Origin of the sequence: Cohnella sp. GCM10012308 (assembly GCF_042649185.1) — a bacterium.
In the GTDB taxonomy this organism is placed as follows: domain Bacteria; phylum Bacillota; class Bacilli; order Paenibacillales; family Paenibacillaceae; genus Cohnella.
In genome coordinates this window covers 346,028-432,282 of record NZ_JBHRYU010000002.1, presented here as the reverse complement: position 1 = coordinate 432,282, position 86,255 = coordinate 346,028, and the positions used below count along the sequence as shown (strand labels likewise).

Sequence of the window (86,255 nt, the reverse complement as noted above, 5' to 3'; positions counted from 1 at the left end):
CTTCGGCCGGCGTTGCGTACGAGGCGCCTGGGTGTTCCCGATTAGGAACAAGTCCGGCAGCCTTATGCATGATGCGCCTCGGTGTTCCTACTCAGGAACAAGTCCGGCAGGCGTTGCGTACGAGGCGCCTGGGTGTTCCTAAGTAGGAACAAGTCCGGCAGGCGTTGCGTACGAGGCGCCTCGATGTTCCTACTCAGGAACAACTTTGGCCGGTTTTCCCTCAGACTTCAAAAACGCCAAAAAGCCGGCCCCGCATCTGCGGGAACCGGCTTCTTGCACATCTGATCAAGCTTCCTGAGCTTTGACTTCCGTCCGCGCCGAGAGATCCTTGACCTCGTGCGGGTGATCCTTGCGCTTGATGAAGAACGAGAGCAGCAGGCCCGCGACGCCGATCGCGACGATAACGAGGTACGCGTCGTTGATGCCCTGGATCATCGCTTCCATCGACATATGCGCCTGGTTTGTGCCGCCGGCGGCAGCCATCTCCGTGTAGTGCGTCTTGGTGCGGTCCGTCATGACGGTGACCAGCAGCGACGTGCCGATTGCGCCGGCAACCTGCTTAATCGTATTGGAGATCGCCGTGCCATGGGCGCCAAGCCGCGGCGGCAGCTGGTTGAGACCCGCCGTCGTGATCGGCATCAGGAACATCGCCATACCGATACGGCGGCCTGTCGACATGAGCACCAGATACGTATAGCTGGTCGAGTCGGTCAAGTTCATGAAGCCGATTGTCGTGCCGATCGTGATGGCCATGCCGATGACCGACAGCCACTTCGCGCCGAACCGGTCGAACAGCTTGCCGGTGATCGGCATCATGAAGCCCATCAGGAGCGAGCCGGGGAGCATCAGCAGACCGGACTCCAGCGCGGTATAGCCCCGTGCGTTCTGCAGATACAACGGCAGCAGCATCATGTCCGCGTACATCATCATCGTGACTGCAATATTGATGATCGTCGTCAGCGTGAACATATCGTACCTGAAAGCGCGAAGATCGAGCAGCGGGTTGCTGGACGCCAGTTGACGCCAGGTAAAGAGACCGAGCGAGACGACGCCCGCGATCAGATACGTAATGACCTCCGTGCTCGACCAACCCAGGCTGCCTGCCCGGCTAAAGCCGAACAGTACGGCGCCGAAGCCGATCGTGGACAGGAGCACGCTGACGATATCGATTTTCGGGAACGACCGCTCCGACACATTGCGAAGATAAACGAAGCCCAAAATGATGACGAGTACGACAAAAGGCAGCATGCCGTAGAACATCGTTTCCCAAGGGAAATTCTCGAGGACGTATCCGGCAAGCGTCGGACCGATCGCCGGCGCGAAAATGATGGCGAAGCCGACCATGCCCATCGCCGCGCCGCGCTTGTTGGGCGGGAACAGCGTCAGGATGACGTTCATCAGCAGCGGCATAATAATACCGGCGCCGGCCGCTTGAATGAGGCGTCCCGCCAACAATACGGGGAAGCCGGTGGCGACAGCCGACACGATCGTGCCTGCCAGGAAAATCACCATGGAAGCCTGGAACAGCTCCCGGGTCGTGAACCGCTGCATCAAAAATGCGGTAATCGGAATCAGCACGCCGTTGACCAGCATGTATCCGGTCGTCAGCCACTGTGCCGTCGTCGCCGAGATCCCGAAGTCGTTCATCAGCTCCGGCGTAGCGACGCTCATGATCGTCTGATTCAAGGTCGCAAGGAAGGCTCCCAGAATCATGATGAACAGGATCGGCCCCTTTTTAATCGAACCGCCTTCACCAGCCAAGGTTTTACTCAACTGCCCCATCCTCTCAAGTCCGCGATGGACTAAATTTACAAAGTGTAATATAATTAACACGGCATAAATTAGATTTTAACCGGATCTGCGAGCTTTGCAATCGACAGTAATCGATGGATTGTAAATTAACTCGCATGGAAACGGAATCTCGTCGTTTAGGTCCGATATGATAGACAAAACGAAGAGAAACTGTCGTCCAGTCAGCGGATCCTGATAAGGAGGCTTCATATGAGCCATGTTACGCCGCGCACCGACCCCCGCATCGTTCGCACGCGGCGCATGCTGCGGGATGCGTTAGTCGAGCTGCTGGAGGAGATGGACGTCGAGAAAATCTCGGTGAACCGCCTGGCCGAGCGCGCCACGATCAACCGGGTGACGTTTTACCTGCATTACCGGGACATTCCGGACATGATGGAAAAAATGGCGGACGAGATGATCGAGGACCTGCGCGCGATCCTGCAAGCGCCCGCATCCCGGCAAAGACCCGCTCAGGCAGAGGGATGGCCGCTGATGGTCAATCTGCTGGAGCATATCGCCGAGCACTTCCGGTTTTACAAGGTTATCCTCACCACGAGGCGTACGACGGTATTTACGGAGCAATTTTTGAAGCTGCTGACCGATATGGTCGTGGAGCGGATCGACAGCCCGGAAGGGGAGGCGAATCTCGCCGCTCTCGGGATCCAGCGAGATATCGTCGTCTGGTACGGCTCGTCGGCCCTGATCGGTACGATCATCTCCTGGCTGCGCAATGATATGCCCTATACGCCGCTATATTTGGCCAAGCAGTTCATGCTGATGAGGCGCCAGCACGAGAAGCCTACAGCATCGCCTAAGGCGACCGATTAATAGACGAATCTTCGCTGCCACCAGAAGCTGAACAGGAACAGCATGCCCTCAGTCAGCAGCTTGGAGGCGAAAAGCGGGATGCCGATCGTCTCGTGGAACGAATACAGCAGCACGTAATTAAAAATAAGAATCGTGACCGCCAGCGCATAGTAACGGGGAAGCGAGCGTCTCGTATTGGTATGCTTGCCGCTGAATACGTATTTACGGTTCATCGCATAGTTGAAGGCGGAGCTGACAACACGGGCGCCGACGACGGCGACGAGCAGATTTGACGTCATCCACTGCAGCAGGAACAGCAGAACGAAGTCGAGCACGGCAGACAGCACGGACGATGCGCCGAACTTGAGAAACGGAAAGTAAATGCGTGCCGAGTCGGCGAGCGGGCGGAAATGCGAGGATTTATTGTCGTCGAGGTAAACGGTATCGATCGGCACCTCGACGGTGGCATAACCCGCAGGCTTGGAGGCGAGCAGCATGTTCATCTCGTATTCGAACCGCTCGCCGGGAACGCGGCAGAGCCAGTCGAGCATGTCGGTCGAATACCCCCGCAGCCCGGTCTGCGTGTCCTGGATCGGGGCGCCCGTCGCGTATGCGAACACCATCCGGGTGGCAGAGTTGCCGAAGCGGCTGCGCAGGGGCACTTTGCCGGTGAACCGCCGGCTGCCGAGCACGATATGGCGCCGGTGCGTGCGGACCGTTTGCGCGATCCGCATAATATCGTGGGGCAGATGCTGTCCGTCGCTGTCCGCGCAAACGACGCCGTCCGTGTCGCCCGTGCGCTTGATATAGTCGAAGCCGGTTTTTAGCGCGGTACCCTTGCCTTTGTTGCCGTCATGAGAGAGGACGGTGCATCCGGCAGCTCTCGCCGATTGGAAAATGCCGTTGTACTTGTCTCCGCTGCCGTCGTCCACGATCAGGATCGGCGTATCCGTAACCTCCTGCAGATCGTGAATCAACCCCAGCAACCGCTCGTCCGGTTCGTAGGACGGAATTAAAATCGTCATATTCGTGCCTCCTCGGCGAGATTGTCGTCAGCCCTTATTTATTCGGGCAGATAGATGATGTCGCTTACGCCTCGTTCTTTTTCCTTGCCTTGCGGATCGTTCACGACCTTGCCGTTGAAATACATCGTAGAGGAGCCGCCGCCGTCCAGGTTGTAAGCCTCGGTCGCGCCGAGCTCGGCGAACAGGTCCGCGAATTCATTCAGCGTCATGCCTCTGCTGTCCGACGAGCGTCCGTCCACGACGACGAATACATAGTGGTTGGGGGCGATCATGCCGATGCCCGTCCGCGGATTGGCCCCGTCGATCGTGCGGTTGCCGAAGTTGGTGTCGATCTTGACGTTGTCGAAGTTGTCTACGGCGACGCCGTTCTGGACGAGCGTCGGGCCGAACGAGAAGGTGTTGGTCACGCCCTCGGCCAGCAGGGAAGCCGAAGTTTCCTCCTCCTCGTCGTAGGACTTCATCGATCCGTCCGAGAGCAGGGCCAACCCTTCGCGCGCCGGTTCGTCCCGGTAGAGCGTGCCGTTGCGAATGACGACGCCGTCGTTGCGGAAGCCGTAGTAATCGCCGTTAATGGCGAACACGGCGCCGTGGTTGGCGGCGATGGTGGACGTGTTCTGCGTAATATTCGTGCCGAAGGCGTCTTTGGCGAACGCCGTCTGGATGCTCGTGCCGTTTTTGAGGATTACGTCCGCGACATAGTAGGTGATCAGGTCGTCGCCCGAGCCTTTCTGCAGCTTCTGGATGCTGATCTTTTCATTGTCGCTCTCGTAGTTCCAGTCGTCGGACTGAACGCTGCCGGTCGAGGCTGCCGTCGAGTCGGACGCTGAGCCGGACGTTGATGACGAGGCTGTCGCCGAACCTTCTGTTGAGTCGTCCGAGGTCGTCCCCGCGTTAGATCCGGCCGACATGTTTGATACGTCCGCCGAAGTCTGCGCGCTCGCTACCCGGACCTCCACGTGCTCGATCAAATATCGGTCGGCTAGCTTATACGTGACGGTTCCGAGCGTCGCGAGGACCAAGACGACGGATACAATGATTTTGGTTTTTCGTTTCATGCGTTTAATGGCGACCACTCCCTGTCGGTATGAAGAGGATGTATGCTGTACGGGATTCATTATCGCGGAGCCAACTGAATCGAGCTTGAACGCTGGCTGAAGGGAGGGTGAGCCGAAGCTGACCGATTGCTGAAAGTATGCGACTTTTCGTAGAGTCGGCGCATGCGGCAGGCTGGCGGATAGGTAGCGTATGGCACAGGAAGTCGGGGGAAAGCTAGGCGGACCGTGGTTCCGTTATTTGAGGTAAATCGGAGCTCGCTCTGGTGTCCGTGGTGGATTGCGTTCTGGTCCGTTAAACGTCTATTCGACGCATCTCCGACGTTCCAGGCAAGCATCGCCTTTACAGCCGCGCCGAAAAAAAAAGCCCCCTCGGCCGATTGCCGAGAAGGGGCATATGAATGCTCAAGTATTCGGAAGGCTCGCGCGCCTCTGCTGCTCCTCCCGGTATTGGCGGGGGGACAGTCCGTACCGCATGCGGAATTGCCGATGAAAGTAGGTGTAGCTGTTGAAGCCGCAGGACGCCGCGACGGCATCGAGCGACATGGAAGTGTGCCGGATGCGCTCGCAGGCAGTCGCGAGCCGGACTTCGATCGCGTAGCTCATGATCGATTGGTTAAAGCAGCGCTTGAACAGCGACACGGTGCGGGATACGCTGACCCCGGCGTGTCTTGCGATCTGCTCGAGCGTCAGCGCCTCGGCCGCGTGTTGGTCGATGAAACGTTTGATGCTGTAAGCGACATAAGCGGGAGTAGAGGCCTTTTCCGTACCGGCCGTCTCGTACAGCCGCTGCAGCGACAGGCAGAAGGCGCGCAGCAGGTAGTCGTTCAGCTCGCCCGGCGCGCTGCCCGACCGCAGCGTTTCCCGCTCAAGTCGGCTCCATAAGCTCAGCAGCTCGTCGTCGAGCGGAACGGCCGTTTTTTTCGGCGGACTGAAGCGCTCCCACCACCAATCCATCCATGAACCCGTGCAGATCGCGTAATAATCGATGCTGTTGTCGCTCAGGATCAGCTCGTACGGATCCCCCGGCCTGAACAGAAGCAGGTCGCCGGGCACAATTTCGGTGAAAACGCCGTCGATCAGCGCCTCGCAGCTGCCGCTCGTCTGAAGCCGGATTACGTACGTGTCCAGCTGCTGGCAAGGATGACGGGAGCGTCTCTTATGATGCGCCATGCCGACGTACAACGGATCGGCGCGGAGCTGCTGATCGTTCGACATGGCGGATCTCCTCTCTTAAATGGTGTATCGCGGCGTGAAAAACGCCCGCGGCCGGCAGCCTATTTTTGTTAATATCCGCGCTCGCGAAGCCACTCCCTGCTGATGCGTACGCTCTCGAGCGCCGGACCGGCGCAATCGTCCTGCTCCACGATGAGCCATTCGGTGCCGGCTGTCTCGGCCGCCGCGAGCAAGGCCGGCAGATCCATGCCGCCGCGTCCGAGCTCGACCGTCTCCACATCGCCGCTCGGGGCTTTGCGCATATCCTTCACATGGATCAGGGGAACGCGACCCGCGTATTTCCGAATATATGCGACCGGATCGCAGCCGCCGTGCGCGACCCAGCATACGTCGAGCTCGCTCTTTAAGAAGTCGGGGGAGGTGCGGCCGAACAACGCGTCGAACCAGCGCTCGTCCTCATAGGCGTCCGTAAATTCGATCCAATGGTTGTGAAAGCCGAACGAGATCCCTTGCTCCGCGAAGCGTTCGCCGCAAGCTTCGAAAAAGGCGGCAGCCTCCGGCAGGGGCATGCGTTCCGATGCGGCGATCCCGGGACAGACGGCGTACCGGTTGCCGAGAACCTCGCTCATGACAAGCTCCTCGTCCAGATGATGGCGCAGCCGGTTTACGTTCACGTGCGTGCTGACCGCCTGCAGCGACAGCCGATCGAGCAGCTCGCGCAGCTGCTCGGGGCAGTAGCCGTAATAGCCCGCGAATTCGACGCCCGCGTAGCCGATCTCGGCGACCCGCCGCAGCGTCGCCTCGAAATCCCGCTCAAGCTCGTCCCTTAGCGTATACAATTGCAATCCGACCTTCATTTTTGTCATCGTCCGCATCCTCCGGTTTCGCTGCTCGCTTAAGCTTCGTTTCTATTATAGAAGCGGCAGATCGGCGCGAATATAAAGGATGTCACTAAAACATGAACGATCTGACTGCCGCAGGCGGCCGGAATCAGGCTTGATGCTTGCGGTAATCGCCCGGCGTGAGCCCCGTATGCTTTTTAAAGGTTCGGTTGAAATGACTGATATGATTGTAGCCCGCGCGCGTCGCGATCTCGGTCACGCTGAGATCCGTACCCAACAAGAGCTCCATGGCCGCCTGAATGCGCAGCGCGGACAGCAGCTCGATGTACGATTTGCCTTTGACAAGCTTGAGCAGATTGCTGAAGTACGACGGCGCCATGAGCGCCCTGGCTGCCATGTCCTCCAGATGAAGATCCTCGTCGTAATGCGACTCCATATAGGCAATCGTCTCGAAAAAAGCTTTGCGGTGGTAGACGACCTGCTGCCGCTCGCGCGAGCCGTCGGCGCTCGAGTAGCGTTTGTACTGCCGGCAGGTCAACACGAGCAGCTTCAGCAACTCGGCACGGATCGCCAGCCGGTAGCCTTCCTCTTTTTCTTCCCACTCGGCCGCAATGACATCGAGCAAGCTCTCGACGACGGCCTGCGCGGGCAGCGTGAGCGTCATCTTGGGCAGCAGGTCGGCCTCGGCGAGGAGCGGACGGATAAAGGCGAAGTCGACGAACGTCTCGATGCTCGCCAGGTCCCGCAGGCTCTCGTGGATCGCATGGGGCATAAAGTCGACCTGGAACATGACGAAGTCCATCCCTTCGCGCCGCTCCAGCCGGTGCTCCTGAAAAGGAGGGATCGAGAAGAGATCGCCTTTGGCAAGCACGTGACGCTGTCCGCCCGCCCAGTGGATACAGCTGCCGGAACGCATATAGCACAGCTGAAGGTGCTCGTGGGCGTGCAAGACGTCGTTCATCGTCTGCGGCCGCCGGATCTCGATCTTGAAGGGAAACGCGTCGTCCAGCATTTCTTTGGAGCCGTAAATCGGATAATCGGGCATAAAACCTCCGCTGCGTCTCGTTCTCTTCTTTTTATCGTACACGGATTCTCGGAAATGTTCAAAAGAAGCGCGGAAAATGGAAGGCGTACGCCCTTCTGGCCCTGCCATAATCTACATGACCGATCGCAAGCGACGGAAACGAAAGAGAGGTGCGGCATGAATCGATTGGCATTCAGCACGCTCCCCTGCGAAGGACGGACTTTGGACGATATGCTGGAAATGGCCGTCCGCTGGGACTTCGGCGGTCTCGAGCTAAGGGAAGGCGCGCCCTGGGGAGTATCTGCGGAGATGAAGGCGGAGACGCGCAGGTCGGCGCTTCGCAGTTTCCGGCGGGCAGGCGTTCGGGCGATAGATATCGCATCGGGCGTTTGTCTCACCGGACTTCCTGGAGACGCGGCCCAGCTCGAAAACTTGCGGCGCTCCGTGCGGCTAGCGCACGACCTGGAGGCCGGGGGCGTACGCGTTTTCCTCGGTTATTTCGCCGAACGCAGGGACCAGGACATGCCGGCCATTCCATACGAGGCGCTAGTCGCGCATATTGCGTCCGCTTGCGACGACGCGGCTCCGCTTGGCGTGCCGATCTGGATCGAGACGCACAATGAGTTCGCCACCGGCCGCTCGCTCCGCAAGCTGTTGGACGACGTCCGGCGCGACAACTGCGCCGTTATCTACGATATCATCCATCCGCTAGAGGAAGGCGAGCAGCCGGAGGAGACGGTGGCGCTGCTGGGGGCGCAGTGCGTCCATGTCCATGTCAAGGACGGCGTCCCGTTCGAAGATCCGCTGCGCAGCAGCTGGAAGTATACGCGGATCGGAGAAGGACAGGTTCCGATCGCCTCCATCGTGGCAACGCTGGAGCGCGCGGGCTATGCGGGCAGCTACTCGCTGGAGTGGGAAACCAAGTGGCGTCCGGAGCTGCAGGCGCCGGGCATGGAGCCCGAGACGGTTTTTCCCGACTATGCAGCGAAGATGAGCGGGTTATTAGAAAAATTGAAGAATTGAGGGGTGCAAAAATGAAAACGTTAGTAACGATTGCGGATCCGGGGCTGCTCGAGCTGTTCTGGCGGCCTGAGGTCCGCGACAAGCTGGCGAGCTTCTCGGAGGCCGACTTCGTCGCGCCGGGGCAGCCGTTCGACGGCGCTGCGCTCGCCGAGCGGATCGGCGATTACGATGCCTGCATCACGTCGTGGGGCTCGCCGTTTTTCTCGCCGGACGCGCTCGCGCGCGCGAGCAAGTTGAAGTTCATCGGCCATGGCGCCGGCAGCGTCGCTTCGATCGTCGGCGAGGACGTTTTCGATATGCCGATCGTCGTAACAAGCGCCAACTCGGTACTCGGGCGCTCGACCGCCGAGCTTGCCGTATCGCTCATTTTAGCAGGAGCATGGGATCATGCCGGCTACGCCGCCAGAATGAAGCGGGGACAGTGGAGTAACAACAACCGCGAATCGGTGCTCGGCGTGACCCGCAGAACCGTCGGGATCGTCGGCTACGGCGAGATCTCGAAGCACGTCATCGCCATGCTGAAGCCGTTTGGCGTCCGGCTGCTCATCCATTCCGGGTATTGTCCGCCGGAGGAGGCGGCCGCGCTGGGCGCGGAGCTCGTCGGCCTAAACGAGCTGTTCGAGCGCAGCGACATCGTCTCGCTGCACAATACGTGGACGCCGCGGACCGAAGGCATGATCGGCGCGGAGCAGCTCTCGCGCCTGCGCGACGGGTCCTTGTTCGTCAACACGGCGCGCGGACCGATCGTGCAGGAGCAAGCGCTTGCGGACGAGCTGCAAGGCGGGCGCATTTTCGCGGCGCTCGACGTGTACGCGACGGAGCCGCTGCCGCGGGAGCATGAGTGGCTGACCATGGACAACGTGTTGTGCCTGCCGCATATCGGCGGCTTCCACGGCCTTCTGAAACGCGACCTGTGCGATTTTATCGTCGACGAGCTGCATCGGTTTTCGAAGGGAGAGGCGCCGGTCGGCACCGTCACCCGTGAGCATTTTCGCCGGTTGACGCCGAGATAACGATCCCGGAGGCAGGGCGCGTCCGAATAACCAAGACCCAACATCATAAGCGGGATGCCGCGGCTTAGATTCCAGAAGCCGCGGCATCCCGCTTTTTGGCGCTCTTTTCAAAATATCAGAATTGACTGCTTGCATAACAAATTTGACCGTCCTTTTTGGCGGAGATCTTTAAAATATAGAAACGAGAGGAGGAGGATGGAAGAGATGAACATCGGTTTAATCGGGTGCGGCGCAATGGGAAGCGTTTATGCCGATCGTTTGGTAAGGATGAATGGGGTACGGGTGACCGCAGTCTGCCATCCCGAGCGGGCTAAGGCAGCCGGGTTAGCTGAGTTGCTACAAGCTAGCGTCCACGAGTCCTACGGCGAGATGATCGCGCGCCCGGATCTGGATATCGTCTGCGTGACTTTGCCGACTTATTTGCATAAGGAATACGTGCTGCAGGCGCTGAACGCCGGAAAACACGTGATTTGCGAAAAACCGCTTGCGCTTACAGAAGCCGATTGTTTGGAACTCATAGAGGCAAGCCGAAACAATAAGGTCAGGTTGTGCGTCGCGCATGTGGTCCGATTTTTTCCGGAATATAGAGATGCCCGAACGCTCATCCACGCAGGGAAGGCGGGATCGGTCGAGTATGTGCGTGCGTCAAGAGCTAGCCTAATGCCGACGGAGAACAGTTGGTTTTTGGATAAGCGAAAAAGCGGCGGCATTGTGTTCGATCTGATGATTCACGATATTGATTATGTGCTGTGGCTGCTAGGAGACCAAATTGCGCATATAAGCGCGGAAATGATCACTCGCGAGGGAATGGAGCAAGCATGGGCACGGCTCTATTACGCGAACGGAACTGAAATTAGCCTCAAGGCCGTTTGGGGCTCGTCCGCATTTCATGCCGAATTCGTTATTAGGGGCGATCAGGGAGAGCTTTATTACGACAGCGCGCGAGAAAACATTGCGATCGATAAAAAGGCAATTCTTGCGCATTCGTCGGATCGGGGCGTCGTTATACCCGAGGCGTCGTCGCTCGAAGATCCTTATTATTGCCAGTTGCTGAGCTTTATCCGGGCCATCGAGACGAACGGTCCGCTCCCTATAACGGCGGAAGAAGCTTGTTCGGCGGTCAGAATAGCGAATCGAATACTTGCGTGCATCGAATCCTAATTCCTAGTAGCGTCAGGCATAGAAGGCAAGGTTGTCGCACCTCGGGCATTTTTTAAACGGTATTCGCGAGGCGATAGCCCTTCGAACTTTACGAATACCCGGGAAAAGGTACGGAAGGATTGAAAGCCGGTCTCAACGGAGATATCCAGAACGGACATGCTCGTGTTTAGAAGCAGGCCGGTCGCTCTCCTGATCCGAAGGCTGTGCAAATAATGGAGGAAATTCGTTCCCATGACTTCCTTGAACGAAAGACTGATAGCCGATACGCTGGCATCGAATTGGCTGGAGAGCGTTTCTAGGGATAGGTCGTCCATATAATGGGTGTTTACGAATTGAATGACATTCCATATCAGCTTTTTCGTACGATAATTGGAACTAGGCGAAGGGAGGTTATTGCTCTTTTGATGCGCGCGGAAATAGATAATCAAGGCCTCGATCAGCTTGCTGCGAATATACGAGTTTTTAGCCAGTTTATCGTCCAGGTATTCTAGCCGCATTTTTTCAAGACAGCTGCGCATTTCGGCGTAGGGCTGAGGCTCAAGATCCACATAGGATGTCGATCCGTCATTTGTCCCCAGGATGATCGTTCCGAAATCCGCCTCCATGGTCGAACCGAACAGCAGGCTGATATCGAACATGCAGCAGATCACTTCCACGCCCGCATCGTCGCAGAATATTTCATGCATATCGTGGGGCCGTAAAAAAGTGACTGTTCCTGGTTGAAGTTTATGCGGACTTCCATTAATGAACTCGGTCCCGGTTCCGTTCACGACGAGGGCAAGTTCGAGCACGTCGTGGTGATGCAAGGCGTAATGCTTTTGAAGCGTATGCGTTGTAACCACGCAAGAAAACTTGCGGCTCACGGCTCCGGATAAAGATAGAACATCTTCATATTCCGGAAACTTCACCATGTTGTTTTCCCCCGTTTTCTTCTTCATTTTCTATTCGTTTTCTTTCTATTGACCGGGAAAATATAAAAAATGACCGATTCCTGAATGAAATGTATTATACCATAGAAATCGAAAGGAGTGATTCTGTGGCGCTTCCATTGCTTGTCGGTACGGCCAAAATCGACATCACCCCGCCATTCCCATTGCCGCTTGCGGGATTTGCCGTCCGGGAAAATCAAAAGTTCGAGACCGTTGACAGCCGCTTGTACGTTCGGGCGTTTTATTTCCGGCAGCACGCGGCGGATCGCTCGAAGCTGCAGGCGCTGCTCGTGTCGGCCGATATTTTGTTCTGGTCGGATGAGCTGGCCGAGCGGCTGCGCAGATGCATCGAGCGGCAGTGGGGAATTCCTGCAGATGCCATTATTTTAAACGCTACCCATACACATTCCGGTCCGGCCGTTTCAGCGCGAACGGTCGGGTTAGGAGAGCCCGCTCCGGATTACCTCTCTTTTTTGGAGCAAGCGGTCATCCGGAGCGTGGAACAGGCAATAGGCGATGCCGAGCCCGTGAGTATACATAGAGGCGAAGGCAGCTCCGGAATCAGCGTGAATCGCAGGAAGAAAGAGAGGGACAGGATCGTGCTGGCTCCGAATGCGGAAGGCCTGACCGATCCCGAACTGAGAGTTTTCGTTTTTACGACTTCCGCAGGCAGGAAAAAGGGAGTGCTGACCCATTATGCTTGCCATCCAACGCTATCCGCCCGCAATGCCGTGTCCGCTGAATTTTGCGGGTACGCCATGGAGAGGTTGGAGAGCCGGCACGATTCCTCGACGGTATGCGCTTATTTACAAGGATGCTGCGGCGATATTAATCCCGTTAGGCCGGCAGCTGCCGAAAACGATCGGGATGCCATTTCCATCGTTGGAAAAAATTGGCCGACGATGTGGAGGCGATTCTAGCCGGACAACTTGAACGGCTGGAACCCGCAGCTTTGGCAGGCAGACGGTCAGTGACCGGACTCCCTTTTGCGGAGATATCGACACCGCCCCGCAAGCCGAGCGAGCAAGCCTTATTTGAAATAACGAAGCTAAAGATAGCCGACGGATTAACGTTCATCGCGATGAACGGCGAGATGGTCGCGGATTACGGCTTGTTTGTGAAGAGCCGCTCCCCCGATCTGGTTCCCCTGGCTTACAGCAATGGAATGATCGGCTATGTAACAACCGCCGAACAGCTGCTGGAGGGCGGATACGAGCCGATCGAATCCGTCCCTTATTTCGGCCTTCCGGGTCCATTCGATCAAACTGTCGAAGCAACGGTGAAAAAACAACTGAAGGCTATTATCAACGAACCTACCTAGGAGGATTAACGGCATGCAGAAGTCAACATTAGCAGTCGATGGCGGGAGCCCGGTAAGAACGCATCCATTTCCCGAGTGGCCGATCTTCGGGGAGCTGGAAGAGAAGCTTCTACTGGAGACCGTCAGATCGGGGAATTGGGGCGGAGTTAGTCCGGATAAAATCAAATCGTTTGAGGAAAAATTTGCCTGTCTGCAGGATGCGAAATACGCTATAACAGTCAACAACGGCACAGTCGCGATAAGCATCGCTCTGCTGGCTGCAGGCGTAGACGCGGGCGATGAGGTCATCATGCCTCCCTATACGTTCATTGCTACGGCTACGGCGGCATTGCTGATCGGCGCGATTCCGGTATTTGCGGATGTGGATGAGTCGATGTTGATCGATCCGGACAAGGTCGAAGCGGCGATCACGCCAGCCACCAAAGCGATTATCGCCGTTCATATCGCAGGCGCGCCGGCCAATATGACCCGGCTGCGGCAAATTGCGGAGACGCACAAGCTGAGTCTGATCGAAGATGCCGCACAGGCGGTAGGCGCCAAATGGGAGGACCAGGGCGTGGGCGCGCTAGGCGATCTGGGTACCTTCAGCCTCCAAGCCAGCAAAAATCTCAATAGCGGCGAGGGCGGCGTCATCGTTAGTAACGACGAGGAGCTAGCCGAGCATGTCTGGTCGATTCATAACTGCGGTCGCGTTCGCAACGGCAGATGGTATCAGCACGAGCGTATTGGCTGGAACTTCAGGTTCACCGAGGTGCAGGCCGCCCTGGCGCTTGCGCAGTTGAGCCGAGTAGAGGAACAGATGGAGATTCGCCAGCGCAGGGCGAACGATCTGGATGAACGATTGCACCTCATTGAGGGCATTCATCCCGTGAAGTACGACAGTAGAATTACCAAACATGCGAACCACCTTTATATGTTCAAACTGGATAGAGCCGTTACGGACAAGGTCGTAAAAGAAGACTTTATCCGCAAATTGATTGCGGAGGGGATACCGGTTACGGCCGGCTACGTTCCTCTAAACCGGAACGCTGCCGTAATCGATCGAATTCGCGAGCTGGTCGGGGAAGCGAAGACGAATAGCTGCCCCGTGGCGGAAAGAGCGTCCGGACATGAACTGCTGTGGCTGCACCAAAACGTTCTTCTAGGATCCGAGAAGGATATGGAAGACATTGCAAGCGGCATCGACAAAGTCATGCAATCTTATTTCTGAAAACGTCGGTTTCATAGGATTGGCCAAATGCCCTGCAGGATCGCGACCTCAGGCAGATGGCCGCCTTGCAAACATAAATCATGAACGACACTAGACGAGAGGGGTATCACGAATGAAAAAAATCTGGGTCTCCGTCATCGCGCTCGCGCTCATGCTGTCGGCGTGTTCCGGCCAGGAGAACAAAGGAAGCGGGAGCAGTCCTAATCGTGAAGGAAAATCAAGTGCCGAAGGTAAAAATGAAAGCGGATCCAAAAATGCGGATTCCGGCAATAAATCGATTAAAGTACTTCTTTCCCATGCAGAAGCGGAGTATGCCAAAACGGTAAAAGCAGACGATCCCTATATTAAAGAATTAAATAAGCTGTCGGGTTATAATCTCAGCTTCGATTTTTTGGGACATTCCGATTACGATCAACAACTCTCCTTGCGTTTCGCTTCCGGCGATCTGGCGGATTTGGTCCGGACGCCCAGCATCGATTCGACCATTCACAAGGATGCGGTTCAGCAGGGAATCTTCAAAGAATTAGGGCCCTTGATCGATCAGTACGGCCCAAACCTTAAAAAACGGATACCCGAAACCGCATGGAACAGCCCGCGCGTTCAAAAGGACGGAAAAATTTACGGCATTCCGGTGCTTGTCGGAACGGCAAACGACAGAATCGGATTTATACGCCAGGATTGGCTCGACAAGCTGGGTCTGAAGCAACCGGAAACGATAGACGATTGGCTCAACTATTTCGAGCAGGTTAAGGTTCAGGACGTGAACGGAAACGGCGATCCGAACGACGAGTACGGCTATACGATGTTCGAAGGCGTAGGCTGGAGCTCGATGTTCTTCGGCACGTTCGGCGTCGATCCCGGAACATGGCACTTGCAGGACGGCAAGCTGGTACCGGATATGATCAGCCCCAAGATGAAGGAAGCCATCGCGTTCTATAAGATGCTTTACGAGAAAGGGTACGTCAATCGCGATTTGTTCACGAAGAAGGAAGCGGACTTCCGCGCGGATATTTATAACGGCAAGTCGGGAAGCTTCGCTGCCGCCGTCTATCAATATACGCCGGACTTCAGCGCTGCCAACGCGCCGAAGAAATTCGTCAACGAGCCTGACAAGGTCAAGATATCGATGATTGCTCCGCCTGCCGGGCATGGAGGCGAAAGAGGCTTGGGGGCCGTGTCCGACGGCATTTATTTCGTATGGGTCATTCCTGAAACGGTTAAAAATCCCGAAGAAATCATCAAGTATCTCGATTGGGCATGGAGCGCGCCGGAAGCCGACAAGTTTTTCGCTTACGGGATCGAGGGCTCCAACTATACCGAAGAAGGCGGAGCAATCAAATATGACGTTTCTTCTCCCGTTAACGCGGACAAAAACGCATTTCAAATGTTCCAGCTGTCCATCAATCCCCGCGAGATCGGATTCAACAACGATCTGGTATTGAAGACGTTGCCGGAATCGGAAAAGATTATCGAGGGCTATAAGCTCTCTGCGGATATCGCGTTCCCGCACGACAGCCTGTATATGCCGCCGCTGGTCACCTTCCAGAACAACCCGGAAATTTCGACATGGGGAACGATGTTCGTCGAGATGTTCTCCAAGATCATGACGGGAAATCAACCGATCGACGCCTTCGACAAATTCGTTGCGGATTGGCATAAACGCGGCGGAGATAAAGCCATCGAAGAAGCGACCCAGTGGTACGATTCGTTCCATAAATAACGTTCATTACGGATTGCGCTGCATGCCTCATGCATGCAGCGCGGTTCGCGGACGACCATCCACAGGAACCGGCAGGTGATGTTATGAAAAGGCGATTGGCGTTACGCGACAAAAGCGTTCTTATTTTGTTCGCTTTGCCCGGATTGCTCTATTTTTTACTGTTCAAATACGTTCCGCTGCTTGGCAATGTCATTGCCTTTCAGGACTATAACATCTTCAAAGGCATTTTACACAGCCCGTGGGTGGGCTTTGCTCAATTCGAGCGGATGTTCGGATTCGAAGATTTTTATGAAGTGTTCCGCAATTCCGTGAAACTCGGCCTCTATTCGCTGCTGTTCGGCTTCCCTGCACCGATCGTTTTAGCGCTGCTGCTGAACGAATTGAGATCGATGGCGTTCAAAAGAGTCGTCCAAACCGTCGTCTACATGCCGCATTTTTTATCCTGGGTGATCGTCGGTTCCATCTTCATCAATCTGCTCTCCTACGAAGGCATTATAAATACGGTAGCCAGTAAAATGGGCTTGGCAAAGGTCGACTACGTGACGCAAGAAAGCACATTTATGGCCGTGCTCATATCCACCGGGATCTGGAAAGAAGTCGGTTGGGGCACCATTCTCTATCTGGCGGCGTTATCCGGCATCAATCCGAATCTCTACGAAGCCGCCATGGTCGACGGCGCCGGCAGGTGGAGGCAGATGCGGAGCATTACGCTGCCCTTCTTGATGCCGACGATGGTTGTCGTGCTGCTTCTCTCGATCGGACATATTTTGGACGCGAACGTAGAGCAGGTGCTGATTTTCCTCAATCCGCTCGTGAGAGACGTGGGAGAGGTGTTCGATACGTATGTTTATACTTTCGGTTTGGTAGGCGGCCAGTACAGCTATACGACGGCGATTGCCTTATTTAAAGCCGTGGTCGGCATCGTACTTGTATTCGGTTTGAATGCGGTCAGTCGTAAAACAACCGGAGAGAGCCTTTACTAACATCGGAGGTGGAGTCGTGCGTAAACCAGCAGCCTTCCAATCGTTTTTGATCGCCATTTTGACCGTGCTAAGCCTGATTATGCTGGCGCCGTTAATACACATTCTTTCGGTTTCCCTCAGTTCCCCGCTTTATGCGCAGGCTAAGCTGGTCTATTTCTGGCCGAAAGGATTGCAGTTTGCCGTTTACAAAAAAATAATTTCGATGGACGAGATGTGGAGGGCGATGGGCGTCAGCGTCTACATCACCGTCATCGGTACGTTGATCACCTTGGCGCTCACGTCCATGATCGCATATTCGTTATCCAGAACGACCATGCCCGGCCGTACATGGATCATGCGGCTCATCGTGCTTACTTTTATTTTGCCCGCGCCGCTTATTCCGGGTTTTCTGCTAGTCAAATCGCTTCATATGCTCGATACGCTTTGGTCATTGATGATACCGGGAGCGACAAGCGCATTTTACGTGATCATCATGCGAACTTTTTTCCGGAACGTTTCCGGCGAATTGTTCGATGCGGCGAAGATGGACGGCTGCGGCGAGGCGGGCATCTATTTCCGTGTCGTGCTGCCCTTGTCGACGGCCGTAATCGCCACCATCGGTCTATTCCATGCCGTCTATCAATGGAACACTTATTTTTCGGCGCTTGTGTTCATCAGGGACAAGACACTCTACCCTTTACAGGTGCTGCTGCAAAACCTGGTCGCCAAGAAAGGGCTGAACAACTTTATGGGGGAGGTTCAGTTCGAACTCAATATGCCCGTGACGCCGGAAATGATGAGCGCAGGCATTATTATTTTCGCCACGGTTCCGATTCTGATCGTCTACCCGTTCCTGCAAAGATATTTTGTCAAAGGCGCCATGCTGGGCTCGCTTAAAGAATAATAGAGGAGGCCGTCTCATGAAACGCTATCTGACGCATCTGCTAAAAATGGTGATTGCGCTAGCTATTGCGGCACCCGGATTTTTTATTGGTCCATCTGAACGCGCCAATGCGACGATCGCGGATATCGATAAGATCGTTCCGACGCCGCAGCAGGTCAGCTATACGGACGAGTTTCTGACGTTGCATGACGGCACCTCCTATAAAGCGGCGATCGTGATCGGCAGGGAAGCTTCGGCGGCGGAACAGGAAGGCGCAAACTTGCTGCAAAGCGTCATTGCCCGCAAAAACGGACAGCAAATCCCGATTCTCTACGACGATCAGTCCAATTCGGCCTATTCGGTGGTCATCGCCATCGGAACGAAAAGTACGAATGCCGTTAACGGCAGCCACGCGATTGACGTTCCCGATCAAAAGGAGGGCTACGCCATCGAGCGGGAGCTGGCCGGCAACCGGCATATCGTGCTGGTCACCGGTTACGAGGCGATCGGCGCCTATTACGGTTCGACGAGCCTCGCCCAGGTGGTAGATTCGAGCGGCGCCTTAACCCGGCTGCGGGTCATATCGGTCCGGGACTATCCGGATTTGGATATGCGGATCTTCAAGGATATCAATACAAAGTTCCATCCGAACAATGAAGGCGAATTTTCTTATTCGGACGCCAGCGACTGGATGCATATGCTTCCTTTGCTCAAGGTCAACGTCTTCAGCTTGTGCTACAGCCATCTGTTGGAGAACGGCTGGAGAAATCCGAACGCCGACTACGTGAATGCGGTCAAGGAATTCAGCAATTATGAAAGGGATAAAGGCATCATCCAGTTCATGCAGGAGGTGAATCCCGGCTATTCGGGCGGGATGCCGACCGATGCAGAGTTCGGCAAGCTGCTTGACCTGTTTAAATTGTCATTGGACGAAGGCGCTTCCAAGATCATGCTGGCTTTTGACGATCAGGGCTCACCGGATCCGGCAAAGCATCGCGATTTGGCCAATAAGATCCAAAAGAGCCTGTCAGGCCAAGAGGGATTCTACTTGTTGACGACACCTGAGAAGTATAATCTGACCGAGTCCGATATCGGCACTTACTTGAATACGTTCACGAACGGACTGATCCCGGAGATCGGGGCGGCTTGGACCGGTTATAATGTTTTCTCGACGGAATTAACGCCGGCTCACGTATCCACTTGGAGAAATTATACGAGCAATCCTTTTAAAATTCCGTTCTATTGGCACAATGACTATGAACTGGCGGATACCAGATTAAATTTTGCCGATCCGGACGTTCCGAAGTGGGAGATCGACAATTATTACTTTACGGATCAAAGAGTGCCGTTCAAGACGAAAACGATGGTTCCTCCGGCGCAATCGCTGACATTGCCGGGCAGCTACGTATGGAACGATATGCCGCGGAACACGTCCGAGGGCGTCCTCGAAAATATTTTCAGGCCGACGACGCCGCACAAAATCTACGCGATCTCGATGGCGAACTGGATGTGGAATCCAGATGCCTACAAGAACGACGCGACAGAATTTGCGCGCGCCAAAAAATACTGGGACACGATCGTGTCCAATCCGGGATTTAAGAAAACCGCTACCGCGTCGTCGCAGTTCAGCGCGGTCTACGCGGCCAATAAAGCCGTGGACGGCATTAACAGCAACGACACTGTAGAGAATGCATGGGCTACCGCCAGCGGCGGCGCTCTGAATTCCTGGTGGAAGCTGGACCTGGGCAAAAAGCAGAAGATGGAGGGCGTGCGCGTCAAGTATCGCGAATTCGAGAAGAAAGCATACATGGTTCCGAACGCGGTAACGGTGCAAATAAGCAACGATAACGTCAACTGGACGACGGTCGTGAATCAGTCTACGAATGTCCCGCCGGAAAATTCGGCGTACGCTTCCGAAGTGTATCTCTATCCGTTCCAGGCGGAAGCCAGATACGTGCAGCTGAAATTTCCGACTGGCGGGCAAAACTCGCTGATCGAGCTGTCGGAGGTAGAGATCGCTCAGGAAAAAGCGGCGCCGGCAGCCGTTAATCTGGCGATCGGAAAGACGGCTTCCGCCACCTCGGTATTTGACGCAACCTATGCTGCCGGCAAGGCGAATGACGGTCTGAACAGTCACGGAACCGCCAGTCCGAACAATGCGTGGTCCACCGCCTCGGGTACGAATCTGAACAGTTGGTGGAAGATCGATCTGGGACAGCAGGAAAAGTTCAAAACCATCGAGGTGAAATTCCGGGAATTTACCGCGAATACGGCCTATATGGCGCCAAAGACGATTACGATCCAGACCAGCGACGACAATACGAATTGGACGACGCTGCTGGCCAGATCCGCTAACGTTCCTGTGAACGGGCAGTCCTACGGGTCCGTTACGTATTCCTATTCCGTAAACGGGCTAGGCAGGTATGTCCGCTTGCTGTTCGAGGACGGCGGCCAGAGTACGCTGGTGCAATTGTCGGAGGTCGGCATCTATAACCGCAAGCTGCCTCAGCATGAGCGGCAGACGCAGAATGCCGCATTCAAGAGAAAAGCGACGGCTTCGTCGGAATATTCGGCGATGTACCCGGCCGCGAAGGCGAACGACGGCACGCACTCCCGCAGAACGGCGGAGAACGCATGGGCCTCCACCGCAACGGGGGCGGCAAACGCATTTTGGGAGGTAGATCTGGGAAGACAGACTTCCATACAGGATGTGGCTTTGTACTTCCGGGAACATCCGTATGGCTCTGCATATACCGTGCCGTCCAACATCGTTTTCGAGGTGAGCAACGATAAGACGACCTGGACGAGCGTTCTAAGCGCGACGAACGTACCGGTCGAGGGTCAGAGCTACGATTCATCGAAGTATACTTATACCTTGAACGCCTCGGGAAGGTATTTGCGCTTGAAGTTTCCGGGAGGCGGCCAGAGCAGCCTTGTGGAACTATCGGAAGTAGAGGTGCGTTCGCCGCAGCTTGCCCGATCCGATTTTCATAACGTGATCGCTCAGGATGGCGCCGATGCGTGGATGTACAAACATACCGACGGCTACTATTATTACACCCAGACGACGGGCAACAATGTGACGATCTGGAGATCCAAGGCGCTGTCGGATATCGAAGCCGGCGAGAAAAAGGTCATCTGGACCCCGCCGGCCAACAATCCGAACGCGGCGAACTGCCGGTCGATCTGGGCGCCGGAAATTCATTTTTTGAACAATGCCTGGTATGTCTATTATTCGGCGACGACCTGCGCCGATGACAAGGATCTTAACCATCGTATGTTCGTGCTGGAGAATACGAACGCCGATCCGTTCCAAGGGACGTTTACCGATAAAGGTAAAATAACCGACGCGACGGATTTGTGGGCGATCGACGGCACCGTGCTGAATCTGGCGGGGCAGCTCTATTGGTTCTGGTCGGGATGGGATTCTCCGTATCAGAATCGCCAGAACATCTATGTGGCTTCGATGAGCAATCCTTACACGTTGTCCAGCGCCAAAATATTACTATCGTCGCCCACTTACGGTTGGGAGAAGACTCAGTTTCCTTATGTAAACGAAGCGCCGCAGCCGATCGTCAAAGGGAATAAGGTGAATCTCGTATATTCGGCGGACGGCAGCTGGAGCAACAATTACAACTTGGGGCTGCTGACGGCCAGCACTTCGTCCAATCTGTTGTCCGCGGCATCCTGGACGAAGAGCAGCGTGTCGATCTTTAACAGCGGGAGCGGCGTCATGGGCCCGGGGCACAATAGCTTCACCAAGTCGCCCGACGGCACCGAGGATTGGCTGGTTTATCACGCCGCACGGTGGTCCGGCTCGGGCTGGACGAGAAACGTAAGGGCGCAGCCTTTTACCTGGAACGCGGACAACACGCCTAACCTCGGCGTTCCGTTCTCGCCGAACTTTCCGATCCGGACGCCTTCGGGAGAGCCCGAGAGAATGAGATACGAAGCCGAAGAGGCGGCGCTCGGGAACGGGGCGAAAAGCGTTCAGGACGATACGGCCTCGGGCCGCAAAAAGGTTGCGAATAACGTTAATGCGAACAGCTACGTGGAGTTCGACGTCACCGTCGCCTCGGCCGGTTCCTATATTCTATTGGCAAGAACGGCCAACGGAACGAGCGGCCAACCGATCGCGACCTACAATATGACCGTCAACGGGGGAACGAGTCAGGCGGTCAACATTGTATATTCCGATTGGGGGAACTGGGGGACGACCGCAATCGAGAAAACCTTGACGGCGGGACACAATAAAATCCGGTTTACCAAGGGTGCGAATTCTGCGGAAATCGACTATATGGATGTCATGCTCAAGCCATGAAACGAAAAAGCAGTCCGTCCTCACCTGAGGGCGGGCTGCTTTTTATTGCGCCTTAAAGGGGAAACATTTTTTTAAGCTCACCCCTGCGGAATTATCCTTGGAAGCCTACCGCTTCGTCTTCGAGTTTACCGAACAAATTCTGCGCGCCTGCGGCGTCACCGTTTCCCTGACCGTGCTGTGAACCGCTTTGTCGCTGTTCGTCATTCGTTCACGGGGGGAAGCTTAGCCGACGCTTGAGCCGCCTTCAGCTGGAACGCTGTCATCGGTTATCCGCGGCATTCGCCGTTCCGCCGAGACCGACGATTCGCGCAAGTTGCCTTAACGGGTGGAAAAAAGCGCATAGCGCCTACTCCCGTTGGCCATTCTAACAATTGGCGCAACACCGTCTGATCCAGCATTTCAACCATATCGAATACAAAGGGGAGTCGGGCTTATGTGGCAAAAAGCAACCGCGGCCGCGCTCGTATTGACGGCGTCGTTGACGATGGCGGGATGCGGGAGCAAGCAAGGCGAGGTCGGCAACTCAAATATCAGATCACAGAGCATAGGCGATCGGTTCGCCGACGACGGACGCAACGAGATGAACCGCATGCATGGCACGCAGCGTATGAACAACAATGTGGTCGGCCTTCATGGCAACAGCCATCTGGAGATGGACCAGAAGATCGCGGATAAACTCGCCGCGCGGTCCGACGTGCAATCGGCCTACGTCGTCCGCTCCGATCGCAATGCTTACGTCGCGATCATGTCCGAGGGACACGGAGACCACGAGCTCACGAGCAAGCTGAAGGGCGAGATCGCCGACGAAGTCAAAACGATCTCTCCGGCCACGGACCATGTGTACGTGTCGTCCAATCCAGAATGGGGCGATCGAATGCGCGGCTACGCAGAGCAAGTGCGACAAGGGCATCCGATCCAGGGACTCCTCACGGAGTTCAACGCGGTCGTGAACCGGATCTTCCCGACGGCCGAAGATGGCAACCGGGCGGCCGACAACGGCGCAGCCGCCGGCAATGTAGAAGGCTACGGCGTCCACGGCAACAGCGCAATCGGCGGCGTCAACGGCGGCCCTGCATTCGGCATGAACGCCCGTCACCCGCATATGAACAACGTTTCCCGGCCGTAGTGTAGCATCTAACCGATAAAAGGACATTAAACAGCCTGTCGCGATTGTTGCGACAGGCTGTTTGCATGGACTTAAATCAATCTCAAGTTTTTGCGCCCAATTTACGCACTGACCGCACCAGCCAATGGCGCTCCTCATATGATAGATCGACTGTACCCTTCACCCTGCAAGCATCTGAATCCCGGGCAAGGAGGGGTGACATACGTTGAGAAGCAACGACCACAAGAACAAATTCCTTCTTACCAATCGGGAACGCGAAGTGTTCGAGCTATTGGTACAGGACAAGACGACCCGTGACATTGCCCAACAGCTGTTCATTAGCGAGAAGACGGTTCGAAACCACATTTCGAACGTCATGCAAAAGCTGAACGTCAAGGGTCGTTCACAAGCGGTCGTTGAGCTGATTAAGCTCGGGGAATTGAAAATCTGATCCGGAGCGATCCGGACGCGGACCGGCCTTCTTTTCACCGCTTTCAGGCGGAGGAAAGAAGGTTTTTGGTTTGCCGAGGGCATCGTAATGTATCGCGCTGCGATCAATCGGGAACGCAAAGCGTTCGTACTATTGGTACAGGACAAGACGACCCGCAACATTGCCCGACAGCTGTTCATTGGCGAGAAGACGTTTCGAAACCACATTTCGAATGTAATATGTTTTGAAACACATCCTGCATTTCTCTTGTGTTTAATTGTAACCATGCGTTTTTAAGATTCCTATACCCATTTCGTGCATAGAGCAATTCATACATAGCAAATTTCGCTTGTTCCTCCTACTCCATACATTCGCTTAGCTTTGCCATTGATAAAATCAATGTAAATGCCAATCTGAGCAAGCGCATCGGTATCAAATACCGTTGCTGCACAGCCAGTATCGAATAGGACATTCTGTAAAATAATAGATTGGTTGTTGTGAGTTAGGATCAAAGATACAATCGGCAATCCATGCTGGAGATGTATCTTCATAAGTGGTGACGCACGCCTGAAAAGAACTCTTCAACTACCTCTACATCGTTGCGGCTGGTATGGAATACATAAAGTTCGCGAGTTGGATGCAGCTTGTGAAAATGCTTGTATCCGCTCCATGCTTCTTGCGGATTGTCGTAATCCTGTATAACCGCCATATCCTCCAATTGTCGCAGGCGGTCATTAGAACTGGCTTTTATCGCTTCCACTAAAACAAAACGACTCGGATGCAGGTGGGCAATCTCTCCCCATTTCATCGGCTTCACCTCGTTTTATTCAACATTACACTAATTATATCTCAAGATCATGCTAGAAAGACAGGTCGTAGTTAGCATTAAAACGGTAAAATCAAGGATCGTTTACAAGCGGTAGTTAAGCTGATTAAGCTCGGGAAACTGAAAATCTGATCCGGAGCGATTCAGACGCGGACCGGCCTTCTTTTCACCGCTTTCAGGCGGAGGAAAGAAAGGCCGTCTCTCTTGGTCAAATAATCAACTGCAATAACGATGCGCTCATCGAATCCCATGACGCGCAATTCGTTTAATGTTACGTCAGTGTCTTCGACAACATCATGAAGCACTGCGACGATTCTTTCCTCCTCGCATTGGGCCTTTGCATGACCCTCAACGGATGAAGAATATTCCGCCTTTATCGAATTGTCCTCGATGTTTGTCATCAGCCAGTATAATGGCGTCGTTCAATGTTGCATTCACATGTCACCTTTGATCCGTATTTTACTGATAAGTAAAAGCGAATGGGGGCCTCGCAATAAAGCTTTCTGCGGGCACTACTTTATCTAATATGGCATTTTATAACCTGAGCAAATGTTTTACCTTATCGAAGTTTCCCCGCACCGGTCCATACAATTCTTTCGCGCCCTGAATACGCTAAGACAGAATGGACATTCGCGATCGACGGGGAGGCCGGTGCGCTTGAGGCTTCTATTCGCCTATTATTTGCCGAGCGGCGGCATGGAGACGTTAAATCGCTTGCGGGCCGATTATCTTCGCCGCCATGGCGTCGATTGCCACCTTCTGTATTTTTGGAGAGGCGAGGGGCTGGGCAACAACACGACGGGCATTCCTACAATTATTACGAACGATGACTCCGAGATCAAGCATCTGCTGGTATACGGTGGTTACGACGCGGTATTCGTTTCCACCGACGCGCTGACGTTGGGACGCTTCCGCAGCCTGGGGTTCGCAAAGCCGCTCATTTACGAAACGCAGGGCCTCGGCTCCAAGGAGCAAGCGCGCGAGACGCTGCTAGGAGCCGCGCCGTTTCTTCGCAGCTTCGCGAGCGCCGTCCTGTATCCGCGAACCTCGCATCTGCACGAGCTGTTCCAGGGCATGTTCAGCGACCTTACGCAATTTTCTTTCGACAATTTGCTCGACACGGAGCGGTTCGGCTACCATCAGGTCCCGATTCATCCGAATCCGATCATCGGCTGGATCGGACGGATCGAGCCCAATAAAAACTGGCGAGCGTATTTGCAAATCGGTGCCGAGTTGATCAGGCGGGGACATGACGTGCATCTGTGGATGTTCGAAGATCCGACGCTGAACCAGCCTGAAGAAGAAGCGGCGTTCGCGGATCAGCTGAGCGCGCTCGGACTCGCTGATCGCGTCGTTCGTCATTACAACGTCCCGAACCTCGTCATGTCCGATTATTTGTCTATCATAGGCGATTCGGGCGGCTTTCTCGCCTCGACCTCCATCGCGGAGGGATTCGGCTACGCGGTTGGCGAGGCGATGCTCTGCCGCTGTCCCGTCGTTGCGGCGGATTCTGACGGCGTAAGAGCGTTCATCGAACATAGCCTGACCGGCATGCTGTATCCGCAGCACGGCATCGGCATCGCGGCCGACCTGGGCGAAGCCCTGCTCCGCGACGCGCCGTTCAGAGAGCAGATGAGAACGATCGGCAGGCATTACGTGACGCAGCGGTTCGCGCCTTCATTATACGTCAACAATTTGCTTCTCATGCTGCGGGCGCTCGGAATCGGCTGAGCGCTCTTCTTGTCGATTTTCGAGGGAAATCGCTTCAATTCCGCTTAATCGGATGCAATCATGTACTTATAAGGGCTTCAAGACGTATGAGGACTCCAATTGTACGCTTAGGGCTTGTTTTTATCGGTTTGTCCAGGTTTACATATCGATCCGAATGCTTGAAAATGAGGAAGTTAATAATTCTGTGAACACGCGTTAACAGCTTGTTCAAAGGAGTGTTCGCGATGAATACCGCCGCCGTCCCGAAGTCGGAGCCGACCTCGTACGGACTGGAGCATCTGTTCGAAAACGAAGCGTTGACGGATCGCCGTCCTTCGAGAATACTGTATCTACTATATAAAGACCACTGGGTCAAGCTGCTATGGTCGGCATTCTACTTCCTGATCAAGCACTCTCCGGTCTACGTGCTCCCGATCATCACCGCTAACCTGATCAACATGGCGACCAAACCGGATAAGTACAGCACGAGCTCGCTTTGGTGGAATATCGGCATTCTGTTCGTCGTTATCGTACAAAACGTACCTACTCAGGTGCTTCATATCAGCTATATGAGCAAAGCGATCCGCTATGTCGAAGCCAGTCTGCGGAGCACGCTCGTCCGCAAGCTGCAGCGGCTGTCGATGTCCGCGCACGGCGAGCTGGCCGCGGGCAGGCTGCAGTCGAAGGTGCTTCGCGACGTCGAAGCGATCGAGTTTTTGTCGCGGCAAATGATGCTGTCGGTGCTGCCCGCGATCGTCAGCGTCGTCGTGGCGGTCGTCATCACGGCAGGGAAGAGCTGGACGGTCATGCTGTTTTTCGTGCTGACGATTCCGGCGGGCGTTGCGATGGTGACTTTTTTCCGCAAAAAAATCCAGCGCACGAACAGCGACTTCCGCAAGCAGATCGAGTCGATGTCGGGACAGGTGTCGGAAATGGTCGGCATGATGCCCGTCACGCGTGCGCACGGACTGCAGCAGACGGAGATCAACAAGATCGACAACACGCTCAGCAAGCTGCGTTCCAAAGGGTACAAGCTCGATATCGTGGAAGCTTACTTCGGTTCGGCCGCCTGGGTGACGTTCCAGACGTTTCAGGTGCTCTGTCTGGCGTTTACCGTGCTGCTCGCGTTCCGCGGAGAGATCCAGGTGGGCGACATCGTGCTGTACCAATCGTACTTCGCCATGATTCTCGGCGCGATCACGCAGCTGATCAACATCTATCCGAACATCGCCAAAGGCTTCGAGTCGATCTATTCCGTCACTGAGATTTTGCTCTCGCAGGACACGGAGGAGTATCGCGGACACCGCAAGCTGGAAGAAGTTAAGGGCGATTTCGATTTTAGAAACGTGAACTTCGGCTATCCGAACTCGGATCGGCACGTGCTGAACGGCTTCGATCTGCAGGTGAAGGCCGGCGAATGCATCGCGCTCGTCGGCGCTTCGGGCGCCGGCAAGTCGACCGTGCTTAACCTGGCGATCGGCTTCAGCAAGCCTACTTTCGGCGAAGTCGCGATCGACGGCGTGCCGATGGACGAGCTCGATATGACGTCCTACAGGTCCCGCATCGCGGTCGTCCATCAGAGCACGGTGCTGTTCTCCGGGTCGATCCGCGAAAACATCACGTACGGACTCCCATCGGTCAGCGAGGAACGGCTTGAGGAGGTCATCCGGATGACCTATCTTCAGGACGTTATCGCGCAGCTGCCGGAGGGTCTCGACACGGCGGTCGGCGAGCATGGCGGCAAGCTGTCGGGCGGCCAGCGCCAGCGGATCGCTATCGCGCGCGCGCTCGTACGCGATCCGAAAATCATCCTTTTGGACGAAGCGACCTCGGCGCTCGACAACGAATCCGAGTACTACGTCCAGCAGGCGATGCAAAAGCTGATTCAAAACCGTACGACGTTTATCGTGGCGCACCGGTTGTCCACGATCCGGGACGCCGACCGCATCGTCGTCATGAAGCGCGGACAAGTCGCCGAGATCGGCACCTATGACGAGCTGATGGCGAAAGGCGGCGAGTTCTTCCAGCTGAAGCAGCTGCAGGCATGAGGCGAAGCGGATGCTGGCCCGATCTGCAGCGGCCGCAGGACGAAGCTTGGCAAAGGCGTAGGGAGAGGCTGTCCTGAAATAGCCTTGTCCCGGCTGTAGCGAGGTCATGAGGACTAATGAAGGGGCTCTGCGGAGAGCCTCTTTTTTTGTTGGCGGTTAGCTCGGGCAAGAGGCGCTGCCCAGCGCTTTTTTGCTTCGGATGGTGGGCCGTCCTTGCCATTCCGCAGGCGCTTTGCAAACTCGTAATTGGGTTACTACTTAGGAACACCTAGGAGCACCATGCGCATAACTGGCCGAGGTTGTTCCTACTTAGGGACATCCATGCCTCCATACCGCAAAACCGGCCGGAATTGTTCCTGCTTAGGAACACCGAGGCGCCTCATACGCAACGCCAGCTGGACTTGTTCCTGCTTAGGAACATCCAAGCCTTCTTACGCAAAACCGGCCGAAGTTGTTTCTGCTTAGGAACTCCCAAGCCTCCATAAGCCAGGCCTACCCGATTTGTTTTTACCTGGGAACTTCCAAGCCTCCATAAGCAACGCCAGCCGTAGTTATTCCTAAGTAGGAACTAGATTGGAAGGTATTTGGCGATCGGCGTCGAAAGAGGGGAATAGTACGTTTTTGGAGCGTCGAATGTCGGGGAGGTTGTCGAAAATGAGCCGGGAGCGTTTTTCCGCGAACCCGCGGCTGTTGCTGGCCTTGCTGCGCAATCCGTCGGCTGCGCTCGCGCTGCGCGGCGCAGAGGATCTGCCGCTTGGCTTGATCGGAGCTATGGTGTCCGTCGCGGGATTTTTTGTCTGGGTGCTGGCGGTTCAGAACCGGATCGAGCATGCGATGTCGTTTTTCTCGGTCCTCTTCGTGAGCCGCCTCTTCAGCTCGGGGCTGGCATTCAAGCTGCTGCTGCTCGGATTGCTGTCCTTGCTTGCCGTAACGGCATCCCTGTCCGCCGTAGGGAATCGGCTGGGCCGGCGCAAGCGTTCCTGGATCGAGATCGTCACGTATCAAGGAAGCTCGCAGCTGATGTTCGGGGCGGGCTATCTCGTCTCCGCGCTGGCGGCGTTCCTGTCGGTCAAGTTGTCGCTCGCGCTGACGGGCGGGCTGTTGCTGCTTAGCCTGCTGACCTTGGTCATTCATGCGCTGGAGCTGCACGAGGTGGACCGCAAGGACAACTTCGCCGCGGTGCTCATGTCCGTCGCCAGCTATGTCGTCTTATTCTCCATATGCTGGCTGCTGCTGTTCTAAGACGCATGAGCCATGCGTGCGCGACCGCATATCTGCAAGGATCGAGCCGCTCAGGATAACTGAGCGGTTTTTTGCGGCAGACGGACCTGGAACACGGTACCGCGCTGCTCGTCCGAACGCACCGTTAGCGTCCCTGCGTAATGAGCGACGCGCTCCTGTACGATCGGGAGCCCGAGCCCCCGATTGCCTCCCGGCTTGGTCGAAAAACCTGGCTCGAACAAACGCGCGCGGGCCGCTTCGCTGATCGGCGGGCCGGGATTGGACACGGTCAGCTCCAGATACCCGTCGTAAAGCCCGAAGCTCGCATCGACGCGGCGCTGGCCGGCCGGCATTTTGACGACCTCGTCGAAGGCATTGTCGATCAGATTGCCTGCGATCTTCACGATGTCGATGATCTTGACCGGCGATTGCGGATCCCACCGGCCGGCGAATTCGCTGGAAAAGTCGATCCCGAGGCCGAGTGCGACGGCCGTCTTTGCTTTGAGCAGCGCGGCGACGGCGGGGATATCGTGATGGACGATGTCGCCGACCTCGTGCGTCTCCTTTACGATGTCCGACATAAAAGCTTTTAGCTCGTCGATCTTGCCGAGTTTAAGCATCGTATACATGACCTGGATATGGTTGAGATAGTCGTGGCGCTGCCCTCTGATCGACGTGAACATGCCGCTGATCTGTTCGATATAGTGCTCCTGGGTGGACAGTACCGTGTCCTTGCGCGTGCGATCGATCAGACGAACCACATAATAAATCGTAGGCAAGGTGAGGAGCACAGTGGCATAAAACAGATAATCGAAAACGGCGTATTGCTCGTAGGCGCCCGGCGCGATGCGTGAAAATAACGAGGTGGCGCCGGCAAGCAGCTGCAGGAGCAGGCAGACGAGCACGCGAATCAGCCCGTTGCGTCGAATGTAGCCGCCTGCTGCGCGGAGTCCCGCGAACCACCTGACCGCGCGCGGTCCGATGGCGGCCGCGATCGCCCATTGGACGAGAAGCGCGGGATACAGGCATACGATTAACTCCCAAAAGTTGTCCGCAATGGAAAGCGCGTCTGAATTGCCGTATACGACTCCATGCAGGTAGAACACGGACAAGTCGCAAAGCGCGCTGAAAACATAAGAGAGCAAGAGGAGCAGCAGCTTTTTTTTGACGCCGATATCCTTGAACAGCCCGAAAAGCAGCAAGGTCGTAGCGATCGCGGAATTCAGCAGGTGGACAGGCGTCGGGAGAACGGGGAACAGGAGATCCGTGTAGACGGAATTGATCGCCGCGACAGTGAAAATACGCCTCCAACGGCCCGCGGGCCTTAGTCCGAGCACCGCGAACGAGAGCCACATAAGCGTAAAAGCTTGCGGAATGGAGACGAGCAGGTCTTGCCGGGCAAACGATACGAGATCTTGCATGGATGACGTTCTCCTTTTTAAGCGCGGCTCGACTAGGCTGCATTCGCTATGCTACATTGAGGACGAGGGCAGTGCATGTTTATACTTTAAATCGTTTTCCCGATTTTGCCCACTGCGTTCGATACGAATCGATAAAGAGAGGCGTCGAAAATGGCGGGCAACGATAATGCCGGAGAAGAATTAACCAAGCACGAGCAGCTGCTCGAATACATAAGAGACCTGCCGATCGGCACGCGCATTTCCGTGCGGCAGATGGCAAAGGACAGGGAAGTATCGGAGGGTACGGCTTACAGGGCGCTTAAGGAAGCGGGACTGGCAGGGTATGTCAGCACGAAGGAGCGGATCGGGACGGTCCGGGTCGGCCGGAAGCGGCGCAGCCATCCCGAGCAGCTTACTTTCGCCGAGGTGCTGGAGATCGTGCAGGGCAGCTTGCTCGGCGGCGGCGAGGGTCTCGACAAGACGCTGCACAAGCTGGTCATCGGCGCGATGGAGCTGGACGAGATGACGGGTTATATCGACGCGGGAAGCCTGCTCATCGTAGGCAACCGCGAAGGCGCGCACCGCATCGCGCTGGAGCACGGGTCCGGCGTGCTCGTCACGGGGGGCTTCGGGACGAGCGAAGACGTGAAGGAGCTGGCGGACGACCGCCAGCTCCCGATTCTGACCTGCAAGCATGATACGTTCACGGTCGCGTCGATGATCAACCGGGCGATGTACGACCGGCTCATCAAGCGCAAGATTATGATGATTGCGGATTTGGTCGAGCCGACGGCGAAGGTCGGCTCGCTCAAGCAATCCGCGACGGTGGCCGACTTCCTCAAGACGAGCGCGGAGACGGGCTACTCGCGTTTCCCGGTCGTTGACGAGTGGAACCGCGTCGTCGGCATGGTGACGTCCAAGGACGTCGTCGGCCGGGCCGCGGATCAATCGGTGGACAAGCTCATGACGCGCAGGCCGATGACGGTCACGATGAATACGCCGATCGCGTCGGCGGCGCACCGGATGGTGTCCGAGGGCATCGAGCTGCTGCCCGTCGTCGACCGCCAGCGCAAGCTCGCGGGGGCCGTAAGCCGGGCGGAGCTGCTGCGGGCGATGCAGTTCGCCAACCGGCCCGAGCAGCTGGGCGAGACGTTCGACGCGCTCGTCTGGGCGGGCTTCGCCGAAGTGCGCGACACCGAAGGCCGCCAGGCGTTCACGGGCCTCGTGACGCCCCAGATGTCGGGGGCGCTCGGCACGCTGTCCGAGGGCGTGCTGACCATGCTCATGCAGCAAGCCGTCGCCAGGACGGCGGCGGAGCTCGGCCGGCACGAGCATATCGTCGAGAATATGACGGTGTATTATCTGAGGACGATTTCGATCGACGCGCAGCTCTTGATCCGGCCGCATCTGATCGAGGCGAGCCGGCGCTATCTCAAGCTGGAGGTCACCGCCGCGCTCGCGGACGGGGAGATCATGGCCAAGGCGATGATCACTGCGCAGACGATCGACGCTTCATGAAGAAAGCGTGATTGCGCATGCCGGCGAACAGGTTAAAGATACCGAGCACGAGGAAGACGGCACCGACGATGACGCGGAGCGTCGAGCCGCTGTAAATGAACATCTGCAGCAGCGCCAGCGCGATCAGCATGATGCCGAGGCAGATGTTCATGCGGGCGGCCATCAGGCCGCGCTGCGTCGGATCGGCGCTGCGCCGCGAGCGGAAGCTGAAGCTGACGGACAGAACCAGCGAGACGAGGATGGCGATGCCGAAGATCCAGGACATAAGCGCTTCGAGATTGGACAAAGGGGCAGCTCCTTCAAATAGGCGAATTGTCCCTCATTGTACCATATTCCCTATGTCCTATGCCCAATGAATGGCGCCGGCGCTCAACGTCTGAGCAGCGGCGCGGCTTCCGCCCATATCGTCAGCCGTCCGTCCGCCGCCAGCGCCGTGCGAATATGCACGGCGTAATCTTTTTTTTCGATGTCCGGGTATACGGCGCCGTCAAGCAGGCTGCGGGCAAGCGCGGCGTCGGAGCCGATATCGTAGATTTTCCTCCCCATGAAGCTGCGCTTCAGGCTTGTCATGAGCCTCTCCTTGAGCGCGCTTTCCGTGACGGCGTCGAGCGGCTCCCTGCCGGGCGCCTCGTTTACGTACAGGACTATGTTCGAGATGATCGTTTCGCCGGCTTCCGGCTTTTCCTTTTGCCGCGCCTGCTGCTCGGCCAGCTCCGCCTGCTCCTTGAGCTCGTAATTGTTCAAGACGATCCTGTTCGTCTGATCGAGCACGATCGCGCTGTAGACCGCCGCCCCCACGATCATTCCGCACAGAAAAAAGGCCGCGGCTTGCATCCCTCGCCCGTATTTCGCAAAAACGGGTACTCTCAAACGACTCACCCCGCATTCCTGCACATCCATTGCACCAGTTCCGTCGCCAGATGGGCGCCGAGGAAGGCGCAGACGATATAGCCGATCTGTTGGACGGCCGGCGACAGGTACCCTTCCATTACGTTGGCTTCGATGACGCGGATCGGATCGATCGAGCCCCCGACGGCGACGACGACCGCCCAGATCTTGATTCGGCTCGCGATCTCGAGCACCGTCTCGGCCGGCGGACGCCAGAGGAACAGCGCCGCCATGCCTGCCAGCATCGCTCCGCCGAGCACCACGCCGAAGGCGATACAGAAATCGAGCACCGCATGCGCGTATACGCGGTTCATGTCCATCCCCTCCTATACTTATATGTATGGGACGTGCCCGCGCCGATATGATACAATTCGATTAATGGGAACAAAAACGGGAACACGGGGAGGCATGGCGATGTGCGGATTCGTCCATCTTCATAACCATAGCGAATACAGTCTGCTGGACGGGGCTTCGCGCATCAAGGACATGACGGCGCGGGCGGCGGCGCTCGGCATGAAGGCGCTGGCGCTGACCGATCACGGCGTCATGTACGGAGCGATTCCTTTTTACAAGGCTTGCCGCGAGCGGGGGATCAAGCCGATCATCGGCATGGAGGCGTACGTCGCAGCCGGATCGCGGCTGGAGAAGGCCTCGCGCCGCGACCAGCCGATCTACCATCTGACGCTGCTCGCCAAAAACGCGGCCGGCTACCGCAATCTCATGAAGCTAAGCTCGATCGGCCACCTCGAAGGCTTTCACTACCGTCCGCGCATCGACTTCGAAGCGCTGTCGCGGCACGCCGAGGGGCTTGTCTGCCTGAGCGGCTGCATGAGCAGCGAGCTGTCCCAGCATCTGCTTCAGGGACGGGAAGCCGAGGCGCGGGAGACGGCGCTGCGCTACCGGCAGCTGTTCGGCGAGGACTATTTCCTCGAGATTCAGGACCACGGCCTGACCGACCAGAAGCGCATTACGGCAGGCGTGCTCAAGCTGGCGGACGAGCTGGGCATCCCGCTCGCCGCAACCAACGACTCTCACTATTTGAACGAGGAAGATCACGTCCTGCAGGACGTGCTCATCTGCATCGGCACCGGCAAGACGGTGGACGACCAGGACCGGTTCCGGATCGGGACGTCGCAGCTTTACATGAAGACCGGGGATGAGATGTCCGCCCTGTTCCGCCACAGGCCCGAGGCGGTGACCAACACGTCGGTGATCGCGGAGCGCTGCGAGCTGGAGATCGATCTCGGGACGCATATCCTGCCGAAGTTCTCGCCGATTCCCGAAGGGATGACGGCGGAGACCTACCTGGCGGAGCTGTGTCTTGCAGGTCTGCGAATGCGGTATGACGGCGCGGGAGCTCCCGTCGACGAGGCCGAAGCGCGCTTGCGCTACGAGCTCGACGTCATCGCCCGGATGGGCTTCAGCGATTACTTTCTGATCGTCTGGGACTTTATTCGCTTCGCGCGCGAGCAGGGCATCGCCGTTGGCCCCGGGCGCGGCTCTTCGGCCGGCAGCATCGTCGCTTACAGCTTGCGCATCACGGACGTCGATCCGCTCAAGCACAAGCTGCTGTTCGAGCGCTTCCTGAACCCGGAGCGCGTGAGCATGCCCGATATCGATATCGACTTCAGCGACGAGCGGCGGGACGAGGTCATCCGCTACGTCGCGGCCAAGTACGGCAGCGGCCACGTCGCGCAGATCATTACGTTCGGCACGCTTGCAGCGCGCGCGGCGGTGCGCGACGTAGGCCGCGTCCTCAACCTGCCTTACGGCGACGTGGATCGGGCCGCCAAGCTCATTCCAGGCATGCCCGGCATGTCCATCGACCGCGCCGCCAGGGACAACCCCGACTTCCGTGCCTTGACGGAGAAGGAAGGACCGATCGCGGACCTGATCGCGATGGCGCGGCGCGCGGAGGGCATGCCCCGCCACGCGTCGACGCACGCTGCAGGCGTCGTGATCTCCTCCGAGCCGCTCACAGATTACGTCCCCCTGCAAGAGGGGGCGGAGGGCGTGCCGCTGACGCAGTATTCGATGGAGCATCTAGAGGCGGTCGGCCTGCTCAAGATGGATTTTCTCGGCCTGCGTAATTTGTCGATCATCGAGCGCGCGATGCAGAGCGTACTCGATTCGACGGGCAAGGCGCTGCGGTGGGAGGATATTCCGTACGACGACCCGGCGACGTACGAGCTGCTCGGACGCGGCGATACGACGGGCGTCTTCCAGATGGAGTCCGCCGGCGTGCGGCGGGTGCTGCGCGACATGAAGCCCAAGTCGTTCGAGGACATCGTGTCCGTCGTGGCGCTGTACCGGCCCGGACCTATGGACTTCATCCCGCAGTTTATCAAGACGATGCACGGCGAGATCGCTGCCGAATATCCGCATCCGGATCTCGAGCCGATCCTGCGGGACACTTACGGCATCATCGTCTACCAGGAGCAGATCATGCAGATCGCGTCCCGGATGGCCGGGTTCTCGCTTGGCGAGGCGGATCTGCTGCGACGGGCGGTCGGCAAAAAGAAACGGGAGATTCTCGACGAGCAGCGCGCGCACTTCGTGACGGGAAGCCTGGGGCAGGGATATACGGACGAAGAAGCGAACCGGGTCTACGACATGATCCTGCGGTTTGCGGACTACGGCTTCCCGCGCGCTCACGCCGCCGCTTACGGCGTACTCGCCTTCCAGACGGCGTACCTTAAGGCGCACTATCCGGTTCCGTTCATGGCTTCCATGCTCACCTCGATCATTGGCAACCAGCGCAAAACGGCGGAATACGTCGACGAATGCAGGCGCATGGGCATTCCCGTGCTGCCGCCGGACGTGAACGAGAGCCGGGTGCTTTTCACTCCCGTACGCACGGCTGCAGCGGCCGAGCTAGACGCTGCCCGGCATGCAATCGCCTCGTCCGACGATCCCGCGCGCGCGTTCAATGCCATCCGCTTCGGGCTCGCCGCCGTCAAGAACGTCGGCACCCAGGCGATCGAGAGCATCATGAAGGAGCGGACCGACAGGCCGTTCGAGAGCCTGTCCGATCTGTGCAGGCGCGTCGATCCGCGCGCCTGCAACAAACGCGTGCTCGAGTCGCTCCTGCTGTGCGGCGCGCTCGACGCGCTGCCCGGCCATCGGGCGCAGTTGCTTGCGGCGCTCGACGAGTCCGTCGAGGCCGCGGCGATCTGGCGCAAGGAAAAGGAAGAGCTGCAGCTCGAACTGTTCGACCTCGGCGACGCGCCGAACTGGGAGGTGGACCTGCCGGAGGTCGCTCCGTATACGCAGAGCCAGACGTTGGAGCTCGAGCGGGAACTGCTCGGACTGTACTTGTCCGGCCATCCGCTCGACGCATTCGACGGGCTGTGGGAGGAAGCGGGCTTGGACCGGCTCGCAGATCTGGTCGAGGCCGAGGACGGCTCGCAGGTCGTGACGGCGGGCATGGTCGTCTCGCTCAAGCCGATCGTGGCCAAGAGCGGTCAGGCGATGGCTTTCCTGGAGCTGGAGGACCGGATCATGGGCGCGGAGCTCGTCGTGTTCCCGTCCGTCTGGAAGTCCGCGTCCGCCTTCGCGGGAAAAGGCGCCCTCCTGCTGGTGAGGGCCAAGCTCCAGCAGGGCGACGAGGACTTCAAGCTGCTGGCGGACGAGATCGTGCCGCTGGCGGCGGACACGCTGAAGCGCGAAGCGGCCCGCATGCGCAGAGGCGGCTCCGGCGGATATCGCGGCGGCAGGCCGGGTCCGGCCGCCGACGCCGGTCGCCGCCCGGACCGCGCCGAGGCCAAGCCGGCCGCAACGGAGGGCGCGCGCCGGTCGACGTCCGTCGTCAAGCCGGCGCCGCCCCCGGACAAGGCGCGAACCGGCGGCGCGGGCCGGTCGGGTAGCGGCGAAGCGGGAGCTGCCGCTCAGCGCTTCTACGTCCGGATCGACGGCGGACACGAGGCGCCGTCCGTGCTCAAGGATCTGCAGGCATTGCTTGCCAAGCACAAAGGGCCGCTGCAGACCGTGCTGTTCTACGAACGAGAGCGCAAGTCGCTGGCTCTGAACGATTCTTACCGCGTCCTGCCGTCGGCCGCGCTGACGGCCGCCGTCGAGCGCCTGCTCGGCGCGGGCGCGGCGAAGGTCAAATAAAAAGCTCGATGCCGATGTTCCGCGGCTTTCCTTACTGGGGAGTGAACCGGGGAGCGCGTTGCACTGTAAAAACGTGTAATTCTAGCAGAAACCGTCAACCGAGAGCGGAGTTGCACGGAAGAACCGCATGAATCTTGCACAAACCGCCACCCGAGAGCGGAGTTACACGGAAAAACCGCGTAACTCTCGCACAAACCGCGATCCGGGGGCGGAGTTACACGGTAAAACCGCGTAACTCCCGCAGAAACCGCCGCCCGAGTCGGAGTTGCACGGAAAACCCGCATAACTCACGCAGAAACCGCCGCGCCCGGGGGCTCGCGATCCCACGGCGCCGGGCCCGGGGCCACGCACTGTCCCGCGGCGCCGCGCCCGGGGCCACGCACTGTCCCGCGGCACCGCGCCCGGGGCCTCGCGGTCCCATGTTGCCGAGCCCGGCGTCTCACGTACCCAACGCGCAGCGCCACTCTTGCGGCACCATCGGCTCCCGCAACGTCCGCGCGCGAAATAAATTCGGCGCCGCGAAGGCGCGATTCCGCGGTCGCCCGGATATGCGCCAAAGCCGCGCCGCAAGCGGAGATGGCCGCGGTTTTCATTCGCCGATCCGCATCGCGTTGCGCAGCGCCGCACCCCGCCGGCCCCGCAGGCAAGGCGGCTCACGGTTGCTAGTCCCGATCTTTGTATGCTATCATTTCCTTATTGTAGAATCGATCACCTATGGAGGTACCGCGTCATGTGGACGGTCATTTATATCGCGCCGACCGCCAAGATTGCGGAGCGGATTCAGAGTCGTCTGGAGGGCGAGGGGTTTCTCGTCCGGGTCCGGTCGATTAACCTGGTCAAGCCGCAGTACGAGATATTGGTGCCTTCCGGTGAAGTGCAAGAAGTTCAAGAAGTGCTCGGCAGTATTTTGCATATGTGACTCATGCGGCAGATTGCCGTCCTTCGCGGGTCGGTTCGTCCTATGCATGTCGCGCCTGATAGCTGCGGATTTCGTCCGCGCGGGCCGCGTTTTCTCCGTACGGGGCATACCCGTGCGGAGCACCGCCCGCCGCCGGCGGGACCGCCATTTTTGCGCCTTGTGAGGTGTCGCTGTGTTTAAGGATTTATTCCAGAAGAAGAAATATGCTACCGTTCCTTCCGTCTCCCAGGCCCCTGCGGCCGGCGAACGGCCCAAGCGCGAGATTCCCGAAGGCCTGATGAATCGCTGCCCCAAGTGCGGCAACATTCAGTTCAGCAAGGAATGGGAGAAGAACCTTAAGGTGTGCTCCACCTGCGGTCATCATTCGCGCCTCAACGCCCTGGAGCGCATCGCGATGACGCTCGACGACGGGCGTTTTTTTGAGATCGATGCGGACCTGACCTCGGAGGATCCGCTTGAATTCCCTGGTTACAAGGCCAAGCTGGAGCAGCAGAAGGCGAGCTCCGGTCTCAAGGACGCGGTCATCACCGGCGAAGGCGAGCTCGGAGGCATCAAGATCGTCGTCGGCGTCATGAGCTTCGACTTTTTCAGCGGCAGCATGGGTTCCGTGGTCGGGGAAAAAGTGACGCGCGCCATCGAGCTTGCCGCCGCGAAGAAGCTGCCGCTGCTGCTCTTCTCGACGTCGGGCGGCGCCCGTATGCAGGAGAGCATCCTGAGCCTGATGCAGATGGCCAAGACGAGCGCCGCGCTCGCGAAGTTCCAGGAAGAAGGCGGATTGTACATCTCCGTATTCACCGATCCTACGCTCGGCGGCGTATCCGCCAGCTTTGCTAGCCTCGGCGATTATATTTTGGCCGAACCGGGCGCGATCGTCGGCTTCGCGGGACGCATCGTCATCGAGCAGACGATCCGGCAGAAGCTGCCCGACAACTTCCAGACGGCCGAGTTCAATCTCAAGCACGGCCAGCTGGACAAGGTCGTGCATCGCAAGGACATGAAGGCGTTCTTGACGAATCTGCTCGAGATGCATGTCGCAGGAGGTGCTTCAGATGGACAATAAGCTCCCCTTCGAAGGTCCGTTGTCCGAGCAGCGCCGCAAGATCGACCACCTCAAAAAAGTCGGCGTCGAGCAGAACATCGACTTCAGCGAGGAGATCGCCCGGCTCGAAGAAGCTTACAAGAAGCTCGAAGACGAGATATACAGCAATTTGTCCGGCGCCCAGATCATGCATCTGGCCCGCGTTCATTCCAGGCCGACGACGCTCGATTATATCAACGAGATTTTCGAGGATTTCATCGAGCTGCACGGCGATCGGCTGTACGGGGACGATCTGGCGATCGTCGGCGGCATCGCCAGGCTTAACGGCGTGCCGGTTACGGTCGTCGGCCACCAGCGGGGCAAAGACACGAAGGACAACATTCAGCGGTTTTTCGGCAGCCCGCATCCGGAGGGCTTCCGCAAGGCGCTTCGCTTCATGCAGCAGGCGAACAAGTTCGGGCGGCCGATCATCACCTTCATCGATACGAAGGGCGCTTATCCCGGCGATTCCGCCGAGGCGAGAGGGCAGTCCGATGCGATCGCCCGCAACCTCAAGGAAATGGCGCTGCTCAGGGTTCCCGTCATCTGCGTCGTGATCGGCGAGGGCGGGAGCGGCGGCGCGCTGGCGCTCGGCGTCGGCAATCGCGTCCTGATGCTGGAGAACTCCATTTACTCCGTCATCTCGCCGAACGGCGCTGCCTCGATCCTCTGGAAGGACGCCTCCAAAGCCGACCAAGCGGCGGAAGCGATGAAGATCACAGCCAAGGATCTGCTCGAGTTCGGCATCATCGAGGAGATCGTTCCCGAGCCCAAAGGCGGCGCGCATCTGGATCCCGTGCAGACGGCATCGGCCGTCAAGACGGCGATCTGGCGTCACCTGGAGGAGCTGTCCGGCTTGTCGCCGGAGGCGCTCGTCGAGGACCGATATCGCAAGTTCCGCAGCGTGGGCAAGTTCGCCGCGCCAGAGCTCGTATGAGTATGACCGTGCGCCCTTCCGATCTCCGGACGGGCGTTCGGCATGAGTTTTAACATCGGCATTACCGTTCCGGCGTCTGAATCTGCGCCTTGGCGGGTACAATCGGTGGTATACGGTATGATCCGTCTGCCTGACATCCAATGGAGGTAACATTAATCATGCGCAAAACGAAAATCGTCTGTACGATCGGTCCATCCAGCGAATCGCTCGAAAACACGAAAAAACTGATCAACGCAGGCATGAACGTGGCTCGTTTGAACTTTTCTCACGGCGACTACGAGGAGCACGGCAACCGGATTAAAAATATCCGCCAGGCCTGCGAGGAGCTCGGCAAGACCGTCGCGATCCTGCTCGACACCAAGGGCCCCGAGATTCGCCTCGGCAAGCTAAAGGAAGAGCCGATCGAGCTGGTGGCCGGCGAGCACATTACGCTGACGACCGAAGAGATTCTCGGCGACCGCGACCGCATTCCGGTTACCTACAAGGAGCTGCCGGGCGACGTGCACGTCGGCTCGACGATCCTCATCGACGACGGCCTGATCGGCCTGACGGTCACCAAGATCGAAGGCACCGAGATCGAGTGCCAGATCGTCAACAGCGGCCCGATCAAGAGCAAGAAGGGCGTCAACGTGCCGGGCGTCGCGATCTCCATGCCGGGCATCACCGAGAAGGATGCCAACGACATCCGCTTCGGCATCGAGCAAGGCGTCGACTTCATCGCCGCTTCGTTCGTCCGCCGCGCGAGCGACGTGCTCGAGATCCGCGAACTGCTCGAAAAGCATGACGCGCGTTTCATCCAGATCATCTCCAAGATCGAGAACCAGCAGGGCGTGGACAACCTCGACGAGATCCTCGAAGTATCCGACGGCCTGATGGTCGCGCGCGGCGACCTCGGCGTCGAGATTCCGGCAGAAGAAGTGCCGCTCGTGCAAAAGCAAATGATCGAGAAGTGCAACCGCGTCGGCAAGCCGGTCATCACGGCGACCCAGATGCTCGACTCGATGCAGCGCAATCCGCGTCCGACGCGCGCCGAAGCGTCCGACGTCGCCAATGCCATCTTCGACGGCACCGACGCCATCATGCTCTCCGGCGAGACGGCCGCGGGCAAGTACCCGGTCGAGTCCGTTCAGACGATGTCCCGCATCGCCGAGCGTGCCGAGTCCGCGCTTCGCTATCGCGAGATCTTCACCAAGCAGGCCGAAGCCCAGCAGACGACCGTCACCGAAGCGATCAGCCAAGCGGTCGCCAACTCGTCGCTCGACTTGAACGCCAAGGCGATCGTCACGTCCACGGAGAGCGGCTATACGGCACGGATGGTGTCCAAGTACCGTCCGAAGTCCCCGATCATCGCGGTAACGCCGGTCGAGCAAGTTCGCCGCCGTCTGCAGCTCGTCTGGGGCGTCATCACGGTGGACGGCAAGTCCGCCTCTACGATCGACGAGATGGTCGACATCGCCGTACAGGGCGCGATCCACTCCGGCATCGTGCGCCTGGGCGACACCGTCATCATCACGGCGGGCGTACCTGTCGGCCGCTCCGGCACGACGAACCTGATCAAGATCCACAACATCGGCGAGCTCATCGCCAAGGGCCAAGGTATCGGATCGCAGAGCGCGACCGGCCGCGTAGTCGTAGCGACTTCGCCGGACGAAGCCATCAGCAAGATGACCGAGGGCGCGATCCTCGTCACCCCGGCGACGGACAGAGAGTACATGCCGGCGATTCAGCAAGCGGCAGCCGTCATCACCGAGACGGGCGGCATCACGTCGCATACGGCGGTCGTCGGTCTTAACCTCGGCATTCCGGTCATCATCGGTGTCGAGAACGCGACGCAGCTGCTGCACGACGGCATGGAGATCACGCTGTACGCGGAGCACGGCGTCATCTACACCGGACAAGCCAAGGTACTTTAATACAACGACTAACGGGACGACAGACGGAGCAAGCTCCGCTTGCGTCCCGTTTCTTTTGAGCGAACGAGGGAGGATTAAGCAATGGCAAGTGCATGGCTCCTGCACCCGCTTAGAGTGAGGTATCAGGAATGCGACCAGATGGGCGTCGTTTATCACGCCAATTACGTGAACTGGTTCGAGATCGGGCGAACCGAATGGGTGAGGCGGATCGGCTGCGACTACCGGGAGATCGAGACGAGAGGGCTGCTGCTGCCGCTCGTCAAGCTCGACGTCAACTTCGTGCAGCCGGCCCGATACGACGATTGGATCACGGTTTGCACGCGGGTCGCCGACAAGACGGCGCTGCGGATCGAGTTTGAATCGCGAATTATGAAAGGCGACCTGACGGCGAGCGTCGGGCGCGTGGCCAAGGACGATCCGGCGGGGGAGCTGCTTGTATCGGGCGGCACCAAGCATGTCTGGGTGAACAAGGAATGGAAGCCGGTGCGGCTCGACCGGGAATTGCCTGAGATCTGGGCCGCATTCAAGGCGTTGGCGGAAGCGTAGCTGGCTTTCGTTTTCGACAGAATCTCACCATTCGTACACATGCGGATAGCTGCGTCTGCGGCACTTTTTAACGTTAGCCCCTTCGCTCAGATCCTCAGCTTCCGCTGCAACGCAGATTTGTACGCTGCCGTATAAGAGAAGACGGAGAGGAGAGTTTGCCATGTTAAAACGTTTGTTGTGGATCGTTTTCGTCGTCGTCTTGCTCGAGGCGTGCGGTATTTATATGATGCAGCGGTGGATCGGCGGTTGGCTGACCTTTCTGCTGCTGCTCGCCGGCGCCGTCGTCGGCGCGCTGCTAATGCAATCCGAGGGCCGCAAAGTATGGGGCGAAGCGCGCCTCCAGCTATCTTCCGGCCAAATGCCGGGACATGCGATCCTCGACGGCATCTGCGTGCTCGCGGGCGGATTGCTGCTGATTGTACCGGGATTTCTGTCCGACCTCGTCGGGCTCGCGATGCTGCTTCCGTGGACGCGCTCGTTATTCAGGATGGGGCTATACGGATGGCTGGCAGCCAAAGTGCAGTCCGGGACGTTTCGGATCTCGGGCGGAGGCTTCCGAAGATTCTGACGAAAAGGATCATAACCGGTCGATTTTACATTCCCTTCACGTTCGTTTGACGCTGCGATAACATCCCACTAACATAATGGTCATAAGACTGTGTCTCATAATTGTGCAGCGCAATGGTTCGAATCGAAAAGGGGAGAGCGACAAGAATGCACGGATCCCAGAAATACATTAACCGTGATCTCAGCTGGACTGAATTCAACCGGCGCGTGTTGGAAGAAGCCGAGGACCCGGGCACCCCATTGCTCGAAAGATTTCAATTTCTCTCGATCGTGGCTAGCAATCTCGACGAATTCATGAGCGTGCGCGTGGCCGGATTGCGAGAGCAGCTCAAGGCCGGATTCAATAAGCCGGACTTTACCGGCTATACGCAAGGCGGCTTGCTTAAGCGGCTGTCCAAGCGGGTCGGACGCATGGTGAGGCTCCAGTACAAAACCTACAGAGAACTGCTGCGTCTGCTTTCCAAGGAAAATATTGCGATTGCGTCATGGGACGATCTGAATGACGAGCAGCAAGAAGCGATGTCGGTCTATTTCCAGGAGATCGTCTTCCCGGTATTGACGCCGATGGCGGTCGACACGAGCCGGCCGTTCCCGCTGCTGCACAACAAAGAGCTGTACCTTGCGGTCGTGCTGAGACCCGAAGAGATGGTGGGCGCGGACCAGGAAAACGGGATTTATTTTGCCATCGTACAGGTGCCGTCCATTCTTACAAGAACGGTAGAGGTCACCAAGCGCAAAGGAAGCCGGAAAAACGCTTATTTGCTCCTGGAGGAGCTCATCCGGGTCCAGATCGGACAGCTGTTCAGCGGTTACGTGACCGAATCCGTGCATGCGTTTCGCGTGACGCGCAATGCCGACCTTGCGCTTAACGAGGAAGGCGCGGAGGACTTGCTCAAGGAAATGGAAAAGGAGCTGCGCCGCAGGCGGAGAGGCTTCCCCGTTCGGCTCGAGATCGAGAAGGGGATGTCGATTCAGGCCAGGGAGCTGTTGATGGAGGAGCTCGAGGTCGGCGAGGAGGAAATCTTCGAGATCGACGGACCGCTCGATCTGACTTTCCTCTCGAAGTTCACGGGATCGCTTCCTAATATGGAACAGCTGCGATATCCGCCGATCGAGCCCGTTTACCCGGCAGCCTTCGACGTATCGGACGATATTCTCTCCGTGCTGCGCGAGCGCGGGGATGCGCTTGTCTATCATCCATACGAATCGTTCGAGGTCGTCAACGACTTCATCAGCGAGGCGGCGGAGGATCCGAACGTGCTCGCGATCAAGATGACGCTCTATCGGGTCAGCGTCAATTCGGTGCTCGTCCAGGCGCTCGCGAGAGCGGCCGAATCGGGCAAGCAGGTGACGGTCGTCGTCGAGATTAAGGCGCGGTTCGACGAAGCGCGCAACATCGCCTGGGCCAAGCAGCTCGAACGCGCGGGCTGCCACGTCGTCTACGGCCTGGTCGGCCTGAAGACGCATGCCAAGATCACGCTTGTCGTGCGCCGCGAGGCCGGATCGCTGCGCCGTTACGTGCACGTGGGCACGGGCAACTATAATGAAAACACGGCCAAGCTTTACACGGACGCCGGATTGTTCACCTGTCACCCGTGGATCGGCGCGGACGCTTCTGCGCTCTTTAATGAAATGACGGGTTATTCTACGCCGCACGATTGGCGTGCGTTCGCGGTCGCGCCTGCGGGTCTTCGCCCTCGGCTGTACGAGCTGATCGATCGCGAGATCGAGAGCGCCAAGCAGGGCAAACCCGCGCGTATCGTTGCGAAAATCAATTCCTTGTCCAGCCAGCCTATGGTGGACAAGCTGTACGAAGCGTCGCAAGCCGGCGTCAAAGTGGACCTGATCGTGCGCGGCGTATGCTGTCTGCGTCCCGGCGTGCCGGGCTTAAGCGACAACGTGCGCGTCGTCAGCATCGTGGACCGTTTCCTCGAGCATTCCCGCATTTTGTACGTGTCCGCGGACGGAGAGGACGAGGTGTTCATCTCGAGCGCGGACTGGATGAGCCGCAACCTGAGCAGGCGCGTCGAGCTGCTCTGCCCGGTTTACGACCGCGGTCTCCGGCTTGCGCTTCGCAACATGCTGGAGCTGAACTTGCAGGATAATGTCAAGGCGAGGGAGCTTCTGCCTTCCGGCGGCTACGTTCGCGTCCAGAACGACCAGCCGCCGCTTCGCAGCCAGTTCGCTTCCAGCGACATTCCGATTTGGAAGACCATCGCCGACGCCAAAGATTTCACATGAATAACTACTTCGCCTAATCTGCCATTTACATTTCCGGCATAAGATAAGATTGCGGGATGGAAATGGGGAGGAGGGACGAGGATGATCGAGTTCGATGTCATCGTCGGCGGCGAAGTCAAGGAAACGCTCAGGCCGAACACGTCGAGGCTGAAGGAAGTTTACGACTACATCAACGAGCAAATGAAGCTGATGCGTGGCAAGTACGGCTACGAAGTCAGAGTGATGCGCAGAATTTTATATTAAAAAAAAAGGAAGCCCGCAGGCGTCCTTTTTTTATGAAGAGATATAAAGCGAAAATTCGCATGATGGCTAGACGAGGCGAAGCGATGGCGTCAGTCCCCAGCATTTCTTGAAGTCTTTGCCGAGCGCCTGAACCTCGGTCGTCTCGACGGGCAGCGCATGGCTGGCTGCGGCATCCAGCAGCAGTCGGCCGCCGACGCCGCCGGTGACGTGCAGCGACGTTATCGCTTGAGACTCGCTGCGGTCCAGCGCAGCCGCGAGCTGCAGCAGCATGCCGAGCTTGGCGCAAAGCTCTTCGTCGCCTGGGCGGACCAACGCCCGGTAGGCGGTCAGGCTGCGCTTTAGCGCATTGGCGTTGCGATAGGAGGCGATCGCCGCGACGAGCAGCTTTTCGCGGTGGGACATGCCGTTCCAGTGCGCATGCATGAGAATGTAGAACGTATGCTGCGCGCAATCGTTGTAATCGAGCACCGCCCCGATTCTGAAGAGCCGGGAAGCTGCGCTTAGCAAGCGGCGCCATTCCGAAGGCATCTCGATGCCCGGCGCGAGCTGGTCGTACAGGGCGAGCGAGAGCCGGTTCACCTGGTCCAGATGGCTTAGTGGCGCTCCCGGGTACAGGGCGCACAGATTGCGGATGCTCTCTTCCGCGACGGCGTCCTCGCCCTCCATCCGCAGATCCGGCAAGCAAGTATCGTAGAACAAGCCGTCGCGAAGACCTGCGCCGCACACGACGATGCCGGAAGAACGGCACGCGCGGAGCACGGCTTGAAGGATAATGAGTCCGGGCACGATGACGTCCGCGCGGTCCTTCGACAAGCCGGGGAGCTTTCGGCGCTTTTCCACCGTCAACGGCGCGAGCAGCTCGATGGAGGAAGCCAGCTGATCCGACGGAATCTCGTACCCGTGCAGGTTGGCGAAGGGATATTCGTCCAGACGCTGGCGCAGCTTGCCGAGCGCGCGGACCGTGCCGCCCAGTCCGATGATCGGAAGTCCGGGATGCTGGGAGATCCACGCTTGCGCGCCGAGCTTGTCCAGGATGTCCGCCTCCATCGCGTCGAGCGTCGACTTGGTCACAGGCGCTTCGCCAAGCCCGAACCGGGTTGACGTATTAACGCAGCCGATGGGAAAGGAGACGGACGAGACGATCTGCCGATTCCGTAGCAGCGTGATCTCCGTGCTTCCGCCGCCGATGTCGACGACGAAGCCGTCTTCCACGTTCATCGTGCGCAGCATGGCAAGACTGCCAAGCCGGGCTTCTTCTTCGCCGGGCAGCAGCTCGATGGCAAGGCCGGTCTCCTCGAACAGCGCGGACAGCGCCTGGTCCCGGTTCGAAGCCTGGCGCACCGCGGCCGTAGCGACCGTACGGATGCGCTCGGCGCCGTGAATGCGGCAGATGCGTTTGTAATGGCGCAGCACCTCGCCGAGCTCGGACACGGCTTCGGCAGGCAGCCTGCCGTCCGCCGTCAAGCGCTGGCTGAGCCTGGCCGGCCAGCGGCCTTGATCGATGACGCGGTAGGCGCCTTCTTCCGTGACGCGATAGACTGACAGACGAACCGTATTGGAACCGATATCGATCATAGCCGTCGTTTGGGCTGTAAATGACATAAAATCCTCCTCCGGCTGCGTTCGCCCTGAAGCGGGCGTCCGCCCTGAACGCTTTATCGCTCTATTCTAACATCATGGGCTCTCGCGCAAAAGCATTGTGCTTGCCGGCCATGGCCGAAAGGGCATAAATCCGCGGAACGCTTGGACACAATATGCGTAACATCAGCCAGCGCGGGGAGGATCTTATGGAAAAGTCCAAGTATTACGTATCTGTTCAGGCCAGGACGATCAATACGCATCGCGGCGACGCCGCGTTCGAGTTCGAGATCGAAGCCGGCGAGGAGGAGCTTGCGCAGCTCCAGGAGCTGTTCGATTCGATGGACGAATTCGATCAGGCCGGTTATTGGCGCGCGCATCTTCCTTTTTTGGAATACAGCAACGATCTGGAAAACGACGGCTACGACTATTACCTCAAGGAAATCTACCGCCGTCTGAGCGATTGGGGAACGGACGAGACCAAACGCCATATCGCGACGATGGACGTCGGTTCAATGTGACGTTTGTTACTGAACCTATAAAGTTTTGACGCGGCGATTCCGGAGTGCCGGAATCGCCGCGCCGACGCGTCAGCGCGCGAATGTGAGAGTAATCGTCTATATATGCGATAAAGCATTTTTATGCTTCGTTCGGTTCCATTCCCAATTGAAATCGTTTATCATTAATGAAGGCTTTAAAAACCGAAAGTAATATGGGTTTACGTGGACGAAGCGGACGGCAGGCTTGAGGGCGCGTCCGAACCGCCGGCCCCGAATTTCCGTAAAGCGCATCGTGCGCTTATTTGATTCGTTATCTTGGGATTGAAGGAGAGAGAACCATGACAGCTACCAAAGGCCTTGAAGGGATCGTCGCCGCATCCTCGTCCATCAGTTCCATTATCGACGGCGTGCTGACGTATCGCGGGTACAATATCGACGAACTGGCCGAAAAGGCCAGCTTCGAAGAAGTCGCATATCTGCTCTGGAACGGCAAGCTCCCGACGCTAAGCGAGCTGGACGCGCTGAAGTCGCAGCTTAGCGATGCGGCTGCGGTGCCGGGCGAAGTCATCGACGGACTGCGTCTCTATCCAAAGGGCGCGAACTCGATGGCCGCGCTCCGCACGGCGATCTCGAGCCTCGCGCTGTACGACGCCGAAGCGAACGATCCGAGCCCGGAGGCCAATTATCGCAAGGCGATCAAGCTGCAAGCCCAGATGGGCACCGTGATCGCCGCTTTCGCGCGTCTGCGCCAAGGCAAAGAGCCGGTTGCGCCCAAGTCGGGCGTCGGCGTCGCGCACAACTTCCTGTACATGCTGACCGGCGAAGAGCCGGCCGAAGTCGCGATCACCGCGCTCGACAAGGCGCTGGTCCTGCACGCGGACCACGAGCTTAACGCTTCGACGTTCGCGGCTCGCGTCACTGTCGCGACGCTGTCGGACATCTACTCCGGCGTCACGTCCGCGATCGGCGCGCTGAAGGGCCCGCTGCACGGCGGCGCCAACGAAGCGGTCATGGTCATGCTGGACGAGATCGGCACGCTGGACAACGTCGAGCCGTTCATCCAGAACAAGCTGAACAACAAAGAGAAGATCATGGGCTTCGGCCACCGCGTTTACCGTACGGGCGACCCGCGCGCCAAGCACCTGCAGCAAATGTCCAAAAACCTGAGCGAGCTGAACGGCGACAGCCGTCTGTATGACATGTCCGTCCGCATCGAAGAGCTCGTAACCGGCCAGAAGGGTCTGAAGCCGAACGTCGACTTCTACTCGGCTTCCTGCTACACGCTCCTCGGCATTCCGCGCGACCTGTTTACGCCGATCTTCGCCATCAGCCGCGTCTCGGGCTGGACCGCGCACATTCTCGAACAGCTTGCCGACAACCGTCTGATCCGCCCTCGCGCGGAGTACGTCGGCCCTGTCGACCAGCATTACGTGCCGGTCGACGAGCGCTAAGTTCAAGCGCTGCGACATGCCGCGGGCTGTCCGGCCCCCTCGGGCCGGTCGGCGCGCTGATTTGTCGCGCTGCTTCGCGCGCAGCGAAGCGTCTTCATTACCTACATTTAAATTTCCAGGAGGCTACCTACTCATGCAACTCGAAAAATTCGAACTGCCGCAATCCGGCGAACCGATCAAAGTCGACCAAAACGGCGTCCTGAACGTCCCTAACAACCCGATCATTCCGTTCATCGAAGGCGACGGCACGGGCCGCGACATCTGGGCCGCTGCCAAGCGCGTGCTCGACGCAGCCGTTGAAAAAGCATACGGCGGCGAAAAGCAAATCTCCTGGTACGAAGTATTCGCAGGCGAAAAAGCGTTCAACGCTTACGGCGAATGGCTGCCTGCCGACACGCTGACCGCGATCCGCGAATACATCATCGCGATCAAAGGCCCGCTGACCACGCCGATCGGCGGCGGCATCCGCTCGCTGAACGTTGCGCTTCGCCAAGAGCTTGACCTGTACGTGTGCCTGCGTCCGGTTCGCTACTTCGACGGCGTTCCTTCGCCGGTCAAGCGCCCTGAGCTGGTCGACATGGTTATCTTCCGCGAAAACACCGAGGACATCTACGCCGGTATCGAGTATCAAGCGGAGACCGCTGACGCGAAAAAGGTCATCGAGTTCCTGCAGCAGCAAATGGGTGTCAAGAAGATCCGCTTCCCCGAGACTTCGGGCATCGGCATCAAGCCGGTATCCAAGGACGGCTCCGAGCGCCTGATCCGTGCCGCGATCGAATACGCGATCAAGCACAAGCGCAAGTCGGTTACGCTCGTACACAAGGGCAATATCATGAAATTCACCGAGGGCGCGTTCAAGAACTGGGGCTACGAGCTGGCTGAGCGCGAGTTCGGCGACCAAGTGTTTACCTGGAACCAATACGACGCAATCAAGGCGGAGCAAGGCGAAGAAGCGGCTAACGCAGCGCAAAAGTCCGCACTGTCCGAAGGCAAGCTCCTCGTGAAGGACGCGATCGCCGACATCGCGCTGCAGCAAGTGCTGACGCGTCCGACGGACTTCGACGTCATCGCGACGCTGAACCTGAACGGCGACTACCTGTCCGACGCCCTGGCTGCCCAAGTCGGCGGCATCGGCATCGCTCCCGGCGCGAACATCAACTACTTGACCGGCCACGCGATCTTCGAAGCGACGCACGGCACCGCGCCTAAGTACGCTGACAAGGACGTCGTCAACCCGGGCTCCGTTATCCTGTCCGGCGTTATGATGTTCGAGCACCTCGGCTGGCTTGAAGCGGCTGACCTGATCTACAAGGGTCTGGAAAAGTCCATCAACAGCAAGATCGTCACGTACGACTTCGCTCGTCTGATGGAAGGCGCGACCGAGGTTAAGTGCTCGGCGTTCGCGGATGAAATTATTAAAAACATGTAGTTTTTTTCGGGGGCCCTCCCCCGAATCCCCCCTTTTACAACCCCCTAGATCCCCCTTCAAAGGGGGACTCCGAGGGCTTTGCCCTCTTGACACCCTGATGAATAACGATTGGGGGACAGAGGCGCAGGGATGAGGGATTAGTGGGGGAGAAGAGCTATAGATAACGGTCCTCTTTGTCGGTGCTTATGTGTCGACGAGGGGGATTGTTGTTTTTTTAGGGAGAATAGGGAAGTAAAAACGAGGTCAGGACAGGGCAAGGGCGGGGCAAAGGCGGGCTGGGGAAGAGTAAGGCAGGCGCGGTAACGGGTAACCTATTCGTGAGGAACTTTTAGGAGGGAATTCGAATGGCAATGAAACGGGCGAAAATTACGGTCGTGGGGGCCGGGTTTACGGGTGCGACTACGGCGTTGATGCTGGCGCAGAAGGAACTCGGAGATGTCGTGCTGATCGACATTCCGCAGCTTGAAAATCCGACGAAGGGCAAGGCGCTGGATATGGCAGAGGCCGCGCCGGTACAAGGCTTCGACGCCAAAATCGTCGGCACCGCGGATTATGCGGAGTCGGCCGATTCGGACGTCGTTATCGTCACGGCCGGCATCGCGCGCAAGCCGGGCATGAGCCGCGACGATCTGGTGAGCACGAACGCGGGCATCGTCAGATCCGTCTGCGAGAACGTGAAGGCGACCAGTCCGAACGCCTATGTCATCATCCTTTCCAACCCGGTCGATGCGATGACTTATGTCGCCAACAAGGCGCTCGGTTTTCCTAAAAACCGCGTCATCGGCCAATCCGGCGTACTCGATACCGCCCGCTACAATACATTCCTTGCGCAAGCGCTGAACGTGTCCGTCGAGGACGTGCGCGGCGTCGTGCTCGGCGGGCACGGCGACGACATGGTTCCGCTCGTGCGCTACACGACGGTCGGCGGCATCCCGGTCGAGCAATTGCTGCCCAAGGACGAGATCGATGCGATCGTCGCGCGCACGCGCGTCGGCGGCGGCGAGATCGTCAGCCTGCTCGGCAACGGCAGCGCCTACTTCGCGCCGGCGGCTTCGCTGGTGCAGATGACCGAAGCAATTTTGAAGGACAAGAAGCGCATCCTTCCGGTCATTGCCCTCCTGCAAGGCGAATACGGCTACGATAATCTGTTTATGGGCGTGTTGGCCGTGCTTGGCGGAGACGGCATCGAGAAGGTTTTCGAGCTTGACTTGACGCTGGACGAAAAGGCGGCGCTGGCCAAATCCGCTGAGTCGGTGCGCAGCGTCATCCGGATTGTCGAAAACGCCTGATCAGCCTTAGCGGCTGTTCGCGCATTCCCCGACTCCAAGGTCCGACGACCTTGGAGTTGTTTATGCTAAAGCGCGCAGAACCGAAAAGGGAGATGATCCGATTGTCAGTAGAAGCGTATAGGAAGCGTAGAGATCGGCTTAATTCCTATATGGAAAAGGAAGGGATCCGGATCGGGCTGGTCACTTCGCCCACCAACGTCGCTTATCTGACGGGCTTTGCTTGCAACCCGCACGAGCGCTTTTTGGCGCTTGCGCTGAACAGCGATAGTCGCGCTGCGAAGCTGTTCGTGCCTTTGCTGGATGCGACGGCAGCCCAAGAAGCCGCACCGGGCCTCGCGATCGTGCCGATCTCGGACGTCGACGACGCGTATGCGCTGCTTGCCGAGCACATGCCGGCACCAGCCGCGTCTTCGATCGGGGTGGAGAAAGGAGCTGTATCGCTGGCTAGAGCAGAACGGCTTCAGTCGGTCTACCCCGGTGCGGGCTTTGGCGATCTGGAGCAGTCGATTCTCGATATGCGGATCGTCAAGAGCGCGGACGAGATCGGCCGGATTCAGCGGGCGGTCGATATTATCGAGGGGGTTATGGCTCACGCGGTCTCGCAGGTTCGGGTCGGGATGACCGAGCTTGCGCTGGTCGCGGAGATCGAGCGTAAGATGAGAGAGCTTGGCGCGGATCGTCCGGCCTTCGAATCGATCGTGCTTACAGGACCGCGTTCGGCGCTGCCGCACGGCGTGCCGGGCCAGCATGCAATTCGCAGCGGCGACTTTTTGCTCATCGATATCGGCGTGCAGGCGGACGGATATTGCTCCGACATCACGCGTACCTTTGTCGTCGGCGAATCTTCGGAGACTCAGCGGGCTATTTATGAGGCGGTGCTGGCTGCCAATGAAGCGGGGATCGCCGCATCTGCGGCTGGCGTCCCCGTGTCCGCGGTCGATGCGGCGGCGCGCGAGACGATTGAGGAGGCGGGCTTCGGGCCGCTGTTCACGCATCGGGTCGGGCATGGCTTCGGCATGGACATTCACGAACTGCCTTCCATGTCGGGCGCGAGCGACACGTTGTTGGCGCAAGGCATGGTGTTCACGGTTGAGCCGGGCGTATACGACGCTGTCGTAGGCGGCGTACGAATCGAGGATGACGTCTATATCCGGGAGGACGGCACGGCCGGCTTACTCACGCGTTATCCGAAGCAACTGACCGTCATCCCGGCGGAAAATCTTTAAGGAGGAATGTTTCATGAACGAGTTTGCGCAAAAGTTGGACCGTTACGCGGAGCTTATCGTCAAAATCGGCGCCAACGTGCAGCCGGGCCAGACGGTCGCGGTCAACGCGTCGTTGGATAGCGTGGAGCTGGCACGGCTGGTCGTACGAAAGGCATACGAGGCCGGCGCGCGTAATGTAAAGGTATTTTGGACGGACGAGGTCGTCACGAGATTGAAATACGATCTGGCCCCGGACGAGGTTTTCCTGGAGGAGCCCAAGTGGTCTGCGGCGGAGAAGCTGGAGCTGGCCCGCGCGGGCGCGGCTTCGATCAATCTGATGTCGGACGATCCGGATCTGCTGAGCGGCGTGCCTGGCGAGCGCATCGCCAATGCGCAGAAGGCTGCGAGCAGCGTTATGAAGGACTATCGCGTGCTGTCGCGGGGCTTCAAGTTCAGCTGGACGATTGCGACTTCTCCTTCGAAGGGGTGGGCGGACAAAGTATTTCCGGACGCGCCCGAGCCTGAGCGGATCGGATTGCTGTGGGACGCGATATTCAAGCTCGTGCGGGCGGATCGCGAGGATACGCTGGGGGCTTGGGAGACGCATCTATCCGAGCTGAAGCGCAGGGCGGACATTTTGAATGCCAAGCAGTATCGCGCGCTGCGGTACGCGGCTCCCGGCACGAACCTGACGATCGAGCTTCCGGCCGATCACGTCTGGCTCGGCGGGCGCAAGCAAAATGCCGACGGCGTCTGGTTCGTGCCGAATCTGCCGACCGAAGAGGTGTACACCGCGCCCAAACGCGACGGCGTTCGGGGCACCGTATCGAGCACGAAGCCGCTCAGCTACGCCGGACAGATCATCGACGGGTTTTCCTTCGAATTCGAAGAAGGACGGGCGATTCGCACTTCGGCAGCGAGAGGCGCCGACACGCTAGCGACGTTGGTGCAAATGGACGAAGGCGCCGCGTATCTCGGCGAAGTCGCGCTCGTGCCGCACAGGTCGCCGATCTCGGACAGCGGCCTGCTGTTCTACAAGACGCTTTACGACGAGAATGCATCCTGCCACCTGGCTGTAGGCGGCGCCTACTCGTCTTGCGTAGCGGGCGGCGCGGATATGAGCCAGGAGGAACTGTCGGCGCGCGGCTTGAACAACAGCACCGTTCACACCGACTTCATGGTGGGTTCGGGCGAATTGGACATCTTCGGCGTCGCCGCGGACGGCAGCGAGGAGCAGGTATTCGTCAAAGGCGCTTGGGCGTTTTAACGCGGCGCCTTCACGGTCTTTTTTACTTGTCAGCCCGGTTTGTGTATACTAGGTGTGACTTGTCTTATTATGGTTGTGGAGGTACATATCGCGATGTATAACGTAATGATTTTTCTGCACATCGTCGGGGCGATCGGAATGGGCATCTATGCCATTCTGCCGTTCCTGGCCAAGCGCTTCCGGCAGCTGTCCACGCCGGCCCAGGAAGGCCTTGCCAGCGGCCTGGTATCGGCGGGGCGATTCGGCCAATATTCGTTGGTCCTGCAGCTGCTGACGGGCGGTTATCTGATCTCCCAAGCGGACTACGAAGTTTCGTGGATGGTTACGATTATCGTGCTGTTCCTGGCGCTCGGCGCGCTGTCGGGCATCGTGCAAGCCCCGCTTAAGCGGATCGTTGCCTCGGCCTCCGGCGGACAGGACGCATCGAGCAACATCTCGCGCGTACAGACGCTGAGCTTTGTCATTCTGATTATTTTCCTGGTCGTCGTCTGGCTGATGAAAAATCCTTGGCTCGCTTAATTTTACTGTACGATGTATACCGAAAAGGCTCTGCCCGGCGCGACATGCGCAGGCGGAGCCTTTTGCTTTGAAGAAAAGGAAGGACCGCAAGGCCGCTATTATTGCCGTTTCCGCTCATTATTGCAGGCTGACGGACAGAGCGTCCGTTATTTCTCCTAAAAGGGTCCCAAAAGACCGTCTGGAGCTGAAATAGCGGCTTCTCAGTCCGCCAAGCCAGGAATCAGGACGTATCGTCGTCGTTAGCGGATCTGTGGTCCGTTGGCGCAGAGGCCATGCGTTACTTTTGTATGTTATTCGACTGCCGGATAGTCGGCGGCGATACGCTTCGGAAAATGATATTTGTAGCCAAAAGATCCACGCTGCGATAAGTAACGGAATGGCGATTCACAGCGCGTCTTTCGCGACGGACAATGCTCTCCTGCACCCAGTTTCCTTAATCGGCGTCGGCACCGTCCTCCCGCTCCCGTTCGGACAGCTCGTCGATCGTCTTTTCGAAGCTCGGCGCCAGCCGGTTCAGGAACCAGTCGATCTCCGGCATTCCAAGCGCTGCTAGCCGGTCCTCGAACTGCCTGCGCGCAGTAGCGAACTCGCGGTTGCCCGCCGACATCTCCGAGACGCATTTGAGATAACCGTCGAGGATGTCGGCGGCCTTCACGTACCGGTTCAGCTCGTCGTCCTGCGTTTGACGCATCAGCAGGGGCTCATAGGCATGAAGAAGCTCCGGAGGCACGGTGCCGAGCAGCCTTTCGGCGGCCAGGCGCTCCAGATCCCGAAAGTTGGACAATAGCGCCGGATTATGATGTTTGACGGGCGTCGGTATATCTCCCGTGATCACTTCGGTCGCGTCATGGAACAACGCGCGGCTCGCCGCCTTGTCCGGATCGACGTCGCGGCCGAATACGTCCCGGGCTATCGTGCACAGCATATGGGAGAGCAGCGCGGTATGATACGAATGCTCGGCGACGTTTTCCTTGGTCGAGTTGCGCATGAGGCTCCAGCGTTCGATGTATCGCAGTCGGTATAAATAAGCCAAAAAATGATGCTGTCGCATATCGAGGCGCTCCTCCTTATACATTCCTCTCCTTACTATAACTTACATGAGTCGGCAGGGTCATCCCGGCCGCTCTGTTAAGTTCGTCTGAATTTACACTGCGCTAATACTCCTGTGTTAAGATAAAGAAAAGTCGGCAATTGGAGGATTGGCTATTCGCATGGCAAGCCGCACGGGAGCGCATATGAGCAAATTCCGCTTGAAACTGACCGCATTGTTTATGCTGCTCATCGGTTTGTCCGTGTTGGCGGCAGGCATTTTCACGGGTCAGTTTTACAAGCACAACCATCTCGAAGCGCTCGGCAGTCACATGGAGACGCAGCTTCGCGTGCTCTCTGCCGCGGCGCCCTGGCCGAAGGAAGCGTCCAAGGAAGCGCAGACCGAATATCTGCAGGCGCAGGCGGTCCGGTTCAAGGAGCTCGCGGACATGCGGGTGACGTACATCGCGACGAACGGCGAGGTGGTCGGCGATTCCGATCATGAGCCCGGCACGATGGACAACCACGCGGGTCGCGAAGAGGTACGGGAAGCGCTGGCGGACGGTATGGGCAGGAGCATCCGGCATAGCGACACTTTGAACGAAAACATGCTCTATGTCGCATACGCCGTGAAGGATGCAGCAACCGGGGAAGCGCTCGGCGTTATCCGGTTAGCGATGTCTCTATCGGCCGTTGAGCACAGCCTCGATCGCATGTGGATGGCGCTCGCGCTCGGTCTGCTCGCGGTATTCGCGCTGGCGGCGCTCGTCAGCTACAGGGTGGCGCTCAGCGTCACGCGTCCGCTGGAGCGCATGACGTCCGCGGCCAAGCGGATGGCGGGCATGGATTATAAGGTGCGCATTCCCGACGCGGGCAAGGACGAGGTCGGAGAGCTGGGCCGGGCGCTCAACGCGATGGCGGCCAACCTTCAGGACCATATGGGCGAGATCCGCAGGAACGAGCTTCATCTGCAATCGGTGCTCGACCATATGATCAGCGGCGTCGTCATGATCGGCCCGGACGGTCGGATCCGCATTTACAACCGGAGCGCCGAGCTTCTGCTCGGCAGCCTGGCAAGGGAGCGGGTCGGCCGCAGTTATACCGAGGCCAAGCAGCAGTACGAGCTGTTGCAGCTGATTCGCACCGGCTTCGAGACCGGCGAGCCGATTCACGAGGAGCTAACGGTCTACTACCCGGAGGAGCGGCTGCTTGAGCTGAATCTGGTGCCGATTCCGATGGACGACGATACGGCGCCTGGCTTGCTGCTCGTCCTGCAGGACGTGAGCGCGATCCGCCGTCTCGAACGGATGCGCAGCGAATTCGTCGCGAACGTATCGCACGAGCTCAAGACGCCCGTCGCCGCCGTCAAAGGCTTCGCGGAGACGCTGCTCGCCGGCGCGGTCAACGATCCGGAGACGGCGCGTTCCTTCTTGAAGATCATCCAGGACGAGAGCGACCGGCTGAACCGTCTGATCGGCGACATCCTGGAGCTGTCCAAGATCGAGTCGCGACGCTCGCCGCTGCAATTTTCCCCGATCGACCTGAGGTCGTTCCTCGAGCGGCAGCTGGAGTTCCTCGGGACGGAGGCAGCCAAGAAGGAGATCTCGCTGGAGCTCGACGCGCCCGAGGAGCTGTTCATCGAGGCTGACGAGGATCGGCTTGGACAGATCACGCTGAATCTGCTGCAAAACGGAATCAGCTATACGCCGGAAGGCGGCCGGGTGCGGGTGAAGGCGGTCATCGTCGAGACCGAGAGAGAAGAGGGCGGGGATATCGAGGAGCATGTCCGGATTACGGTTTCCGATACGGGCATCGGCATTCCGAAGAAAGATTTGCCCCGCATTTTCGAGCGGTTCTACCGGGTCGACAAAGCCCGCTCGCGCAGCTCCGGCGGCACGGGATTGGGGCTGTCGATCGTCAAGCACCTGGTCGAGCTGCATCATGGCACGATTCGGGTGGAGAGTACGGTAGGCGTCGGATCGACTTTTGTAATCGAACTCCCGCTTATTCAAGACTATTAGCATTACGTTATTTTACGTGGCGTTGACATTCGGATGATCCTGGATTTACGGCGGCATGATAAATTGACTGAAGAGGCCGGGACGTCAGACGGACCGATCGGACTGGAGGAGCTTATGTCGGACAAGGTGCTCATTATTGAAGACGAACCTACCATTGCACGTCTGGTCACCTACAATTTGTCGCAAGACGGATACGAGACCGAAGTGATCGGCAACGGCGCTGAGGGATTGCACAAGGCGATTCAAGACGAGTATGCGATTATATTCCTGGATTTGATGCTGCCCGGGATGAATGGCTTCGAGGTGCTGCAGAAGCTGCGCCAGCATGGCGTGAAGACGCCAGTCATCATCCTGACGGCCCGCAATGCGGAAGAAGAAGTCGTACAAGGGCTCAAGCTCGGCGCGGACGACTACATCACCAAGCCGTTCGGCGTCGCGGAGCTGCTTGCCCGCACATCGGCGGTGCTGCGGCGCTCGCGCAACGAGGAGGCCCGGCCCAAGTCCGATCCTACCGGCGAAAAGGTGATCTCGCTCGGCGCGCTGCAGATTTATCCGGACAAATACGAGGTGCAGGTCGGCAGCGAATGGATCACGCTGCGTCCCAAGGAGTTCGAGGTTCTGCTGTACCTGGCCGAACGCCCGGGCATCGTCATTACGCGCGACGACTTGATGAACGTCGTATGGGGCTTCGATTATATCGGCGGGCAGCGGACGGTGGACGTGCATGTCAGTTCGCTGCGCAAAAAGCTCGAGCTGAACCAGCAATCGGTGCAGATCGAATCGATCCGCGGCGTCGGCTACAAGCTGACGGTCAGCCGGAAGACGGGAATCGCCGGAAAGGCATAAATAGGCTAGTTAAGCGAGACGGATTCGCCAGTTATGGACGGCGGATTCGTCTTCTTTGTGCTAAAATGGGAGCACGGATTTAAAGGAGCTGACACGGAAATGGACGACTATACTACGCAGCCGGAAGGGGTATTCCGCTCGGTCTGCTCGCTTGATTGCCCGGACCAATGCGGCTTGCTCGTACACAAGCGGGAAGGGGTTATCGTCAAGGTCGAGGGCGATCCGGATCACCCGGTAACCCGAGGCGCGATCTGCAACAAGGTGCGCAATATGGCGTCGCGCGTCTACGACGACAAGCGGCTGACGACGCCCCTTCGGCGCGTAGGTCCCAAGGGCGAGGGGAAATTCGAGCCAATCTCCTGGAACGAAGCGATCGCAGAAATTACGGATCGGTGGAAAACGCTTATCGCGGAACGAGGTTCCGAAAGTATACTGCCCTACAGCTTCTACGGCAATATGGGCCGGATCGGTACGGAAGGGATGGGGAACAGGTTCTTTAGCCGGATGAACGCGTCCGTGCTTGACAAAACGATCTGCGACGCGGCGGGAACGGTCGGCTATCGGTATACGATGGGCGGCAGCTTCGGCACCGATCCGGAGCAGACGGTTCATGCCAAGCTGTTCATTTTCTGGGGAATCAACGCGGTCAGCACGAACATGCATCAGGTTACCATTGCGGAACAAGCGCGTAAGGCCGGCGCGAAGATCGTCGCGATCGACGTCCACCGCAACCGGACCGGCAAATGGGCGGATTGGTTCATCCCGCTGCGGCCCGGTACCGATACGGCGCTGGCGCTTGGCATCATGCACGTACTGTTCGCCGAAGGAATGACGGACGAGGCGTTTCTGCGCCAGTACACGGTCGGTCACGAGGAGCTTCGCGAGCATGCGGCAGCTTACGATCCCGCGACGGTGTCGGACATTACAGGCGTGCCTGAAGCGGATATTTTGGAGTTGGCCCGGCTTTACGGAGAAACGCTGCCCTCGTTTATACGCATCGGCAACGGCATCCAGCATCACGACAACGGCGGCATGAACGTACGCGCGATCGCCTGCCTGCCCGCGCTGACTGGACAATGGCTCGTGCCGGGCGGCGGAGCGATCAAGGGGAACGGCGGTTACGTCAAGCACAACTCCATGGCGCTCGAGCGGCCCGATCTGCGCAGAGGGCGGCAGACGAGACGCGTCAATATGAACCGGATCGGCAGCGCGCTGCTGGAGCTGGAACCTTTGATTTCTTCGCTGTACGTGTATAACAGCAATCCCGCCATCGTTGCGCCCGAATCGAATAAGGTCCGCAAGGGTCTGGCTCGGGAAGATCTGTTTACTGTCGTGCACGACTTGTTCCTGACCGAGACCGCCAAGTACGCGGACATCGTGCTTCCGGCGACCTCGGCCTTCGAAAACACGGATTTGTACCATTCGTATTGGCATCACTACGTGCAAATCCAACAACCGGTCGTGGTGCCATACGGGGAGAGCAAGTCGAATAACGAGGTGTTTCGCCTGCTCGCCGCGGCAATGGATTACTCGGATGATGCGTTCAAGGACGACGACGCGGAAATGATTCGACAGGCTGTCGATTTCCCGGGCAATTCTGCCTACGATCCTGTCACCTACGAGGCGTTGGTGGAGCACAAGTTCGTGCGCGCGGACGTGAAGCCGCTGTTCCCGGGCCGGCTGCCGACGCCGAGCGGCAAGATTGAGCTGTATTCGCAGGCGATGGAGCGTCACGGCTTGCCGCCCCTGCCGACGTACGTGCCGTTGGCGGAGGAAGGAAAAGAGGCTTACCCATTCGCCTTCATCCCTGCGCCGAATCATAATTTTTTAAACTCGACGTTTTCCAATAATGAGAAGCATGCGCGAATGGAAAAAGTGCCGAAGCTGCATATGCATTCAGCGGATGCGGAATCCCTTGGCATCGTCGAAGGGGACGAGGTGCGCATTTGGAACGAACGCGGCGAGGCTTGGCTGACCGCTTCGGTGGGCGAGGACGTTCTGCCCGGCATCGTTGTCAGCCAGGGTCTTTGGGCGGACAGGAGCGAAGGCCGCAACGCGGCGGTCAACGCGCTTACGCCGGACCGGCTGTCCGATATGGGCGGCGGCGCGGTGTTTTTCTCGGGCCGGGTCGCGGTCGCGAAGGCGCCAGTGCCGGCGGATGCGGTCGGCAGCGCGACCTGAGGCGAGAATGGAGCGGATGGGAGGAAGCAGGGGATGTCCCCTGCTTCTTTTTTGCGTTTGAGCGATCTGCTGGAGCGATGCAGCTAGAATCGCCTTCTCTACAGGAGGCGATTGAGAGAAATGGTGGCGAGCGGAGGTCATCGCCTTCTCTACAGAAGGCGATGGGGTGGAATGGTGGCGAGCAGAGGTCATCGCCTTCTCTACAGAAGGCGATTGGGTGGAATGGTGGCGAGCGGAGGTCATCGCCTCCTCTACGGGAGGCGATGGGGTGGAATGGCGGCGAGCAGAGGTAATCGCCTTCTCTACAGAAGGCGATGGGGTGAAATGGCGGCGAGCGAAGGTCATCGCCTCCTCTACGGGAGGCGATGGGGTGGAATGGCGGCGAGCGGAGGTCATCGCCTTCTCTACAGGAGGCGATGGGGTGGAATGGCGGCGAGCGGAGGTCATCGCCTTCTCTATAGGAGGCAATTGAGTGAATTGGCGGCGAGCAGAGGTAATCGCCTTCTCTACACGAGGCGATGGGGAGAAATGGCGGCGAGCGATCGGGTGAAATGGGCGCGAGATGAGACAAAAGTATAGAGCCAAGGGAGCCGCGAGCGCTACTGCCCCGCTTGACAAAATGGTTGTATAAATTTAAACTAAATCTAAATTTAAATATTACAGCGAGCTTTTTACGAACACTCCAAATTCCAATAAAGAGGGGATTCCCATGACCAAACGAAATCTGACGGCCCCCCGCAAGCTTGTTTATGACATCGTAATGCAGGCCAACGACCACCCGACCGCCGCAGATATTATCGACCGCCTTAAGTCGCAGGGACAGTCCGTCGCTTACGCCACCGTTTACAACTCGCTCCGCTATTTGACCGACGAAGGCCTGATTCATGAGCTGAAGCTCGAGGGCAAGACGAGCCGGTACGACGGGCGCGGCGAGGACCATGCGCACATCGTGTGCATCTCCTGCGGCAAAGTCGACGAGGTGATGACGCCTCCGCCGGCAGAATGGCTCGCAAAGGTGGCCGAGGAGAGCGGATACGCGCTGACGGACGAGCAATTTATTTTCAAAGGAGAGTGCCCCGCATGCCGGACATCCAAGCAGAAGAATTAATGGGCGCTTACTGCGACACGACGCGCCGGATCGTCGTCGTCAGCGCGTACCCCGCGCGATTGCAGCCATTGCTCGCAGAGCTGACGACACGCTGCTACGACGTGCTTGTGTTCCGCCATGGACAGGAGGCGCTGCTGTCCAGCCTGCAGATCGATCTGCTGATCGCGGACCGTTCCGTCGCCGGCCAGGATCCGCTCAGCGGAATGGCAGAGCTTAAGACGCCTGCGCTCTACCTGGTGGAGCCCGCCGCGCTGCAGAATAACGCTGCGAATGCGGGTTCGGGAGCCACCTCAAGCGAGGCCTGGCCGGGCGACGTCGGCGCGCTGCTCGTCCGGATCGAGGACCTGGCCGGCAAGAGCGCTCCGTTGGCCGGACCCGACGAAGCGGCGTTCAAGGACATCCGCATGGATCTCCGGCGGGTGACCGTGCAGCGGGACGGACGGCGAGTAGAGCTGACCAAGACGGAGTTCGATATCTTGCGGGCGCTGCTCATGGCCGGCGGCGGCGTATTGTCGCGCCAGGACTTGATGGAAAAGCTGTGGGGCGAAGGCTATTTCGGCGGCAGCAATTCGATCGACGTTCACATTAAGAGCTTGCGCAAAAAGCTCGGCGACGACCCGAAAAATCCGCTTTATATCGTGACCGTTCGCGGCGTGGGCTACCGGACGGCCGACTAGGCTGATTAGGCGGACTAAAACGATCTGTACGACCGGAGCTACAGGAACGACCTGAACGATCGGACGACTTGAACGGCTTCGCATTTTCTTCATCAAACGTTCATGACGCCTTCATTCGGCCTTCATGCCCGTACGGTTGACCGGTGATAAGATGAATACATCGAACGCCAAGCGCTTGAGAGGAGAGAGTCAAATGAGACATACGATTATCGTCGGCACGGGCCCTGCGGGACTGACCGCAGCCATTTATCTTGCTCGCGCGGGGCTCGCTCCGCTCGTCATCGAAGGTCCCGAACCCGGCGGCCAACTGACGACTACGACCGAAGTCGAGAATTTTCCGGGATTCCCCGAAGGTATCATGGGGCCGGAATTGATGGATAATATGCGCAAGCAAGCGCAGCGATTCGGAGCGGAGTTCCGCAGCGGCTGGGTGACGAAGGCCGATCTGTCCAAGCGTCCGTTCACGCTTACCGTAGACGGCAAGGAAGAGCTGCAGGCGCAGACCGTCATCGTATCCACGGGCGCGTCGGCCAAGTACCTGGGCATTCCCGGGGAAAAGGACAACGTCGGACGCGGCGTGAGCACATGCGCGACCTGCGACGGCTTCTTTTTCAGAGGAAAGAAGATCATCGTCATCGGCGGCGGCGACTCCGCGATGGAGGAAGCGAACTTCCTGACCCGCTTCGCGTCGGAAGTCGCGCTGGTCAACCGCCGCACCGAGCTGCGCGCCTCGAAGATCATGCAAGAGCGTGCCCGCGAGAATGCGAAGATCAGCTGGAGCCTGAATCGCACGCCGCTTGAAGTGGTCGCCGGACCGCTTGGCGTGAAGGGCCTCAAGGTGTTGAACAACGAGACGGGCGAAGAGGAACTGATCGAAGCGGAAGGCGTATTCGTGGCGATCGGCCACACGCCGAACACGAAGTTCCTGGAAGGCCAGCTGAAGACGGACGAGACCGGCTACATCCTCGTCACGCCGGGCACGACCGAGACGAACATCCCTGGCGTATTCGCCTGCGGCGACGTCCAGGACAGCAAGTACCGCCAAGCGATCAGCGCCGCGGGCACCGGTTGTATGGCCGCACTGGACGCTGAACGGTTCCTGGAGGCGAACGAATCGCCGGCTTCCATCGCTGCCGTTTTTTAAGTAAAAACTCGCATCCTAATCATTCACCCTACACCCTACACCTAGGAGGATTCATCCCATATGACGACAATCGCCAACCCGTATCCATTCGCCAAAGTCGGTCTTCCCGCCCCTTCCTTTAACCTGCTGTCCACGAAAAACCTCGATTCGCTCGAGGAAAAAGTGTCGCTTGAAGAGTATCGCGGCAAATGGCTCGTGTTTTTCTTCTGGCCGTTCGACTTCACCTTCGTGTGCCCGACCGAGATCCGCGGCTTCAGCGACAGCTACGACGAATTCAAAGCGTTGAATTGCGAGGTGCTGGGCGCGTCGGTCGATAGCGTCTATACGCACAAGGCTTGGATCGAGACGCCGGTCGACCAGAACGGCATCGGCGCGATCAAGTTCCCGATCGTATCCGACTTTACTAAAGAAACGGCGCATGCCTATGGCATATTGGACGACGCGACCGGCGCGGCTCACCGCGGCCTCTTCATCGTCGATCCCGAAGGCGTGCTGCGTTATCAGGTCGTAACCGACATGAACGTCGGCCGCAGCGTGGACGAGACGCTCCGCATCTTGCAGGCGCTCCAATCCGGGGGCCTGTGCCCGGTGAACTGGAAGCCGGGCCAAAAGACGCTCGGCTAATCCCGATAACTGAAATAAGATGGACCGGAAGCGCGACTTCCGGTCCATTTGCCCGTTCGCCGGGCGAACGCTTCGCTTCAGGGATGGACAAAAAGGGGAAAAATGGGAAGAGGCTGACTGCTTGGCCTAGAGAGGCAGGCGGCAGCCGAAAGGAGGTAACGCAATGAACGAGGTTGTCGTGAAGCTTATGCAGCACCGCTCCGTACGATCGTTCGATCCGACGCCGATTCCGGAGGCGCATCTGCGGGAGATCGTGTCGGCAGGCCAAATGGCATCGACGTCGAGCAATGTGCAGGCTTATAGCGTTATCGCGGTCACGGATCCTGCGCTTAAGCGAGAATTGTCCGTCTTGACGGGCAACCAGGTATATGTCGAGACTTGTCCGGCGTTTCTCGTCTGGTGCGCGGATTTGAACCGGCTCTCCGGCGCCGCTGCGGCGCATATCGAGCCGGGCGGCGAGACCTACGCGGATTCCGCGGAGAGCTTTATCGTCGCGACGGTGGACGCATCGCTTGCCGCGCAGAACGCGGCGACCGCAGCGGAGTCGATGGGCTACGGCATTTGTTATATCGGAGGCATCCGCAACCGGATCGAGGAAGTATCGTCGCTGCTCGGCATTCCAAGCCTGGCGTATCCGGTGTTCGGCATGTGCGTGGGGCTGCCGGACCAACCAAGCGGACAACGGCCGCGACTGCCGGTCGAAGCGGTGCTCCACTGGGATCGGTATGACGCCGAGCGAGGGCAAGGCCCGGTTGAACAATATGACGAGACGATGACCCGATATTTGCAAATGCTTCCTGCAGCGGTGAATCCGGGTCTTTTTTGTGACAGGGCGGCATCGCGCTTGTGATCGCGTCTTTGGCTGTCCTATACTACTATCTATTGCGATACAACGGCGTAAGACGAGCCGCTTGAAGGAGGATGGACGCGATTTTGAGTCCGACATGGAAAGGGGCCGCAGCGGCCTTGCTGGCGATGGCGCTGCTCGCCGGATGCGGGACGGGGAAGTCGGATTCGAACGGCGCATCGGCACCGACCGGATCGTCCGCGACCGCTTCGGCATCGGCTTCGTCGTCGGCTGGGCAGGCGCTGCCGGCCGACGGGGAGGCGAAGACGTATCACTTCGACCTGAAATCTACGTCTGTCGAGCCGCTGCCCAAGTGGGCCGGCCAGGTCGACATGACCAAGAAGGATCCGTTGTACGTATCGGGAACCGATCTTGAAGGCGCGCTCGCGATTGATCTGAAGCTGACGCGCAAAGGCAATTATTTGATCGCCGGCGGCGAAGGCGTGCTATGGAACGGACAGCGCTCCGTCAAATTCGCCATGCCCGACAATTCCACGCTGATCGAGAAGCCCTTGAGCGCGGACGGCACCCTCGTATTCGGGGGACTCCAGGCGCATTCGGACGAGATCGAACGCGACTTCTCGTTCGACCTGCGCCTCGTTCCGGAAGCGGGCGAGCTCGAGCTGCGCCTGCCGAACAAGGACGGACTGATCCGCTTCGGCCACAGCGCGGTGCTTGAACGGCACGAGGAAGAGGTCGCCCAGGTCGTCTCGGCATCCTGATGCCTGAAGCCCCGTTTTGCGCCGAGACGGGGCTTTTCGCGATGGGCGAAGCTTGACGCCCGGAGAAGTATTCTCATATAATGAATTAAAATCCGATTGTTAATATCGGAATAACGGAAAAGGTGTGAGCAATCATGTCCAAGATCGTCATTTTGCAAGGCAGCCCGACAGCTAAATCCAGACTTAACGGCGTACTGGACCGCGTACGCAGCCAGATCGAGGAGAGCGGCGCTGAGGTGTCGGTCGTAAACGTACGCGATCTGCCTGCGGAGGATCTGCTCCACGCCCGCTTCGACAGCGAAGCGATCGCGGAAGCGAATCGACTCGTCGCGGATGCGGATGCCGTCGTTATCGCTTCTCCCGTTTACAAAGCGTCCTTTACCGGCATTTTAAAAGCTTATCTCGACTTGCTGCCGCAAAAGGGATTGGAAAATAAAATCGTGCTGCCGCTTGTCGTCGGCGGTACGATCGCGCATTTGCTGGCCATCGACTACGCCTTCAAGCCGGTGCTGTCCGTGCTGGGCGCGCGCAATATCCTGACCGGCGTTTTCGTGCTGGATACGCAGGTGACCTGGGGCGATGACGGCAAAGCCCGGATCGAAGAGGAGATCGCGGGCCGCATCGATGCCGCGACTTCGCTGCTCTTGCAGGAAGCGCGCTGGCAAACCTCGCGGGCGCAGGGCTAAGCCTAAGAGTAAGCGCCGGGCCTTCTTTTATACGCAACTCTATACGCAACCGATCGGAGGCGAATGCGCCGCCGGCCGGTTGCGTTTTATTAAATAATAAGCAAAAGCTTGTAGACAACCGCCCTTTCGTTATAAAATTGATGTCATGTTGCGATTTACGGTGATATGTTATGGAGACGAACGATAGTCGTTAGCGATAAGGCAGCTAAAAGGAGAAGGTAGTCATGATGACCATTCACAGCAAAACGAGCCATTGCAAAATCGTCGATTGTACGGTGCGCGACGGCGGACTCGTCAACAATTGGGATTTCAGCGTCGAATTCGTGCAGGATCTGTATCAGAGCCTGCACGAGTCCGGCGTCGAATATATGGAGATCGGCTACAAAAATTCGCCGCGCCTCCTGAAGGGCGCCGATCAAGCGGGACCGTGGCGTTTCCTGGACGACGACTTTCTGCGCAAGGTGATTCCGCACAAGCTGAATACGAAGCTGTCCGCGCTGGTCGATGTCGGCCGCGTCGACGAGAACGACATCTTGCCGCGAAGCGAGTCGCTGCTGGATCTGATCCGCGTCGCCACGTACGCGCGCGATACGGAGAAGGCGATCGAGCTCGGCACGCTGTTCCATGAGCGCGGCTACGAGACGACGATCAACATCATGGCGCTGTCCAACGTGATGGACAACGAGCTCAACGAAGCGCTCGCCATGATCGGCGACAGCCCGATCGACGTCGTCTACATCGTCGACTCCTACGGCAGCCTCGATCCGGACGACATGCGTTTTCTGGTCGAGAAATTCAAGCGTACGCTGAAGCACAAGCGTCTTGGCGTGCACACGCACAACAACATGCAGCTTGCGTTCGCCAATACGCTGGCCGCCGCGGACCTCGGCGTCGAGCTGCTTGACGCATCCGTCTACGGCATGGGCCGCGCGGCCGGCAACACGCCGACCGAGCTGCTGCTTGCCAAGCTCACCAACCCGAATTACAGCCTGCGGCCGGTGCTTGGCATGATCGAGCGCCATATGCTGAAGCTGCGTGAAAAAGAGGAGTGGGGCTACCTCATTCCGGACATGATCACCGGCACGCTCGACGAGCATCCGCGTTCGGCTATGGGCTGGCGCGCTTCGCCGGAGCGCGACCGTTTCACGGATTTCTACGACAAGATGACGACCCCCGAGGTTTACCCGGGCAAATAAGTCGAAACGGCTCAAAAAAAGGGACGAAGCAGCGCTGACTGCTTCGTCCCGTTTGCGTTGCCGCGATGTCATACGCGCGATTGCGCGCGCTTCGCGTCAATGGTAGCCCTCAAGCTCGCCTTGCCCGCGGACCGCGGCGGCATGCTTCTGGGGATTGGGGTGGAAAAAGGCGTCGCCGCCAAGCGACTTGCCGCCTACCGATACGGCTTGAACGGATACCGCGATGTCGAGCGATTCTGCGAACCGCCGGAGCAGCGCTTCCTGCTGCATGCCGTCGAGCTCGATGTACCAGGATAAAGTGCCGTAATGCTGAATGACGAACAGCCGCGCTCTCTCGAAGGCGACCTGCCATTCTTCGTCGCCTTGACGGACGAGCAGGGATGCCAGTTCAAAAGTTTCCATATTCGCGTAATCTCCAGTCGTTTAAAGGAAATGCCGATCCGATTGGCGGGACAAACGCGGCGGGCTATGATAGACAAAACAAAAAGCCGTAGCCGACGATGCATACATTGTAGCCGTTCGCGGGGTAGGCGCGCAACGCGGAAAGAAGCGCGGATGAAATGGCATACGGGCAAAACGAGCAGGAATCGACTGGTGGCCAGACGTTTGACGCACGCGCCGATCCGAGATTTGAAGCGGCTTCATCGCTGCGTTACGATATACGAATACGATAGCGCATGCAAGCTCGGCCGAAATGCAACTAAGATGGCCCCTTCGCGTCATGCGGGGGCATACAGGTATCGCTTATACTGATAGTTACGAATTTTACGGACCGATGGAAGGCGGTAATGGAGCGAAATGAAAAACTTCGAAATGGCCGGGAAGCGCGATGGCCGCTCCCGGAAACGATTCGCGCCGGCGCTCCGGCGAACGGGCATGCTGGCGCTATGGCTCGTCCTGATCGCTTCTTTGGCGGCGGCCTTCGCGCCGGCGGCAGCCGCGCACGCGGTTCTGGAGCGGGCGACGCCGGCGCAGGACGCACAGATCGCAGAGGGTCCGGACGCCGTCGAACTCACGTTTAACGAACGGCTTGACGGCGGTTCGTCCGCGCGTCTGGCCGTCTTGAACAGCGACTCCAAAACGGTGGCATCGGGCAAGCCGGAGCGAACCTCCCAGGGGAAGGGAATTCGGCTTGCGCTGCCCAAGCTGGGCGAGGGCCATTATACGGTGACTTACTCGGTCATCTCCGCGGACGGGCATCCGGTCGAAGGCGCGTATGTATTCACGGTAGGCAATCCCCCGCCGCTGACGGATGCGGCCGAGCTTGATCCGCATGCCCAGCTCGGACATAGCTCCCACAGTCACGGCGGCGAGCAGGATCTGACGACGACCCGCTTTATTTTTTATGCCAGCCGGGTGTTGTTTTTCGCATCCCTGCTAGTGCTCTCCGGGCTGCTGTTATGGGGGCTAAGACGCGAGACGTCTGCCTCGGAGAAGTCGTCCCGCGAGACGTGGATCGGTTGGACGGCGCAGTTCGGCGCGCTCGCGACGCTTGTGTACGTCGTGCTGCAGATGTCGAACCTGACCGAAGGCGAGCCGTTCTCCGAATGGGGACGCATCTTGACCGATACGACGGTCGGACGCCTGTATGCCGCGCAGCTGGTGCTCGCGTTTGCCGCGATGCTGCTTCGCGGAGCGGGCACGTACCTCAGGCTGGCCTGGGTGCTGCTCGCGCTTGCCTCGGAAGCCTGGAACGGGCATGCCGCGGCATTCTCCCCGGAAGCTTATACGCTCGCGCTCGATTTCGTCCATCTGCTCGCTGCGGCCGTCTGGTCGGGCGGACTCGTGCTCCTCGCCGCCGTCTGGCACCGCGAGAGACCCGAGGCGGGCAGATTCGCGCTCGTCTTTTCCAAGTGGGCGCTGCTATCGTTCCTGCTGCTCGCTTTGACAGGAACGCTCAGCACGCTGCAGTTTTTGCCGACGCTCTCCTACTTGTTCGAGACGTCCTGGGGAACCTGGCTGCTCATCAAGGTCGGCCTGTCTTTGCTGGTCGTCGTCGTGGCCTTCTTCATTCGCATGCGTCTGCGCAAGGGCGAGCTGCCCCGCGCCGGCCTGCTGCGCGCCGATCTCGGCTTGCTCGGGGCCATCGTGCTCAGCGTGGGAGTGCTGACATACCAGAATCCGCTGCCGGCCAACCAGCCGATCTCCTACCACGAGATGGGAAATGACATGCACGTGACGCTTCGCATCTCGCCGGGCGTACCTGGAGACAACGCGTTTACGCTGAAAATATGGCTGCCTGACAGCGTCGGCGCGCCGAAGAAAGTCGCGCTGCGCCTTCGCCCGCTCGGCAGCGGGGACGTCGGTTTTATCGACGTGCCGCTCGAAGCCTACGAAGATTCTGAGCTCGACGACTTCCCCGATTTCACAAAGGCGACCTTCCAGTCGAAGGGACCTTACTTGGCGGTACGGGGGCGCTGGGAAGCGCAAATCCGGGTGACGGACAGCACCGATACCGAGATCGTGAGATCCACGACCTTCCGTATCTATTGACGCTCTCAAACGGCTTACAGCTTATGGGACGGGAGAGAATCCGATGAACGACCGCCGGATCAAATGGATGATCCTGCTCATCCCGACGCTGACGATCGGCCTGTGGGAATATGTCAGGCATGCGTTTCTGCTGCCGTATATGACGATGGATCTTGGCAATTTCCTTGCGCCCTTCATCGTGCTCGCGGTGACGCTCACGCTCGTGAGGGGATTGTTCGCGCGGCTGGAATCGTCCCAGCGCGCGCTTCAGCGGGAACGCTCGCTCAGCGCGGCGCTGGAAGAGCGGGAGCGGCTCGCGGGAGAGCTTCATGACGGCATCGCGCAGTCGCTGTTTCTGCTGGCTGTCAAGCTGGACAAGCTGGATGCTTCGCCGGACGAGGCGGCGCGCGCCGCGACGGTAGGCGGGCTGAGGGAGACGGTCCGCGACGTGCACGAGGACGTGCGCCAGGCGATCGCCAGGCTTCGCCTTCCACCCGAAGCTGCAGATCACGCTTGGGTGGAGCCGCTGCGCGAGCTGCTCGGCGAGACGGCGGCTCTGACCGAGGCGAAGGCGGAGTTTCGCTGGGACATTCCCGAGGATATGCTGGGCATTAAGGAAAAAGTCGAGCTGCACGCCTGCCTGCGCGAAGCGCTGGTCAACGTGCGCAAGCATGCCCGCGCGGATCGCGTTTTTGTCGTGGGCGAGCGCACGCCGGGCGGCGGCTTCCGCTGCGCGGTCATCGACGACGGCGTCGGCTTCGCGGGCGATCCGCTGGAGGCGCCGGGCAGATTCGGCTTGCGCATGGTTCGAGAGCGCGCGAGCCGCATGGGGTGGACGTTCGGCGCGACATGCGCGGACGGCCTGACGGTAATCGAGCTGACGAAAAAAGGAGCGAATGAAAATGGACGGCGGATGGCGGATTCTGCTCGTTGACGACCACAGACACGCGAGGCAGGGCATGCGGGAGATCGTGGAAGGATGTCCCGACTTCACCGTCGTCGGAGAAGCCGCCAGTGGCGAGGAAGCGATCGGACGCATGCCGGACGCCAGGCCGGACCTGGTGCTCATGGACATTCATATGCCTGGAATGGGCGGGCTGGCGGCATCCAAGGCGATCAAGGATGCTTATCCCTGGGTCAAGATCGTCATCGTGACCGTGTCCGACGAGCCCGCCCATCTGTTCGAGGCGCTCAAGAAGGGGGCGCAGGGCTATCTGCTCAAAAATCTGAATCCATCGGCCTGGCGGGAATATCTGCGCGCCGTCGCTTCGGACGACGCCCCGCTGAGCGCGGATATCGCGCTGTCGATCCTTAGAGAATTCGCCGGGCGCGGGCGAGACAGAGGAGCAGATGCAAGAGCAGGGGCAGGGGCCGATAGTCCGGCAGACGCGACAAGCGCCTTTAAGCGGCCCGGTTCTCCGGAGCGCGACGAGCCGCTGCGCGAGGATCTGACGCCGAGAGAGAAGGAGATTCTCCTGGAAGTGGCAAGAGGACTCACCAACCGCGACGTCGCGGCCGCGCTTGGCGTATCGGAGCATACGGTCAAAAACCATCTGAAAAACATTTTGCAAAAGCTCCATCTCGGCAATCGGGTACAGCTGACCAGGTATGCGTACGAGCAGGGAATTGTCGATCCGTGAGGTTCAATGCATGGCTCTTTGGGGTCATGCGCGTAGAAGCGGCGTTGCTTACAATATAGCTTATCCACGGAATAGAGAGGTTGGTTGACGTTGAAAAAGATAGGGGCTTTGCTGTTCGCCGCCACGTTGGCGTTCGGCTACACGAGCATGGCAAGCGCGCACGTCCGGGTCGAACCGGCGGAGGTCACGCAAAATGCGTACCAGGTATTCACGATCCGGATCCCGAGCGAAAACGAAGGCGTCAACACGACGCAGGTCAAGCTGGACGTCCCTGCCGGCGTGGAAGTGTCGCGCTTCGAGCCGTATCCGGGTTGGACGAGCACGACCGAGAAGGACGCGGACGGCAAAGTCGTTTCCGTCACCTGGAAGACCGACGGCAAAGGCATCACCGAGACGGAGTTCGTGCAGTTTCTGTTCCAGGGGCACGTCGCGGAGGACGCGAAGGAGCTGGTATGGAAGGCGCACCAGACATACTCTGATGGTGCCGTCGTCGATTGGAGCGGCGCGCCGGACGCCGATACGCCGGCTTCGGTGACGACGGTAACGGCGGCTGCGGCCGGAAGCGACGGTCACGGACATACGGCAGCCGCATCGGCGGACGCGTCGGACAGCGAACGGGATCCGCTGACGCTCGGCCTGGCCATCGCCGGCTTGGTGGCGGGACTGGCGGCGCTGGCGATCGCGCTGCTGCGCAAGAAGTCGCGCTAAGCTGAGCGGCGCAATGATGCTCCTCGCAAGCGATAGCGGCTTGAAATGCCGCTGGAAACTTGCGCGGAGCATTTTTGCGAGCGATAGCGGAATCGGGGCGATTAACGGCTAGCTTGGCGCCTTCATTCGGGCAAAATTGCCTTTGTTGCATGGCGCTAACGGCCGGATCGGCGCTCGCAGCCGAGCGATAGCGGCGGCCAGTGCCGCTAACGGCCGGATCGACGCTCGCAGCCGAGCAATAGCGGCAGCCAGTACCGCTAACGGCGGGATCGGCGCTTGCGGCCAAGCAATAGCGGCAGCCAGTGCCGCTAACGGCCGGATCGACGCTCGCAGCCGAGCTATAGCGGCAGCCAGTGCCGCTAACGGCGGCCTGGAGAGCCCATTCACGTTCGTCGACTTGCTTGACGTGCCGCGTTCCCCTATAATAACTAGTAATTCCAAGCAATAATCAATAAATGCGAAGATGGAGACAAGTAAGCAGCGCCTGCCTGATCAGGGAGGGAACGCCGAGACTGAGAGCGTGCCCGAGGAGAAGAGCTGCCGAATTTCACTCCGGAGCAGTCGCTTGAATGCCGACGGGATCCGATGCGTTGGCTAGTAGAGCGGACCGGCAGCGGCCCGTTACGCCGTTCGAGCGGGAATTCCGACTTGACGATGTTTCTTCATCTGCAGATTGTCGTCAGCGAGATTCCAATTAGGGTGGTACCACGGTCCTTTCGTCCCTTTTACGGGGAGGAAGGGCCTTTTTTGTCGGTTCGCATAAGGGCAAGCCGGCCGATAGACCAAGCGATAAAGGAGAGAGGCATCATGAAGGACCGGTTGGAGGCGCTGCGCGTTGAGGCGCTTGCGCAGTTGCAGGAGGTGGCCGATGCCGGCCGCCTGAACGATCTGCGCGTGCATTATTTGGGCAAAAAGGGTCAACTCACGGAAATCTTGCGCGGCATGGGCGGCCTCAGCGCCGAGGAACGTCCGGTGATCGGGCAGGTCGCCAACGACGTGCGCGCCGCCATCGAGGCCGTGCTGTCCGACAAGCAAGCCGCATTCGACCGTGCCGAGACGGAGCGCAGACTGGCCGCGGAGACGATCGACGTCACGCTGCCGGGCAGGAGCGTCGCGACAGGCAGCGTTCATCCGCTGACCAAGGTGACGCAGGAGATCGAAGACATTTTCCTCGGGATGGGTTATACGATCGCGGAAGGTCCGGAGGTCGAGACCGATTACTTCAACTTCGAGGCTTTGAACCTGCCCAAGGATCATCCGGCGCGGGACATGCAGGATTCCTTCTACATTACGGACGAGATTCTGCTGCGCACGCACACTTCTCCGGTACAGATCCGCGCGATGAAAAACGCGGACGGCGCAACGCCGCTTAAGGTCATTTGTCCGGGCCGCGTATACCGCCGCGACGATGACGACGCGACGCATTCGTTCATGTTCCACCAGATCGAAGGACTCGTCGTCGGCCCCGACATTCGCATGAGCGACCTGAAGGGTACGCTGCTGCAATTCGTCCAGGCGATGTACGGCGCGCAGGTCCAGATTCGTCTGCGTCCGAGCTTCTTCCCGTTCACCGAGCCGAGCGCCGAGGTCGACGTCACCTGCACGCAGTGCGGCGGACACGGCTGCCGGATGTGCAAGCACTCGGGCTGGATCGAGATTCTCGGCTGCGGCATGGTGCATCCGAAGGTCCTCGAGCACGGCGGCTTCGATCCTGAAAAGGTGTCCGGCTTCGCATTCGGCATGGGCGTCGAACGCATCGCCCTGCTGAAGTACGACATCGACGATATTCGTCACTTCTACAACAACGATCTGCGGTTCCTCGGGCAATTCGCCCGTATGTGACGGCTGCTGCCGGTATCTTAGCGAAGGTGAAAAAGGAAGGAGCGGTATAACCCGTGAACGTATCCTATCAATGGTTAAGCGAATATATCGATCTCGGCGGCATCCAGCCGCAGGAGCTCGCCGATCTGCTCACGAGGGGCGGCATCGAGATCGACGGCGTCGTATCCCGCAACGCAGGCGTTACGAAGACGGTCGTCGGCTATGTACTGGAAAAGGAAAAACATCCGGACGCGGATAAGCTGAACGTCTGCAAAATCGATGCCGGCACCGGCGAGACGCTGCAAATCGTCTGCGGGGCGCCTAACGTGGCCGCGGGGCAAAAGGTGCCCGTCGCGCTTGTCGGCGCGAAGCTGCCGGGCGACCTGCAGATCAAGCGCGCCAAGCTGCGCGGCGTCGAGTCGCAGGGGATGATCTGCTCCGCGAGAGAGCTGGGCATCAACGACAAGCTGCTGCCGAAGGAGCTGCAGGAGGGCATCCTCGTGCTGCCTGCAGAGACAGCGGTCGGCACGGATATCGCCGACCTGCTCGGCTTGAACGACTCGGTGCTGGAGCTCGATCTGACGCCGAACCGCTCGGACTGCTTGAGCCTGCTCGGCGTCGCTTATGAGACAGCCGCGCTGACCGGTTTGCCGCTGACGCTGCCAGACCCGGGTAAGGCGCTGTATCCGGCGGCGGACAAGACTGCGGACGCGATCGCGGTCGCCATCGAATCGGCCGAAGCTTGCAGCCACTACGCGATGCGCGTCGTAAAGGGCGTCAAGATCGGCCCTTCCCCGCTCTGGCTGCAAAATAAGCTGATCGCCGCCGGCATCCGGCCGATCAGCAACGTCGTCGACGTCACGAATTTCGTCATGCTGGAGTACGGCCAGCCGCTGCACGCGTTTGATGCGGCCAAGGTTAAAGGCACGGTCCGCGTTCGCTTCGCAAATGAAGGCGAGACGCTTGTCACGCTCGACGGGCAGGAGCGCAAGCTGGAGCCGCACATGCCCGTCATCGCCGACGACGCGCATGCGATCGCGCTGGCCGGCGTCATGGGCGGTCTCGATACCGAAGTGACGGCGGACACGGTCGATATCCTGCTTGAATCCGCCAGATTCGCCGGCGCTCCGGTTCGCAAGACCTCGCGCCAGCTCGGTCTTCGTTCCGAGGCCTCGGCGCGCTTCGAGAAAGGCGTCGATCCGGAGCGTGTGCTCGGCGCGCTGGATCGCGCGGCTTCGCTGATCGCGCAGACGGCCGGCGGACTCGTCACCGACGGGGTCGCCGAGGTGCGCCTCGCAACGCCTGCGCCGGCGGTGATCGAGCTGTCTCTCGAGCGTATCAACCGGATGCTGGGCACTTCGCTGTCCACGCTCGAGGTCAAGACGATCTGGTCGCGGCTCCAGTTCGCGGCCGAGCCGGCGGGCGATGGCGTCTGGCGGCTCACCGTGCCGACGCGCCGCGGCGACATCGCGCGCGCGGTGGACCTGATCGAGGAGGTGGCGCGGCTTAACGGCTACGACCGCATTCCGACGACCCGCATCGAAGGGCCGACGACGACGGGCGCGCTCACCAAATCCCAATCGATCCGCAGAGAGCTTCGGAAGCTGCTGTCCGAAGCCGGACTTAGCGAGGCCGTGACCTATTCGGTCACCTCCGCAAGCCGCGCCGCGCTGTTCCCTGAGCTGTCGGGAGCTGCCGAAGGCATGCGCCCGATCGGTCTGGCAATGCCGATGAGCGAGGAACGCAGCTCGCTCCGGGCGACGCTGCTGCCGAATCTGCTCGAGGCCGCTTCCTACAACAAGTCCCGCCGCAACGCGAACGCCGCGGTGTTCGAGATCGCGAGCGTGTACCATTCCGCGGAGGAGAAGCTGACGACCCTGCCTGCGGAACACCCGAGGCTGGCCTTTCTGCTGACGGGCAATCGTCTTGGCGCAGGCTGGAATCAAGCGGCGGCGGCGTACGACTTCTACGATGCGAAGGGCGTCGTAGAGAAGTTGCTTGCGCGGCTCGGGCTGGCCGGCGCGGTCCGCTTTGAGCAGGCGCAGCCCGCCGACTTCCATCCGGGCCGCACGGCGGCATTGAAGCTTGCGACCGCATCGGGCGTCACGACGATCGGTTACGTCGGCCAGCTGCACCCCGAGCTGCAACGCGACTTCGACTTGGGCGACGCCTATGCCGCCGAGATCGATCTGAAGCCGCTCTATGAAGCGGCAGATTCACACATCGTTTATAGCACGCTGCCTCGCTTCCCGTCCGCGGAGCGGGACTTGGCCGTCGTCGTCGACGGATCGGTGCCCGGCGCTTCTCTCGTAGAGGCCGCGCAGCAGGCTGCGGGCGAGTATCTGGAGTCCGTCCGCGTATTCGACGTCTATGCGGGAGAGCGCCTCGGCGCCGGCAAAAAGAGCGTCGCGCTCTCGCTCGTGTACCGTCATCCGGACCGCACGCTGAACGACGAGGAGATCGCCGAAGCGCAGCAATCCGTCGTTGCCCGACTGGAACAATCTTTCAGCGCGGAGCTTCGCAAATAAGCAGGAAACGGCGCAAAGCGCAGCGAATACATCAGAACGCGAATAGCGGACTGAGAGACGTTCGCTGCGATTTTGCTTAAGTTGGAACGTGGGAGGAATAACCGTGAATGCTGACGACAAGACACGCGTAACGGTTGACATATACGGCACGCAATACACGTTGACCGGACACACCAGCAGCGAATACATGAAACGGGTTGCTTTGCTCGTCAGCGATCAGATGCAAAAGATCGCGAGCGGCTCGCCGCGGCTCGATCTGGCGAGGCTAGGCGTGCTCGCTTCGGTCAATATGGCCGACGAACTTATGCGCATCCGCCGGGAAAACGAGCGGCTCCTCCACGAGGAAATCGAACGCAAACGGCTGTCCGCCGAGATCGAGACGCTGCTGGCCGACTGGGACAAGCACAAGGCCGAGAGCGCCGCGACGCTGGAAGCCGCGGAGCGGGACTTCGCCGAGCGGCAGGCCGATCTGAAGCTAAAGTCCGAACAATCCATCGCCGAAGCGACGGCCAAGGCGGACGAAGAGCGCGAACGGCTGCGCAGCGTCCATCAAGCCGAGCTCGATCGGATCATGGCCGACCACGCAGCCGAGACCGAGCTTTATGCCGAAGAGGCCGAGGCGCTTCGGGCCGCGCATACGGCGGAGCTCGACCGGCGCACGTCCGGCTATGAGGCGGAGCTTGCGAGCTTGAAGTCCGCGCAGGGCGCCGAGCTCGAGCGTCTTCAGGCCGCGCATGCGTCGGAGCTTGCGAGCGCCCGCACGGCGCATGCGGTCGAATTGGAGCAGGCGACCGCCTCGCAGCGCGCCGAGATGGAAGCGGCGGCCGCAAGACATGCGTCCGAGCTTGAAAGCGCCGTCTCGGCACACGGTGCCGAGCTCGAGCGGATCCAGGCCGACCACGCGGCCGAAGCCGAGCTCTTTGCCGAGGAAAACGAAACGCTTAGGCAGGCGCACGCCTCTGCGATGGACGAGATCAAATCCGCGCACGCGGCGGAGCTGGCGCGAATTCGGACTGCGCAGGAAGCCGATCGGGAGCGGGCGCAAGCGACGTTCGAGGCCGAGCTGCGCGATGAGCGCGTCTCGCGCGCCGAAGAGCTCGAATCGCTGCGATCGGCGCATGCGGCCGAGCTGGGTACGCTGAAGAACGGACACGAGCAATCGCTGGCCCAGCGGACGGCGTCGCACGACGAAGAGCTGCGCGCGATGCGCCAAGGCTACGAGGAAGAGCTGGCTCTGCTGCTGGAGGGCAAGCAGGAAGAATTGCAGAGGCTGACGCTGACGCTGGAGACGGCGCTGCGGGAGCGCGAGGAGATTCGCGCACGCATGCAGGATGCCCTGGATGCGGCGCTTGCCGAGGGCGAAGGTCGCGTGAGCGCGCTCCGGGAGAGCCATGCAGCGGAGCTGGCGGGTCTCGAGGCGCGGCAAGCCGAGGAGCGGGAACGCCACGCGGCGGAGCGGGCATCCGAGCTTGAAGCGCTGAAGTCCGGTCACTTGGCCGACCTGGAGCGGCTGAGCGCGGGACACAACGCCGAGCTCGAGGAGCTCCGACTGGAGCTGGAGCTCGAGCGCGAAGCCCGCGAGACGGAGGGCGTGACGGCCGGCACCCAGCTGGCCGAAGCGCTGGAGCGCGCGGCGGCCGACCGTGAGGCCGCGGTCGTCAAGCTCCGCGCCGAGCATGCGGGAGAGCTTGACCGCTTGCTCAAGGAGAGCCGGGGCGAAGCGGATCGTCTGCGCGCCGCCCATCAGGCGGAGCTGGAGACGCTGAAGCGCGAGAGCCACGATACGCTGGAAGCCGTCAAGAGCGAGAGCCGCGATGAGCTGGAGGCTGCCAAGACGGAGCTGGGCGGGGAGCTCGAAGCCGCCAAGGCGACGGTGGAGCGCCTACATACGCAGCTGGCCGAGCAGATGTCCGCGGCCAGGCAGGCCGTAGCGGCGGCGGAGGCGAACTTCGACGAGGAGCGCCGGGCGCTGGCGGCGTCGCTGGATGTCGCCAGGCAGGAGTCGGAAGCAGCCGGACAAGCGGCGGATGCGGCCAAGCGGCAGATCGATGCCGAAGCGCAGCGCTTCGCGGAAGAGCGCCGGCAGCTGGCCGAGCAGACGGAACGGCAGCTGGCGGAAGCCGCGGCGCTGCTGGAGGAGCGCTTGCGCGAGGCAGACGAGGCCGCAGAGCAGCGTCTCGCGCAAGCGCGGGCTTCGGCTGCTGCCGAACGCGAGGCGGCCGTGAATGAAGCTGCTGAGCCTCTTCAAGCCGAGCTCGCCTCGGTCCGGAGCGCTGCGGACGACGCGCGGCTGGAGCTGGAGCTGCAGCGCGAGGAAAGCGCGGAGGAACTGACGCGCCTGCGCGCGGCTCAGAGCGAGGAGTTGACGAAGCTTCGCGATGCGCAAGCCGAAGAGCTGTCGAAGCTCCGCGCGGAGCGGACGGAAGAACTGGCGCGGCTTGCAGCGGAACGCGAGGCGGCGCTCGGGGAAGCCGTCGCGCCGCTTGAAGCCGAGCTCGCCTCGGCGCGAAGCGCCGCGGACGACGCGCGACTTGAGCTGGAACTGCAGCGCGAGGAGAGCGCCGAGAATGTTGCGCGCCTGCGCGCAGCGCAGGCTGAGGAGCTGACGAATCTTCGCGAAGCGCAAGCCGAAGAGCTGTCGAAGCTCCGCGCAGAGCGGGCGGAGGAACTGTCGCAGCTCGCAGCCGAGCGCGAGGCGGCGCTCAAGCAGGCTGTCGCGCCTCTCGAGACCGAGCTCGCCGCGGCGCGCGGCGCCTTGGATGACGCTCGTCTTGAGCTGGAGCTGCAGCGCGAAGAAAGCAGCGAAGAGCTGACGCGTCTGAACGCGGCGTTAAGCGAACAATTGTCCCGTCTGCAAGCGGCAAAAGACGATGAGCTGTCGAAGCTTCGCGCTTCGCATGACGAAGAGCTGTCGACGCTCCGGTCGGCGCGAGCCGAGGAACTGTCGCGGCTCGCAGCAGAGCGCGAAGCTGCCGTCAAGGAAGCTGCCGCGCCGCTCGAAGCCGAGCTCGCCGCGGCGCGTAGCGCTGCGGACGATGCGCTTCTTGAGCTGGAGCTGCAACGCGAAGAGAGCAGCGAAGAGCTGACGCGTCTGAACGCGGCGCAGAGCGAGAAATTGTCGCGCCTGCAAGAAGCAAAGGACGAAGAACTGGCGAAGCTTCGCGCAGCGCAGGCCGAGGAGCTCGCGCGTCTCCGCGAGGCGCAAGCCGAGGCGCTGTCGCGGCTTGCAGCCGAGCGCGAGGCTGCGATCGGGGAAGCCGTCGCGCCGCTTGAAGCCGAGCTTGCCTCCTTGCGAAGCGTTGTGGATGACGCTCGTCTTGAGCTGGAGCTGCAGCGCGAAGAAAGCGGCGAAGAGCTGAAGCGTCTGAGCGAGGCGCAGAGCGAGGTACTGACGCGTCTGCAGGAGGCGAAGGACGAGGAACTGTCGAAGCTTCGCGCAGCGCAGGCGGACGAGTTGTCGAAGCTCCGCGCAGGGCAAGCTGAGGAGCTTGCGCGTCTCGGTGCCGCACGCGAGGACGCCCTCAAGGAAGCGGTCGCACCGCTCGAAGCTGATCTTGCCGCGGCCCGCCAAGCTGCGGACGACGCGCAATTGGAGCTGGAGCTTCAGCGCGAAGAGAGCGGCGCGGAGCTGAATCGTCTGCGCGCCGAGCAGGCGGAGGAACTGTCGAGCCTCCGCGCGGCGCAAGCCGAGGAGCTGTCCGGCCTTCGCGACGCGCAGGCCGAAGAGCATTCGCGGCTCCGTGACGCGCATGACGAAGCGCTGCGCCGGGCGATGACCCAGGCGGAAGCCGGCGCGGCTTCGGATCGTCAATCGCTCGAGGAAGAGCTGCGCGTGACGCAGGAGCTGTACGAGGCCGAGCTGAAGCAAGCGCTCGGCAGCCGCGACGCCGCGCTGGCCGCCGCCGAAGCGGCCGGCGCGGAGAACGACCAGGTACAGGCACGTTGGTCGGAACGCGAGCGTGAATGGCAATCGGAGCGCGCGAAGCTCGAGGCCGAAGCTGACGCGGCGCGCGCATTCGCAGAGCAGCGGCTTCAGGCGGCTGCAGCCCACGAAGCGGAGCTGATCGAGGCGGAAAAAGCGGCCTCCGAGCGCTTGCGCGACGAAGCCGACGCTCGCGAAGCCGCCGAGCGCGAGGCGAACCGGCTCAAGGAGCTGGCGGACGAGCTCGCAGAGCGCGAACAGACCGCGGCCGAGGCGATCAGGCTGCTCCAGCGGCGAGCCGAAGAGGCGGCGCGGGAGCGCGATGCTGCCTCCGAGCGTCTGGAGACGCTGGAGGGCAAGCTCCGCCAGGCAGCGGGCGAGCAGCAGCGCGAACGTGAGTCGTTGCTTCGAGCCGAGGAGGAGCTGAAGTCGGCCCGGGAGCAGGCGGCAGCCGCCGTCTCGCTACAGGCCGAACGCGACGCGCTCGCGCAGCAGCTGCAGGCGGTCGGCGAAGTCGAGCCGAGTCGGGCAGACACGGAAGCGACGGAGCAATTGACGGAGGAGCTGGAGCGCGTTCGCAGCGAGCATGAAGCGCTCAAGATCGAGTACAACAAGCTGCAGATCGAATACAACGAGTGGATTGACATGCTCGAGGAGCACACCTGATCGTCGCGGCACGCCTACCATTTAAAAATCGCCCTTCCGAACGGATTCGATCCGGCTCGGAAGGGCGATTTCATTATGCGCTTTATTTAACGATCAACGTGGCCTTCATCGATAAATGTCCTTGTCCGCAGACGATGTTGCATTTGATCGTATAAGTGCCCGCTGCAAGCGTCGCGACCTTGGACTTCTTGCCGTTGCTCAGCTTGACGCCTGCCTTTTCGATCTCGACGCCATGCGCGCCCTGCTCATTTTCGAGCGTGTAGCGGATCGGCGTGTCCTTCGGCACGGTGTATTCGGCTTGGTCAAACTTCCAGTTGGTGGCATGGATGACCAGGTCCTGCGATGCGGTGGCCGTCTCCTGCTCCGCGGCATTGTCGTTTTTGCCTCCGCATGCGGCGAGCGCTCCCGTCAATGCCATCGCCACCAGCGCGGCGGCTATTTTTTTGCGTACCATTCTTATTTTCCCCCATCCCTCGTTTGCCGGGTATGAGCGGGTCATGCCCAGACTTTTCTATATTATCATATCCGGTCGCGAGGATAAAAATGGAACGGCCCGTTCCGATTCGTCCCAAAAAAAGGCGTGTCCGAAATCGACATGGACGGCGTCCGAAAAGGGCATGGTCAAAGTCGGCGATATTTCCTATAATATATGATAACGATTATCATTTTCATATAAGGGGCGTTATACGAATGTTGGCAAGAACGAAGTCATGGCGGCTGGCCGTTGTATTTATGTTGGCGCTCTTGCTGCTGGCAGGATGTGGGAATAACTCCGATACAGGGGGAGAAAACGAATCGACAGGGACGTCTGGATCGTCTGGATCGTCACCCGCGTCATCTTCCCAAGCTGCCGGAAGCGATGCCGATACGATCGTTTACAAAGACGCTTTGGACAGAGAAGTGACGATTCCGGCGCGCCCGCAGCGGATCGTTACGACGCAGTACTTGCCCGAGCTGCTGGCGGTAGGCGTCAAGCCGATCGGCGTCGTCTCTCATTTGCTCACGGGATTCGTATCGGTTAAAGACGAGATCGACGGCATCGAAGACATCGGTCCCGCCAACGAGATCAATCTGGAAAAGACGCTTGAGCTGCAGCCGGATCTTATCATCGCCGCGGATTGGGACAAGGATCAGCTGGACAAGCTGCAGGCGATCGCTCCGACGGTCGTCGTGGCTTGGGAGGGCAAGGATGCCTTCGAGCATCTGGACCAAGTCGCCGCCTTGCTCGGCAAGAAGCAAGAAGCACAGGACTGGAAAAAAGCGTTCGACGAAAAAGCCGCTTCTGCCGCAGAAAAGCTCAAAGCGTTCGTCAAGCCCGACGAAACGTTCGGCGTCGTCGTCATCGGCGGATACGAAAAAGGACAGCTGAGGGTATATGGATCCGGAAACGTGGGATATACGCTGTTCGATGCGCTGGGTTTTCCGATGACGGACGTCGTCAAGCAGGAATGGGAGAAGGGCGGTCACGAATTGGGCATCCAGCTTTCTCTGGAAAAACTGCCCGAATTCGCGTCGGCGGATCGCCTCTTCCTCGTCAAGTTTGACAACGACCCCGATTTTGCCGATCAGGTGCTGAACAGCGCGCTGTGGAAAAAGCTGCCGGCCGTTCAAAACGGCCATGTTTACGAGGTAAGCGATACGTTGTGGTTTTCCTACGACGTTCTGTCCTTCGACAAACAGCTGGACGATGCGATCCGTCTGCTTGCCAAATAAGCGAATAGAAGGCCAAGATCATTCCCGCTGCGGGAATGGTCTTGCTGCATGTTAGGGGGATGGGGGATGTATCATGGCATCGCAAAAAACGACGTTGGCGGCCCAGGCGAGGCTCCCGTTTTTTTACGAATGGATTAATATCATGCGCATCGAAACGGTACCTGAAAAGCCGACGGACCTGCCGAACAGTTCTTCTTACACCCTGCTGGCGGTCGAATCCGGAACGATGGCGCTTTTCGAAGCATGCGGCCAACGTATAAGCGAGTTGTCCGCGGGCGATCTTTGCGTGACCGACGGGACCGTCCGCATTCGATCAGGGGCAGCTGCGAGAAAGGGCGCCTACGGGTATGCCGTTGCCTTTCGCTTCGTACCGCTTAACGAGATCGCGGCGAACGAGCGGGAGAGCATGGGCGCCGGGGACGGAGGGCTGCTTCTAAATACGCGGCTGCATGATTCGCAAGCGATGAGATGGGTTCGTGAATTGTTCGCGCTCCGCAATGCCGCTATTCTATCCGAAAGGTATAGCGCTCATGCATTGTTCCAACGGCTGATGGTAAGCGTGATCGAAGCGGGGAGCGCCGCCATGGCGCCTGAACGGCTCGGGTTCCGGGACGCGGTGAGCGCGACGATCGCGCGAATGGAGGAGCGGCCCGCCTTCGCCTGGACGGTAGATCGATTGGCGCGAGAGGCGGGGTGCTCGGTTCGCCAATACGCGAGAATATTCAGGTCGTTGACCGGAAATAGTCCGAGAAAGCATTTGACGGGGCTGAGAATGACCGAGGCGAAGCGCAGGATGCATGGCGAGGAAGCGTCGCTCGCCGACATTTCAGGCGATCTGGGATTTGCGGATCCCTTTCACTTTAGCCGCGCATTTAAACGGCATGAAGGGTTGGCGCCGAGCGTATACGCCCGCGCCAGGCGCCAGGGCGCGCGAATCGTGGCCTTTCAATATCTCGGAGAGCTGCTCGCGCTCGGACTCAAGCCTATAGGCGCACCGAGCCAATTGATGGATTGCCGTTATTTTATCCCGCGCGTGCGGGGAATCGCGTCTACGGGCGCCTCCGTCGTAGAACCGTATCTAGACCGGGTCCGGGCGCTTGAACCCGAGCTGATTCTCACGTTCGACGGCCATCATTACGAGCGGTATGCGGGCATTTCGGATACCTTGAACTTATCCTGGTCCTTGTCGCCGGAGGAGAGGTTAATCGCCCTAGCCAACAAGGTCGGCAAACAGGAGGAAGCGGCGCGCTGGATACGGGCTTATCGCAAAAAAACCGAGGAGGCAGCCGGTCGGTTCGGCAGCGGACCTGACAAGGTGCGCACAGTGACGTTTATTTGGACGAACGGGCTGCCCGACACCGTTCAAGTCTACAAAGAAACGGAGCTGATTCGCGATCTCGGCTGGCGTTCGCCAAAGGCGGTAGAAGAAAGGCGAACCGGGGATTGCCGGCCGTTCAAGTTCGACATTCCCGTCGGGCTTCTGCCGCATTACGCGGGAGACGCGCTATTTGTCGTCGTCAGCCCCGACAATCGGTCGCGGCAGCAGTTCGAGCGGCTGAAGCAGAGCCGGGTCTGGTCGGAGCTGGATGCCGTTCGCCGAGGGCGGGTGTACGTCCTGGGTCAGGAATGGCTGCGCGACGATCCCATATCGCTGGCAGGACAGCTGAGCGAACTGCAGGCAATCGTCGAAAAACCTCGCGTTATCCGATAACGGAGACGCGAGGTTTTTGGAGTGATTTTTGCAAGCTTCCTTTTAATCGTGACGCTTGCCGGCTTTGTACGGGTTGCCGATCGGGATGAACAGGTCGATAATCCCGATGACAAGCGCCGCGAGCAGGGCGCCCAGGACCGAGGCGGTTACGCCGCTGACGACGAACTGCGCGAGCCAGATAACTAGCGCGCTGCACAGGAACCCGACGATGCCGCGACCGAAGGGAGTCACGTTTTTGCCGAAAATCGCCTCAATAATCCAACCGAGCACGGCGATCACGAGCGCGAGCATGAGGGCGCTCCAGAAGCCGCCCACCGTAAAATGCGGAACCAGGTATCCGACGATCATCAGCACGATCGCCGATACGATAAAGCGTACGACGTGTCCTAAAAAATGCATGGCTTGATTACCTCCCGTTTTGGGGCTGTCGTCCGGCGGCATCGCCGGCATTAAAGGTATTGTATCCAGTTTGCCCGCCGGTTATAACGGAGTCGTAATGCAAGCGCAGCCGCCATCGGATATAATGGGAGGCGAGAGGAGTTGGCGCAACGCCGTGAACGACAAGGCGCTATATACATTGGAATACGATAAAATCGGCGAGCGGCTTCGCGAGCTCGGCGAGACCTCGCTCGGCAAGGAGCAAGCAGCCCTCATCCGTCCATCCTCCGATCTGAGGGACGTGAACAGGCGGCTCGACACGACGGCCGAAGCCGTGCGTGCGATGGACATCAAGGGCGCCCCGCCGTTCGGCGGCATTACGGACGTTCGTCCTGCGCTCGGCCGGGCGAAGCT

At 59.2% G+C, this 86,255-nt stretch carries 73 protein-coding genes and 1 other annotated feature (1 of these 74 cut by a window edge); of the genes, 56 read left to right on the top strand and 17 right to left on the bottom strand.

The genetic code is table 11. The features are described from left to right. Nucleotides 1–285: 285 nt before the first annotated feature. Nucleotides 286–1,782: a DHA2 family efflux MFS transporter permease subunit gene (locus ACFOTD_RS05090; RefSeq protein WP_378116366.1), complete on the bottom strand. Its 1,497-nt coding sequence runs from the start codon at nucleotides 1,780–1,782 to the stop codon at nucleotides 286–288. 219 nt (nucleotides 1,783–2,001) lie between these two features. Between ACFOTD_RS05090 and ACFOTD_RS05085 the strand changes: the two genes are divergently transcribed. After that, complete coding sequence (locus ACFOTD_RS05085; RefSeq protein ID WP_378116364.1) at nucleotides 2,002–2,619, top strand: TetR/AcrR family transcriptional regulator; 618 nt, start codon at nucleotides 2,002–2,004, stop codon at nucleotides 2,617–2,619. Here the strand turns inward: ACFOTD_RS05085 and ACFOTD_RS05080 are convergent. The 5 genes from ACFOTD_RS05080 to ACFOTD_RS05060 all read right to left on the bottom strand — a co-directional run bounded on the left by ACFOTD_RS05080 (nucleotide 2,616) and on the right by ACFOTD_RS05060 (nucleotide 7,738). Beyond that, the gene (locus ACFOTD_RS05080; RefSeq protein WP_378116362.1) at nucleotides 2,616–3,623 is read right to left on the bottom strand and encodes a GtrA family protein; all 1,008 of its coding nucleotides are present in this window, start codon (nucleotides 3,621–3,623) and stop codon (nucleotides 2,616–2,618) included. The two genes, ACFOTD_RS05085 and ACFOTD_RS05080, sit on opposite strands and share 4 nt — an antisense overlap. Before the next feature lie 38 nt (nucleotides 3,624–3,661). Beyond that, nucleotides 3,662–4,678, bottom strand: a complete 1,017-nt coding sequence (locus ACFOTD_RS05075; RefSeq protein WP_378116360.1) for a phosphodiester glycosidase family protein — start codon at nucleotides 4,676–4,678, stop codon at nucleotides 3,662–3,664. A gap of 402 nt (nucleotides 4,679–5,080) precedes the next feature. Continuing rightward, nucleotides 5,081–5,893: a helix-turn-helix domain-containing protein gene (locus ACFOTD_RS05070; RefSeq protein ID WP_378116358.1), complete on the bottom strand. Its 813-nt coding sequence runs from the start codon at nucleotides 5,891–5,893 to the stop codon at nucleotides 5,081–5,083. A 68-nt stretch (nucleotides 5,894–5,961) separates the two neighbouring features. Further along, nucleotides 5,962–6,717, bottom strand: a complete 756-nt coding sequence (locus ACFOTD_RS05065) for a sugar phosphate isomerase/epimerase family protein (RefSeq protein WP_378116357.1) — start codon at nucleotides 6,715–6,717, stop codon at nucleotides 5,962–5,964. Nucleotides 6,718–6,841: 124 nt separating this feature from the next. After that, complete coding sequence (locus tag ACFOTD_RS05060; protein ID WP_378116355.1) at nucleotides 6,842–7,738, bottom strand: AraC family transcriptional regulator; 897 nt, start codon at nucleotides 7,736–7,738, stop codon at nucleotides 6,842–6,844. A 156-nt stretch (nucleotides 7,739–7,894) separates the two neighbouring features. Between ACFOTD_RS05060 and ACFOTD_RS05055 the strand changes: the two genes are divergently transcribed. From ACFOTD_RS05055 to ACFOTD_RS05045, 3 genes are all read left to right on the top strand, one after another. Then, a complete protein-coding gene (locus tag ACFOTD_RS05055) occupies nucleotides 7,895–8,740 on the top strand; it encodes a sugar phosphate isomerase/epimerase family protein (RefSeq protein ID WP_378116353.1) in 846 nt (281 codons plus the stop codon). A gap of 11 nt (nucleotides 8,741–8,751) precedes the next feature. After that, complete coding sequence (locus ACFOTD_RS05050; protein WP_378116351.1) at nucleotides 8,752–9,753, top strand: hydroxyacid dehydrogenase; 1,002 nt, start codon at nucleotides 8,752–8,754, stop codon at nucleotides 9,751–9,753. Nucleotides 9,754–9,957: 204 nt separating this feature from the next. Further along, nucleotides 9,958–10,914: a Gfo/Idh/MocA family protein gene (locus ACFOTD_RS05045; RefSeq protein ID WP_378116349.1), complete on the top strand. Its 957-nt coding sequence runs from the start codon at nucleotides 9,958–9,960 to the stop codon at nucleotides 10,912–10,914. Here ACFOTD_RS05045 and ACFOTD_RS05040 read toward each other — a convergent pair. Beyond that, on the bottom strand, nucleotides 10,911–11,825 hold the full coding sequence (locus tag ACFOTD_RS05040; RefSeq protein ID WP_378116347.1) for a helix-turn-helix domain-containing protein: 915 nt from the start codon (nucleotides 11,823–11,825) through the stop codon (nucleotides 10,911–10,913). The two genes, ACFOTD_RS05045 and ACFOTD_RS05040, sit on opposite strands and share 4 nt — an antisense overlap. Nucleotides 11,826–11,950: 125 nt before the next feature. Between ACFOTD_RS05040 and ACFOTD_RS05035 the strand changes: the two genes are divergently transcribed. The 10 genes from ACFOTD_RS05035 (at nucleotide 11,951) to ACFOTD_RS04990 (ending at nucleotide 24,092) form a co-directional block, all read left to right on the top strand. Further along, nucleotides 11,951–12,763, top strand: a complete 813-nt coding sequence (locus tag ACFOTD_RS05035) for a neutral/alkaline non-lysosomal ceramidase N-terminal domain-containing protein (RefSeq protein ID WP_378116345.1) — start codon at nucleotides 11,951–11,953, stop codon at nucleotides 12,761–12,763. Then, nucleotides 12,736–13,164, top strand: coding sequence for a hypothetical protein (locus ACFOTD_RS05030; protein WP_378116343.1), 429 nt, complete (start codon nucleotides 12,736–12,738; stop codon nucleotides 13,162–13,164). The genes ACFOTD_RS05035 and ACFOTD_RS05030 overlap by 28 nt, the downstream gene beginning before the upstream one ends. Nucleotides 13,165–13,177: 13 nt before the next feature. Further along, the gene (locus ACFOTD_RS05025; protein WP_378116341.1) at nucleotides 13,178–14,374 is read left to right on the top strand and encodes a DegT/DnrJ/EryC1/StrS family aminotransferase; all 1,197 of its coding nucleotides are present in this window, start codon (nucleotides 13,178–13,180) and stop codon (nucleotides 14,372–14,374) included. Nucleotides 14,375–14,486: 112 nt separating this feature from the next. After that, nucleotides 14,487–16,094, top strand: a complete 1,608-nt coding sequence (locus ACFOTD_RS05020) for an extracellular solute-binding protein (protein ID WP_378116339.1) — start codon at nucleotides 14,487–14,489, stop codon at nucleotides 16,092–16,094. Between the two features lie 83 nt (nucleotides 16,095–16,177). Further along, nucleotides 16,178–17,077, top strand: coding sequence for an ABC transporter permease (locus ACFOTD_RS05015; RefSeq protein WP_378116337.1), 900 nt, complete (start codon nucleotides 16,178–16,180; stop codon nucleotides 17,075–17,077). A gap of 16 nt (nucleotides 17,078–17,093) precedes the next feature. Then, the gene (locus ACFOTD_RS05010; RefSeq protein WP_378116335.1) at nucleotides 17,094–17,960 is read left to right on the top strand and encodes a carbohydrate ABC transporter permease; all 867 of its coding nucleotides are present in this window, start codon (nucleotides 17,094–17,096) and stop codon (nucleotides 17,958–17,960) included. A 16-nt stretch (nucleotides 17,961–17,976) separates the two neighbouring features. Beyond that, nucleotides 17,977–22,260: a family 43 glycosylhydrolase gene (locus ACFOTD_RS05005; protein ID WP_378116333.1), complete on the top strand. Its 4,284-nt coding sequence runs from the start codon at nucleotides 17,977–17,979 to the stop codon at nucleotides 22,258–22,260. 433 nt (nucleotides 22,261–22,693) lie between these two features. Next, nucleotides 22,694–23,386 carry a YhcN/YlaJ family sporulation lipoprotein gene (locus ACFOTD_RS05000; RefSeq protein WP_378116331.1) on the top strand — a complete coding sequence of 231 codons (693 nt, stop codon included), beginning with the start codon at nucleotides 22,694–22,696 and terminating at the stop codon, nucleotides 23,384–23,386. Between the two features lie 205 nt (nucleotides 23,387–23,591). Beyond that, nucleotides 23,592–23,816, top strand: a complete 225-nt coding sequence (locus ACFOTD_RS04995; RefSeq protein WP_378116330.1) for a helix-turn-helix domain-containing protein — start codon at nucleotides 23,592–23,594, stop codon at nucleotides 23,814–23,816. An 87-nt stretch (nucleotides 23,817–23,903) separates the two neighbouring features. Then, nucleotides 23,904–24,092, top strand: coding sequence for a LuxR C-terminal-related transcriptional regulator (locus ACFOTD_RS04990; protein WP_378116328.1), 189 nt, complete (start codon nucleotides 23,904–23,906; stop codon nucleotides 24,090–24,092). A 250-nt stretch (nucleotides 24,093–24,342) separates the two neighbouring features. On the opposite strand, the gene ACFOTD_RS04985 is transcribed toward ACFOTD_RS04990, so the two are convergent. Then, a complete protein-coding gene (locus tag ACFOTD_RS04985; RefSeq protein WP_378116326.1) occupies nucleotides 24,343–24,603 on the bottom strand; it encodes a hypothetical protein in 261 nt (86 codons plus the stop codon). A gap of 675 nt (nucleotides 24,604–25,278) precedes the next feature. Here ACFOTD_RS04985 and ACFOTD_RS04980 point away from each other — a divergent pair. The 3 genes from ACFOTD_RS04980 to ACFOTD_RS04970 all read left to right on the top strand — a co-directional run bounded on the left by ACFOTD_RS04980 (nucleotide 25,279) and on the right by ACFOTD_RS04970 (nucleotide 29,621). Further along, nucleotides 25,279–26,352, top strand: a complete 1,074-nt coding sequence (locus tag ACFOTD_RS04980; RefSeq protein WP_378116324.1) for a glycosyltransferase family 4 protein — start codon at nucleotides 25,279–25,281, stop codon at nucleotides 26,350–26,352. Between the two features lie 224 nt (nucleotides 26,353–26,576). Then, nucleotides 26,577–28,379 carry an ABC transporter ATP-binding protein gene (locus ACFOTD_RS04975; RefSeq protein ID WP_378116322.1) on the top strand — a complete coding sequence of 601 codons (1,803 nt, stop codon included), beginning with the start codon at nucleotides 26,577–26,579 and terminating at the stop codon, nucleotides 28,377–28,379. Nucleotides 28,380–29,033: 654 nt separating this feature from the next. After that, nucleotides 29,034–29,621 carry a hypothetical protein gene (locus tag ACFOTD_RS04970; protein WP_378116320.1) on the top strand — a complete coding sequence of 196 codons (588 nt, stop codon included), beginning with the start codon at nucleotides 29,034–29,036 and terminating at the stop codon, nucleotides 29,619–29,621. A gap of 50 nt (nucleotides 29,622–29,671) precedes the next feature. Here ACFOTD_RS04970 and ACFOTD_RS04965 read toward each other — a convergent pair whose 3' ends face one another. Beyond that, a complete protein-coding gene (locus ACFOTD_RS04965) occupies nucleotides 29,672–31,021 on the bottom strand; it encodes a sensor histidine kinase (protein ID WP_378116318.1) in 1,350 nt (449 codons plus the stop codon). A 150-nt stretch (nucleotides 31,022–31,171) separates the two neighbouring features. On the opposite strand from ACFOTD_RS04965, the gene ACFOTD_RS04960 reads away from it, so the two are divergent. Further along, nucleotides 31,172–32,518: a DRTGG domain-containing protein gene (locus ACFOTD_RS04960; RefSeq protein WP_378116316.1), complete on the top strand. Its 1,347-nt coding sequence runs from the start codon at nucleotides 31,172–31,174 to the stop codon at nucleotides 32,516–32,518. Here ACFOTD_RS04960 and ACFOTD_RS04955 read toward each other — a convergent pair. The 3 genes from ACFOTD_RS04955 to ACFOTD_RS04945 form a co-directional block, all read right to left on the bottom strand. Next, complete coding sequence (locus ACFOTD_RS04955; protein ID WP_378116314.1) at nucleotides 32,490–32,804, bottom strand: YtpI family protein; 315 nt, start codon at nucleotides 32,802–32,804, stop codon at nucleotides 32,490–32,492. The two genes, ACFOTD_RS04960 and ACFOTD_RS04955, sit on opposite strands and share 29 nt — an antisense overlap. Before the next feature lie 83 nt (nucleotides 32,805–32,887). After that, complete coding sequence (locus tag ACFOTD_RS04950; RefSeq protein ID WP_378116312.1) at nucleotides 32,888–33,397, bottom strand: sporulation membrane protein YtrI; 510 nt, start codon at nucleotides 33,395–33,397, stop codon at nucleotides 32,888–32,890. After that, nucleotides 33,394–33,720, bottom strand: coding sequence for a YtrH family sporulation protein (locus tag ACFOTD_RS04945; RefSeq protein ID WP_378116310.1), 327 nt, complete (start codon nucleotides 33,718–33,720; stop codon nucleotides 33,394–33,396). The genes ACFOTD_RS04950 and ACFOTD_RS04945 overlap by 4 nt, the downstream gene beginning before the upstream one ends. Before the next feature lie 100 nt (nucleotides 33,721–33,820). Between ACFOTD_RS04945 and ACFOTD_RS04940 the strand changes: the two genes are divergently transcribed. From ACFOTD_RS04940 to ACFOTD_RS04900, 9 genes are all read left to right on the top strand, one after another. Next, the gene (locus ACFOTD_RS04940; RefSeq protein ID WP_378116308.1) at nucleotides 33,821–37,519 is read left to right on the top strand and encodes a DNA polymerase III subunit alpha; all 3,699 of its coding nucleotides are present in this window, start codon (nucleotides 33,821–33,823) and stop codon (nucleotides 37,517–37,519) included. Between the two features lie 730 nt (nucleotides 37,520–38,249). Continuing rightward, entirely contained in the window at nucleotides 38,250–38,438 is a 189-nt protein-coding gene (locus ACFOTD_RS04935; RefSeq protein ID WP_282907571.1) for a glutamate decarboxylase, read from the top strand. 172 nt (nucleotides 38,439–38,610) lie between these two features. After that, entirely contained in the window at nucleotides 38,611–39,498 is an 888-nt protein-coding gene (gene accD / locus ACFOTD_RS04930) for an acetyl-CoA carboxylase, carboxyltransferase subunit beta (protein ID WP_378116306.1), read from the top strand. Continuing rightward, nucleotides 39,488–40,453, top strand: coding sequence for an acetyl-CoA carboxylase carboxyltransferase subunit alpha (locus tag ACFOTD_RS04925; protein WP_378116304.1), 966 nt, complete (start codon nucleotides 39,488–39,490; stop codon nucleotides 40,451–40,453). Before accD ends, ACFOTD_RS04925 begins: the two co-directional genes overlap by 11 nt. 158 nt (nucleotides 40,454–40,611) lie before the next feature. Continuing rightward, the gene (pyk, locus tag ACFOTD_RS04920) at nucleotides 40,612–42,366 is read left to right on the top strand and encodes a pyruvate kinase (RefSeq protein WP_378116302.1); all 1,755 of its coding nucleotides are present in this window, start codon (nucleotides 40,612–40,614) and stop codon (nucleotides 42,364–42,366) included. An 81-nt stretch (nucleotides 42,367–42,447) separates the two neighbouring features. Next, complete coding sequence (locus tag ACFOTD_RS04915; RefSeq protein ID WP_378116300.1) at nucleotides 42,448–42,912, top strand: acyl-CoA thioesterase; 465 nt, start codon at nucleotides 42,448–42,450, stop codon at nucleotides 42,910–42,912. Nucleotides 42,913–43,072: 160 nt separating this feature from the next. Continuing rightward, entirely contained in the window at nucleotides 43,073–43,480 is a 408-nt protein-coding gene (locus ACFOTD_RS04910; RefSeq protein WP_378116298.1) for an FxsA family protein, read from the top strand. Nucleotides 43,481–43,593: 113 nt separating this feature from the next. Next, entirely contained in the window at nucleotides 43,594–45,720 is a 2,127-nt protein-coding gene (ppk1, locus tag ACFOTD_RS04905) for a polyphosphate kinase 1 (protein WP_378116296.1), read from the top strand. Between the two features lie 81 nt (nucleotides 45,721–45,801). Next, nucleotides 45,802–45,963 (top strand): mechanosensitive ion channel protein MscL, encoded by a 162-nt coding sequence (locus ACFOTD_RS04900; RefSeq protein WP_090109908.1) that lies wholly within the window; start codon nucleotides 45,802–45,804, stop codon nucleotides 45,961–45,963. Nucleotides 45,964–46,029: 66 nt separating this feature from the next. Here the strand turns inward: ACFOTD_RS04900 and ACFOTD_RS04895 are convergent, their stop codons facing one another. Beyond that, nucleotides 46,030–47,565 carry a Ppx/GppA phosphatase family protein gene (locus ACFOTD_RS04895; RefSeq protein ID WP_378116294.1) on the bottom strand — a complete coding sequence of 512 codons (1,536 nt, stop codon included), beginning with the start codon at nucleotides 47,563–47,565 and terminating at the stop codon, nucleotides 46,030–46,032. A 185-nt stretch (nucleotides 47,566–47,750) separates the two neighbouring features. Between ACFOTD_RS04895 and ACFOTD_RS04890 the strand changes: the two genes are divergently transcribed. The 7 genes from ACFOTD_RS04890 to ACFOTD_RS04860 all read left to right on the top strand — a co-directional run bounded on the left by ACFOTD_RS04890 (nucleotide 47,751) and on the right by ACFOTD_RS04860 (nucleotide 55,201). Continuing rightward, nucleotides 47,751–48,062, top strand: a complete 312-nt coding sequence (locus ACFOTD_RS04890; RefSeq protein ID WP_378116292.1) for a hypothetical protein — start codon at nucleotides 47,751–47,753, stop codon at nucleotides 48,060–48,062. A gap of 317 nt (nucleotides 48,063–48,379) precedes the next feature. Beyond that, complete coding sequence (gene citZ, locus ACFOTD_RS04885) at nucleotides 48,380–49,492, top strand: citrate synthase (RefSeq protein ID WP_378116290.1); 1,113 nt, start codon at nucleotides 48,380–48,382, stop codon at nucleotides 49,490–49,492. A gap of 133 nt (nucleotides 49,493–49,625) precedes the next feature. Beyond that, nucleotides 49,626–50,921 carry an NADP-dependent isocitrate dehydrogenase gene (icd, locus tag ACFOTD_RS04880; RefSeq protein WP_378116288.1) on the top strand — a complete coding sequence of 432 codons (1,296 nt, stop codon included), beginning with the start codon at nucleotides 49,626–49,628 and terminating at the stop codon, nucleotides 50,919–50,921. A 344-nt stretch (nucleotides 50,922–51,265) separates the two neighbouring features. Continuing rightward, entirely contained in the window at nucleotides 51,266–52,210 is a 945-nt protein-coding gene (mdh, locus tag ACFOTD_RS04875) for a malate dehydrogenase (protein ID WP_378116286.1), read from the top strand. Nucleotides 52,211–52,311: 101 nt separating this feature from the next. Continuing rightward, the gene (locus tag ACFOTD_RS04870) at nucleotides 52,312–53,436 is read left to right on the top strand and encodes a M24 family metallopeptidase (RefSeq protein WP_378116284.1); all 1,125 of its coding nucleotides are present in this window, start codon (nucleotides 52,312–52,314) and stop codon (nucleotides 53,434–53,436) included. 13 nt (nucleotides 53,437–53,449) lie between these two features. Then, nucleotides 53,450–54,682: an aminopeptidase gene (locus ACFOTD_RS04865; RefSeq protein WP_378116283.1), complete on the top strand. Its 1,233-nt coding sequence runs from the start codon at nucleotides 53,450–53,452 to the stop codon at nucleotides 54,680–54,682. 93 nt (nucleotides 54,683–54,775) lie between these two features. Then, on the top strand, nucleotides 54,776–55,201 hold the full coding sequence (locus ACFOTD_RS04860; protein WP_378116281.1) for a DUF2269 family protein: 426 nt from the start codon (nucleotides 54,776–54,778) through the stop codon (nucleotides 55,199–55,201). A gap of 433 nt (nucleotides 55,202–55,634) precedes the next feature. Here ACFOTD_RS04860 and yfbR read toward each other — a convergent pair whose 3' ends face one another. Further along, entirely contained in the window at nucleotides 55,635–56,252 is a 618-nt protein-coding gene (gene yfbR / locus ACFOTD_RS04855) for a 5'-deoxynucleotidase (RefSeq protein WP_378116279.1), read from the bottom strand. Nucleotides 56,253–56,436: 184 nt separating this feature from the next. Here yfbR and pnpS point away from each other — a divergent pair, with 184 nt between their 5' ends. The 12 genes from pnpS (at nucleotide 56,437) to ACFOTD_RS04795 (ending at nucleotide 68,282) form a co-directional block, all read left to right on the top strand. Then, the gene (gene pnpS / locus ACFOTD_RS04850) at nucleotides 56,437–58,251 is read left to right on the top strand and encodes a two-component system histidine kinase PnpS (RefSeq protein WP_378116277.1); all 1,815 of its coding nucleotides are present in this window, start codon (nucleotides 56,437–56,439) and stop codon (nucleotides 58,249–58,251) included. Nucleotides 58,252–58,365: 114 nt separating this feature from the next. Continuing rightward, nucleotides 58,366–59,097 carry a response regulator transcription factor gene (locus ACFOTD_RS04845; RefSeq protein ID WP_378116496.1) on the top strand — a complete coding sequence of 244 codons (732 nt, stop codon included), beginning with the start codon at nucleotides 58,366–58,368 and terminating at the stop codon, nucleotides 59,095–59,097. Between the two features lie 99 nt (nucleotides 59,098–59,196). Further along, nucleotides 59,197–61,278, top strand: a complete 2,082-nt coding sequence (locus ACFOTD_RS04840) for a molybdopterin-containing oxidoreductase family protein (RefSeq protein ID WP_378116275.1) — start codon at nucleotides 59,197–59,199, stop codon at nucleotides 61,276–61,278. A 166-nt stretch (nucleotides 61,279–61,444) separates the two neighbouring features. Beyond that, nucleotides 61,445–61,750: a hypothetical protein gene (locus ACFOTD_RS04835; RefSeq protein ID WP_378116273.1), complete on the top strand. Its 306-nt coding sequence runs from the start codon at nucleotides 61,445–61,447 to the stop codon at nucleotides 61,748–61,750. A 237-nt stretch (nucleotides 61,751–61,987) separates the two neighbouring features. After that, a complete protein-coding gene (locus tag ACFOTD_RS04830; protein WP_378116271.1) occupies nucleotides 61,988–62,386 on the top strand; it encodes a Fur family transcriptional regulator in 399 nt (132 codons plus the stop codon). Beyond that, on the top strand, nucleotides 62,359–63,063 hold the full coding sequence (locus ACFOTD_RS04825) for a winged helix-turn-helix transcriptional regulator (protein WP_378116268.1): 705 nt from the start codon (nucleotides 62,359–62,361) through the stop codon (nucleotides 63,061–63,063). The genes ACFOTD_RS04830 and ACFOTD_RS04825 overlap by 28 nt, the downstream gene beginning before the upstream one ends. Before the next feature lie 193 nt (nucleotides 63,064–63,256). Further along, nucleotides 63,257–64,207 carry a thioredoxin-disulfide reductase gene (gene trxB, locus ACFOTD_RS04820; RefSeq protein WP_378116266.1) on the top strand — a complete coding sequence of 317 codons (951 nt, stop codon included), beginning with the start codon at nucleotides 63,257–63,259 and terminating at the stop codon, nucleotides 64,205–64,207. Between the two features lie 60 nt (nucleotides 64,208–64,267). Further along, complete coding sequence (locus ACFOTD_RS04815; RefSeq protein WP_378116264.1) at nucleotides 64,268–64,831, top strand: peroxiredoxin; 564 nt, start codon at nucleotides 64,268–64,270, stop codon at nucleotides 64,829–64,831. Nucleotides 64,832–64,994: 163 nt separating this feature from the next. Next, on the top strand, nucleotides 64,995–65,681 hold the full coding sequence (locus tag ACFOTD_RS04810; RefSeq protein ID WP_378116262.1) for an NADPH-dependent oxidoreductase: 687 nt from the start codon (nucleotides 64,995–64,997) through the stop codon (nucleotides 65,679–65,681). 83 nt (nucleotides 65,682–65,764) lie between these two features. Beyond that, nucleotides 65,765–66,400, top strand: a complete 636-nt coding sequence (locus ACFOTD_RS04805; RefSeq protein WP_378116260.1) for a hypothetical protein — start codon at nucleotides 65,765–65,767, stop codon at nucleotides 66,398–66,400. Nucleotides 66,401–66,534: 134 nt separating this feature from the next. Continuing rightward, nucleotides 66,535–67,086, top strand: a complete 552-nt coding sequence (gene ssuE, locus ACFOTD_RS04800) for an NADPH-dependent FMN reductase (RefSeq protein ID WP_378116258.1) — start codon at nucleotides 66,535–66,537, stop codon at nucleotides 67,084–67,086. A gap of 227 nt (nucleotides 67,087–67,313) precedes the next feature. Further along, nucleotides 67,314–68,282 (top strand): aldolase catalytic domain-containing protein, encoded by a 969-nt coding sequence (locus ACFOTD_RS04795; RefSeq protein ID WP_378116494.1) that lies wholly within the window; start codon nucleotides 67,314–67,316, stop codon nucleotides 68,280–68,282. A 96-nt stretch (nucleotides 68,283–68,378) separates the two neighbouring features. On the opposite strand, the gene ACFOTD_RS04790 is transcribed toward ACFOTD_RS04795, so the two are convergent. Continuing rightward, nucleotides 68,379–68,684: a hypothetical protein gene (locus ACFOTD_RS04790; RefSeq protein ID WP_378116256.1), complete on the bottom strand. Its 306-nt coding sequence runs from the start codon at nucleotides 68,682–68,684 to the stop codon at nucleotides 68,379–68,381. Between the two features lie 396 nt (nucleotides 68,685–69,080). Between ACFOTD_RS04790 and ACFOTD_RS04785 the strand changes: the two genes are divergently transcribed. From ACFOTD_RS04785 to zapA, 7 genes are all read left to right on the top strand, one after another. Next, nucleotides 69,081–70,775 carry a copper resistance CopC/CopD family protein gene (locus ACFOTD_RS04785; protein ID WP_378116254.1) on the top strand — a complete coding sequence of 565 codons (1,695 nt, stop codon included), beginning with the start codon at nucleotides 69,081–69,083 and terminating at the stop codon, nucleotides 70,773–70,775. 43 nt (nucleotides 70,776–70,818) lie between these two features. Beyond that, nucleotides 70,819–71,688: a sensor histidine kinase gene (locus tag ACFOTD_RS04780; RefSeq protein ID WP_378116252.1), complete on the top strand. Its 870-nt coding sequence runs from the start codon at nucleotides 70,819–70,821 to the stop codon at nucleotides 71,686–71,688. Then, nucleotides 71,657–72,394, top strand: coding sequence for a response regulator (locus tag ACFOTD_RS04775; protein WP_378116250.1), 738 nt, complete (start codon nucleotides 71,657–71,659; stop codon nucleotides 72,392–72,394). Before ACFOTD_RS04780 ends, ACFOTD_RS04775 begins: the two co-directional genes overlap by 32 nt. 90 nt (nucleotides 72,395–72,484) lie before the next feature. Next, a complete protein-coding gene (locus ACFOTD_RS04770; RefSeq protein ID WP_378116248.1) occupies nucleotides 72,485–73,102 on the top strand; it encodes a YcnI family copper-binding membrane protein in 618 nt (205 codons plus the stop codon). A gap of 451 nt (nucleotides 73,103–73,553) precedes the next feature. Continuing rightward, nucleotides 73,554–73,829 (top strand) — a binding site (T-box leader). Nucleotides 73,830–73,909: 80 nt separating this feature from the next. After that, entirely contained in the window at nucleotides 73,910–74,944 is a 1,035-nt protein-coding gene (pheS, locus tag ACFOTD_RS04765; protein WP_378116246.1) for a phenylalanine--tRNA ligase subunit alpha, read from the top strand. A gap of 53 nt (nucleotides 74,945–74,997) precedes the next feature. Continuing rightward, entirely contained in the window at nucleotides 74,998–77,451 is a 2,454-nt protein-coding gene (gene pheT, locus ACFOTD_RS04760) for a phenylalanine--tRNA ligase subunit beta (protein WP_378116244.1), read from the top strand. A gap of 103 nt (nucleotides 77,452–77,554) precedes the next feature. Further along, entirely contained in the window at nucleotides 77,555–82,039 is a 4,485-nt protein-coding gene (zapA, locus tag ACFOTD_RS04755; protein ID WP_378116242.1) for a cell division protein ZapA, read from the top strand. Between the two features lie 82 nt (nucleotides 82,040–82,121). Here the strand turns inward: zapA and ACFOTD_RS04750 are convergent, their stop codons facing one another. Beyond that, nucleotides 82,122–82,493: a cupredoxin domain-containing protein gene (locus ACFOTD_RS04750; RefSeq protein ID WP_378116240.1), complete on the bottom strand. Its 372-nt coding sequence runs from the start codon at nucleotides 82,491–82,493 to the stop codon at nucleotides 82,122–82,124. 236 nt (nucleotides 82,494–82,729) lie between these two features. On the opposite strand from ACFOTD_RS04750, the gene ACFOTD_RS04745 reads away from it, so the two are divergent. Together ACFOTD_RS04745 and ACFOTD_RS04740 are read left to right on the top strand one after the other, a co-directional pair. Continuing rightward, nucleotides 82,730–83,752, top strand: a complete 1,023-nt coding sequence (locus tag ACFOTD_RS04745) for an ABC transporter substrate-binding protein (RefSeq protein WP_378116238.1) — start codon at nucleotides 82,730–82,732, stop codon at nucleotides 83,750–83,752. Nucleotides 83,753–83,825: 73 nt separating this feature from the next. Beyond that, nucleotides 83,826–85,463: a helix-turn-helix domain-containing protein gene (locus ACFOTD_RS04740; protein WP_378116236.1), complete on the top strand. Its 1,638-nt coding sequence runs from the start codon at nucleotides 83,826–83,828 to the stop codon at nucleotides 85,461–85,463. A 42-nt stretch (nucleotides 85,464–85,505) separates the two neighbouring features. Here the strand turns inward: ACFOTD_RS04740 and ACFOTD_RS04735 are convergent, their stop codons facing one another. Continuing rightward, nucleotides 85,506–85,862: a phage holin family protein gene (locus tag ACFOTD_RS04735; RefSeq protein ID WP_378116234.1), complete on the bottom strand. Its 357-nt coding sequence runs from the start codon at nucleotides 85,860–85,862 to the stop codon at nucleotides 85,506–85,508. 154 nt (nucleotides 85,863–86,016) lie between these two features. Here ACFOTD_RS04735 and ACFOTD_RS04730 point away from each other — a divergent pair, with 154 nt between their 5' ends. Beyond that, nucleotides 86,017–86,255, top strand: partial view of an endonuclease MutS2 gene (locus tag ACFOTD_RS04730; protein WP_378116232.1) — the start only. The gene runs 2,131 nt beyond the window's last position; only the first 239 of its 2,370 coding nucleotides appear in the window; it begins with the start codon at nucleotides 86,017–86,019; its stop codon lies off the right edge, out of view.

Coding starts and splice junctions, on each gene's coding strand:
- ACFOTD_RS04750 (WP_378116240.1), bottom strand. CDS start 82,493: ATGGTACGCAAAAAAATAGCCGCCGCGCTGGTGGCGATGGCATTGACG.
- ACFOTD_RS04785 (WP_378116254.1), top strand. CDS start 69,081: ATGAAAAACTTCGAAATGGCCGGGAAGCGCGATGGCCGCTCCCGGAAA.
- ACFOTD_RS04790 (WP_378116256.1), bottom strand. CDS start 68,684: ATGGAAACTTTTGAACTGGCATCCCTGCTCGTCCGTCAAGGCGACGAA.
- yfbR (WP_378116279.1), bottom strand. CDS start 56,252: ATGCGACAGCATCATTTTTTGGCTTATTTATACCGACTGCGATACATC.
- ACFOTD_RS04960 (WP_378116316.1), top strand. CDS start 31,172: ATGGCGGGCAACGATAATGCCGGAGAAGAATTAACCAAGCACGAGCAG.
- ACFOTD_RS04740 (WP_378116236.1), top strand. CDS start 83,826: ATGGCATCGCAAAAAACGACGTTGGCGGCCCAGGCGAGGCTCCCGTTT.
- ACFOTD_RS05090 (WP_378116366.1), bottom strand. CDS start 1,782: ATGGGGCAGTTGAGTAAAACCTTGGCTGGTGAAGGCGGTTCGATTAAA.
- pnpS (WP_378116277.1), top strand. CDS start 56,437: ATGAGCAAATTCCGCTTGAAACTGACCGCATTGTTTATGCTGCTCATC.
- ACFOTD_RS04985 (WP_378116326.1), bottom strand. CDS start 24,603: ATGAAATGGGGAGAGATTGCCCACCTGCATCCGAGTCGTTTTGTTTTA.
- ACFOTD_RS04825 (WP_378116268.1), top strand. CDS start 62,359: ATGCCGGACATCCAAGCAGAAGAATTAATGGGCGCTTACTGCGACACG.
- ppk1 (WP_378116296.1), top strand. CDS start 43,594: ATGGTTCGAATCGAAAAGGGGAGAGCGACAAGAATGCACGGATCCCAG.
- ACFOTD_RS04940 (WP_378116308.1), top strand. CDS start 33,821: ATGTGCGGATTCGTCCATCTTCATAACCATAGCGAATACAGTCTGCTG.
- ACFOTD_RS05045 (WP_378116349.1), top strand. CDS start 9,958: ATGAACATCGGTTTAATCGGGTGCGGCGCAATGGGAAGCGTTTATGCC.
- ACFOTD_RS05000 (WP_378116331.1), top strand. CDS start 22,694: ATGTGGCAAAAAGCAACCGCGGCCGCGCTCGTATTGACGGCGTCGTTG.
- ACFOTD_RS05070 (WP_378116358.1), bottom strand. CDS start 5,893: ATGTCGAACGATCAGCAGCTCCGCGCCGATCCGTTGTACGTCGGCATG.
- icd (WP_378116288.1), top strand. CDS start 49,626: ATGCAACTCGAAAAATTCGAACTGCCGCAATCCGGCGAACCGATCAAA.
- ACFOTD_RS04810 (WP_378116262.1), top strand. CDS start 64,995: ATGAACGAGGTTGTCGTGAAGCTTATGCAGCACCGCTCCGTACGATCG.
- mdh (WP_378116286.1), top strand. CDS start 51,266: ATGGCAATGAAACGGGCGAAAATTACGGTCGTGGGGGCCGGGTTTACG.
- ACFOTD_RS04935 (WP_282907571.1), top strand. CDS start 38,250: ATGTGGACGGTCATTTATATCGCGCCGACCGCCAAGATTGCGGAGCGG.
- ACFOTD_RS05020 (WP_378116339.1), top strand. CDS start 14,487: ATGAAAAAAATCTGGGTCTCCGTCATCGCGCTCGCGCTCATGCTGTCG.
- ACFOTD_RS04910 (WP_378116298.1), top strand. CDS start 43,073: ATGTTAAAACGTTTGTTGTGGATCGTTTTCGTCGTCGTCTTGCTCGAG.
- ACFOTD_RS04915 (WP_378116300.1), top strand. CDS start 42,448: ATGGCAAGTGCATGGCTCCTGCACCCGCTTAGAGTGAGGTATCAGGAA.
- ACFOTD_RS05080 (WP_378116362.1), bottom strand. CDS start 3,623: ATGACGATTTTAATTCCGTCCTACGAACCGGACGAGCGGTTGCTGGGG.
- ACFOTD_RS04780 (WP_378116252.1), top strand. CDS start 70,819: ATGAACGACCGCCGGATCAAATGGATGATCCTGCTCATCCCGACGCTG.
- ACFOTD_RS05075 (WP_378116360.1), bottom strand. CDS start 4,678: ATGAAACGAAAAACCAAAATCATTGTATCCGTCGTCTTGGTCCTCGCG.
- ACFOTD_RS05065 (WP_378116357.1), bottom strand. CDS start 6,717: ATGACAAAAATGAAGGTCGGATTGCAATTGTATACGCTAAGGGACGAG.
- ACFOTD_RS04830 (WP_378116271.1), top strand. CDS start 61,988: ATGACCAAACGAAATCTGACGGCCCCCCGCAAGCTTGTTTATGACATC.
- pyk (WP_378116302.1), top strand. CDS start 40,612: ATGCGCAAAACGAAAATCGTCTGTACGATCGGTCCATCCAGCGAATCG.
- ACFOTD_RS05055 (WP_378116353.1), top strand. CDS start 7,895: ATGAATCGATTGGCATTCAGCACGCTCCCCTGCGAAGGACGGACTTTG.
- ACFOTD_RS04840 (WP_378116275.1), top strand. CDS start 59,197: ATGGACGACTATACTACGCAGCCGGAAGGGGTATTCCGCTCGGTCTGC.
- ACFOTD_RS04865 (WP_378116283.1), top strand. CDS start 53,450: ATGAACGAGTTTGCGCAAAAGTTGGACCGTTACGCGGAGCTTATCGTC.
- ACFOTD_RS04990 (WP_378116328.1), top strand. CDS start 23,904: ATGTATCGCGCTGCGATCAATCGGGAACGCAAAGCGTTCGTACTATTG.
- ACFOTD_RS05015 (WP_378116337.1), top strand. CDS start 16,178: ATGAAAAGGCGATTGGCGTTACGCGACAAAAGCGTTCTTATTTTGTTC.
- ACFOTD_RS04745 (WP_378116238.1), top strand. CDS start 82,730: ATGTTGGCAAGAACGAAGTCATGGCGGCTGGCCGTTGTATTTATGTTG.
- ACFOTD_RS04975 (WP_378116322.1), top strand. CDS start 26,577: ATGAATACCGCCGCCGTCCCGAAGTCGGAGCCGACCTCGTACGGACTG.
- ACFOTD_RS05005 (WP_378116333.1), top strand. CDS start 17,977: ATGAAACGCTATCTGACGCATCTGCTAAAAATGGTGATTGCGCTAGCT.
- ACFOTD_RS04845 (WP_378116496.1), top strand. CDS start 58,366: ATGTCGGACAAGGTGCTCATTATTGAAGACGAACCTACCATTGCACGT.
- ssuE (WP_378116258.1), top strand. CDS start 66,535: ATGTCCAAGATCGTCATTTTGCAAGGCAGCCCGACAGCTAAATCCAGA.
- ACFOTD_RS05040 (WP_378116347.1), bottom strand. CDS start 11,825: ATGGTGAAGTTTCCGGAATATGAAGATGTTCTATCTTTATCCGGAGCC.
- ACFOTD_RS04925 (WP_378116304.1), top strand. CDS start 39,488: ATGGACAATAAGCTCCCCTTCGAAGGTCCGTTGTCCGAGCAGCGCCGC.
- ACFOTD_RS05050 (WP_378116351.1), top strand. CDS start 8,752: ATGAAAACGTTAGTAACGATTGCGGATCCGGGGCTGCTCGAGCTGTTC.
- citZ (WP_378116290.1), top strand. CDS start 48,380: ATGACAGCTACCAAAGGCCTTGAAGGGATCGTCGCCGCATCCTCGTCC.
- ACFOTD_RS04900 (WP_090109908.1), top strand. CDS start 45,802: ATGATCGAGTTCGATGTCATCGTCGGCGGCGAAGTCAAGGAAACGCTC.
- trxB (WP_378116266.1), top strand. CDS start 63,257: ATGAGACATACGATTATCGTCGGCACGGGCCCTGCGGGACTGACCGCA.
- ACFOTD_RS04815 (WP_378116264.1), top strand. CDS start 64,268: ATGACGACAATCGCCAACCCGTATCCATTCGCCAAAGTCGGTCTTCCC.
- ACFOTD_RS04890 (WP_378116292.1), top strand. CDS start 47,751: ATGGAAAAGTCCAAGTATTACGTATCTGTTCAGGCCAGGACGATCAAT.
- ACFOTD_RS04735 (WP_378116234.1), bottom strand. CDS start 85,862: ATGCATTTTTTAGGACACGTCGTACGCTTTATCGTATCGGCGATCGTG.
- ACFOTD_RS05025 (WP_378116341.1), top strand. CDS start 13,178: ATGCAGAAGTCAACATTAGCAGTCGATGGCGGGAGCCCGGTAAGAACG.
- ACFOTD_RS04795 (WP_378116494.1), top strand. CDS start 67,314: ATGACCATTCACAGCAAAACGAGCCATTGCAAAATCGTCGATTGTACG.
- ACFOTD_RS04860 (WP_378116281.1), top strand. CDS start 54,776: ATGTATAACGTAATGATTTTTCTGCACATCGTCGGGGCGATCGGAATG.
- ACFOTD_RS04775 (WP_378116250.1), top strand. CDS start 71,657: ATGGACGGCGGATGGCGGATTCTGCTCGTTGACGACCACAGACACGCG.
- ACFOTD_RS04970 (WP_378116320.1), top strand. CDS start 29,034: ATGAGCCGGGAGCGTTTTTCCGCGAACCCGCGGCTGTTGCTGGCCTTG.
- ACFOTD_RS04965 (WP_378116318.1), bottom strand. CDS start 31,021: ATGCAAGATCTCGTATCGTTTGCCCGGCAAGACCTGCTCGTCTCCATT.
- ACFOTD_RS04945 (WP_378116310.1), bottom strand. CDS start 33,720: ATGAACCGCGTATACGCGCATGCGGTGCTCGATTTCTGTATCGCCTTC.
- pheS (WP_378116246.1), top strand. CDS start 73,910: ATGAAGGACCGGTTGGAGGCGCTGCGCGTTGAGGCGCTTGCGCAGTTG.
- ACFOTD_RS04895 (WP_378116294.1), bottom strand. CDS start 47,565: ATGTCATTTACAGCCCAAACGACGGCTATGATCGATATCGGTTCCAAT.
- ACFOTD_RS05085 (WP_378116364.1), top strand. CDS start 2,002: ATGAGCCATGTTACGCCGCGCACCGACCCCCGCATCGTTCGCACGCGG.
- ACFOTD_RS05060 (WP_378116355.1), bottom strand. CDS start 7,738: ATGCCCGATTATCCGATTTACGGCTCCAAAGAAATGCTGGACGACGCG.